General features: G+C 63.6%; 57 protein-coding genes, 1 tRNA gene and 1 other RNA gene. 45 read left to right on the top strand and 14 right to left on the bottom strand.

All coding sequences use genetic code 11. The annotated features are described in order from the left end of the window. The 3 genes from O3932_RS05725 to ssrA all read left to right on the top strand — a co-directional run. The coding region (locus O3932_RS05725) for a M23 family metallopeptidase (RefSeq protein ID WP_371536868.1) at nt 1-119 on the top strand (119 nt) is incomplete at its 5' end. 187 nt (nt 120-306) lie between these two features. Further along, nucleotides 307-837, top strand: coding sequence for an SsrA-binding protein SmpB (gene smpB / locus O3932_RS05720; RefSeq protein ID WP_034504448.1), 531 nt, complete (start codon nt 307-309; stop codon nt 835-837). Nucleotides 838-1,050: 213 nt separating this feature from the next. Then, nucleotides 1,051-1,428, top strand: a transfer-messenger RNA (tmRNA) gene (gene ssrA, locus O3932_RS05715). A 335-nt stretch (nt 1,429-1,763) separates the two neighbouring features. Here ssrA and O3932_RS05710 read toward each other — a convergent pair. Further along, nucleotides 1,764-2,147, bottom strand: a complete 384-nt coding sequence (locus tag O3932_RS05710) for a hypothetical protein (RefSeq protein WP_371536861.1) — start codon at nt 2,145-2,147, stop codon at nt 1,764-1,766. Between the two features lie 1,414 nt (nt 2,148-3,561). On the opposite strand from O3932_RS05710, the gene O3932_RS05705 reads away from it, so the two are divergent. The 5 genes from O3932_RS05705 to O3932_RS05685 all read left to right on the top strand — a co-directional run bounded on the left by O3932_RS05705 (nt 3,562) and on the right by O3932_RS05685 (nt 7,400). Next, nucleotides 3,562-4,956 (top strand): DUF4041 domain-containing protein, encoded by a 1,395-nt coding sequence (locus O3932_RS05705; protein WP_371536859.1) that lies wholly within the window; start codon nt 3,562-3,564, stop codon nt 4,954-4,956. A gap of 117 nt (nt 4,957-5,073) precedes the next feature. After that, the gene (locus O3932_RS05700; protein WP_034504450.1) at nt 5,074-5,433 is read left to right on the top strand and encodes a hypothetical protein; all 360 of its coding nucleotides are present in this window, start codon (nt 5,074-5,076) and stop codon (nt 5,431-5,433) included. A 233-nt stretch (nt 5,434-5,666) separates the two neighbouring features. Then, the gene (locus tag O3932_RS05695) at nt 5,667-5,897 is read left to right on the top strand and encodes a hypothetical protein (protein ID WP_371536857.1); all 231 of its coding nucleotides are present in this window, start codon (nt 5,667-5,669) and stop codon (nt 5,895-5,897) included. A 212-nt stretch (nt 5,898-6,109) separates the two neighbouring features. Continuing rightward, nucleotides 6,110-6,754 (top strand): hypothetical protein, encoded by a 645-nt coding sequence (locus tag O3932_RS05690; RefSeq protein ID WP_371536855.1) that lies wholly within the window; start codon nt 6,110-6,112, stop codon nt 6,752-6,754. Between the two features lie 43 nt (nt 6,755-6,797). After that, a complete protein-coding gene (locus O3932_RS05685; RefSeq protein WP_314568934.1) occupies nt 6,798-7,400 on the top strand; it encodes a methyltransferase domain-containing protein in 603 nt (200 codons plus the stop codon). Here O3932_RS05685 and O3932_RS05680 read toward each other — a convergent pair. Beyond that, complete coding sequence (locus tag O3932_RS05680; RefSeq protein ID WP_371536853.1) at nt 7,384-8,169, bottom strand: alpha/beta fold hydrolase; 786 nt, start codon at nt 8,167-8,169, stop codon at nt 7,384-7,386. The genes O3932_RS05685 and O3932_RS05680 overlap by 17 nt on opposite strands. A gap of 145 nt (nt 8,170-8,314) precedes the next feature. Here O3932_RS05680 and O3932_RS05675 point away from each other — a divergent pair, with 145 nt between their 5' ends. From O3932_RS05675 to O3932_RS05615, 13 genes are all read left to right on the top strand, one after another. Beyond that, entirely contained in the window at nt 8,315-8,956 is a 642-nt protein-coding gene (locus O3932_RS05675; protein ID WP_371536851.1) for a GyrI-like domain-containing protein, read from the top strand. Nucleotides 8,957-9,070: 114 nt separating this feature from the next. Further along, the gene (locus tag O3932_RS05670) at nt 9,071-9,388 is read left to right on the top strand and encodes a heavy metal-binding domain-containing protein (protein ID WP_315295622.1); all 318 of its coding nucleotides are present in this window, start codon (nt 9,071-9,073) and stop codon (nt 9,386-9,388) included. A 354-nt stretch (nt 9,389-9,742) separates the two neighbouring features. After that, nucleotides 9,743-16,408: a leucine-rich repeat protein gene (locus O3932_RS05665; RefSeq protein WP_371536848.1), complete on the top strand. Its 6,666-nt coding sequence runs from the start codon at nt 9,743-9,745 to the stop codon at nt 16,406-16,408. A 587-nt stretch (nt 16,409-16,995) separates the two neighbouring features. After that, nucleotides 16,996-19,218 (top strand): leucine-rich repeat protein, encoded by a 2,223-nt coding sequence (locus O3932_RS05660; protein WP_371536845.1) that lies wholly within the window; start codon nt 16,996-16,998, stop codon nt 19,216-19,218. A gap of 348 nt (nt 19,219-19,566) precedes the next feature. After that, the gene (locus O3932_RS05655; protein ID WP_371536842.1) at nt 19,567-23,004 is read left to right on the top strand and encodes a S8 family serine peptidase; all 3,438 of its coding nucleotides are present in this window, start codon (nt 19,567-19,569) and stop codon (nt 23,002-23,004) included. Between the two features lie 353 nt (nt 23,005-23,357). Next, entirely contained in the window at nt 23,358-26,504 is a 3,147-nt protein-coding gene (locus O3932_RS05650) for a S8 family serine peptidase (protein WP_371536840.1), read from the top strand. Between the two features lie 299 nt (nt 26,505-26,803). Then, nucleotides 26,804-30,760, top strand: coding sequence for a S8 family serine peptidase (locus O3932_RS05645; protein ID WP_371536837.1), 3,957 nt, complete (start codon nt 26,804-26,806; stop codon nt 30,758-30,760). A 321-nt stretch (nt 30,761-31,081) separates the two neighbouring features. After that, nucleotides 31,082-34,588, top strand: a complete 3,507-nt coding sequence (locus tag O3932_RS05640) for a S8 family serine peptidase (RefSeq protein WP_371536835.1) — start codon at nt 31,082-31,084, stop codon at nt 34,586-34,588. 297 nt (nt 34,589-34,885) lie between these two features. Continuing rightward, entirely contained in the window at nt 34,886-38,098 is a 3,213-nt protein-coding gene (locus O3932_RS05635; protein ID WP_371536833.1) for a leucine-rich repeat protein, read from the top strand. 311 nt (nt 38,099-38,409) lie between these two features. Then, the gene (locus O3932_RS05630) at nt 38,410-41,547 is read left to right on the top strand and encodes a leucine-rich repeat protein (protein ID WP_371536830.1); all 3,138 of its coding nucleotides are present in this window, start codon (nt 38,410-38,412) and stop codon (nt 41,545-41,547) included. 384 nt (nt 41,548-41,931) lie between these two features. Then, complete coding sequence (locus O3932_RS05625) at nt 41,932-45,828, top strand: S8 family serine peptidase (protein WP_371536828.1); 3,897 nt, start codon at nt 41,932-41,934, stop codon at nt 45,826-45,828. Between the two features lie 375 nt (nt 45,829-46,203). Further along, nucleotides 46,204-51,555 carry a S8 family serine peptidase gene (locus tag O3932_RS05620; protein ID WP_371536824.1) on the top strand — a complete coding sequence of 1,784 codons (5,352 nt, stop codon included), beginning with the start codon at nt 46,204-46,206 and terminating at the stop codon, nt 51,553-51,555. A gap of 621 nt (nt 51,556-52,176) precedes the next feature. Next, nucleotides 52,177-52,578, top strand: coding sequence for a hypothetical protein (locus O3932_RS05615; protein ID WP_371536821.1), 402 nt, complete (start codon nt 52,177-52,179; stop codon nt 52,576-52,578). Between the two features lie 202 nt (nt 52,579-52,780). Here the strand turns inward: O3932_RS05615 and O3932_RS05610 are convergent, their stop codons facing one another. Next, a complete protein-coding gene (locus O3932_RS05610) occupies nt 52,781-54,721 on the bottom strand; it encodes a solute carrier family 23 protein (protein WP_371536818.1) in 1,941 nt (646 codons plus the stop codon). A 102-nt stretch (nt 54,722-54,823) separates the two neighbouring features. On the opposite strand from O3932_RS05610, the gene O3932_RS05605 reads away from it, so the two are divergent. From O3932_RS05605 to O3932_RS05580, 6 genes are all read left to right on the top strand, one after another. Further along, nucleotides 54,824-55,060, top strand: a complete 237-nt coding sequence (locus O3932_RS05605) for a LacI family DNA-binding transcriptional regulator (protein WP_371536865.1) — start codon at nt 54,824-54,826, stop codon at nt 55,058-55,060. Between the two features lie 36 nt (nt 55,061-55,096). Beyond that, a complete protein-coding gene (locus O3932_RS05600) occupies nt 55,097-55,648 on the top strand; it encodes a substrate-binding domain-containing protein (protein WP_371536816.1) in 552 nt (183 codons plus the stop codon). Nucleotides 55,649-56,117: 469 nt separating this feature from the next. After that, on the top strand, nt 56,118-57,299 hold the full coding sequence (gene chvE, locus O3932_RS05595) for a multiple monosaccharide ABC transporter substrate-binding protein (RefSeq protein WP_371536814.1): 1,182 nt from the start codon (nt 56,118-56,120) through the stop codon (nt 57,297-57,299). A 63-nt stretch (nt 57,300-57,362) separates the two neighbouring features. Then, complete coding sequence (locus O3932_RS05590; protein WP_371536812.1) at nt 57,363-58,910, top strand: ATP-binding cassette domain-containing protein; 1,548 nt, start codon at nt 57,363-57,365, stop codon at nt 58,908-58,910. Continuing rightward, the gene (gene mmsB, locus O3932_RS05585) at nt 58,907-60,082 is read left to right on the top strand and encodes a multiple monosaccharide ABC transporter permease (RefSeq protein ID WP_009648730.1); all 1,176 of its coding nucleotides are present in this window, start codon (nt 58,907-58,909) and stop codon (nt 60,080-60,082) included. The genes O3932_RS05590 and mmsB overlap by 4 nt, the downstream gene beginning before the upstream one ends. Nucleotides 60,083-60,492: 410 nt before the next feature. Next, nucleotides 60,493-60,774 carry an HU family DNA-binding protein gene (locus O3932_RS05580; RefSeq protein WP_003790058.1) on the top strand — a complete coding sequence of 94 codons (282 nt, stop codon included), beginning with the start codon at nt 60,493-60,495 and terminating at the stop codon, nt 60,772-60,774. Between the two features lie 156 nt (nt 60,775-60,930). Here the strand turns inward: O3932_RS05580 and O3932_RS05575 are convergent, their stop codons facing one another. The 4 genes from O3932_RS05575 to O3932_RS05560 form a co-directional block, all read right to left on the bottom strand. Further along, on the bottom strand, nt 60,931-62,991 hold the full coding sequence (locus O3932_RS05575) for a dipeptide ABC transporter ATP-binding protein (RefSeq protein WP_371536809.1): 2,061 nt from the start codon (nt 62,989-62,991) through the stop codon (nt 60,931-60,933). A gap of 8 nt (nt 62,992-62,999) precedes the next feature. Further along, complete coding sequence (locus O3932_RS05570) at nt 63,000-63,899, bottom strand: ABC transporter permease (RefSeq protein ID WP_371536807.1); 900 nt, start codon at nt 63,897-63,899, stop codon at nt 63,000-63,002. Then, nucleotides 63,896-64,855 (bottom strand): ABC transporter permease, encoded by a 960-nt coding sequence (locus O3932_RS05565; protein WP_291450403.1) that lies wholly within the window; start codon nt 64,853-64,855, stop codon nt 63,896-63,898. The genes O3932_RS05570 and O3932_RS05565 overlap by 4 nt, the downstream gene beginning before the upstream one ends. An 81-nt stretch (nt 64,856-64,936) precedes the next feature. Next, nucleotides 64,937-66,730 (bottom strand): peptide ABC transporter substrate-binding protein, encoded by a 1,794-nt coding sequence (locus O3932_RS05560; RefSeq protein WP_371536805.1) that lies wholly within the window; start codon nt 66,728-66,730, stop codon nt 64,937-64,939. A 249-nt stretch (nt 66,731-66,979) separates the two neighbouring features. Here O3932_RS05560 and O3932_RS05555 point away from each other — a divergent pair, with 249 nt between their 5' ends. From O3932_RS05555 to O3932_RS05525, 7 genes are all read left to right on the top strand, one after another. Continuing rightward, nucleotides 66,980-68,128: an ROK family protein gene (locus tag O3932_RS05555; protein WP_371536802.1), complete on the top strand. Its 1,149-nt coding sequence runs from the start codon at nt 66,980-66,982 to the stop codon at nt 68,126-68,128. Next, nucleotides 68,125-69,582 carry a M81 family metallopeptidase gene (locus O3932_RS05550; protein WP_371536800.1) on the top strand — a complete coding sequence of 486 codons (1,458 nt, stop codon included), beginning with the start codon at nt 68,125-68,127 and terminating at the stop codon, nt 69,580-69,582. The genes O3932_RS05555 and O3932_RS05550 overlap by 4 nt, the downstream gene beginning before the upstream one ends. Continuing rightward, entirely contained in the window at nt 69,579-70,511 is a 933-nt protein-coding gene (locus tag O3932_RS05545; RefSeq protein WP_371536798.1) for an ROK family protein, read from the top strand. The genes O3932_RS05550 and O3932_RS05545 overlap by 4 nt, the downstream gene beginning before the upstream one ends. Continuing rightward, entirely contained in the window at nt 70,508-71,188 is a 681-nt protein-coding gene (locus O3932_RS05540; protein WP_371536795.1) for a copper homeostasis protein CutC, read from the top strand. The genes O3932_RS05545 and O3932_RS05540 overlap by 4 nt, the downstream gene beginning before the upstream one ends. Before the next feature lie 75 nt (nt 71,189-71,263). After that, nucleotides 71,264-72,037 (top strand): glucosamine-6-phosphate deaminase, encoded by a 774-nt coding sequence (gene nagB / locus O3932_RS05535; protein ID WP_009648735.1) that lies wholly within the window; start codon nt 71,264-71,266, stop codon nt 72,035-72,037. 129 nt (nt 72,038-72,166) lie between these two features. Continuing rightward, complete coding sequence (locus O3932_RS05530; RefSeq protein ID WP_009647810.1) at nt 72,167-72,499, top strand: DUF3039 domain-containing protein; 333 nt, start codon at nt 72,167-72,169, stop codon at nt 72,497-72,499. Next, a complete protein-coding gene (locus O3932_RS05525) occupies nt 72,496-74,238 on the top strand; it encodes a DEAD/DEAH box helicase (protein WP_371536792.1) in 1,743 nt (580 codons plus the stop codon). The genes O3932_RS05530 and O3932_RS05525 overlap by 4 nt, the downstream gene beginning before the upstream one ends. A gap of 105 nt (nt 74,239-74,343) precedes the next feature. Here the strand turns inward: O3932_RS05525 and O3932_RS05520 are convergent, their stop codons facing one another. After that, nucleotides 74,344-75,687, bottom strand: a complete 1,344-nt coding sequence (locus O3932_RS05520; RefSeq protein ID WP_314568162.1) for a nicotinate phosphoribosyltransferase — start codon at nt 75,685-75,687, stop codon at nt 74,344-74,346. Nucleotides 75,688-75,768: 81 nt separating this feature from the next. Here O3932_RS05520 and clpS point away from each other — a divergent pair, with 81 nt between their 5' ends. From clpS to O3932_RS05500, 4 genes are read left to right on the top strand one after another with little or no spacing between them, the layout of a single operon-like run. Then, complete coding sequence (gene clpS, locus O3932_RS05515; RefSeq protein ID WP_009647808.1) at nt 75,769-76,056, top strand: ATP-dependent Clp protease adapter ClpS; 288 nt, start codon at nt 75,769-75,771, stop codon at nt 76,054-76,056. A gap of 4 nt (nt 76,057-76,060) precedes the next feature. Then, entirely contained in the window at nt 76,061-76,633 is a 573-nt protein-coding gene (locus O3932_RS05510) for a DUF2017 family protein (RefSeq protein WP_009647795.1), read from the top strand. Nucleotides 76,634-76,650: 17 nt separating this feature from the next. Next, complete coding sequence (gene murI / locus O3932_RS05505; protein ID WP_009647792.1) at nt 76,651-77,481, top strand: glutamate racemase; 831 nt, start codon at nt 76,651-76,653, stop codon at nt 77,479-77,481. Next, on the top strand, nt 77,478-78,278 hold the full coding sequence (locus O3932_RS05500) for an MBL fold metallo-hydrolase (protein ID WP_009647793.1): 801 nt from the start codon (nt 77,478-77,480) through the stop codon (nt 78,276-78,278). Before murI ends, O3932_RS05500 begins: the two co-directional genes overlap by 4 nt. 52 nt (nt 78,279-78,330) lie before the next feature. Here the strand turns inward: O3932_RS05500 and O3932_RS05495 are convergent, their stop codons facing one another. After that, nucleotides 78,331-79,245: a LysR family transcriptional regulator gene (locus tag O3932_RS05495; protein ID WP_296503869.1), complete on the bottom strand. Its 915-nt coding sequence runs from the start codon at nt 79,243-79,245 to the stop codon at nt 78,331-78,333. 86 nt (nt 79,246-79,331) lie between these two features. Here O3932_RS05495 and O3932_RS05490 point away from each other — a divergent pair, with 86 nt between their 5' ends. Beyond that, a complete protein-coding gene (locus tag O3932_RS05490; protein WP_371536788.1) occupies nt 79,332-79,664 on the top strand; it encodes a hypothetical protein in 333 nt (110 codons plus the stop codon). Between the two features lie 239 nt (nt 79,665-79,903). Then, the gene (locus O3932_RS05485) at nt 79,904-80,026 is read left to right on the top strand and encodes a hypothetical protein (RefSeq protein ID WP_009647796.1); all 123 of its coding nucleotides are present in this window, start codon (nt 79,904-79,906) and stop codon (nt 80,024-80,026) included. A 68-nt stretch (nt 80,027-80,094) separates the two neighbouring features. Here O3932_RS05485 and rdgB read toward each other — a convergent pair whose 3' ends face one another. After that, nucleotides 80,095-80,709 carry an RdgB/HAM1 family non-canonical purine NTP pyrophosphatase gene (rdgB, locus tag O3932_RS05480; RefSeq protein WP_009647805.1) on the bottom strand — a complete coding sequence of 205 codons (615 nt, stop codon included), beginning with the start codon at nt 80,707-80,709 and terminating at the stop codon, nt 80,095-80,097. Next, a complete protein-coding gene (rph, locus tag O3932_RS05475) occupies nt 80,706-81,473 on the bottom strand; it encodes a ribonuclease PH (RefSeq protein ID WP_314736016.1) in 768 nt (255 codons plus the stop codon). The genes rdgB and rph overlap by 4 nt, the downstream gene beginning before the upstream one ends. Before the next feature lie 36 nt (nt 81,474-81,509). Between rph and nudC the strand changes: the two genes are divergently transcribed. Continuing rightward, nucleotides 81,510-82,445 (top strand): NAD(+) diphosphatase, encoded by a 936-nt coding sequence (nudC, locus tag O3932_RS05470; protein ID WP_371536786.1) that lies wholly within the window; start codon nt 81,510-81,512, stop codon nt 82,443-82,445. Between the two features lie 26 nt (nt 82,446-82,471). Then, nucleotides 82,472-84,505 (top strand): ATP-dependent DNA helicase UvrD2, encoded by a 2,034-nt coding sequence (locus O3932_RS05465; RefSeq protein ID WP_371536783.1) that lies wholly within the window; start codon nt 82,472-82,474, stop codon nt 84,503-84,505. A 1-nt stretch (nt 84,506) separates the two neighbouring features. Here the strand turns inward: O3932_RS05465 and O3932_RS05460 are convergent, their stop codons facing one another. Further along, nucleotides 84,507-85,385, bottom strand: a complete 879-nt coding sequence (locus O3932_RS05460) for a hypothetical protein (RefSeq protein ID WP_299239190.1) — start codon at nt 85,383-85,385, stop codon at nt 84,507-84,509. 95 nt (nt 85,386-85,480) lie between these two features. Continuing rightward, nucleotides 85,481-86,959: a zinc-dependent metalloprotease gene (locus tag O3932_RS05455; RefSeq protein WP_371536780.1), complete on the bottom strand. Its 1,479-nt coding sequence runs from the start codon at nt 86,957-86,959 to the stop codon at nt 85,481-85,483. Between the two features lie 126 nt (nt 86,960-87,085). Between O3932_RS05455 and O3932_RS05450 the strand changes: the two genes are divergently transcribed. Next, nucleotides 87,086-88,267, top strand: a complete 1,182-nt coding sequence (locus tag O3932_RS05450) for a S16 family serine protease (protein WP_296505431.1) — start codon at nt 87,086-87,088, stop codon at nt 88,265-88,267. Between the two features lie 94 nt (nt 88,268-88,361). On the opposite strand, the gene O3932_RS05445 is transcribed toward O3932_RS05450, so the two are convergent. Continuing rightward, nucleotides 88,362-88,931, bottom strand: coding sequence for a PPA1309 family protein (locus O3932_RS05445; RefSeq protein ID WP_034504592.1), 570 nt, complete (start codon nt 88,929-88,931; stop codon nt 88,362-88,364). Nucleotides 88,932-89,106: 175 nt separating this feature from the next. Here O3932_RS05445 and O3932_RS05440 point away from each other — a divergent pair, with 175 nt between their 5' ends. Together O3932_RS05440 and O3932_RS05435 are read left to right on the top strand one after the other, a co-directional pair. Beyond that, on the top strand, nt 89,107-92,163 hold the full coding sequence (locus O3932_RS05440; protein WP_371536863.1) for a UPF0182 family protein: 3,057 nt from the start codon (nt 89,107-89,109) through the stop codon (nt 92,161-92,163). A 258-nt stretch (nt 92,164-92,421) separates the two neighbouring features. Continuing rightward, nucleotides 92,422-92,498 (top strand) — tRNA-Met (locus O3932_RS05435). Nucleotides 92,499-92,577 lie beyond the last annotated feature (79 nt).

Raw genomic sequence — 92,577 nt, 5'->3', positions numbered from 1 at the left:
CGGTTAGTGCCGGAACAGTGCTTGGCGAGGTCGGCATGACCGGCTATGTCACCGGTTGCCACCTGCACTTCGGTGTTCTGCAGAACGGCGTGAACGTTGACCCGATGGGGTACTTGTAAGCCAATGTGGCTCGCTGATCTGATGATTGGCTGAGTCGGAAGGCGGGGACAAGCTCAGCTTGTCCCCGCCTTCCATTGATACTGGCATTTTACGAGGCTTGAGCAAGACCCCTGCCCTCGGACGCGTTAGAATTAACGCCTTGAGTGGCGGGGCGCGGCCTCGTCAATCAAAGAAAGGAGGTGAACGATACCGAAAGACTGGAAGAAGCCGAAGCTGACCGAAGGTGAGAAGCGCAAAGCTGCATTGGACGCGAAGAAGACGATCGCGCGGAACAAGAAGGCGCGCCACGACTATCTGATCGAAGATACGTGGGAAGCCGGTCTTGTCCTGTCGGGTACCGAAGTGAAAGCTCTGCGGATGGGGCGCGCGTCGCTGATCGACTCGTGGATTGAGGTCAAAGACGGCGAAGCATGGCTGTACGGCGCGAACATTCCGATGTACGCGCAGGGCTCCTGGAACAATCATGCGCCAACGCGGAAGCGAAAGCTGCTACTGCACGCCTCAGAAATTGAGCGGATCGGCCAGAAGGTGCAGGCCAAGGGCTACACGATCGTCCCACTGGAGCTCTACTTCATCGGCGGTCGCGCCAAAGTTGAGATCGCGCTGGCCAAAGGCAAGCAGGAATGGGACAAGCGCCAGTCTTTGCGCGAGGCGCAGGATAAGCGTGAAGCTGAACGCGCGATGCGCGCCTACACGAAGCGACCGAACTACAAGTAGCGTACAGGTAGCGGGTGCCAGCTTCGTGCGTGGTGCGCTTTCTGCTGAAACCTTGCGTTTGCTGGCATTGCGCTAGCTGTTGAAACTTCGCGTAAGCGGGGTTATTCTTGGATGTCTGGTCGAACGGTTGGAAGCGGTTCTTCGATGAGTCTTAGGATTTCGTTGAAGAGCCAACCCGGCAGTCTGTTTGCCGGTGAGTTGAAGAACTCAATAGGGGATGATCGGTTTCGACAGTGGTCGTCGATCGAAGTGAAGCGAGCCGAGAATGTACGCTCAACTCGTAAACGATGCGTGCAAACCAATAGGTGCCGAACAGAATCGCACCGACTACGTTCTCGCTGCCTGATATCGCAGCCTGAACCTTTAGTCCGTCAGCCCGGGAGTTGCTTCCGGCCCGGTGTCTGGCGTCGTCTAGGGAGCCACTGGGAGTCGCCCATGTTAGTGGGGCGGCTCCGACACTTAACTAACTGAGCCTATCCAGCGGTGAGTCTGCGCAATGCTGGGGGCTGAGAAATAAAATCGTAGACTGCGCTCGGAGAAGAATTCGGGGCCGGCTGCTGGACGGGGGTTCGATTCCCCCCATCTCCACACATCCCATCCCCGGGCTTCCGCTGGAAGCCCGGGGATTTTATCTATCGGTTGACAGTAGTAGCTCATGAACTGCTGAAAGCTGGTCCGAGCATGAGGGTGCTTTGTGCATTCAAATTGAGAATTAATCGTCACCTTCGCACAGTGCACATGCTCCATCGCCTCCGCAGACTGGACAATCAGGGTTTGCGCGGTAGCGGCCTTCCTCCCTATCCCAGCGCTCAAAGTCCATCTGTGAAATGGTGTAACCGTCGGGGTCGTGATCTGAACCGATCATGCAGCGGCATGGCTCATCCCACTGTGAACTGGGGCCATTTTCGCGGCGGATAACATAGTGGCTAGGACCTGTTGGCATCATTAACTCCTTTGTCGTTAGCCTGGCTTGGGGAATCTGTTGATTCTGGGGTATCGATCTGCTCTGGCTTGCTTCCTTCCCCACAGTTTGTTGATCGTGAGGAAAAATCAGTGAGTGCGTGGAGAGCCTTCTCAGCTTTCTTCGCGTTTCTGCTGTTCTGTTCACGCTCGTGCTGCTTGCTACGGAGAAGCTTTGCTATCCCAAAAGCAGTAGCCGTGATTATGGCACCAACAATGACGCCCCTTCGTTCATACTTAGGAGCGGCTTCTGAAACGGCGTCGCGTTTGATTGTGTCCAGTAATGCGCCCACCCCGCCAGCTGCCTTAGCTTGTGTGGTGAACTCCTGATAGGGTCCTAGGTTACTCATAAACTAGATTTTAGTGTCTGACCCCGTTCAGTGCAAGGAAAATATTGTTAATTCCTTGGGTTGGCAGTCGTCGCATCTGTGCTATTGGCTGTTCTCTAGGATGTGTGTAGCAAGGGTCTGTGTGGTGGTGTGCGCGCGTGGTGGGATTAGGCTGGCGCTGCTGTCCTATGATTCGTTGCGGGTTTGCCACGCGCGACACCAACGCGTCCGGCACGTGGGCCGCCTGTTCCGCACGTGGGCCGTCTATCCCTTACGTGGGCGGGGTTGCCCAGGCTCGGAATAGCAGGCCCACGTGCGGATAAGGAGGCCCAGGCTCCAGTTAGCGGGTTCGCGTGCGCATCAAGGGAGGTTGAAGCGCATGGCGAGAGGGGTATCTGCGAGCGCGCCATGGTGTTGGACTGCGCGCATCTCGACCTTATGCGGCTCTTCGCATTTTGGGGTGTGGGGGTGGTGTTCGAAGCGTCCCGGGGATTGTGGACAGTGTCGTGGGACGACGACCGAACACAGGAGCTCGCCTCGGGAGCCTCATCAACCAAAACTCGCACGCAATTCGGATACCCGAACTTTGTGCAGCACCCCAAAACGTTGCAATTCCAACGGTGCGATTTCAACGTTTGAAATACATGTCGGGGAATTGCGTGCGACATTTCTGAGGAACCACAACATGAGGCGCCACAAAGACCCAAGCAGAAGACAACCCAAGCGGAAGACAACTCAAGCACAGAAGACCCCCGCAACCCCGACAGCCGCCACAACCGCCACAAGCACGGGGGCACTGCACCCGTTACGTGGCGGTGCACCCGTTACGTGGCGGTGCACCCGAACAGAAGAGGTGCATTGCCTACGGATCGGGTGCAGCGCCCCAACAAACAAGAACAAACGCGGAACTGGCACACCGAACCACTCACCGCCACACCCCTCCATGCGCACCTGGGCCCTACTGGCGGCGGGATGGGCACGCCGCCCACGCCACCACCTGCACTCCGGCCCACTCCGGCCCACTCCGACACCTCCTACACCCTTAAATGCGAAGAGTCCCTTATGCCTGCCTATGCACAAGTACCGCTCGTCGCGCCTGGATGCTGCCATAGTGCAGACCCAATGACCGAAAATGGCCCAATTTCGTCGGATTGTGCGCGGTGGATCTGCACTGTGGCGACGTGACCCAGCCGAGCAATCTGACGCGCCCTCACGAAGGGTAATCACGCAGGCCCCAGATGGCAAGAAAGCTACACCAAGGCACACGAAGCACGAACCCCGGCAACACGACATGTCCTTTAACCAGAAAATCGAGCCCCAGTTTCGTTTGCCTTGTCGACGAGGCGATGCTCATGCTCATGGGTATGCTTGTCCCAGAAAACCGTCACTGGTACGGTGCATCACGTCATACAACGTATGAGGAGGCAAAGAAGCCATGCCCATCTTCGGAGGCAAACAAATCGCAGAACTACAGCAGAGACTCGCGATTGGGGAACAGCAGTACAACGACGCGCAACGCACCATCGCCGAGCTGTCGGGCCTCATTGAGCGGGCAGGTGGCGGCGAGATTACGAGGATGCGTGCCCTTGTCGAGCAGACGCGCCAAGAGCAGGAAGCCGCTATCGCGTCTCTCCGTCAGCAGCACGCGCAGTACGCCACGCAACTCGCTCAGGAGCAGGCAGCCGCGGAGAAACGCCTTCGCGATATCAACAAGGAAGTCGAAAGGAACGAGGCGAAACTCGCGCGTGTCACAGCAAAGACAGTGGAGCAGAAGGAGGAGCTGCGCGCCCTCGGGATCCGCTACGACGAGGGCATCAAGATGCTCGATGTCGGGTGGACCGACTACGAAAGTCCCGCCGCCTCGTCAGTCGCGCTGAAAGAACAGCTTGACGAGGTTCGAGCCACGATCAAAGAAATGATCCGTACAGGTGCCGCAGTCGATGCGAGTGAAACCTTCACTTTCAACAACTCCAAGACGAAGGGTCGCAAGTTCGTGCGCGATATGGCGAAAATGATGCTCCGCGCCTACAACGCCGAGGCGGAGAACTGTGTTCTCACCGTTAAGGCGGGTAATGGGAATGTTGCCCGTAACCGACTTGAAAGAGCCCGGGATCAGATAGTTAAACTTGGTGCACTTATCAACCTCCAGATCAACTTCCACTACCACCGGCTGCGCATCAAGGAACTCGAGCTCACGCTCCAGTACCAGAACGCTAAGAAAGCTGAGAAAGAAGCCGAGCGTGAAGAGCGCGCGCGACTACGTGAACAGGCGCGCGCTGAGAAGGAACTCCGGGCCGAACGCGAACGTCTCGAAAAAGAACGCCAGCACTACCTCAATGTCCTGAAAGCCGTTGAGGAAGCGGGCAACAATACCGAAGCGGAGAAGCTGCGCCAGCAGCTCGCCGAGATCGAAGAAGGCATCAATGACGTCGTCAAACGGGAGGCCAACAGCCGCGCCGGATATGTCTACGTCATCTCGAACATCGGGTCCTTCGGCGAACGTATGGTCAAGATCGGCATGACACGCCGCCTCGACCCCATGGATCGTGTCCGCGAACTCGGAGATGCGTCCGTGCCATTCAACTTCGATGTCCACGCCCTGTTCTTCTCCGACGATGCCGTAAGCGTCGAAACTGAGCTGCACCACCGCTTCGCAGACAAACGCGTCAACCGCATCAACGTGCGGCGCGAATTCTTCTACGCTACCCCCGCAGAGGTTCGAGAAGCCCTCAAGGACATCGCCGGAAACCTCCTCGAATTCACCGAAGAACCAGAGGCGGAGCAGTATCGACTCAGCCTCGAAGAAGCGCGTGCATCTGCCGAATGCTGAGGTGGCTCCCGCTAGAACCTAGACGCCGCTGCGTGGGTCCCACTGGCGTCCACTCCGGCTCATGGTAGCTAAGTGTCAAGTCAGTTTGTTCTGGAATAACTGATGTATCATCGATCCATGAGGTGGGTGACAAAAACAACCTGGATTCGTATCGTCGCGCTCTTTGGCGTTTATCTGCTGGTGTCAGCACTCTGGTTCAGCTTCGCGCGAGTCTCGGATTCGAATGAGGCCGTGAAGAGCATCGCGTTCCTGATCCTGCTGGTGGTCCTGCCGATCCTGGCGATGTGCGTCGCCACCTGGGACGGCGTGAAGGAGGGCTTCAGCCTCCTGTGGTTGGTCGCGCCATTCGTCTGCTTCCTGGCACCGATGTTCCTGTTCTTCAACGCGAGCGCCCTCATCTACGGGGTGGCCTACAGTCTGCTCGGCTTCGCGGCCCACGGCCTCGGCGTGCTGGTTCACTCGTGCTGTTCCCAGTAAGCGCGCCCGGCCTCGGGATTGATGACGCGGATAGGAAGCGAAATCGCGGATAGGTTATGGACACGTGGATAGGTTAGTAGCCTATCCGCATGCGAATAACCTATCCGTATCCGCGTCACCTGTCCGCGTGTGTCCTCGCGGATCTGTCCCCGTGGGCAGAACCCCGTTTCGCCCCGGTGCCGCCTCCACGCGCGGTAGCATTCCCGGTATTGCTACGGCTCAAGGCTCGCGCAATGCACAAGCACACGGAGGTGCTGGGTATGTTCTGGGACCGGGTCGCCCCACTCTACGACTTCTTCGGCAACGCGTTTAACCGAGCCGACTACGACGGTACGGGTGAGGCGGTCGCACGCGACGACTGCGTCCTTGAATGTGCGTGCTGCACCGGCGCGATTGGCGCCGCCATCGTTCCGGTCCGCGCGCACCTCGGACTCGGTGCGCCGACCTCACGCGAACGCGCGTGAGAACAAAAAGAGAGTCTGATGCCAGAATGGGTTCACAGAGGAGTGAAGCGACTTGTTTGTGAGGCATAAATTCGTAACATGAGCGCGCAAGGTTGCGCAGACTGAATACTTGTGAAAGTATTTGCGGTCAGTGGAAGTGAAGATTCTGGAGAGTTTGAGTGTTTGTGCTTTCCTTGATCGGAATACTGTGTTGAGCGAGAAAGGGGCTCGTCATGGCTCGTAGGCCTGTCTTTGTGCCTGACTCTGATAAACCGTATGTTTCGGAAGTATCTCTGGATTTTGAGTACTTTCTCGGATCTTCTATTCAGCAGAAGCAGCGTTCGGTTGCAAGTTTGCATGCGTCGTATGTGGCTAGGTTTCCTTCGTCGCGCGTTCTGGAGGTGTCGTCCAAGAGCGAAAGGGACATTGGAGTTCAGTTAAGCGCCTTCAATTTGATGATTGAGTATCCAGGACGTGGAAGTTACAGTGTTGAATGTGCTTTCCAGGCTTCAAAAGTATTTCTGCATGGGGGACCGTTTGTTGATCTGTTCAATGCCTCGAGTCGTGCGGCAAAAACAGATCGGCGATTGAGGGAAAGTGGAGAGCTTGTTGGGTTCAAGTATTTGACAGATCAATTCCCGTTAGATCCGAAGACTTATTTCTACGACTGGTTGTACGCCTCTGCACTCTGTCGTCATGACAAGCTCGTTGAGCAGGTAATGATGTTCGATGCATTCACCGATATTGAGCATAATCCGGAGCGGGCGATCAACTGTCAGGCAAGGACTGTGGCCAAAGTGGTGGGTCTTGCTCGGGCGGGGCTTCTGGCAGATGCCTTGCAGTCACCTCGAGCATTTCTGGAACTCGGGTATCATTAGGTTTTCGTTGACCTGTCACTTTGTTCGATAGTGGAGGAACAAGATGATCTGGGATCGGGTCGCCCCTCTCTATGACGTCGTCGTCAACACGGCGAATCGGGCAGTGTACGCAGCGACGGGGGCAGCCGTTGCCCGGTTGATCCGCCCCGGCGACACCGTGCTCGAATGTGCGTGCGGCACGGGCGCGATCGCCGCAGCCATCGCCCCCACATGCGCCTGTGTGGTCGCGACCGACTATTCGGAGGGGATGCTCAAGCAGGCACGCAAGAAGCTCGCACGGTTCCCGCACGTCGTCGTCGAGCAGGCGGATATTACCGACTTGCACTACGCGGACGACTCGTTCGATGCCGTCGTGGCGGGCAACGTCATCCACTTGCTGCCTGAACCGGGCGACGCGCTCAAGGAACTCAAGCGGGTCGTGCGCCCGGGCGGCACGATCATTGTTCCTACCTACGTGATTCCCAAGAAGCGCGTGCACACGATGTTCCTGAGGCTGATCTCCCGATTCGGCGTGCACTTCCAGGAGCGCTTTGATCCGGCATCCTACCGGGCGTTTTTTGAGCGCATGGGCTGCACGGGCGTCACCTACCGCGTCGTGCGAGGTCGAATTCCCTGCATGATCGCCTCCTTCACGAACGATCAGTAGGTGCCGAGCCCAGGGCGAAGTCCCGTAGCATCTGCCCGTAGGCGCGCGAGTCGCGGCTCATGCGCTCACAGTGGCCCCGCCCCGGCCACACGACCAGCTCTGCGCCGGGGTAGAGGCGCGGAACCGTGCGCCGTGCCAGTCGCAGGTCCGAGTCTTTCTCCCCATACGCGAACGTGCAGCGGCGCTGAACGTCGGGGGAGAGGTGCGGCAGGGTGACCCGCGAGCAGTCGCGCACGATCGCCCGAATGCTCTCCTCACTCATTATGGCAAGGCTCTCAGCCATGGGGCGGGCGACCTCTTCGCCGAAGAGCCGCGCGAGCTTGCGAACTCCTGCCTCGGGATCGCGCATGGCCTTGCGGTGCTTCGCGACCATGATGCGGCTCAGGATTGCGCCGCCCGCCCTCGAGATCGGCCCTCCTGAGTAGAAGCTCACGCCTTCGATGAAGAGGCGGTCGAACGACAGGTCGGGGAAGCGCAGTAGCTCGAAGAACACGACCCCGCCGAGCGATGCCCCGAATCCCAGAGCCAGACGGCGGATCCCGTGGTCCACTAGGCAGGAGTGGATCGCCGCTGCCTCGGCCGCCGCCGACATGTAGGGGGCCGAGGCCTCGTCCCCGTGGGCGGACAGGTCCGGTATGAGGAAACGCAGCCCCGAGCCCATGTGGTCGGCGACCGCGGCCTTCATACGCGAGGCCGACGACAGCATTGGGTGAATAAGGAGAACGGTGGGGGAGTCGTCCCCATAGTTCCCGTAGACGTGCATCTTCATGGCGTCGCTCCGTGGCGGTTGTTGGGCGCTCCCTCGCACCCGTGGTGTGAGCTGACGAGGGGATGCTACCACCGGTCGGAGGCCACGGGCAGGGGAATCGGCGCACTACCTCGCGGTATCATGTGACCCGAGCGAAGGAGTCGGCGTGGCGTTTGACTACAAGAAGGAATACAAGGAACTGTACGCCCCAAAGAAGGGGCCGAGCGTCGTTGAGGTTCCACCCATGACGTTCGTGGCCGTGCGCGGCAGTGGTGACCCCAATGAGGAGGATGGTGCCTACCAGCGGGCAATCTCGGTTCTCTACGCCATCTCCTACACGCTCAAGATGAGTAAGAAGGGCCCCCACCAAATCGACGGCTACATCGACTTCGTCGTTCCCCCGCTCGAGGGGTTCTGGTGGCAGGAAGGCGTCGAGGGTGCCGACTACGCCCACAAGGAGGCCTTCCAGTGGGTGGCCGTCATTCGCCTGCCCGACTTCGTCACGCGCGAGGACTTCGACTGGGCGGTCCGCGAGGCGACAAAGAAAAAGAAGATCGACTGCTCGAGGGCCGAATACCTCATGATCGACGAAGGCCTGTGTGTCCAGTGCCTGCACGTCGGCAGCTATGACGACGAACCCGCCACGGTCGAGGCCATGGATACCTACGCGCGCGAGCAAGGCTATGTGCTTGACCTGACGCACGAGCGCCGCCATCACGAGATCTACCTGTCGGACGCGCGCAAGGTTGCCTCGGAGAAACTCAAGACGGTTATCCGCCACCCCATCAAGCCGCTTGCGGATAGCTGAGGGACGGGGAACCGACGACGCGGCGCGAGGATCCTGCGCGGGTGGACATGGTGGCGCTCGCCCGGCGACGCGGGTAATGTTGGTCTGATCGCAACCTAACCAAAGGAGAATATGATGCTTGTGGTGACGACTCCGACCGTCGAGGGTGCGCCGATTAAGCGGTACATCGGCATGGTGTCGGGCGAGACCTTCGCCGGCGTCAACGTGTTCAAGGACTTCGGTGCCAGCCTGTCCAACATGTTCGGCGGCCGCGCTTCTCAGTATGAGGAAGAAATCGGCAACGCGTCGGCGACCGCCGTCAACGAGATGTGTGCACGCGCGCAGTCGATGGGAGCGAACGCGGTTGTCGGCGTGAAGGTCGACTACTTCACCGCCGGGTCTGACAACGGCATGCTTGCTGCGATTGCGACGGGGACGGCCGTTATTCTCTGAGGAGGAGCCGCAGGCGCGGTTCTATCCTGACACGTGAACCCGCCGGGTTGGTCACGGGTGACGATGCTCGAGGCCTCCCGGCGGGTTGCCGTCTCTGCGTTCTCGCGCTGTTGCTCGTCGGGGAAGAAGAACGAGCGGGTGAGCAGGTGAAAGAGCGCAGAAGCATTGTAACTAAGGCGATGCTAAATTATAATAGTGTACCCTACGGATCTGATGGGGTAAAGCTCTTCACACATGGTGAGAAGAAAGTTGGACAGGTATAGGTCGAAGCTGCTCGCGGCCCTACCCTTGATGCTGGGTGTGCTGTCACGATGCGTGCGCCCTATGCCCAGTTGTCAACCAAGTGAGCCACTGATGTCCCATCGATCAATCACGGCACTGGCGCTGGTCGTTACCGGCGCTCTCGCCGCGACCACCGTCAGCATGCCGACGGCCTTTGCAGCCGATGACGAAAACCAAGCGCAATCCACCGTCACCCCGAATAGTGGTACTCCCACGCCCGAGGACACCCAGGCCTCGTCGAACGGCGCACAATCGGGTGCCCTCGCGCCCTCCGACACCACGGACGAGGCCGGGGATGAGAATGCGAGCGCCACCCCGGAACCCGCGGACGACACCCCGACGACGATCATCGTCCAACTGGAGGACGGCAACGTCGGTATTCCCTGGTATAACCGCATCTTCGGACTGTCGACCTCAACGAAGCATGAGACGGTCAAGGACCGCATCGAGACAGCCGTCGAGTCATCCGTGCCCGGTTCGGACGTCACGGACGTGCTCGACTACACGAAGGCTTTCGACGGTTTCGCGATCCAGGCCCCGGCCTCGTCACTGGAGACCATCAAGGCCACGCAGGGCGTCAAGGCGGCCTTCATCGAGCGCCACCTCAAGCCGCTGGTCGTCGAGGGCGACACGGGAGTGAGCGGTGTCGATGCCGTGAACCCCGACCTGAAGAACGGCTCCTCCCTGGAGATGACCCGTGCGAACCAGACCTCACAGAAGGGTGACAAGCAGGTTATTGAGGTCATCGACACGGGCATCGAATCCACGCACCCGGCATTCTCCGGCCCCATGGATGACGTGCCCGTGCGCCTGTCGCACAAGGACGTCGAGTCCCTGGTCGGCACGCTCAGCCATGGCAAGCAGGGTGCCTACCTGAACAAGAAGATTCCCTTCGTCTTCGATTACGCCGACAACGACGCGAACGTGCTGCCAACCTCCACCAAGGATCTCTCCCACGGCACGCATGTTGCTGCGATCGCCGCTGCCAATGCGCCCGACCTGCAGGGCACCGCGCCCAACGCCCAGATCATCGTCGCTAAGGTCGCCGCCGACAAGGACGGCTCGATCCCGGACAGCACCGTACTGGCCGCCCTCGACGACGCGGCCATCATCAAGCCCGACTCGATCAACCTGTCCCTCGGTGACGACGCGGGCTGGGGCAGCGAGGCCGGGACCGTGTACGCGGAGGTCTACAAGAACCTCGCCGAGGCCGGGGTGAGCGTCAACGCGGCCGCCGGTAACTCGTACTCGAGCGCCTACTCCAACTACTCCGGCAAGGGGCTGCCGTACGCGACCGACCCCGACGCGGGCACGGTCTCGGAACCCGCGTCCTACGGCTCGACCCTATCGATTGCCTCGGTCAATAACCAGGATGCCCTGCCCTACCTGACCTACGGCGACAAACAGATCGTCTACCGCAAGTCGCGCGGCCTCAAGGACGCCTTCGTGCCCAGCCTGCTCGACATCGAGGAAGGCACCTACACCGTCATCTACGGCGGCATCGGGGATGCGGCAGCCCTGGAGAAGATGGTGGCCGAACACCCCGGCGATCTCTCGACGACCATCGTCCTGGAGGACCGCGGCGGCTCGGACAGCGTGACCGGCGCGGACATGACGCACGAGGCCAAGGTCAGTGGCCTCACGAAGCTGAGCTCGAAGCCGGCCGCCCTCATCCTCGGCGATTCCCAGGATGCCGACACGCCCTACGTGGCGACCATCGAGTCCACGCACACGATGCCGACCGTGACCATCACGAAGAAGGAGAAGGACGCGCTGATCGGGGCCATCAACGCCGCCGATTCCCACTCCATCTCCATCACGAACCCCCACGCGGGCCTCACACTTGCCTCCTCGAACCCCACGATCTCTGACTTCACGTCGTGGGGCGTCACCCCGGACCTGACCCTTAAGCCTGAGCTTGCCGCGCCCGGCGGTAACATCATGTCCGCGGTCCTGGGGGGCGAGTACCGTTCGATGTCCGGCACGTCGATGGCGACCCCGCAGGTCGCGGGCATCACGACGCTCGTGCGCCAGCGCATGAACGAGGACCCGGCCTTCAAGAAGCTCTCCGCCTCCGAGAAGACCTCCCTCGTCTCCAACTTCCTCATGGGAACCGCCCACCCGCTGCTCGACCTCGAGCAGGGAGACGGCACCTACTACTCCCCGCGTCGCGTCGGCGCGGGCCAGGTGGACGCGCTGGCGGCCACGACCTCGTCCGTGTACCCGACCGTGGTGGGGGCCGCGAATCCGTCGCGTCCCAAGGCCGACCTAGGGGAGGGCACGAACGGATGGACCTTCCAGGTGCAGCTGACTAACGTCTCCGATGACGCTCACACCTACACACTCGGCGGCCAAGCCCTGTCCGAGATCGTGGAGGGCGAGCTTTTCACGCAGCATTCGAAGAACTGGACGGGAGCAGGCATCGACCTGACTTTTTCGGCTGACTCGGTGACTGTCCCGGCTCAGTCCAGCGCGAGCGTAACCGTCACGGTGACCCCTCAGGCGGCCTTCGCCTCGTACGCGAACGCCAACGCCCCCAAGGGCACATTCATCGACGGTGCCGTCACCTTCACGAGCACCGACGGGCAGCCGGACCTCACGGTGCCCTACATGGGCTTCTACGGCTCCTGGGGAGCCCCGAATATCTTCGACGGCAAGTGGTACGACGGAACGACGAGCACCGCGCACGCCTGCTCCTCGACCCTCATGAACCCGGCGACGGACGTGCCCCTGGGCGCACTCAACCCGCTGGACGGCCAAGACTCCACCGCCGTGCGCGCCGTCGACCCCGCGTACTTCATCATGTCGCGCTCGACCGCGCAGGAAGCGCCGAGCAAGATGCTCCCGCGTACGTGCCTGCTGCGCAACACGCCGAAGCTGACCTACACGTACACGAACGAGGCGGGGGAAACCGTGCGCTCCTACGCCTTCGAGCGCGCGAAGAAGTCCTTGTTCAACTACTCCTCGGGCGCGATCCTGCCCGTTGAAAGCCAGGAGGGAAACAACCCGGTTTTCGACGGCTTTGACAAAGATGGCAATGAGCTACCCGACGGCCGCTACACGCTGACCATCGAAGGATCCTCCGTCGCGCCCTCTTCCACGACGCAGCAGCTGACGTGGGAGTTCACGCTGGACACCCAGGCCCCCACGATCTCGAACGTTGCGGTGACCGGCGAGGGGAACGGTCGCGTCGTGTCCTTCGACGTCTCCGATAACTCACCGCTGGCCGGTATCGCGTTCTCCGAGTCGCCCACGTCTCGTCACTACTACGACGAGAAGGAAGCCGTGGGCGCGAACCATCAGCCCGACGGTACCTACTCCAAGCACTACGAGATCGCCTGGAAGGATCTGGTCGACCGCGCGGATTCCTCTGATCCGGCGACCTCCTACCTGTACGCGTGGGACTGGGGTAAGAACCAGACCCGCCAGCAGCTGCGCTTCCAGACCATCCCGATGACGTCCCTGACGCTCTCGCCCGCCGAGACCACGGTCGTAGCGGGTGAGAAGGTCACGCTGAGCGCCGCGTACGAGCCGACGAACGCGAACGTCACCGACCTGGTGTGGTCCTCCTCGGACGAGGCCGTGGCCACCGTCAGCGACACCGGCGAGGTCAGCGCGGTGGGCGCGGGTGACGCGACGATCACCGTGACCGACGCTGCCCAACCGACTCTGTCGGCCTCGGCCACCATCCACGTGCGCACGATCTCCGAGGACACCGGCATTGAGATCGAGCAGACCTCCCTGTCCGTGAAGGCGGGCGAGGAGGCCTCGGTGAAGGCGTACCTGGCTCCCTCCCTGGCGGGTGCCGCGGTGACCTGGAGTGTTGAACCCGCCGGTCTGGCGACCGTTGTGGCTGGCACCGATACGACGAGCGCGACGCTGACGGGCGGCGACCACGTCGGCACGGGCACGCTGAGCGCATCCGTGACCTCGGGCGGCGCGACCAAGTCCGCGCAGATCCCCGTGACCGTGCGCTCCGCCGACGCCGACGACTTCGAGATCGACGAGAACGGCGTGCTGACCGCCTACAAGGGCAGTGCGACCGACGTTGTCCTCCCCGAGGGCGTCACCGACATCGGTGAGCGAGCCTTCGCGAACTCCTCCGTGGAGAACGTGACGATCCCCGCCGCCGTGCGTACCATCGGCAACGAGGCGTTCATCTACTCCTCGCTGAAGACAATTACCTTCCAAGACGACGCGGCTGCGCCCTCGCAGCTGACGTCGATCGGCGAGAGAGCCTTCGCGCACGTGTCGCTGGAAACCCTGGCCCTGCCTCGTTCCGTCACGACGATTGGTGCCGAGTTCATCGACTACAACAAGGCTCTGACCTCGCTGTCCTTCGGCGCGAAGGTCTCCGCCGAGTCGATCACCTCGGGCTACGCTGAGACGTCCGCCCTGACCTCGGTCGAGGTCGATAGTGCGAACCCCAACTACGAGTCCGTGGACGGCGTCCTGTTCTCTAAGGACCACGCGCGTCTGATCATGTACCCGGCGGCGAAGAACTCCGGCGGCTCCTACACGGTCCCGGAGGGCACGACCGAGATCGCCAACAAGGCCTTCGCCGAGGCGGGTATCGTGACCGTCACTCTGCCGACGTCGTTGCGCACCATCGGCGATGAGGCCTTCCGCCTCTCCGCCCTCACCGCACTGACCCTGCCGGAGGGCTTCGACACGGTGGGCACGTGCGCCTTCTGCCTCGCGGCCAGCCTCGACACCATCGACCTGGGCGGCACTGTCACGATTAAGGGAAGCGCCTTCGAGGGAGTGGGAGCCAAGAACGGCGTCAATTTCCGTTCCGACCTGAACAAGCTGACGACTATCGGAGACTTCGGGTTCAGCCGCACGGGCATGAAGGCCGTGACCCTGCCGGATTCGGTGACCACGGTCGGTGAGCAGGCATTCTCCGACAGCACGGGTATCACCCAGTTCCACCTGGGCGCGGGCGTGACCTCTTTCGGCGAGACCGCTTTGTACAACGACCGCAACATCGCGACCCTGACCGTCGGCGCTGGCAATCAGGTGTTGTCGGCCGATCAGAATGTCCTCTACCGCAAGGGGGCAGACGGCCTGCACCTGATGCTCTCCCCGGCGGCTAACGCGATCACCGACTACGCGGTGCTCGCGGGCACGGTTGAGATCGGTGCGTCGGCGTTCGCCAACAGCAAGACGGTGACGCGCGTCGTCCTGCCCGAAGGCGTGACGACCATCGGCGACGAGGCCTTCGCCGGCTGCGCGGCTCTGACCGAGCTGGTTATCCCGAATTCGGTCCAGACCTCGACGGGCGTCGTGGGCAACTCCCTGGAGATGGTTGAGTACGGTACCAAGGTGCGCTCGATCCGCATGGAGGGCAGCTGGGTGCCGATGCCTCGTCGCATCGTCGTGCGCGGTGGTGAGGACGGTTCCTTCGTCTACGATGGCCGCCCGACGAACGGACGTCGCGAAAGCGCGTTCTTCGGCGAGGGCATGACCTCCGTGTCCTTCGGCGTGGACGTGCCGCGAGTCCTCGTCCTGCCGTCCACGCTCACCCGCCTGGATCTCGAGCAGGACCTGAGCGACGAGAAGAAGGCGGACACGCAGGTGTACGTCGCCGGTGCCGAAGGCTCGGCTGCGTGGAACATCGCGAAGGCGGCCATGGAGGCTGCGGGCATCGACGTGTCGCAGCTGCACGCCTACACCGCGCCGTCCGTGACGCTGTCCGGCACGGGCATCGCCGAGGCCGGGGCTGGGTACACGCTTACGGGCGCGGCTGGCTCTCCGGTGGACGTCACCGTCTCGGTGACGGGTGGTATCGCGGGTACTCAGCAGGTGCGCGCGCTCCAGGTCGGTGCCGATGGCACCGAGACGCTGGTGCGCGACTGGACTGACATGAGCGCCGGAGTGGACCGCGCTGGGGGTGTGTCCGCGACCTTCCCCTGGACCCCGTCGGCCGATGATGTGGCGCTGCGCGTCGAGGTGCGTGACGCCTCGTACCTGACGTCCGTGGTGCGCCTGGCGATGCCGGGTGCACTCGCTCCGAATCCGGATCCGGCACCCAACCCGGACCCCGCTCCGAATCCGGATCCGGCTCCCAACCCGGACCCCGCTCCGAATCCGGATCCGGCTCCCAACCCGGACCCCGCTCCCAACCCGGGTCCCGCTCCGAATCCGGATCCGGCTCCCAACCCGGATCCGGCTCCCGCGGAGGGTGAGTGGATGAGTGACGCGCGTGGTTGGTGGTATCGCCGGGCCGATGGGTCCTTTCCGAAGGACGCCACGCTTGTGATTGGCGGGTCCGTCTATCGCTTTGACGAGTTCGGTTACATGCGCACTGGCTGGGTCAAGGATCAGGGATCGTGGTTTTACCACCAGGCATCGGGTGCCCAGGCTGTGGGCTGGGTGAGGCAAGGTATGTCGTGGTTCTACCTCGATGAGATCACCGGAGCAATGGCCACCGGCTGGCTGCGCCTTGGCTCATCGTGGTTCTACATGAGTGCCGAAGGTGTTATGACAACCGGTTGGGTCAGGGTTGGCGGATCGTGGTTCTTCCTCAACCCCGACAGTGGCGCGATGGCCACGGGTTGGATGATGGTTCGTGGGTCGTGGTACTACCTGAACCCGGCCGATGGTGCGATGGTGACTGGTTGGTTGCGGGTTGGTGATTCTTGGTATTTTTTGAAGGATTCGGGTGTGATGGTGACTGGTTGGGTGTGGATTGGGGGGACGTGGTATTTCTTTTCTGATTTGGGCCAGTGGAGCTGATCTGAGTGATTGATGTGGGTGTGAGCGCCCGAGTGTGCGCCCCTGGGACACCACCCAGGGGCGCACACCGCTGAAATTCCAGCGTTTTCACAGGATGCTCTGGCTGTCTCCACAGACTCGGCACCTACAGTAGGTGTCATCACAAGGGAATACGGCACGGGCCACACGGGTCCGGGATATGCCGACGAGCTACGTTTGAGGAGTCATTTGGGAGAACTCGCACTGTGTTGATGGGATACGCCGAGGGGCCGACCGAAAGGTCGGCCCCTCGGCGTATGTGCTGTGCCGTACGGTGAGCTACTCCGTCAGGCGCGGACGGTCAGATGCTAATGAGACCGGTCAGAGTCCGTGCGTTAGCGTGTGTACAGGGGTAGCTGGTGCGGGGTGACAAGCGCGGGACAGGTGGCTTGTCGATGAGGGCGCATGGTACTCCGGGTGGTGCGTGTGATTGAGGGATTGACGTATCGTGAGAATGGTTGTTGCAAAGAGTGGGTGACATCCCTGTGGGGAGTAGTGTGTGACAAGCGTTCGTGTCGCGTGGACCGAACCCTCGTTTTACCGAATTGTCAACACAGGGGGACACATACATGTCTCATCGAAAAGTATCAGTGCTCGCGTTAGCGCTGGCTGGGGCGGTTTCTTTTACGACGGTCGGCGTTCCTGCGGCCTTCGCTGTCGACGCCGGGACAACAACGAGTGTCAGCGTCGTGTCACCGGCCGCGCAGCCCAATCCATCCGGGAACTTCGAGATCGATAAGAACGGCGTTCTCACCGCCTACACGGGAAGCTCCACGGAGGTCACGATCCCCGATGGGGTCACCGAGATCAGCACTGAGGCGTTCGCGAACGCGCAGTTGACGAAGCTGTGGGTCCCGGCGAGCGTGCGCGTCATCGGCGATGATGCGTTCGTGAGTCAGGACTTGAGGGAGATTACCTTCCAGGACGACAAGGCGCATCCGTCCCAGCTCGCCACGATTGGGGATCGCGCGTTCCAGTCAACGAGCCTGGCGACCATAACACTGCCCGGCTCCGTCGTGACGATTGGTGACAATGCCTTCGCAGGGATGAGTAGGCTCACCTCGGTCCGCCTCGGAGCCAAGGTCGCTGCAGGTCAGCTGGCGGCCGCCTTCCCGGGCGCAAAAGCGCTCGCCTCCATTGAGGTCGACGCCAACAACCGCAACTATGCGAGCGTCGACGGCGTCTTGTATACGAAGGATCATTCGCACCTGATCGCCTATCCGCAGGCGAAGAATAAGGGGGGCTCCTACGCGGTCCTTGATGGAACCACCGACATCGATGACTACGCGTTCGCGGATGCCTCGGTCACTTCCGTGACGCTGCCTTCCTCACTGCGCAGAATCGGCGAGTACGCCTTTGAAAGCTCTCGGCTCACCTCGCTGACCCTGCCGGATTCGTTCGAGACAATCGGTTCCTGGGCCTTCTCGTACGCGTCGAATCTTGCCCGAGTGGACCTGGGTGGTACGACCACCGTCTCGGACGACGCGTTCCTGAACGATCTCGCGTTGACCGAGGTGAACCTGCGCCCCGACCTGGGAAGGCTCGAGGAAATCGGCGAGGACGCATTCGGCGGCTGCACGAATCTGACCAGCTTGGTTGTTCCTGCGTCCGTCACCTCGGTTGCGGGCGTGTCGAATACCGGCGTGGATACGCTTGAGTTGGGGGATCGGGTCAGGAAGCTGAGCATCGTCACGCGCGGCGTCCGGAACGTCCGTCACATCGTCGTGCGCGGCGGTGTGAACGGCGAGTTTTACTCCGAGGGCCAGGCCTCGAACGGTCGCCCGGAGAGCGCGTTCTTCGGTGAGGGCATGACGACGTTCTCCTTCTGGGGTGAGACGCCGCGCGTCGTTGTCCTGCCCGCGAGCCTCACGTCGCTCGAACTCGACGAAGACGCCGCCTCCGACGTCAAGGCGAACACCACCATTTACGTTGTCGGGAAGGAGGGATCGCAGGCTTGGAAGACGGTGAAGGCTGCGATGGAGAAGGCCGGATACGCGACGGCGAATCTGAAGGCGTACTCCGTGCCCACGCTCGCTCTGTCGGGTCCTGGCATCGCCGAGGCAGGGGCTGGGTATGCGCTGACCGCGAGCCTTGGTACGTCGACGACGGTGACCGCCACCGCTACCGGCGGCACCCAGAATGTGCGCGAGGTGCGCTTCGTTCAGGTTGGACCGGGGAACGCTGAAACCGTCCTGCAGGACTGGAGTGCTGTCACGTCTGGTGTGGCCTCGTACGCGTGGACGCCGGCCAGCGCGGATGTGAGCCTGCGCGTCGACGTGCGCGATGCCTCGTACGCGCTCCACTCGACGATGCTGAGTGTCGGATCCTCCCCGGCTCCCCAGCCCCAGCCGCAGGCCGGTGAGTGGAAGCAGGACTCTCGCGGCTGGTGGTACAGCAACGCGGACGGCTCCTACCCGAAGGATCAGGCGGTGACGATTGGTGGCACGGTCTACCGATTCGATGCGTCCGGATACATGCGCACGGGCTGGGTGAAGGATGGCGGCTCTTGGTACTACCACACTGGATCGGGTGCTCAGGCGAGCGGCTGGACTCTCGTCGGCGGCTCCTGGTACTACCTGGATCCCTCCAGTGGCGCGATGGTGACGGGCTGGACGCAGGTGGGTTCGGCCTGGTACTACCTGAATGCTGCCGGTGATATGGCGACCGGCTGGCTCAAAGATGGCGGCTCCTGGTACTACCTGGATCCCTCCAGTGGCGCGATGGCGACCGGGTGGCTCCAGATCTCGGGTACGTGGTACCACTTCTCGAATGGCGGCCAGTGGATCGGCTGATCGACGAGTCGACGAATTGACCCGGGTCCGCTCCCCGGAAGATTCCGGGGAGCGGACCCGGGTCTTTCGGCAGCCCGTGATGCTCAGCATGAGTGTCAACGTCAATGTCAAACGACGGTCGATGTACGCATACAAGTTATTTCGTGGTCAGAGTCCTCCTCGTGTGTGACAGAGAAATGATGGTCATGAACGTGCTCTGTCACCAGAACATGCGAATATGGCTTTGACAGATCATGGAAAAAATTCGCAATAAGCATGTCGCGGTAAGCACCTGCATCGTCTACTCTTGACGGTAGGGCGTGCTGCACGTTGCATCCCCTGTCCATTTGTTAACGAAGTGAGCCACAGATGATTCACCGTCGATTGTCGGCACTGGCGCTCGTCGCCTCCGGTGCCCTCGTTGTCACTACAACGACGATGCTGCCCTCGTTCGCGGCCGACGCGGACCGCGCCGATGCCTCGTCACCGACCCTGGCCGATGCCACCTCACCATTCACGATCATCGTCCACCTTGAGGAGGGGAGCGGCGACCCTGCTGCCAGGCTCGCCGATGCCAAGAAACGTATTGGTGACGCCGTCGCCCAGGCCTCGCCAGGCGCGACCATGGAGGTCGTGCGAGACTACACGCACGCTTTCGAGGGCCTCGCGATCAAGGCGCCGGACTCCGCGCTCTCGGCCATCAAAGCGACGCAGGGCGTGGCGGGTGCCTTTGTTGAGGGGTACCACGATCCGGTCACTGACCCCGACTTTTGGAGCATCCAGGGCGGGTACGGAAAACCTGCTGATTCGTCAGATCTGGGCGCGGCCTCGCGTATGACCGGTGCTGCGGCAGCCTCCCAGAGAGGCCAGGGGCAAGTCGTCGAGGTCATCGACACGGGGGTTGACACCTCGCACGAGGCCTTCGCGGGCGTGATGGACGCCGCCTCGCTGCGCCTCACGCAGACGGACATGACGGCCCTGATGACAGACCTCGGTGCTGGCAAGAACGGCGCATGGGTCAGCGACAAGATCCCCTTCGCCTACGATTATGGCGACGGTGACGCGAATGTGATACCGGGTAGTGAGGGCGGATGGGCATCCGAACAGGGCACGCACGTCGCGGCTCTCGCGACCGCCAACGACACTGCCTTGACGGGTGCAGCCCCCGGCGCACAGCTCATTGTCGCGAAGGCCACCAGGGGAAACACGTACACCGCGAACGACAGCGCCTTGCTGGCCGCCCTCGACGACGCGGCAGTACTGAAGCCTGACGCGCTCACCGTGTCCTTCGCGACGCTCGAGGGGATGAGCACTGACTCGGTCGCGCTCTACTCGCAGGTGTATCAGACCCTCAGCGATCAGGGCATCGTCGTGAACGCGCCGGCCGGAAATAACGAGAACAACAGCTACGCCAGTGACCCGGATACGGGGCTGCTCGGCTTCCCCGCGTTCTACCCTTCGACCCTGGCGGTGGCCTCGGTCGATGAACAGACCGTGGCGGAGCAGGGGTCGCAGCCGATCAGCGTCTCCGACTTCTCCGGCACGGGCGCGACCTACGACCTGCGCCTCAAGCCCGAGATTGCCGCCCCCGGCGGGGCCGTCATGTCGGCCAGCCCCGGGAACTACTACGGTCGCATGTCCGGCACGGCCGAGGCCTCGGCTCAGGTTGCGGGTATCGCCGCCCTCGTGCGTCAGCGCGTGGCGACCGATCCGGCCTTCGCGGGGATGAGCGCGGCGGAGAAGAACGCGGTGGTCACCAACTTCCTGATGGGCACTGCGCGCCCGATCCCGGACGCGACACAGGCCGACGGGACTTTCTATTCGCCGCGCCGCGTCGGCGCGGGCTTGGTGGACGCGGTGGGGGCCACGACCTCGCCGGTGTACCCGAGCGTGGTTGGAGCCGCGGACTCCTCGCGTCCCAAGGCTGATCTGGGCGACGGAACCGACGGGTGGAGCTTCCAGGTACAGCTGACCAATGTGTCCGACGCTGCCCACACGTACACGCTCGGCGGACAGGCCCTCTCCGAGAGCCTCTCGGGCATACTGTTTAGCCAGCACTCCACCAACTGGGCGGGGAAGGGGATCGACCTGACCTTCTCCTCCGACTCTGTGACCGTGCCCGCGAAGTCGAGCGTCACCGTGACCGTCACGGTGACCCCGAAGGGCGAGTTTGCCTCGTACGCGACGAGCAACACGCCCAACGGAACCTTCATCGACGGTGCCGTGACCTTCGCGAGCACGGACGGACAGCCCAACCTGACGGTTCCCTACCTGGGCTTCTACGGCTCGTGGGGAGCGGCGAGCGTCTTCGATCAGCAGAGCCCGAACAACCACAAGGTCGGCTTCGGCACAACACTCATGAGTAGCACCCTGCCGTTCGGGCAGTTCAACCCCTTCGAGATCGAAGACGAGAGGGCGCTGCACGACTTCAACCCCGAGGGCTTCGTCATCACGCGTTCCACGAAGGCTGGCGCGCGTACTCGTGCTGCTACGGGGACCATCCTCCTGCGCGCCGTCCCGTCGCTGACCTACACAGTCACGAACGAGGCCGGGGCGACCGTGAGCACCTACACGTGTGATCGCGCGGACAAGGCGTTCTACGACGACCACTGGCGCGGCATGCACAATGTCGAGTTCATGTCGCCCGGATGCGCTCCGGGTTTCGACGGCTACGACGCGGACGGTAACGAGCTGCCCGACGGGCGCTACACGGTGACGATTGAGGCCGCCACCTACGGGCCGTCGTCAACGACTCAGCAGACCAGCTACAGCTTCGCGGTGGACACGGCCTCGCCCGTCATCTCGAACGTTGCAATCACGGGCGAGGGGGATGCTGCGACACTGTCCTTTGACGTGACCGACGCCTCGCCGATTGCCGGCTTCGGCTTCAAGGCCACCCCGGACGGCGCGCTCACCCTGTGGAAGGAAGAAGAGTATCTGGGTCAGCGCGCAGACGATGGCCTCTTCCACGAGCACTATCACGTGAAGATTGTCGATGTCCGGAGCCAGCTCGGCGTCGATCCCGCAACCATCTACCTCTACGCGTGGGACTGGGCCAAGAACGAGGGGACGACGACCGCGGCCATCAAGCCTGTCGCGATGACCTCCCTGTCGGTGTCGCCTGAGTTGGCGTCGCTGGCGGTGGGGGAGAGCGTGACGCTGTCCGCCTCGCATGAGCCTGCGGATGCGACGGTGACGTCTGTGGTGTGGTCGTCGTCGGACGAGGCCGTAGCGACGGTGAGCGCGGATGGTGTCGTGAGTGCGGTGGGTGCGGGGGATGCGACTATTACGGTTGCTGACCCGACCCAGCCTTCTGTGATGGCCAGTGCGACCATTCACGTCAGTGCGCCTGCTCCTACCCCGAAGAGCGGGAAGTGGGTACGTGGGGCTCGTGGGTGGTGGTATCGCTACGAGGATGGTTCTTACCCGTCGAGCACGGCCCTGGTGATTGATGGTTCCACGTATCGTTTTGATGCGTCCGGGTACATGCGCACCGGGTGGGTGAAGGATCAGGGTGCCTGGTATTACCACGAGGCGTCGGGTGCTCAGACGACGGGTTGGGTGCGCAGTGGTGTGTACTGGTATTACCTGGATCCCGCCAGCGGTGTGATGGCGACGGGGTGGGTGCAGGTGGGGTCCACCTGGTACTACCTGAGCCCCGACAGTGGTGCGATGGCCACTGGGTGGCTGAAGGAGGGTGGCTACTGGTACTACCTGCAGCCTGGCAGTGGCGCGATGGTCACTGGGTGGCTGAAGATTTGGGGTACCTGGTACCACTTCGCCGATAACGGTCAGTTGATCAGCTAGGTGCCTGAGCTGAATCACTGAACCCCGCGCCCGCACCTCCCGGTCAGATTATCGGGAGGTGCGGGCTTTTATGGGTAATGATTGGCCCGGGAAGGTCGAAGCTGCGACAAGCTGTCTGTGCGTATGTGACGGTGAGCCTGCATAACGTGTCAGGTTTTCTGTTGAGAATTCGGGCACTGCGTTATTCATGTGATGAGTTTGTCGGACAGATTCAATGAATGGCAGTTTGACAATGATGATAAGAATTCGAGATAACTGTCCCTGCCTGGCCTGCTTTCAGTTACTCTTAAAGGGATGGATCGGCGCGGCAATGTGCGCCCCCATAACGCAGTTGTTAAGAAAGGGAAACACACATGTCCCACTGCAAAATGACGGCACTGGCGCTCGTCGCGACCGGTGCCCTGACCATCACGACCATGAGTATCCCGGCCTCGTACGCGATCGATGTAGATCACGGCGAGGTGTCGCAGGGTGCCGACGCTGCGGACGACGCGCAGCAAACGTTCATCGTTCAGCTCGAAGATGGCGCTGCGGATCTCGAGGGAGTGAGAGAGCGCCTCGGGCAAGCGGTAGCTGCCGCGACGCCTGGGGCAACCATCGAGTACGTGCGGGACTACCACCACGTGTTCGAGGGCTTCGCGCTCAAGGCACCCAGGTCCGCCCTCAAGGCCATCAAGGGCGTGCGCGGTGTTGCGGCCGCGTTCGCGGAGGGCACGCGCGAGCCGATCATGTATCCGGAATTCCTGTGGGGCGGTAGCGCCAAGATCACTAATCCAGCGGGGGTGACGCGCGCTGATCAGGCAGTCCAGCAGGGGCAGGGACTCGTCATCGAGGTGATCGACACGGGCCTGGACACCTCGCACGAGGCCTTCGCGGGTTCTATGGATAGCACGTCACTGCGCCTCACCCAGGCGGACATGACATCCCTGACAGCGAGCCTTGGGGCTGGCAAGGGGGGCGCGTGGGTCAGCGACAAGATCCCCTTCGTCTATGACTATGCGGACGGCGACACGGACGTACTGGTCGGTTACGAGCATGACCGTGAAAGCTATACGCGGCACGTGCATGGCACTCGTATGGCTGGCCTCGCCGCCGCCAACGACAAAGCGTATAGGGGCGCTGCGCCGCAGGCTCAGCTCGTTGTCGCGAAGGTTGTCTCTGACTCCTGGAACGTCGCGCGTGACAGCGACCTGCTGGCAGCCCTGGACGATGCGATGGTGATCAGGCCAGACACTGTCGCCGTGTCTTTCATGTCGGACCGCGATATTAGTGGCGATGCGGTAAGACTCTACGAGCGGGCCTATGACAGGCTCTCCAACGCGGGAATGACGGTTGTAGCGCCGGCTGGTGATTACGGACGCGCTGAATGGCGGACTCTCTCCCCCCAGATGAGTTCGGTTGGTGCGCCTGCTGCATATTCGTCCGTCTTGTCGGTGGCAGCCGTTCTCAGATCTAACGATCAGGGGGAGGGGGGCCTGGCCCCGTGGAATTCCTCCTCGTGGGGCGTGAATCCTGATCTCAGGCTGAAGCCTGAAATCGCCGCGCCCGGTGGCAGTGTGACATCGTCTGAGCCGGGCAACGAGTACGACGACGAAACAGGCACGGCCGAGGCCTCGGCACAGGTGGCGGGCGTCGCCGCCCTCGTGCGCCAGCGCATTGCGACCGACCCGGCCTTCGCGGCGATGAGCGCGGCGGACAAGAACGCGGTGATCACCAACCTCCTCATGGGCACGGCCCACCCGATTGTGGATGCGACGAAGGCGGACGGAGCCTTCTATTCGCCGCGCCGCGTCGGCGCGGGCCTCGTGGACGCGGTGGGGGCCACGACCTCGCCGGTGTACCCGAGCGTCGTGGGAGCCGCGGACTCCTCGCGTCCCAAGGCGGAGCTCGGAGACGGAACCGACGGGTGGACCTTCCAGGTACAGCTGACCAACGTGTCCGACGCCGCCCACACGTACACGCTCGGCGGCCAGGCCCTGTCCGAGGACGTGAACTTCCTCCTCTACACAGGGCACGCGACGAACTGGACGGGCAAGGGGATCGACCTGACCTTCTCCTCCGACTCCGTGACCGTTCCCGCGAAGTCGAGCGCCACCGTGACCGTCACGGTGACCCCGACAGCCGAATTTGCCTCGTTCGCGGCGGAACACACTCCTCAGGGCACGTTTATCGACGGTGCCGTAACCTTCACGAGCACAGACGGACAACCCGGCCTGACCGTTCCCTACCTGGGCTTCTACGGTGCCGAGGAACAGCCGACGATCTTCGATAGCCCCGTGTACGGGAAGGGAAAGATCGGCACGTCCACAATGACCTTCCACGGCCTGCCCCTCGGCCAGATCAACCCCTTCGATCCGGAAGAGTCCATGGCGATCAGCACGAATGACCGCGACCTGTACATCATCACGCGCTCGGCGGAAGAAAACGCCAGGACGTACGCAATCCCGGCGACGATTCTGCTGCGAGACGTCGACAAGTTGACGTACACCTACACCAACGAGACAGGGGAAGTCGTGCGCTCGTACGAGTACGGGAGTGTGCCCAAGAGCCACTCGTACTTTAACGGGCGCTTTACTGAGGTGACCACCGCGGAAGAGCATTTCGACAGCACCCCTATATTTGAAGGATATGATGCGGCGGGTAACGAGCTGCCGGACGGTGCCTACACCCTCACCATCGAAGGCACGTCGACTGATGCGACTCCGACGACACAGCAGCTGACGCACGTGATTCGCCTCGACACGCAGGCACCCGTCGTCTCGAACCTGACGATCACGGGCGAGGGCAACGAACGTACGCTGTCCTTCGACGTCACCGACTCCTCCTATATCGCGGGGTACGGATTCTCGTCGACGGCTGACGGAGCGCCCTTCATGCAGGAGAAGGAGTACCACTGGGGCGAGCACGGGGAGGACGGGCTGATCCACTACCACTACGACGTGCCGATCTCGACGATTGCCCAGCGGTCGGGCGGCGACCCGTCAACCGTCTACCTGCAGGTGTGGGACTGGCCGCTCAACAAGGGAACCGTGAAGGTAGACCTCAAGGCCGCCCCGAAGACCGGGGAGTGGAAGTGGGGTGCTCGTGGGTGGTGGTACCGCTACGAGGATGGTTCTTACCCGTCTAACACGGCCCTGGTGATTGATGGTTCCACGTATCGTTTTGATGCGGCCGGGTACATGCGCACCGGGTGGGTGAAGGATCAGGGTGCCTGGTATTACCACGAGGCGTCGGGTGCTCAGACGACGGGTTGGGTGCGCAGTGGTGTGTACTGGTATTACCTGGATCCCGCCAGCGGTGTGATGGCGACGGGGTGGGTGCAGGTGGGGTCCACCTGGTACTACCTCAGCCCCGACAGTGGTGCGATGGCCACTGGGTGGCTGAAGGAGGGTGGCTACTGGTACTACCTGCAGCCCGGCAGTGGCGCGATGGTCACTGGGTGGCTGAAGATTTGGGGTACCTGTTACCACTTCGCCGATAACGGTCAGTTGATCAGCTAGGTGCCTGAGCTGAATCACTGAACCCCGCGCCCGCACCTCCCGGTCAGATTATCGGGAGGCGCGGGCCTTCGTCGCAACCGATGTGTTGGGAGTATGCGCCTGAGGCCTCCTTCGAGCGGAAATTGACTCAACAGCGGTCGCACCAGTCCTCTCCGCGACACCATGTCAGGGTTTGACGCACAGTTTGTATCACAAATGAGAGTGTTTGACAGAGGTGCTGACAATTATGCTGAGAAGTGACTGAAGTTGCATTGATGCCACCTCATTCGCACTCATAGTTCCAATGAAGGGAGCCGAAGATGGCCCATCGGAAACTCTTGTCACTGGCGCTGGCGGTAGCCGGCGCCCTGGCTCTGACAACAGTCAGCGTGCCAGCGTCCCTCGCGGACGACACGCAGGCGACGGAACCCGCCTATGCCTCGTCCTCTCAGGAGAACGAGGGGCTGTACTCCGTGGTCATTGTCCAACTGACCGACGACGCCCCCGATCTCGCCACTATGAAGGAACGCGTCGCCGCGTCCGTGGTGGCGGCTGTGCCGGGGGCGACCACCACTGTTACACGCGACTACACGCACGCTCTGCGAGGATTCGTCATCCAAGCACCGCCAAATTCTGTCAACGCGATCAAGGCCACGCAGGGCGTCAAGAACGCCTTCGAAGACCGATACTTCAACTTGATTGAGGAACAATACAAGGCAACTGGTGACGTGCAGCGTGGCCCCGAGTCTGACCCCTCGCAAGCGATTGCGATGGACATGACGCAGGCCAAGCACGCGAGTCCCACCGGTAGGGGACAGGTCATCGAAATCATTGACAATGGTGTCGACACCGCCCACTCCGCCTTCGCGGGTTCCGTGGAGGGCGCGCGCCTGTCTCAAGCGGACGTGACCTCCCTGGCGACCACGCTCGGTGATGGGCAGGGCGGCGGCTGGGTCAGCGAGAAGATCCCCTTCGCGTACGACTACGCGGACGGTGACGTGGACGTAGCCTATCCAGCACCTCCCGAATTTGCCGGTACTGAATACGATGCCCGATACGCTCACGGCACCCACGTGGCCGCCCTAGCCGTCGCGAACAGCGCGCAGTTCCGGGGCGCGGCACCGGACGCGCAGCTCATCGTCGCCAAGGTGCTTGGCGACAAGGAGGAACACGTGCGAGACAGTATCCTACTGTCCGCCCTGGACGATGCGATGGTCATGGCCCCCGACGTCCTCACTGTGTCCGTGGATGAGCCGTTAACGACGAACGCTGAGGCCAACGCCGTCTACGCGGATGTCTACGCAGCTCTAACGCGCAAGGGCATCTCCGTGAACGTGCCTGCCGGAGACTACACCTCCGTGGCGTACGGGAACACCAACTACGGGGCCTATCCGTACACGAGTGACGCTGATTCGGGCGCGCTCATCGCTCCCGCGCTTGACTCGAATACTCTAGCGACGGCGTCGGTTAACGAGGCTGAATATCTGCACTACGTGTCACTGGGGGAACATGCGATTGCCTGCCGCTCGGTGCAGATGAGCCGTGGAGGGCAAGGACCGGGGCTTGATGCTCTCGATGACGGAACCTACAAGGTGATCGACGTGGGAGCTGGCGGAACCGATGTGCTACAGAAATACATGACAGACGACCATGAGGACCTGTCTCGTACGATCTTCCTGGAGGAGGAAGATGGCTGGGATAGTCTGGCTAAGGAGTCCTTGCGTGTAAAGGACAAAATCCGTATCGCCCAAAACATCGCCGCAGGGCCTTCTGCGCTCATGATCGCCGGGTCCTACGACTATCCTTCCCCGCAGGTGGAGGACGTCTATGAGGCCTTTACTCTGCCGACCGTGACCATAACGAAGCACGATTACGACGCTCTGCTAGCCGCAATCGAGGCATCCGGTCAGGGCTTTGCCGAGGTGACCCTTACGCGCGGTGCCACCACCTGGGTACCCTTGGAACTTACCCCGTCGTACTTTTCGTCCTGGGGCGTGACCCCGGATCTGCGTCTCAAGCCCGAGATCGCGGCCCCCGGCGGTGCAGTCTTGTCCGCGCTGCCCGGTAACGAGTACGGTCGCAGGTCCGGCACGGCCGAGGCCTCGGCTCAGGTTGCGGGTATTGCTGCCCTCGTGCGTCAGCGTATCGCCGCCGATCCGATGTTTGCTGGCATGAGTGCCGCCGACAAGGATGCGGTGGTCGCGAACTTTCTGATGGGCACTGCCCACCCGGTGGTGGACGCGACGCAGGCGGATGGCGCGTTCTACTCTCCGCGTCAGGTCGGCTCTGGCCTGGTGGACGCGGTGGGGGCTACGACCTCGCCGGTGTACCCGAGCGTGGTGGGAGCCGCCAATCCGTCGCGCCCCAAGGCCGACCTGGGTGACGGTACGAACGGGTGGACGTTCCAGGTGCAGCTGACCAACGTCTCTGACATCGACCGCACCTACACGCTCGGCGGCCAGGCCCTGTCCGAGAACGTCAAGAAGGATTCCTTCACGACGCACTCCACCAACTGGGCAGGTAAAGGCATTGACCTGACCTTTTCGACCGACTCGGTGACCGTCCCGGCTCAGTCCAGCGCGAGCGTGACCGTCACGGTGACCCCGAAGGCCGCTTTTGCCTCGTACGCGAACGCCAACGCCCCCAAGGGCACGTTCATCGACGGCGCCGTCACCTTCACGAGCACGGACGGGCAGCCCGACCTGACGGTTCCCTACATGGGCTTCTACGGCTCCTGGGGTGACCCGTCCGTCTTCGACGGCAAGTGGAGCGACGGGACAGGCTACTACTACCACATGTACGGTTCTTCCCTGCGAAATATAGCGACGGGGATGCCGCTCGGTTCGGCCAACCCGTTCAATGAGTACGCTGATATCAGGGAAGCGGGGATATCCGACCCGGCGCTCTTCTACGCCTCTCGATCAAGCGAGCATGAGGCACCAACCCGCATCGCCCCGTACACCTTCATGCTGCGCCCCGCTCGTACCCTGACCTATAGTTACCTCAACGAGGTAGGGACGGTCGTGCGCTCATACACTCGTGAAAATGTCCGCGCGTCATTCGATGAACATAACTACTACGGAAATATCTTCGCCTGGGTCGAAGAATACGGTCGTCAGCCTGTCTTTGATGGCTACGATGAGGCGGGTAATGAGCTGCCTGACGGCCCCTACAAGTTGGTCATCGAGGCCGAGACCTACGCTCCCTCCAGCGCGAAGCAGCAGCTGACGTGGGATTTCACGCTGGACACAAAGGCTCCCATCGTGTCGAACGTGAAGCTCACCGGCGAAGGAGACGCTGTTGCACTCTCCTTTGACGTTGTTGACTTCGCACCCATCGCTGCCTACGGGTTCTCCCTAACAGCTGACGGCGACTCCTTCCTGCGGGAGACATTCGAGGAAGCGGGCGACCGGTCGGATGACGGACTCTATCATCGACACGTCGACGTGCCACTCTCGACGCTTGTCGAGCGCGCGGGCAAAGGTTCGGATCTCTCCACGCTGTCCCTGCAGGTGTGGGACTGGCCTAAAAATAAGGGCGTCATGCCGGTGTCCGCGACCCCCGTTTCGATGACCTCGCTGACACTATCGGAGGAATTCGTTTCGCTGTTGGTGGGGGAGACAGTCACGCTGTCCGCTTCCCATACGCCGGTGGAAGCGAACGTGACCGATGTCGTGTGGTCCTCCTCGGACGAGGCCGTGGCGACGGTGAGTGCGGATGGTGTCGTGAGTGCGGTGGGCGCGGGGGATGCGACTATTACGGTTGCTGACTCGACCCAGCCTTCTGTGATGGCCAGTGCGACCATTCACGTCAATGCTCCTGTTCCCGCGCCGAAGGCTGGCGTGTGGAAGCGTGGGGCGCACGGCTGGTGGTACCGATACGAGGATGGTTCTTACCCGTCTAACGCGACCCTGGTGATTGATGGTTCCACGTATCGTTTTGATGCGGCCGGGTACATGCGCACCGGGTGGGTGAAGGATCAAGGTGCCTGGTATTACCACGAGGCGTCGGGTGCTCAGGCCAGCGGCTGGGTGTTTTCTGGTGCGCGTTGGTACTACCTGAGTCCTGACAGCGGTGTGATGGCGACGGGGTGGGTGCAGGTGGGGTCCACCTGGTACTACCTGAATCCCTCTGATGGGGCCATGGCTACCGGGTGGCTGAAGGAGGGTGGCTACTGGTACTACCTGCAGCCCGGCAGTGGCGGGATGGCGACGGGCTGGCTGAAGATTTGGGGTACCTGGTACCACTTCGCCGATAACGGTCAGTTGATCAGCTAGGTGCCTGAGCTGAATCGCTGAACCCTGCGCCCGCGCCTCCCGGTCAGATTATCGGGAGGCGCGGGCCTTCGTGGCAGTGGCATGCGGAGACGACTATCTGGTTGCTTGCCGTGCCCAGCCGGACCCCTCATCGGGGTGGTTAAAATCTGAACATACTATTAGACAATATGTCCCGCGAAAATACTTGTATATTAGATAAATAATGGAATCTGAGGCAGCTGAGATGCTTGATAGTTAGGGAGTAGGTTGGGGTTTGCTGTGAGGCAACTCGCATAAGCGAGATCTCATTCATGGTCATAACCTCAACGAAGTGAGCCGCACATGTCCCATCGAAAACTCTTGGCACTGGCATTGACAACCGCCGGTGCGCTCGCCATGACGGCAATCAACACACCGGCCTCCATCGCGGATGACACCGGGGCCGCAGAGTCCACCCAGACCTCGTCCGCCGACCAATACGAAAACATCGTCGTGACGATCATCGTCCAGCTGACGGACGACGCCCCAGCGCTCGCAGACATGAAGGAACGCGTGAACGCTGCCGTGGCGGCTGCTGTTCCCGGGGCGAGCGCCACGGGCCTGCGCGAGTACACGCACGCCCTGCACGGCTTTGCCATCAAAGCGCCAGCCTCATCCCTCGCAGCGATCAGGGCGACGCCGGGCGTGAAGGCCGCCTTCGTGGATCGCGACAGCGCCACGATCTATAACGTGTACAGCCCCGACAGTTTCGGTAGCAAGGGCAAGGATCATGACCCCTCGCTCTCGACCGCGACGGATATGACGGCGGCTGCCCAGGCCGCCCAGGTGGGGTCGGGGCAGGTCATCGAGATCATCGACACCGGCTTCGACACGAGCCACAGCGCATTCGCAGGTTCCGTGGAGGGCACGCGCCTGTCTCAAGCGGACGTGACCTCCCTGGCGGCCACGCTTGGTGACGGGCGGGGCGGCGGCTGGGTGAGTGCGAAGATCCCCTTCGCCTACGACTACGCCGACGGTGACGCGGATGTGGCATACCCCGCTCGAGATGAATACGCCGACCAAACCTATGACGTTCGATACACCCACGGCACGCACGTCGCGGCCCTTGCAGCCGCCAACGGCTCGGAGTTCCGGGGTGCCGCGCCCGACGCGCAGCTCATCATGGCGAAGGTTCTTGGCAATGATGATCAGAACATTAACGATAGCGTTTTGTTGGCCGCCCTCGACGACGCGGCCGTCCTGACCCCCGACGTTCTTGTCGTGTCCGTCGGAGATGATTCCGGGCAAAATGGCGACGCCTTGGCTGTCTATGCCGACGTCTACGCCGCCCTGGCGGACAAGGGTATCGCTATCAACGCCCCCGCCGGTGACTACACGTCCGCCGCGTGGGGCAACTGGAATAAGAAGGACCAACCCTTTGTCACCGACGCCGACTATGGCGCGATCATCTGGCCCGCGCTCGACTCGAACGCCCTGGCAGCTGCCTCCCTCGATGAGGTGAAGAGGACCGATGGCCAGCCCCTGCCTGACGCTTCCCCGTCGTACTTTTCGTCTTGGGGCGTAACCCCGGATCTGCGTCTCAAGCCCGAGATCGCCGCCCCCGGTGGGGCCGTCATGTCCGCGCTGCCCGGTAACGAGTACGGTCGCAGGTCCGGCACGGCCGAGGCCTCGGCTCAGGTTGCGGGTATTGCTGCCCTCGTGCGTCAGCGTATCGCCGCCGATCCGATGTTTGCTGGCATGAGTGCCGCCGACAAGGATGCGGTGGTCGCGAACTTTCTGATGGGCACTGCCCACCCGGTGGTGGACGCGACGCAGGCGGATGGCGCGTTCTACTCTCCGCGTCAGGTCGGCTCTGGCCTGGTGGACGCGGTGGGGGCTACGACCTCGCCGGTGTACCCGAGCGTGGTGGGAGCCGCGAATCCGTCGCGTCCCAAGGCTGACCTGGGCGACGGTACGAACGGGTGGACCTTCCAGGTGCAGCTGACCAACGTTTCTGGCACCGACCGCACCTACACGCTCGGAGGCCAGGCGCTCTCGCCGACCATTGAAGGAAACTCTTTCACATTCCGCTCCACCAACTGGACGAACACGGGTATCGGTCTGGCCTTCTCGACCGACTCCGTGACCGTCCCAGCGAAGTCTAGCGTCACCGTGACCGTCACGGTGACCCCGACAGCCGAGTTTGCCTCGTACGCGAGCGCGTACGCACCTGTCGGTACCTACATCGACGGTGCCGTCACCTTCACGAGCGTGGACGGGCAGCCGGGCCTCACGGTGCCCTACATGGGCTTCTATGGCTCCTGGGGCGATCCGTCCGTCTTCGACGGCAAGTGGGATGATCCCTCGGGTGGCGGTGTGCACCTGCGCGGATCCACCTTCACGAACCTGATGTCGGGCATGCCGCTGGGCGACGTCAACCCGCTCTACAACCACAATGACATCCGTGAAGCGCAACAATCGGACCCGGACCTGTTCTACGTCTCCCGGTCTGATGAGTGGCTTGCCCCCTCACGCGTCGGCCCCTCGACGTACACGCTGCGCCCCATTGACACCCTGACCTACACCTACCTCAATGACGCAGGACAGGTCGTGCGCTCCTACACCCGCTCGCACCTCCGTGCATCCCTACATAGCCACGAGATTCCCTACGGTAATCTGGGTATCGACGTTGAGGAATGGACGGACGAACCCTACTTCGATGGCTACGACGAGGCGGGTAACGAGCTGCCCGACGGCCCCTACAAGCTGGTCATCGAGGCCGAAACCTACGCCCCCTCCAGCGCGAAGCAGCAGATGACGTGGGATTTCACACTGGACACGAAGGCTCCCGTCGTGAGCAACATGACGATGGTGCCCACGGGCGAGAACGCCTACTCGCTGTCGTTCGACGTCACTGACTCCGCGCCTATCGCCGGATGCGGGATCTCGCTGGACTCGGGTAAGGGCTATGTCCAGCGCGAGTACGAGGAGGAACCCGCCGCGCGGGGTGAGGACGGGCTGTTCCACGCCCACTACGACCTGAAGGACGTGCCGTTCACCGCGATTAAGGACAAGGGCGATGAACCGTCGACGCTGTCCCTGGATGTGTGGGACTGGGCCAAGAACAAGGGGACGACGAAGCTGCCCTCCTCCCTCGTTCCCATGACGAAGCTGTCGGTGTCGCCTGAGTTGGTGTCGCTGGTGGTGGGGGAGAGTGTGACGCTGTCCGCCTCGCATGAGCCTGTGGATGCGACGGTGACGTCTGTGGTGTGGTCGTCGTCGGACGAGGCCGTGGCGACGGTGAGCGCGGATGGTGTCGTGAGTGCGGTGGGTGCGGGGGATGCGACTATTACGGTTGCTGACCCGACCCAGCCTTCTGTGATGGCCAGTGCGACCATTCACGTCAATGCTCCTGTTCCCGCGCCGAAGGCTGGCGTGTGGAAGTGGAGTGCTCGTGGGTGGTGGTACCGATACGAGGATGGTTCTTACCCGTCGAGCACGGCCCTGGTGATTGATGGTTCCACGTATCGTTTTGATGCGTCCGGGTACATGCGCACTGGGTGGGTGTTTGAGGACGGGCAGTGGTTCTACCACTCCTCTTCGGGTGCTCAGGCGACGGGTTGGGTGCGCAGTGGTGTGTACTGGTACTACCTGGATCCCGCCAGCGGTGTGATGGCGACGGGGTGGGTGCAGGTGGGGTCCACCTGGTACTACCTCAGCCCCGACAGTGGTGCGATGGCCACTGGGTGGCTGAAGGAGGGTGGCTACTGGTACTACCTGCAGCCTGGCAGTGGCGCGATGGTCACTGGGTGGCTGAAGATTTGGGGTACCTGGTACCACTTCGCCGATAACGGTCAGTTGATCAGCTAGGTGCCTGAGCTGAATCACTGAACCCCGCGCCCGCACCTCCCGGTCAGATTATCGGGAGGCGCGGGCCCATTTTGTCGGCAGGAGACGGGGTAAGTGTGACAGTCAACAGTTCCGCGTTTTTCATTGTTATTGCAGGTAATGATTGATTAGAAAGGTGGCGTTGAGCAATGTGATGGCAGTGCGGAGATATCTTCCAGCAGGTACACGCTTAGACTTCCTGGGATTATGTGTGACAGACTGCGGTGTCATCATTCGACACGGTAGCCTCACGCATGCTTGTCAACACACGGAGAAATAGTGTCCCATCGAACTCACGTAGCCCTGTCGTTTGCGCTGGTCGGTGCCCTGGCCGCTGGCGCACTAAGCGCCCCCGCCGCACTCGCGGCGGAGACGGCCGTGGCCGCCCATCAGGGCAACGTGCGGGCCTCAGCATTTGTCAGCCCGAGCCGGGATGTCCTGACGCAACATCTGCGATTGTGGCCGGGAAGTACCGCGCTCGTTCCCGGACAAGCCGTCATGTTTGAGGCACTGTCTGACACGTCACCGGTCGATCACTCCGAACTCACATGGACGTCGTCGGATACCTCGATCCTCGCCGTTGACGACAAAGGCTTCGTGACGGCCATCGGTGAGGGTGAGGCCACGATTAGTGTGAAGCGTCGCGCCGAGCCAACTGACGTCGCTTCCGTTCCCGTTCGGGTCCACGCTGTTTCCGAGGAGGCCGGAATCGAGCTGTCTGCCTCGTCGATGGTGTCCACCGTCGGCAGACCCATGTTCCTCAACGCGCTCCTGGCTCCCTCTCTGCGGGGCAGCCGCGTCGAGTGGGCGCTTAGCTCCGCATCGCTGGGTTCCATTGCTCCCGACGAGGGGGAGTCCACGGCCATCTTCACTCCTTCCATGCAGGCGGGCGTCGGCACACTGACCGCAACCGTGACGACCCCCGCGGGCGTTGTCAAGACCGTCACCGTGACAGTTGATGTCCTAGCAGACGATACGGGCGACTTCGTCATGGACGACAGTGGCGTCCTCATTGCGTATCGGGGAGCTGACGCCGAGGTAGACATCCCTGCGGGCGTGAGCGCAATCGATTCGCGCGCTTTCTCCGACACAACCCTGCGTACGGTCCGTATCCCCGCGAGCGTCCGCCGCATCGACGATGAAGCGTTCTACGGAACCAGCCTGGAGGAGATCACTTTCCAGGATGATGAGGCCGCTCCCTCCGAACTCGCAGAGCTGGGCAGCCGCGTTTTCTCCAACACCAACGTCCAGACGCTCACTCTGCCGCGTTCCCTCGTCACCATCAACCGCGACGCCTTCGCTGACATGAGCAAGCTGACCTCCGTCCACCTGGGGCCGAAGGTCGCCGCGGACCAGCTCGTCGGCTCCTTCGCGAACACCCCCGAACTCACGCGTATCCAGGTCGACGCTGGCAACCCCAACTACGAGAGCCTTGACGGTGTGCTGTATACACGCGATCACACGCACCTGATCGCCTACCCGGCGGCCAAGAACGCGGGAGGGGCCTACACGGTCGTGAGTGGGACGACGGACATCGACGACCTCGCCTTCCTGGGAGCACAGGTCGAATCTGTGACGTTCCCCGATACCCTGCGTCGCGTCGGTGACCAGTCTTTCGAGGGAGCAGCCCTCACAACCCTCACGCTTCCCGACGGCTTCGAGACCATGGGGGCCTCGGCGTTCTGGCAGATGCCCGCGCTCGTCTCCGTCGACCTGGGTGGGGCCACGGGCGTGTCCACCAATGCTTTCCGCTACGATGCCGCGCTCAGCGAGGTCACCTTCCGGCCCGACCTGGGTCGTCTGACCTCCATCGGTGAGGGTGCATTCGTCGGTATTTCAGCGACGACAATCACTATACCGGACACTGTGTCAACCATCGCTGAGGAAGCCTTCTCGAAGAACCCAGCCCTGACCTCGTTCCACGTCGGTGCATCCCTGAACTCCCTCGGAGACTACGCCCTAGGAGAGAACGACAACCTCGCCACCCTCAGCGTCAGCCCCGCCAACGCCTCGTTCGTTGTCGATGACGGAGCGCTCTACCACAACGACTCGTCCGTGCGGACCCTGGTCCGCTATACGCCCGCGAGTTCCGCCAGCGAGGCGACCGTGGCCGCGGGGACGACGGCGGTCGGGGCCGGAGCCTTCGAGAATGCCACGTCGCTGCGGCGCGTCATCCTGCCCGAGGGGCTGACCGCCATCGGCGACGAGGCCTTCGACGGCTGCGCGAACCTCGTCGATATGGTGATCCCGGCTTCCGTCGAGGTCGTCCGAGGGCTGACAGGCACCGGCCTGGACACCATTGAACTGGGGGCACAGGTGCGCGACCTGTCGCTGACCCCGCGAGGTGCCCGCAGCGTCCGTCACCTCATCGTGCGCGGAGGCATCGACGGCACCTTCTACAGTGAAGGAACATCGGAGGGCGGACGTCCCGAGAGCGCCTTCTTCGGAGAAGGGATGACCAGCTTCACCTTCTGGGGCGAGATGCCGCGCGTCCTGGTGCTTCCTGCTACCGCCACGAAGGTCGCCCTCGCCGAGGGAATGGCCCCTGAGCTCAAAGCGGACACGAGCATCTACGTGGCCTCCGCCGAGGGGACCTCCGCGTGGACTATCGCGACGGCTGCGATGGAGAGCGCGGGCTACGACGCCTCGCGCTTGTCGGTGTACGAGGCCCCGACGCTGGGCGTGTCTGGCACCGGCATCGCCGAGGCCGGGGATGGGTACGCGCTCACGGTGTCCCCGGGGGTGCCCGCGACGGTGGAGATAACAGCAGGCGGCGGCGTGGCGACGGGGCGCGAAGCCCGCGTCGTGCGGGTCGGAGCGAACACAACCGAGACGCTCCTGCAGGACTGGACTGCCATGACGGATGTGGCGGAAGAGAAGGCGTCAACGCTCACCTACACGTTCACGCCGTCTCTGACTGACAGCGAGCTGCGCGTCGACGTCCGCGACGCATCAGGTATTCGACAGTCGGCCACAGTGAGTGTGACCGTGAACCGTGTCCTGCCCCCGCTGCCCCTGCCCGATCCGAACGACGATCCCACTCCTGCGCCGGTGGAGGATCCAGATCACGCCGGTGCCAAGCCCTCGCCGGTCACCGACGATGATCCCAAGCCCGCTCCCGCGCCGAGTCAGGCGCCGGGTCCCGCCCCGAGCCAGGCGTCGATACCCCAACAGCAGACGGGGGAGTGGGTCTGGGGTGCTCGTGGCTGGTGGTATCGCTACGCCGATGGCTCCTATCCGGTCGGTACAGCTGTGACTATCGGTGGTCGGGTTTACCGCTTCGATGTGGCTGGCTATATGCGCGTCGGCTGGGTTCGTGACAATGGTGCCTGGTACTACCACCTGCGTTCGGGCGTGCAGGCCAGTGGGTGGGTCGTCGATGGTGGCTCGTGGTACTACTTGACGCCCGGCAGCGGAGCGATGTCCACCGGGTGGGTGAGCGACGGATGGGCCTGGTATCGGTTTGCCGACTCAGGTCAGTGGGTCGAGTAGTCGAGTGACCTAGCGCGAGGGCGTGGTCGACCGAGTGGTTGGCTGCGCCCTCGCGTTACTTTCATCCCATGTTCTTCAGTGTGTCACGTGTATCGAGCGGTGTTTTCTCGTGGGCTTAGTTGTGCGTATGTGCATTCTGAACAGCTGGGTGAAAAAGCCTATAACCTAACATGTCACATGTTTGACATATGCTGAGAAAATATGACAAAAAGAGCGTCTATCAAGGGGGCAACATACTAGGCTTGAGAACGGATTACGCCACATAGCAGTGGGCGTTCCCCTCCACTAGTTCTCAACCAAGCGAGGTGTACATGTCCCATCGAACATTTTCAGCGGTCGCGCTGGCAACGACCGGCGTCCTGGCCCTGACCGCGCTGAGCGTGCCTGCGGCCACCGCCGCGGGCACCGGTGTGACCGGAGCTCTCCAGCCCGCAACAGTTGAAGCACCCAGTATCGGTGTGCCGACGACGAGGCTGGACGTGTGGCCGACTGCTACCGACCTGGCACTGGGCCAGAACGTCATCTTCGACGCCTCCTACGATTCAGGAAACTTCGACCCCGGCATCATCGTCTGGAAGTCTTCGGATGAGTCGGTTCTTACCGTCGACCAGGAAGGACACGTCAGCGCGGTCGGTGTCGGTGAGGCGACGATCACCGTGACCGACAAGGATGATTCGAGCCTGACCTCCACGTCCACGGTTCAGGTCCGTGAGGTCCCCGAGGACGTGGGTATGGAGCTGTCCGTCCCCGAGGTGTCGGCCATCTTCAATCGGCAGGTCTACCTGCACGCGCTCCTCGCCCCCTCCCTCCAGGGAAGCGCAGTCACCTGGAGCATGGACCCCACCACTCTTGGGGCGTTCTATAGCCGTGACGATGCATCGTCGATCGACTTTCAGGGTGCTGAGCAGGCGGGAACCGGCACGCTAACCGCGACCGTCACGAGCGAGGCGGGGGTGACTAAGACTGTGACTGTGCCCGTGACGGTCCAGCCCGATCCGCGCGGCGACTTCATCACGGACGATGACGGTGTCCTCGTCCAGTACCAGGGAAAGAGTCAGGACGTTGAAATCCCCGAGGGTGTCACGGGCATCTCTTCCGGTGCTTTCCCGTCCCAGCTGACCAAGGTGTGGGTGCCCGCCAGTGTGCGCACCATCGACTATGAAGCCTTCAAAGGCACCAACCTGCAGGAAATTACCTTCCAGGATGACTCGGCTCACCCCTCCCAGCTCACAGCAATCTACGACGAAGCGTTCTCCAACACCCCTATCGAGACGCTGACGTTGCCTCGCTCTGTGCAGACGGTCGTCGGTGCCTTCAAGGGCATGGCGGGCCTGAAGACGCTCCACCTGGGACCCAATATCGGCCCGGGTCTCCTAGTTGGGGACTTCCAGTACACGCCGAGGCTGACGACCATCGACGTGGATCCGGACAACGCGAACTACACCAGTGACGAGGGCGTTTTGTACACGAAGGACCACTCGAGCCTCATCGCGTACCCGACGGCCAAAAACCCTGGAGGGAGCTACGCCGTCCTCGAGGGGACGACCACCATCGAACAGTCCGCTTTCGAGAACGCACAGGTTGCTACCGTGACGATGCCTTCTACGTTGCGGACTATCGGCTCGCAGGCATTTACGCATTCACACCTGACCTCGCTGACATTGCCCGACGGCTTCGAGAGCGCGGGGTATTGGGCATTCGCGTACGCGGAGAAGCTGACGAGCGTCGATATTGGAGGTGCCACGTCCCTGCCCGACGGTGCCTTCATATACGCTCGCAGCCTGGCTAGTGTGAACCTGCGACCGGACCTCGGCAGGCTCACGATGCTTGACGGGAGTGCCCTGATGGGGACCGCCCTGACCTCTCTGACCCTGCCCGATAGTGTCACGTCCATCGGGCAGTGGTCTCTTGCGAGCAACACCTCCCTCACACAGCTGCACCTGGGAGCGGGCCTGTCATCCATTGGCTCCGGTGCTCTCAGCGGTGACACCGCCTTGGCAACCGTGACCGTGAACCCAGCCAATGCCTCGTTCTCTGAGGTAGACGGCGTCCTCTACACCAAGGACGGGGCCAGCCTGATCCTTTACCCGGCGTCCCGAGCTGGCAACGAGTACGAGGTGCCCGCCGGGACCACTGCGATTGGGTACCAAGCGTTCAACAGGGCCAGATCGCTTACCCGGGTCATCCTGCCCGAGGGGCTGACGACCATCGACTACTCGGCCTTCGAGGGGTGCACCAACCTGGTAGACATGACCTTCCCCGAGTCGCTTGAAGTCGTTCGCGGCATCCAGAACACCGGCCTAGACACCGTCATCCTCGGATCGAAGGTGCGTGAACTCTTCATGCCCACGCGCGAGAACCTGGCACCTCGCCACCTCATCGTGCGCGGCGGCGTGAATGGCAAATACTACACCGACGGAGAACCCTCCAACGGCCGTATCGAGAGCGCTTTCTTCGGAGAAGGTATGACGAAGGTGGACGTGCGCAGCAAGGGCCCCAAGGTCATCGTCCTGCCCTCGACCATCACCTCCTTCCAGCTCGACCCCTTCTCCTCGCCTGGCTACAAGACCGACGCGCAGGTCTACGTGGCAGCGGCCGAAGGATCTCCCGCATGGGAGGTCGCCAAGGCCGAACTCGTCAAGGAAGGCATCGACCTGTCCCACCTGCACGTCTACACCCCCGCCCAGCTCACGCTGAAGGGCCTCGACGCTACCAATGACGAGGCCGGGGGCGCGCTTGCGTGGAAGGACGCGTCGGTGAGTGTCACCGCCACCGTGAACGGTGGCGTGCCCGAGGGCCGCGAGCTGCGCGTCACCCAGGTCGGCGCGGACGGGACTGAGACCCTCGTCCAGGACTGGACGGCAATGAACGCGGGTGACGGGGACGCCTCGACCCTGGCATTCTCGTGGACGCCCACCGAGGGCGCGCCGTCCTTGCGCGTTCAGACGCGCGACATCACGCACGTGAGCGTCGAGCAGACGACGGAAGCTCAACTCTCGCCCGCGCGCGTGACGGGAGAATGGAGCCGCACGCTCTTCGGCTGGCGCTACGTCTATCCGAACGGCACGTATGTCAAGAGCCAAACCATCATGATCGACGGCAAGATCTACCGATTCGGCTCGGATGGCTTCATGCGCACGGGGTGGATCTACGACGAGGGCGCATGGCGCTACCACGACTCCTCCGGTGCCATGCAGACCGGCTGGGTGAATGTCGAGGGAGGTTGGTACTACCTGACGCCGGGAAGCGGCGCGATGGCCAAGGGCTGGCTCAAGGACGGTGGAACCTGGTACCACCTGAGCGTCAACACCGGACGCATGACCACAGGCTGGCTGCGCGGTGACGACGGGTGGTACTACCTGCGCCCCAGCGGTGCGATGGCCACCGGCTGGATCCAGATCGGGTGGACCTGGTACCAGTTCTCCGACAGTGGCAAGTGGATTCACTAGGATCCGGCGCATAATCCCAGCGTTTTCACAGGATGCTCCGGCTGTCTTCACAGACTCGGCACCTACAGTAGGTGTCATCGCATGGGAATATGGCGCGGGCCACACGGGTCCGGGATATGCCGACGAGCTACGTTTGAGGAGTCATCTGGGAGAACTCGCACTGTGTTGATGGGATGTGCCGAGGGGCCGACCGAAAGGTCGGCCCCTCGGCGTATCTGCGCGCGTTCGTGGGGTGCTTGGTGTGGGAGGACGACAGGAGCGTGACAAGCCGCGTCTCGGTTGCCGACAACGCATACTGCGCACGTGGGAAAAGCTCCCCATAATTGTGGAGGCGCTCTTAGTGCCAAGATTGTCAAACACAGTCGTTAACGAAGTGAGACTCAGATGACCCACCGCAGAACGTCGGCACTCGCCCTGGTGGTCGCCGGCACCCTTGGCGTGACAACACTCGCCGTTCCGGCTGCGTTCGCAGCTGACGGGGGAGCGCATCCCCGCTCCGGCCCCACCCCTCCCAGCTCGGGGCAGCCCGCGAACCCCGCCCCAGCCTCGTCGAGTGACGAGCCAACCACGATCATCATCCAGCTCGAGGCCGGGGCTGAACGCGCGCAGACCCGGGAGAGGATCGCCGCCTCCGTCGCCGAAGCCGTCCCCTCCGCGGGCGTCACGACGCTGCGTGAATACACCCACGCGCTCCAGGGCTTCGCGATCGAGGCACCCGCGGCCGCGCTCGCCGCTATCCAACGTACGGAGGGCGTCAAGACCGCCGCCGTTGCGCGCAGCGTCACGCCCATGGCCGAGAACGATGCTGCCCCCGCAGGTGCGCCCGTCCTGAAGAACGCGTCCGCGCTCGAAATGACCCGCGCCAACCAGGCCGCCCAGAAAGGCGACCACCAGGTCATCGAAGTCATCGACTCCGGCCTCGACACGAGCCACCCCGCCTTCTCCGGTGCCCTCGATGCCGCCTCCCTGCGCATGACGCAGGCGGACGTCGCCGCACTCGCACCGAGCCTGCCCCACGCCACAGGGGGTACGTGGGTCAGCGACAAAATCCCCTTCGCCTACGACTACGCCGACAACGATGCCGACGTCGTCCCCGCTTCCGAAAAAGACCTGAACCACGGCACACACGTCACCGCCATCGCAGCCGCTAACGGCGGCGAGGTACGCGGCAGCGCCCCAAACGCGCAGATCATTGTCGCCAAGGTCATCCAGGATGCCGACGGCGTCATGTCCGATGCCGCCATGCTCGCCGCCCTCGACGATGCCCTGGTCATCAAGCCCGACGTCATCAACATCTCGCTGGGCGACAACTCCGGCATGAGCAGCGAGGCCGGGACCATCTTCGCCGACGTCTATAAGGCGCTCGTGGACGCGGGCATCACCGTCAACGCCGCGTCCGGCAACGCCTTCTCCACCGCGTACGGCAACAACTCCGGGCAGAACAAGCCCTTTGCCTCCGACCCCGACACGGGCACTCTTGGCGAGCCGGCCTCCTATCGATCCACCCTGGCGGTCGCCTCTGTCGACGCGCAGGACACCTCGCCCTACGTCCTGCTCGGCGACCGTAAGATCCCCTACGGGATCGCCATTGACGGCAAGGGCGACCCGGTGCCCAGCCTGCGCGACATCCCCGAAAAGACCTACCGGATCGTGTATGAGCACTCCGGAGGCAGTGATGAGGTGCAACGCTACTGGAGCACAAACCGCTACGACCTGTCGGACGCCATCGTCCTTGAGGACAAGGGTGGCATGGATACCCGTCTCGACATCCCGATGACCGACGACCTCAAGGCCAGCTACCTGACGCAGGCCACCCCGCCGCCCGCCGCTCTCATCATCGCCGACACTGATGACGCGGACGCGCCGTACCAGGCCATTCTGGAGTCCACCCGCGAGATGCCGACGGTGACCATCACGAAGAAGGACAGCGACGCGATCCATGACGCGATACGTGACGTCCAGGGAGAAGACGTCTACCTGACCGTCACCCACTCCGGCATCGTCCTGTCCTCGAGCAACCCGACCGCCTCCGAATTCTCCGCGTGGGGCGTCACCCCCGACCTGCGCCTCAAGCCCGAGGTCGCGGCCCCCGGCGGCAACATCACCTCGGCGATCTTGAACGGCGAGTACGCGAGCTCGTCGGGCACCTCCATGGCCTCCCCGCACGTCGCGGGCATCAGCGCCCTCGTGCGCGAGCGTATCGTCTCCGACCCGCTCTTGAGCGGCATGGACGCTGCGCAGAAGAATGCGGTCGTCACGAACTTCCTCATGGGGACCGCCCACCCGCTCATCGACGTTGAGCTGGGTGACGGCACCTTCTACTCCCCGCGCAAGGTCGGCGCAGGACAGGTTGACGCGGTCGCCGCCACGACCTCGTCCGTGTACCCGACCGTGATCGGGGCCTCCGACCCCTCGCGGCCCAAGGCTGACCTGGGCGACGGCTCGAAGGGCTGGACCTTCCAGGTGCAGCTGACGAACCTCGCGTCCGAGGCGCGCACCTACACGCTCGGCGGACAGGCCCTGTCCGAGGTCGTCGAAGAAGGCGTGTTCCTGGAACACTCGCAGAACTGGGCGGGGCAGGGTATTTCCCTGACCTTCTCCTCCGACTCCGTGACCGTTCCCGCGTCCTCCAGCGCCACTGTCACCGTCACCGTGACCCCCGAAGCCGAGTTCGCCTCGTACGCCGCCGAAAAAGCCCCCAAGGGGACGTTCATCGACGGCGCTGTCACCTTCACGAGCGCTGACGGGGCACCCGACCTGACCGTTCCCTACGTAGGCTTCTACGGCTCGTGGGGCGCGCCCGCGATCTTTGACGAGAAGTGGTCCGACGAGGACACACATCCCGCGCACGTCTACCGCTCCGCGCTGATGGACACCGAGACCGAAATCCCGCTGGGCGGCCTGAATCCGCTGGCCGACAAGCAGGACTACAACGCGGTCGTCACGGTCGATCCGACCCGGCTCATCGCCTCGCGGTCGCAGGCCCCCGGAGCCCCCAACACCATCGCCCCGCGCACGGGCATGCTGCGCGCCGTCCCACAGATGAGCGCCACCTACACGAACGAGGCCGGGGACACCGTCCGCTCGTACACGCTGAGCCGGGTGCGCAAGTCCCTCTACGACCTGGAAACCGGGTACACGAAGCCGGGCGAGTTCACCGGCGACGATCCCATCTTCGACGGGCTGGACGAGGCCGGGAAGGAACTGCCGGACGGACGCTACAGGCTAACCCTCGAGGCAGCCACGGATGGACCTTCGTCCACCACTCAGCAGATGAGCTACGACTTCACCCTCGACACCCGAGCGCCCGTCATCTCTTCTGCGGCGGTCGCGGGCGAGGGCGAGGCACGCGCACTCTCCTTCGACGTTGCCGACTCCTCGCCGCTGGCCGGCGTCGAGCTGCGTGCCGATGCGGAGGGCACCTGGTACTACCGCCAGCTCCTCGAAGGCGACGGTGAGGTTCAGGCCGACGGAACGCACCGCTACCACGTCGAGGTTCCGGTCGCGGACCTGAATCGCGCGTGGGCCGAGAAAGGTAACGAAGGCGAGGCCCCCGTGTCCTCATACCTGGTCGCGTGGGACTGGGGACTGAACCCGGCCCAGCAGGCCGTGCACCTGGATGGCTCGGCGGCACCGGACCCGGCACCGAATCCGGATCCGGCACCCAACCCGGGTCCCGCTCCGAATCCGGATCCGGCTCCCAACCCGGATCCGGCTCCCGCGGAGGGTGAGTGGATGAGTGACGCGCGTGGTTGGTGGTATCGCCAGGTCGATGGGTCTTTCCCGAAGGACACCACGCTTGTGATTGGCGGATCCGTCTATCGCTTCGATGGGTCCGGTTACATGCGCACCGGCTGGGTCAAGGACCAGGGATCGTGGTTCTACCACCAGGCATCGGGCGCCCAGGCTGTTGGTTGGGTGAAGCAAGGTACGTCGTGGTTCTACCTCGATGAGATCACCGGAGCAATGGCCACCGGCTGGCTGCGCCTTGGCTCATCGTGGTTCTACATGAGTGCCGAAGGTGTTATGACAACCGGTTGGGTCAGGGTTGGCGGATCGTGGTTCTTCCTCAACCCCGACAGCGGCGCGATGGCCACGGGTTGGATGATGATCCGCGGCACCTGGTACTACCTGAACCCGGCCGATGGTGCGATGGTCACCGGCTGGCTGCAGATCGGCGACTCCTGGTACTACCTGCAGCCTTCGGGCGCGATGGCTACCGGCTGGGTCTGGATCGGATGGAAGTGGTACTTCTTCTCTGATTCGGGCCAGTGGAGCTGATCTGAGTGATTGATGCGGGCGTGAGCGCCCGAGTGTGCGCCCCTGGGACACCACCCAGGGGCGCACACCTGTCCGCAGCTGCAGAGCTGGTCACCATTATCGGCGTGGATAAAAGTTTGTCAGTTTATTACAGTGCGTCTCCATGCCCCCCATATAGCCTTGTAAAATGCTGGGGTGTCAGGTGCTGTTGGAACATTAAAGGCTGTCGGAATGGGTTGTTATGTCAGCTAAAATAGCGGATGCCTACTATTGGAAGGATTGTCTGTCAAACATTATCAATTATCGACTAAGCTCTATCGGTTTATGATTGACAGGTGAGGGAAGCAGCGACGCGACCCTCACCTCCACCCCTTTTGTCGACCAAGTGAGCCACAGATGTCCCGACGAAAAGTCATGGCACTGGCGCTGATAGCGGCAGGTGCCCTCGTTTTTACCCCGGTCACAATCCCATCGACACGCGCGGCTGCCGTCACCGACGACGCCCAGCAGCGCACCCTCACTGCCCAGCGCGACGACGCGCAGTCCGGCGGCGACGCGCAGCCGCGCATCCCGCAGGACCCTGCCACGGCCTCGGACGTTGATGGACATGCCAGCGACGACACGCCGACCACGATCATCGTCCAACTTGAGGAAGGAGACGTCGGAATCCCCTGGGATAAGCGTGTCTTCGGGCTGAGCACGGATACCAAACACGCAGAGATGAAAGCCCGCATCGAGTCAGAGGTTGATCGGGTCGCACCCGGCTCAGCCGTTACCGTCCTGCGCGAATACAGCCACGCGCTCGACGGCTTCGCACTCGAAGCACCGGCCTCCTCCCTGGAGGCCATTCGTGCCACCGAAGGCGTTAAGGCAGCATTCGTCGAGCAAACCTACGATCCTACGACGATCAGTGAGGAGGCAGACGACGCCGTCCTCACCGCCATTGACCCCAGCGTGCTCAATTCCTCCACGCTCGAGATGATTCGCGCCAACCAGACCAGTCTGAAGGGCGACCGCCAGGTTATCGAAATCATCGACACAGGACTGGTGATAGGGCATGCCGCCTTTGCCGGCTCCATGGACGGCGTTGACGTGCGCATGAGTCAAGCGGACGTCGAGGCCTTGACCAGTAAACTCCCGCACGGGAAAGGGGGACGTTACGTAAGCAAAAAGATCCCCTTTGTCTACGATTACGCCGACGAGGATGACAACCCGAATCCCGGATATATCTTCAACAGCCTGCACGGGACGCACGTCGCCGGTATCGCCGCCGCCAACGCGCCTGAGCTGCGGGGCGTCGCGCCGAACGCTCAGATCATCGCTGCAAAAGTGGCCGGAGATGGCAGCGGTATTCAGGACAGGGCAGTGCTGGATGCGCTCGATGACGCCCTCATCCTCAAACCGGACATCATCAACCTGTCTCTTGTGCGAGGCGGTGGCATGAGCAGCGAGGCCGGCAGCGTCTACGATGGTGTGCTCAAAGCCCTGACAGATGAAGGTATCACCGTCAACGTGTGCGCGGGGAATGAGGGGTCTGCCGCGTACGGGACCCTCAATGGCAGCGCTGCACCCTACGCGACCGAACCGGATACTTCCACGGTGACCGAGCCAGGTTCCTTCAAACCGTCGTTGACCGTCGCGTCGGTCGACAACGTGTTGGCCCTGCCCTATCTGACGTACGAGGGCCAGCGGATCTTCTACCGCGCCGCCGTTGATTGGGATGATCAGGCGAAGGCTGACCTGCGTGCCATCCCAGAGGGAACCTACCGCGTCATTGACGCCGGCGCGGGTGATGCAAGCACGCTCGAGCGACTCGTCGCCGACAACCAGGGCGATCTCTCCGATGTCATTCTCCTGGAAAACGGCGGCGGGAACGGGGAATACAACAACAAGATCAGTGCCTGGCGGCAAGTGAGTGCGGCTGAGTCCCTGTCAGCGCGCCCAGCAGCGCTCATGCTCGGAGACCCCGATCAGGGTGTGGTTCCCTACGCGGCAATAATCGACGAGCACGCAACGTTGCCGACCGTCACCATCACGAACAAAGACCACGACACCCTCGCCGAGGCGCTACGATCCTCTGCCTCCGGGAGCGTGACGATCACCCTCACGTATTCCGACCAGGTTCCCGTGACCGATATGCCGATGGTCTATCCCACTTCCTCCTGGGGTGTGTCACCCGACCTCACACTCAAGCCCGAGATCACCGCACCCGGCGGCAATGTCGTCTCCGCTGGATATCTTGACCAGTACGTGCGAATGACCGGCACCTCGCAGGCAAGCCCGCACGTCGCCGGCGTGGCCGCCCTCGTGCGTGAGCGCATCGCAAACGATCCGTTGTTCGCGCGCATGAGCCACGTGGATAAGGACGCTGTCGTCGCGAATATCCTGATGGGCACCGCTCATCCGCTCCAAGACGTTGAGCAACGCAACGGAACCTATTACTCGCCGCGCAGAGTCGGTGCCGGCCTCGTCGACGCGGTCGCAGCAACCACCACGGCCGTCTACCCGACCGTGGAAGGAGCGCCCGACCCATCTCGCCCGAAGGCAGACCTCGGAGATGGAACGCAGGGCTGGAGCTTCACGGTGAGGCTGACCAACCTGTCCGGCGACGACCACACCTACACGCTCGGAGGCCAAGCTCTCTCCGAGATCACCGAAAACGGGTACTTCACCCAGCACTCCAAGAACTGGGCGAATCAGGGTATTTCCCTGATCTTCTCGGCGAACGCGTTGCGCGTGCCCGCCAGATCGAACGCCACTGTGACCGTCACGGTGACCCCTCAGGCTGAGTTTGCCTCGTACGCCGCCGCGAACGCGCTTAAGGGAACCTTTATTGACGGCGCCGTCACCTTCGCGAGCACCGACGGGGCACCCGACCTGACGGTTCCCTACATGGGGTTCTACGGCTCCTGGGGAGACCCCAGCGTCTTCGACGCGCAGGGAAGCGACTTCCACGCCGACCGATCTTCCCTGATCAACCTGGCGACGCACGCTCCGCTCGATGAGCCGCGCGTGGGACTCGACGGTGCCCGCTACGTCGTTTCGCGCTCGCCCCTGCCCGGAGCGCCGACGTCGATTGCACCTCGTACTGTCCTGCTGCGAAACGTGCCGGTGGTGACCTACACCTACAAGAACGAGGCCGGTACAGTTGTGCGCTCGTACACGCGCTACCGCGCACGAAAGTACCCCTTCGACGGGAAGGCGCAAGTTCCTGACACCGTCGACGCCCAGGCTGACACTGCCGAAACCCCTCACACGGACGCGGCCGTCTTTGACGGATTCGACGCGTCGGGTACAGAGCTGCCCGACGGACCCTACACCCTCACGATTGAAGCAGCATCGGACGGCCCGTCTTCGACCACGCACCGGCAGAGCTACGAGCTGATGCTGGACACCCAAGCTCCCGTCGTGACCACGCTCGACGTCAGGGATGACGCAGGGGAGCGCACACTGGTCATCGACATCACTGACTCCTCGCCGCTGGCCGGGTACGGGTTCTCCGCGATAACCGAGAGCGAACCCGCCTACTCGGTGACGGAAGGATTGACGGACGCACATCAGGACGACGGCACATACACGAGCCACTACGAGATCGCGTGGAAGGACCTGCCCGAGTCCCTGACGGCGACCAACCCGGCCGCCCTGACCCTGTACGCCTGGGACGCGGGCAAGAATCGGACGACGGCACACGTGAACCTGGCGGGGATCCCGATGACCGCGCTGTCCCTGACCCCGCAGTCCTCCTCGCTTATCGTCGGGCAGACGACGACCCTGCGCGCGGACTACGAACCCGCCAACGCGACCGTCACCGGCTTCGTGTGGTCCTCCTCGAACGAGGCCGTGGCGACCGTTGACGATCAAGGACACGTGCGGGCGGTGGGAACCGGAAGCGCGACGATCACCGCAGCCGACACGACGCAATCGAGCGTGTCCGCGAGCGCGCAGGTCAGCGTCCGCGCGGTCTCATCATGGACGGGTATCGAGCTGTCGACTTCCTCGCTTACTCTCCAGACGGGGCAAGCGGCGACAGTTGAGGCGTTCCTTGCATCAACCTTCAAGGGGCGCACGGTGACGTGGAAGCTGGTGCCTGCCTCTCTTGGAACGGTCACGCCCAGCCGTGACACGCTGTCGGCGACGGTGACGGCGTCGAGCACGGAAGGAAGCGGTACGTTGCGTGCGACGGTGAGCAATCGGTATGGGCGAGCGAGAAGCGTGTCCATCCCGGTCACGATCGAAGGCGAAGCATCCAGGGACTTCGTGATCGATGCGTCGGGTGTCTTGACCAGCTACGAGGGGTCCTCGCCCGACGTGACGATTCCGGATACGGTCACGGTGATCGCACCCTCCGCTTTTGATAAGGCACGTCGGGTGATTCGCAGCGTTCGTATTCCCGCGAGCGTCCGAGAGATTCAAGCAGACGCGTTTGCGTCGACCGCTTTGACCTCGGTGACATTCGACGACACGCGAGACTATCCTTCGCAGCTGACAACGGTGGGGGAGAGGGCGTTCGCGTCGACTGCCCTGACGTCGATTGTCCTGCCTGGTGCGGTGACGACCATCGGTGCCCGCGCATTTGACGGTGCCATGTCGTTGACGGAACTGGAGATTCCCGACTCCGTGCAATACTCGGGCGGACTGGCGAATACGGGACTCGAGACGGTCGAGTTTGGAACGCAGATCAGGAAGATTTCGTCGAGGGGCACAAGCCTCACGGCTCCCCAGCACCTCATCGTGCGAGGTGGGGTCCAGGGCGTCGTGGATTACGAAGAGAGCGCCTCGGATACCTCTCTGATGAGTGCATTCTTCGGTGAAGGGATAACGGACATCACCCTCTCGGGGAGCTTCCCGAGAGTCCTCGTCCTGCCGTCCACAACCACACAATTCGCCCTGTACTCCTACCTGCTTGGGGGAAGACCCGACGACATCGACGTGTATGTCGCCGACGCGCAGGGATCGCCCGCATGGGACACGGCTGAGAACGCGCTTTGGCAAGCACGCCTCGATACCGCGCGCATCCATCGGTACACCCCCGCGACTGTGACCGTGTCCGGCGCGGGAATCACCGAGGCCGATGACGGGTACGAGCTGTCGGCATCCGTCGGTACCCCGACCCAGATCACCGCCTCCGTGACCGGTGGTATTCCGGGCGGATACCAGATGCGAGCCACGCAGGTCAGTGCGGACGGAACCGAAACACCCGTGCTCGACTGGGCGGACATGACGGCCAACGCCGACTCTGCCTCTGCGCTTCTGTCGTGGAACCCGCCAAGCAGTGATACGACGCTGCGCATCGAGGTGCGCGACGCCACGCATCTGCGTCACCCGGTGACGGTGGCGCTCGCGGGCAGCCCTCAGCCGGATCCGACCCCGCAGGTGGGATCGTGGTCGCACAACGGGAGCTGCTGGAGCTACCGGTACGCGGATGGCACTGTTGAACGCAGTTCGACGCTCACCATCGACGCTCAGGTATACCGATTCGACGCGAATGGGTGTGCGAAGACCGGGTGGGTGCTCGACGGGGACTCGTGGTACTACCACTCCTCGACGGGTGCTCAGCAGAGCGGATGGCTGACGCTGGGCACGGATACGTACTATCTGGATCCCACAACCGGTGCGATGGCCACCGGCTGGATCACAGACGGAGGTGCCTGGTACTACCTGCAACCCGGCACCGGAGCTATGGCGACGGGATGGGTACGCATCGGGTGGAAGTGGTACCACTTCTCCGACACAGGCCAGCTCCTGTAGCGTCCCTGCCATGGTGCCAAGGCGCGCGCCTCGCTCGCGCCCCGAACACCGCGTCGGGACGCGAGCGCATAAAGTCCCAGGCTTTTCCCAGGTTGCCTGTGGGGTCCCACAAGGTTGTCTCCATACAGTAGGCGTCATCGCATGGGAATACGGCGCGGGCCACACGGGTCCGAGTAATGCCGACGAGCTACGTTTGAGGAGTCATCTGGGAGAACTCGCACTGTGTTGATGGGATACGCCGAGGGGTCGACCGAAAGGTCGGCCCCTCGGCATATCTGCGCGCGCTCGATGAGCGAGTGAACAGGGTGAGGTTTATAGGTCGCTGCGTGCACTAGTCGGAGGCGGGGACTTCTCTTGCGCACGTAAACCCGCTCATCGGAGCGTCGGCGGGGCTGCCCACGTGCGGAGCAGCGGGTTCACATGTGGGATAGAGGGTTTGCATGCGGATGCGCCCTGAAGCGTTCCGCGACACGTTGTTTTTCATCACCCTTCGTGCGTGAGCTGAAGGTTAACCGACGTTTCCTCGTGGAGCGTGGGGACGGGAACCACCGGTCCGTGCTTACCAAGTGGAAAAGCGATAGACTTTCGCGGCATCTACGAACTCAATCAAGGAGAAACCTCATGAAGCGCCGTCTCGTCGCCGCCGGCCTCGTCCTTCTGTTCCCGCTCGGCATGGCTGCCTGCGGATCCCAGTCCAAGGCCGATGCCTGCAAAGAAATCAACAACGCCCGCGATAAGGCCCTGGAGCAAGTGGATGCGCTGTCCGCGTTCTCTGGTTCCGAGGACTTCAAGAACAAACTGGATGTGTTCCTCGCCATCCACAAGGAAGCTGCCAAGAAGGTCACCAACGATGACGTGAAGGCTGCGTACACGGACGTCATCACCGACATGGACAAGCTCGCTGACGCCATGAACAATGGTGCCGACTTCTACGAATCCAACGAGGTCCTGGACCTCACCACAGAACTCTCGGCGCACGGCGAGAAGCTCAACGAGCTGTGCGGCTTCTCGTGGGATCGGTGACGCATCGCTGACAATCCGAGCGCATGCGGGAGGGGCGGCCAACCCGGTCGCACCTCCCGCATAGTCAGGAGCAACATGCGCCACCCGGGATGTCGTGCGTAGTGGCTGTTGAGACACTCGGGCAGCGCAAGGCCGGGGCGCGCCGGGACTCTACGAAAAAGCCCAACGCGCCCCGGCCTCGTCACTGACAGGGCGAACGACTCTAGAGACGCTCAACCCCCGCGTCCCACGCGGCGCGCATGGGGTTCGCGTCGGCGACCAGCTGATCGAAGCGCAGGTCGGCGATATCGATGACCTCGCCGAGGGCGAAACGAGCCTCGCGGGCCGGGGAATGCTCGACGCGGCGCCAACCGGATTCCAGCAGGTGCTTGCGGTCCACCACGTTATCCACGCAGATCACCAGCGGACGGCCAAACTTCTTGCGGTACGCGCTGGCTAGGGCGCGCAGCTCCTCGGCTTCCTTGTCCGTCAGATCACCGACGGACAGGTTCGCCGTATCTGCCAGGGACTGCTCGTCACCCTGGCCATCGAGGACCAGCGACACGATATCCGAGTACGACGCAATGAGTTCTTCGGCCTCCTGCTGCGTTGCCGCCAGCACGGCGTTCTCGAAGGAGGAACGCAGCTCGGACACAGAGGCGAAGGGACGGGACTCCCAGGCGCGCTCGACCGGCCACGTGTGAGCGGAGAACATCGAGGAGAAGGTCGCGACGAACTGGTCGCGATCCATCGCGTTGACGTCGTCCAGGTTGATCTTCTTGCCGTCCACCACGGCCACGTCCGGCGAAGCCTGGCGTCCGATGTGGAAGAACAGGATGTTCAGGATGATGGCCGTCAGCGAGCCGATGGTCACGCCGGAGCCGAAGATGATCTGCAGCCAGGAGGGCATGGCCGTGAGGATGTCCTCTTTCCTGAAGGTGACGAGGAGGGCCAGGCCGATCGACGTGGAGACGATGACGGCGTTGCGGTTGTCGCGCAGATCGACTTTCGCCAGGGTCTGGATGCCGACGACGGCGACGTTGGCGAACATCGCCAGGGAGGCGCCGCCGATGACGGGGGAGGGGATGGCCGCGACGATGGCCGCCGCCTTGGGCAGCAGGCCCAGGATGATCATGAAGACACCCGCCGTGGTGACGACCCAGCGGGAGCTCACACGGGTGAGGCGCACCAGGCCGACGTTTTGCGCAAAGCAGGTGTAGGGGAAGGAGTTGAGGACGCCGCCCAGCAGGGTGGACAGGCCGTCGGCGCGCAGGGCGTTGGCGATGTCACGTGGGGCGATACGCTTGCCCACGACCTCGCCGGTCGCGAACACGTCACCCGTGGTCTCCACGGCGGTCACGGCCATGACGATGATCATCGCGATGATGGCGGTCACAGAGAACTGGGGGAGCCCGAAGAAGAAGGGGTGGGTGACGGCCACCCAGCTGGCGTTTCCGACGCCTGCGAAATTGGTCTTGCCCATCGCGAAGGCAACACCCGTCATAATGACGAGGCCGAGGAGGACTGAGAGCGTTCCCATGAAGCCCTTGAAGAGGCGCTGGATGAGGACGATGATGACGATGGTGCCGATGGCGTAGGCGAGCGATTCGAAGGTGAGCGCCGCCTTCGTGTCCGCCGGTGCATCGTCAGTCCACCTCAAAATGTCGTCGGCAGAGACGGAAAGCAGGGTCGTGCCCATGACCGTCAGGAGCGTGCCCGTGACGACCGGCGGGAAGAAACGCAGGAGCTTGGCGAAGAAGGGGGCGGCCAGGAAGACGATGAGGCCGACGGCGATGATGGAGCCGTACATGGTGGCCAGGCCGGTCTTCGGGTCGGCGCCGGGTGGCGTGGCCGCCGCGCCGATCGCGATGAGGGGGGAGACGGCGGTGAAGGTGACGCCCTGGATGAGGGGGAGCTTCACGCCGACGAAGCGGCCGATGCCGACCGACTGGATGATGGTGGCGATGCCGCAGGTGAGCAGGTCTGCGTTGATGAGGTGAATGAGAGTTTCATCGTCGAGCCCGAGCTGTTTGACAATGAAGAACGGGACGACCACGGCACCCGCGTAGAACGCGAGGACATGCTGAATACCCAGAATGGTGAGTTTTCCAAAGGGAGGAACTTGATCGACGGGGTGGGGAGCGGACGAGGGGCGTGATGCCATCTGTGTCTCCTGGACCTTTATCCAAGTGGTGTTAGGGACGCCTCTATTCTCTGTGATCAGTATGAACGTTTGACGATTTATTTAAAAAGTGTGGCGTGTAATATGCCGTTTGTGCGTTTCGTTGAGGATGTGAACAAAGCAGGACGCATACGGGAGGGGACCGGTATGTCGCGCAACGGTCGTCCTCCGTCGATGGCGGACGTAGCTCAATTGGTCGGTGTCTCGCATCAGACAGTGTCTCGCGTTGTGAACGGTAAGGGGCGCGTGTCGCCGCGGACGCGCGAACGCGTGCAGGCCGCGATTGCGCAGCTGGGATACCGTCCAAACTCCGTGGCCTGAACCCTGGTGACCGCCCGCTCAGGCATTATCGGTGTCGTGACCACGACCTCGGCTCATGTTGGCCCCTCCTCGATGCTGATTGCCCTGGAGATTACCGCACGCGAGGCCTGGTTCTTCACGTCAGTCGTGCCCCTTGACCGTTTCAACGTCGAGGACGTGGCCAGCGCCTTCGATCATTTCTCGTCCCTGGCTGCCGAGGCGATCATCGTCATCACGTCGATGGATTCCCTCGCCGAGGCCGGGGTGAGTGTCCCGGGGGATGTGTCGGTCGCGGGTTTTGATGACGTGCCCTTGGCGGCCTATGCGGGACCGGGCCTGACGACGGTTCACCAGGATTTCGCTGATTGTGGGCGCTGCGCGATGGAGGCTGTTAGCCAGGCGCTAGAGGGAAGCTCGGTCGATACCTACGTGCGTCCCACCCGCCTCGTTGTGCGTGGTTCGACGGGGCCATGCGCCCGTTCAGGAGCCTTTTCTTCTGCGTGCGTGCCTTGTGTGCGTGGAGATATGAACGCTCACTCAACGGATGTTTGTCGGCGCTCAGGCAGGAGCGTGAATGGCCGCAGCCCCGAGATGCGGGGGTGCAGATGACGGCTGTGTGGTCGTCAACGAGGCGCGTGTGGTTCGCTTTGACGACAACGTGCGTCATGATGCCGTCGCGGAGGGAGACAAGATTGAATCGGAGTGTCACTTCGGTGTTTGAGTCAACACGTGGCTAGCTCGGACTTCGGTATTGAGGATGACTGGAAGACTGCGGTCCTGATGTGCTCTGCATCGTCGCCACGTCTGACACGACGGCTTCCGCTTTGCCGAAGGATTGTCACATTTTGTCACGTCGGGAATGTACGGCGATAAATTCATGCGTTTCCCAGCGTTTCTTTCATGTATATGTCAGTTCTTGGGAATGTGAACGTTAACAATTGTTATTGGACTGTTATCGATTGGGCATGGTGTAGGTGACATTCCTCTCATATCGTAAAGCCGTCAGACCGCACGACGGATGTGTGGAGACGTGATGCCCATCGACAGTGATGTCGAGGCAATAAACAGGAGATATTCCATGAAGACACGTAGTTTCTTTGGAAAGATAGCAACGGTCGCAGCCACTTGTGCGGCCGGTGCCCTTGCGCTGAGCGGATGCGCGGGAGGCGGTGCCGGTGGTGCCACCGGTTCCGATAGTGGTGCGGCCTCGAACGGCGGCACAGTCAAGGTTGGTGTCGCTATGCCGACCCAGACCTCCGAGCGCTGGATCGCCGACGGCAACGCCGTGAAGTCGGGCCTCGAGGCGGCCGGATACGAGGTCGACCTCCAGTTCGCAAACGATGACATCCCCACCCAGACCCAGCAGATCGACCAGATGATCACCAATGGGGCCACCATGCTGGTCATCGCCGCCATCGACGGCACGGCCCTCTCGAGCCAGCTCGACACCGCCGGGGCAAAGAACATACCGGTCATCGCTTACGACCGCCTCATTCGTGATAATGAAAACGTTGACTTCTACGTTTCCTTCGACAACTTCAAGGTCGGCGTCGCTCAGGGCAACGCGCTGCTGTACGGCCTGGGGCTGACCGACAAGGAAGGCAAAAAGCTCGACAGCGCCCCCAAGGGTCCGCTCAACATTGAGCTCTTCGCCGGTTCGCCCGACGACAACAACGCTAAGTTCTTCTTCGATGGTGCGATGAGCGTTCTCAGGCCCTTCCTTGACGACGGCACTCTCGTCGTGAAGTCCGGACAGACCAGCTTCGACCAGGTCGCCATCCTGCGCTGGCAGCAGGAAGTCGCCCAGAAGCGCATGGAGGACCTGCTGACCTCGACCTACGGTGGCGGCTCTGAACCCCTCGCCGGCGTCCTCTCGCCTTTCGATGGCATCTCCCGGGGCATCATCACAGCCCTCCAGGGTGCTGGCTACGGCCCTACCATCAAGGACGGCCTGCCTGCTGTGACCGGCCAGGACGCCGAAATCGCCTCCGCCAAGATGATCAACGACGGCATCCAGCAGTCCACCATCTTCAAGGACACCCGCACCCTGGCCGCCCAGTCCGTGACGGTCATCAAGGCGATGGCTGAGGGCAGCGAACCCGAGGCCAATGACACGACCACCTATAACAACGGCGTCAAGGTCGTGCCCTCCTACCTGCTCGAGGTCGAAACCATCTACACCGACAACCTCAAGGAAAAGCTCATCGACTCCGGTTACTACACCCAAGCCGACGTTGATGCGGGCGTCGTGAAGAAGTAAACGACGACGGGGTGCGGGGCATCGGCTCCGCACCCCACCCCTTCCGATTCGAGGAATGCAAACATGACGCAGAACATTTTGGAAATGCGCGACATCGACAAGGGCTTCAATGGTGTGCCCGTCCTCAAGCATGTCAACCTTGATGTCCGCTCCGGCGAAGTCCACGCCCTGTGCGGTGAAAACGGTGCCGGCAAGTCCACCCTCATGAAGGTTCTCTCCGGCGTCTACCCACATGGGCAGTACGACGGTGCCATCATCTTCGATGGCAAGGAAGTCCAATTCCGGTCTATCAAGGACTCCGAGGCCCTCGGTATTGGCATCATTCACCAGGAGCTGGCTCTCGTTCCCTACCTGTCGATCGCAGAAAACATCTTCCTGGGCGCAGATAAGCCCCGCAAGCTCGGCTTGATCGACTGGCACGAGGTCAATCACCGCGCCGAAAAGGTCCTGGAAAAGGTCGGCCTGAAGGAAAACGTAACAACCCAGGTCGGCACGCTCGGCGTGGGCAAACAGCAGCTCATCGAGATCGGTAAGGCGCTGTCCAAGGACGTGCGTCTACTCATCCTCGACGAGCCCACCGCCGCCCTCAACGACAATGACTCGGCCCAGCTCCTCGACCTCGTGCGCAGCCTGCGTGATCAGGGCGTCTCCATCGTCATCATCTCCCACAAGCTTGGAGAGATCGCCACAATCGCCGACCGCACGACGATCCTGCGCGACGGCCAGACGATCGCGACGATCGACATGAAGGACCCCGCCTCCACGCAGGGCAAGATCATTTCGCTCATGGTGGGCCGCGACCTCACTCAGCGCTATCCCGAGCGCAATGTGGAGATCGGCGAGGAGGTCTTCCGCGTGGAAGACTGGACCGTCTACCATCCCACCCAGGCGGGGCGCGTCGTGATCTCAGGGGCATCCTTCAACGTGCGTCATGGCGAGGTCGTCGGTATCGCTGGTCTCATGGGTGCCGGACGCACGGAACTAGCGATGAGCATTTTTGGTCGCTCTTTCGGCACGTGCATCTCGGGCAAGCTCTTCAAAGATGGCAAAGAGATCACGATCAAGACCGTCTTGGACGCGATCAAGAACGGCATGGCCTACGCGACCGAGGATCGCAAGCAGTACGGTCTCAACCTCATCGACGACATTCGACACAACGTGGCCACCGCTGGCCTGTTCAAGCTCTCGCGCCGAGGCCTCGTCGATGGACACAAGGAGCTGGCGGTCGCCGCCGAATACAAGGAGCGAATGAATATCCGCTCTCACTCCGTCCTCCAAAAGGCCGGATCCCTCTCGGGCGGCAACCAGCAAAAGGTTGTTTTGTCGAAGTGGCTCTACACGGACGCGGACGTTCTCATCCTCGACGAACCCACGCGCGGTATCGATGTCGGCGCGAAGTTCGAGATCTACACCCTCATCAACAAGATGGTCGAAGAAGGCAAAGCCGTCATCGTCATCTCCTCCGAACTCGAGGAAATCCTCGGCGTCTCGGACCGCATCTACACCCTGGCGTACGGTCACATCACCGGCGAGGTCAAGGCCGACGACGCCACACAGGAAAACCTCATGGAACTCATGACTATCGAACCCGCAAGGGAGGAGCAGAAATGACCGCCGAAATCAGCCTGGTTGACACGCTGAAGGCCAACCTGCGTCAGGGCGGCATCTTCATTGCGTTCGTCGCCATTGTCGCCCTGTTCTGGGCGTTCAACCCCGACACCTTCCTCTCGTCGGGCAACCTGACGAACATCGTCTTGCAGTACTCCTACATCCTGATCCTCGCGATCGGCATGCTCTTCGTCATCGTCCTGGCTCAGATCGACCTCTCCGTCGGCTCGGTCGTGGCCGTGACGGGTGCACTCAGCGGTGCTCTCGTCATCAGGCACGGCTACCCCTGGTGGGTTGGCGTCATCGCCGCCCTCGTCATGGGCATCTTGATCGGAGCTTTCCAGGGCTTCTGGGTCGCCTACGTGGGTATCCCTGGCTTCATCGTCACGCTGGCCGGCATGCTCCTCTTTCGTGGCCTGACCTACCAGATTCTCGACAATGTCTCGCTCTCTCCCTTCCCCAAGGGCTACTACAACATCGCCAATGGCTTCCTGAATGGCCTTCTGGGCGGTAACGGCTTCGACGTCTTCACCCTGGTGATCTTCGGCATCGGCGTGGCTGGCTTCGCCTACCAGCAGCTGCGCACCCGCCGCGCACGTATCTCCTACAATCAGGCCGTCGAAGCCATGTGGCTCTTCATCGCGAAGATCGTTGTCATCGGCATCGTCGTCATGTGGTTCGCCTACAAGCTCTCCATCGAGCGCGGCCTGCCCATCGTTCTGATTCTCCTGGCAATCCTCGTGCTCGTCTTCGGGACCATCGCCTCCTCGACGATGTTCGGCCGCGATGTGTACGCGATCGGCGGCAATAAGTCCGCGGCGGCTCTGTCGGGCATCAACGTCAAGAAGGTCACCTTCTGGTGCTACGTCAACATGGGCTTCCTCGCGGGCGTTGCTGGCGTCGTCTACTCGGCCCGTATGAACGGCGCGCAGCCCTCGGCCGGCAACATGTTCGAGCTCGACGCGATTGCCGCGTGCTTCATTGGCGGGGCGTCGACGACCGGTGGTATTGGACGTCTCTCGGGTGCCCTCATCGGCGGCCTCATCATGGCCGTCATGTCCAATGGCATGCAGCTCATGGGTGCCTCTACCTCCACCCAACAGATCGTCAAGGGAGCAGTCCTGCTCCTGGCGGTTGCGTTCGACGTGTGGAACAAGCAGCGCGCCTCCGCGTGAGGTTGCGGACGCGAGTCATCAGGGTGGGGAGTGGCCGACAGGCTGCTCCCCACCCTTGCTGATTGAGGTGCTCCTGCGCGCGTGCCGCCTCACGGGTCCATCTGGGTGCGTGTGCCGTGCGTGTTTGTCACGTGCATCGTCTAGATTGTTTCGTCATTTAATAGGACTCCTGTCCTTACCGAAAAATGCGCCGGTGATAGCGCGTTTGGAGGCGGGTGAGCGCTGAACGGCTGAGAAGTTTGTGTGATGTGCAATACAGAAATGTACATTTCTGGGCTGAAATGCGGGCAATTTTCGTGAAATCCGCGAAATATGGCCCTAAACTCGGCGAAATCGTCGGAGATTTCGTACTGTGTCATTCGTGGCCACGACAGTGGTAACCAAAGAACGAACAGGAATGAGGTTTCTCAATGTCCGTGAACCGTACCGAGCTTGTCGCTCAGATTGCCGAACGCGCTGACCTGACCAAGGCGAAGGCCGACGAGGCCCTGGCCGCGTTCCAGGCTGTCCTCGTTGAGTCCCTGGCTAAGGGCGAGGCCGTCAAGGTCACCGGCCTCCTCTCCGTCGAGCGCGTCGAGCGCGCCGCTCGCACGGGCCGTAACCCCCGCACCGGTGAAGAGATCAAGATCCCCGCTGGCTACGGCGTCAAGCTCTCCGCTGGCTCCACGCTGAAGAAGGCCGTCTCCAAGTGACGCGCTAACCCAACGCATTACCTGTGGGGCACGACCACTCGGTCGTGCCCCACAGGTATACGCGCCCGCCTTGCAGCAGGGGAGGCATACGATTGCCCCCGGCCCGAGCGAATCGGGCCGGGGGCGTCCCCTGGAGTAGATCAGACGACTATGTGCTTACGCGCCCACCTCTTCCCTCTTGCGAATCTGAAGGAGCGGATGGTGGCACGCCACGCGGTGACGCTCATCCGTGAGGGTAGGCTGGATCTTGCACTCCTCGCCAGCGAAGGGGCAGCGCGGGCGGAAACGGCAACCCTCGGGCGGGTTGACGGCGCTCGGAGGCTCGCCGGTCAGCTTGATGGCCCGGTCGTCGTGGGAGAATTCGGGGTCGGGGACGGGGATCGAGTCGATGAGCGCCTTCGTGTAGGGATGCTTCGGATTCTCGACCACCTCCTTCGCCGGTCCCTCCTCGACGATGCGGCCCAGATACATGACGCCGATGCGGTCCGCCATGTACTGCACGACCGCCAGGTCGTGGCTGATGAACAGGTAGGACAGGCCCAGCTCAGCCTGCAGATCCTTCATGAGGTTAAGAACCTGCGCCTGGACGGACACGTCCAAGGCGGAGACCGGCTCGTCGGCGACGATCAAGTCGGGTGCCAGGGTCAGCGAGCGGGCAAAACCGATGCGCTGGAGCTGTCCACCCGAGAACTCGTGGGGGTAGCGGTCCAGGATTTCTTCGGTCAGGCCGACCTGCTCGATGATCTCCATGATGCGCTCGGCGATCTGGCGAGCGTTCCCAGTCTTCTGGATACTCATCGGCTCGGCCAGGATCTGGTCGATGCGCATGCGCGGATCCATGGCCGCATAGGAGTCCTGGAACATCATCTGCACGTCGCGGTGGATCGTCACCGCGTCGCGGCCCTTGAGCGTGGCCAGGTCGCGCCCATCCAGCTCGATGGCACCACTCGAGGGCCGCTCAAGACCCGCGATGAGTCGGCCCATCGTCGACTTACCGCAACCCGATTCGCCCACGAGGCCGTAGGTCTCGCCCTTCTTGACGGTAATCGACACGCGGTCCACGGCGGAAACAACGCCCTTGTCGCGCTTGAAGAAGCCGGAACCGGCCGACTCGTACTCGCGCGAGGCCTCCTTGACGTCGAGCAGGACCTCCGAGGACACCAGCGGGGCCTGCTGCGCCCCGGCCTCGTCCCCGTTCTTCTGCGTGTCGAGCTTTGCCTGCAGAGCCGCGGGAGACTCGTCACCCTCCTGTACCGGGTGGAAGCACGAGAAGGTGTGGGCGTCGTCCCCACTCAGGTCCGGGTAGCCCGCGCGGCACTCGTCGGTTGCCCACAGGCACCGGGCCGCAAACCGGCAGCCCACCGGCAAGTTAGTCAGCGATGGGGGAGCGCCCGGGATCGAGAAGAGCTTCGTGCCGGCGGCCAGAGCGCGCTCGGGCAGAGCAGCCATGAGCGAACTCGTGTAGCGGTGCTTCGGTTCGGTAAACAGCGTCTTCGTCGGAGCCGTCTCCACGATGCGACCGGCGTACATGACGGCCACACGGTCCGTGTGCCCGGCGACGACGCCCAGGTCGTGGGTGATGAGGATGACGCCCATCTGGTACTCGTCGCGCAGCTCGTCGATGAGGTCGAGGATCTGCATCTGCGTCGTCACGTCGAGAGCCGTCGTCGGTTCGTCGGCGATCAGGATGCGTGGCTTGCATACGAGGGCCATGGCGATCATGACGCGCTGACGCATACCGCCCGAGAGCTGGTGCGGGTAGTTGTTGATGACCACCTCGGGGCGAGGCATACCCACACGTTTAAGGATCTCGACGGCCCGTTCGAGAGCTTCCTTCTTGGAGAGCTTCTCGTGAACGCGCAGCGGCTCGCACACCTGAAGGCCGATCTTCATGGTCGGGTTCAGGGACGTGAGCGGATCCTGGAAGATCATGCCGACCTTCGTGCCGCGCAGCTTGCGCTTCTCCTTCAGCGGAAGCTTCGTTAGGTCCTGTCCGTCCAGAATGATCTGGCCGGAGGAGACTGAGCCTCCCGGGGGGAGCAGACCCATGAGGGACAGGGCGGTCATCGTCTTACCGGAGCCGGATTCACCCACGATGCCCAGGGTTTCGCCCGGGTTAACGTGCAGGTCGACACCGGAGAGGGCGTGGACCACGCCGGAGCGGATCTCAATGTCAGTGTGGAGGTCCCGGATGTCCAGGAGCGGAGAGTTAGACATAGTTCTTCTCACCTCTTGCGCAGTCGAACTTCGAAGGCGTCACGCAGGCCGTCGCCAATGAAGTTGAACGACAGAACCAGCAGAATAATGAGGACGCCCGGCGGGTAGAGCAGCCACCAGTTGCCCGAGTAGACGTGCGACTGGCTGTTGGAGAGCATGGCTCCCCAGTCGGTGGCGGGAGGCTGCGCGCCCAGACCAAGGAACGACAGGTAGGCGACGTAGAGGACTGCGTCGGCGACCTGGAAGGTCGCGTTGACGATGACGGTACCGATCGTGTTACGCACGATGTGTGTGCGGATTGCTCGGGGCATTGACCCGCCCATGCCGCGCATCGCGACGACGTACTCGCGTGTGCGCAGGGACAGGGCCTCGCCTCGGATGAGTCGGGATGTTCCCAGCCAGGACAGGGCCGACATGATGATGATCAGGACGGGGACCGTCGGCGGGATCATCGTGGCGATGAGCATGAAGAGGAACAGGACGGGCACGGACATGAGCGCGTCAACGATGCGCATCATGACCGCGTCGATCCAACCACCGACGAAGCCGGCGATCGCGCCGTACAGGGTGCCGATCGTGGTCGCGATGATGCCGGCGAACAAGCCGACGATGATCGAGGTCTGGCCGCCCTTCATGAGGCGTCCGAGCTGGTCGTAGCCGACCATATCCGTGCCGAGCGGATGCTCGGCCGATGGTTCCATCTGAGAGATGGACAGGTCGGTGTGAATCTGGTCGGTCACATAGAACATGGGGCCGATGAAGGAGAATGCCAGCAGAATCAGCAGCAGGCAGACGCCGAAGACGGCGAGCTTGTTCTCCATGAAAACCTGTAGACCCTGGAGTTTGGTCGACTTGCGGGCGGCGGGCGCCTTCGCGGGCGCGTCGGGGGTTGCGGTAGCGGTGGTCATTTCGATCGTCCTGCCAGTCGAATGCGGGGATCGGCCAGGGCGTACAGGAAGTCCGCGAGGAGAGCACCGATGACCGTCGCGAAGGAGACGATCAGGGCCACGCCCAGGAGGATCGGGTAGTCACGTCGGCCGGTCGCCTGGTAGTACAGGTAGCCCATGCCGTTGAAGTTAAAGAGCGTCTCGATAACGAGGGCGCCACAGAACATCGCGGGAATGTAGAGGCCGATCATGGTGATGACGGGGAACATGGCGTTGCGCAGCGTGTGGACGAAGACGACGCGGAACTCCGACAGGCCCTTGGCGCGGGCGGTACGCACGTACTGCTCGTTGAGGTTGTCCACCATCGAGGAACGAACGTAGCGCGCGTAGGCGGCGATTGTGCCAACTGAGAGCGCGCAGACGGGCAGAATCAGGTGGTCCCACTGCTCCCACATGACGGCCAGGTCTTGGCCCTGCGGGGCGTCGTTGGGCAGGATCGGCCATACCTGCGAGAAGAGGACGATGAGGAGCAGGCCCGCGAAGAAGATCGGCGTCGAGTAGGCCAGCAGACAGGCGATCGTCACGATGTAGTCGGGTGCTTTGTTTCTCTTCACCGCCTGCCATACCCCCAGGGGGATCGCGATGATGAGGGCGAGGATGGTGGAGAGCAGAGAGAGGAAGATGGTACGCGGGAGGCGGGCTGCCAGCAGGTCGTTGACGGACTGGTTGTGCTGGTAGGAGTAGCCGAAATCGCCATGCGCGATCTTGTTGAGGTAGGTGACGTACTGCTCGGGGATCGGCCGGTCGTATCCGTTTTCGTGATCGAAGGCCGCGAGCTGTTCTTTCGTCGCGTCCTTGCCCAGTGCGGCTCGGGCGGCACCGCCCGGCTGGGACTGGAGAAGGATGAAGGTGATGATAGTGACCAGGAAGACGACGACGACTGCCTGGCCGAGGCGTTTCAGGATGAATTGGAACATTACGAACTCCACAGTAAGGGGGCAGGCGCCCGCGTGAGAGCGGGTGCGGACGCCTGCCCCGTGAGGTGGTGGGTCGAGCGCTTACTTAGTCTCGGTTTGCCACGACCAGTCCTCAGGCCAGGTGTCGCCCGTCGCGTCGAGTTCGCCCAGGTTGAGCGTCTTCTTCACAGCGGTGATCTGGTAGAACGGGTTGGGCATCCACAGAACGGGGAGGTCCTCCGCGAGGTAGTCGTTGTATGCCTGGAGAGCGTCGGGCGCGGTCGAGCGAGTCGACTCTTCGATGAGCTTGTCCGCCTCGGGGTTGGAGTACTGGCCGAGGTTGACGGGGGCACCAGTGGCGAAGAGGCGCTCGCCGGAGGCGTAGATCGGGAAGCCCCACGAGGTCTGGGAGCCGAAGAAGGACAGGTCCCAGGTGCAGGGTGTCTCGTCGTCACATGCCTGCGAGGCGCCGACCGAGTCGGGGACCTCGTTCATGTCGATCTTGATGCCGAGCTTGCCGAACTGGGAGATGATCTCTTCGAACATCTGGTGCGTGGAGACGAAGCCTGACTGGGAGACGAGTTTGAAGCTCAGCGTGTCGCCGGCCGCGATGCCCTCGCCGCACTGGCCCTCGCCGGTGCCGGGGTTCTCGCAGACGGTGGCACCGTCGGGCACGACCTTCCAGCCGTGGTCTTCCAGGAGCTTCTTTGCGGCGTCCGGATCGAACTTGTAGACGCAGCCTTCGGTGGTGCCGACCTTGTCAGCTGCCATGGGGACGGGGCCACACGTCGGGGATGCCGTGTCGGACCAGATCTTGTTCGACAGCGTCGGCTGGTCGATGAGCTGCTGCATCGCCTGGCGGATGTACTTCTGGTTGATGTACTTCGAGGAGGGAGCCTGGGGTGCGAAGTTCAGGGCGAGGTAGGTGATGGAGTTGCCGGGCCACAGGAAGACGTTGTAGCCCTTGTTCTCAACGGCTTTGCGCTGGTTGTACTGCGCGGCAGGGATGTAGCCGAAGTCGATGGAACCCGAGCGCACGGAGTTGAACTCGGCGTCGTCACCGGTGAAGGACTTGTAGATCAGCTTGTCGATCTTCGGCTTGTCCTCGCCCCAGTAGTTCTCGTTGGGGACCAGTTCGAGGCCCTGATCGGGGGTAAAGGAGGAGAGCTTCCACGGGCCGTTCACCGTCTGCCACAGGGGGTTCGTGGCATAGGTGGACAGGTTCTTGGCCTCGCCCTGCAGGTAGGCGAAGACCTTCTGGGCGCCCTCGGGGGTGCGGTCCAGGTCGGAGACAGCCTCGTCTGCGCCGGTCTTGTCCCAGGCGTGCTGGGGGAGCAGTGCGACCTTGTTGATCTGGTTGTCGATGAACCAGGACGGGTTGAAGGTGTCGGTGGTCGTGATAGAGAAGGTGTGCTCGTCCTTGATATCGAGCGAGGCTCCGTCGGGGAAGAAGCCTTCCTTGTAGGAGGCCCACTGGTCCTTGTTGTTGGTCACCAGGTTCCACCAGAACTCGATGTCGCGGGTGGAGACGGCCGTACCGTCGGACCATGTGGCGTCGTCGCGGAGCTTAATGGTGTAGGTCTTGCCGTCCTCGGAGACCTCGGGGACCGTGCCCAGGGACTTGGGGAGGTTGATCTTGTAGGGCGTCTCGGAGGTGGACTTGTAGGCGAAGAGCGGGCGGTACATCGCTTGGATGAACTGTCCGTTCTCGCCCTGCGTGTAGCCCTTGGCGGAGACGGGGAAGATCCAGTTGGGGATGCGCGAGGCCATCGTGACCTCGTTCTTTCCGGTCTCTGAGGTGAGCGCACGGTTAGAGCTACAGGCGGACAAGCCCATAGTGGAGACCATGGCGAGTGCCGCACCTGCGGTGATCCACCGCTTCAATCTGAGGTTCATGACTACTCCAAATCAACGTTGATCGGGGACTCTGACGGAACGTGGCCCCGTCAGACGAGCTTCATCATATGACATATTGTCGGCCAATGTTGCCGGTTTCGATAAATTTGAGATTGTTGCGAAAAAATAGCAACGATTTTCGACGAAAGAAGTAGCAAACTTTCGTCACTGAGGCATAATAGGTCCTGTCCTCAGTGTTGAGTGCCGTGTAACACTGCGGTTACCGAAAAACTTATCAAGGGAGGTGTCATGGCGACTCATGATGTCGATGAGGCTATATTGACACTGATCGGCTCTGGCCAGGCAGACACGCGGCCCGCGATTGTCAAACAAACCGGACTTGCTGCGTCGACCGTGTCAGCGGCTGTATCGCGACTCGTCGAGGCCGGGATTATCGCCGAAGCGGACGAGTCTGTCTCCACGGGCGGACGCAGGGCACGCCGACTCGTCACGTCGGAGGGAGCTGGTGCACTCGCCCTCGTCGAGCTGGGAGCCCACCACGGCCTCGTCGCTTTGACCGACCCGACCTGCGGTATCGGGCGCGCCACCAGCCTCCTCATCGACATCGCAAAGGGGCCCGAGGCCGTCCTTGCAGCTGTCATGGAAGAAATCAGCCGCCAGGAGAAAGCAGCCGGCGTGCGCGTGGGTGGCCTCGCGCTGGCCGTGCCCGGTCCTGTCGATGCCGAACGTACGCGAGTTATCCGCCCCGCCCGCATGCCCGGGTGGGACGGGATTAACGTCGCCGAGGCTGTGGCACAGCAGTGTGGTCTGCCCGCGATCATCGAAAACGACGCGCGCGCGGGAGCCATCGGCGAATCCGTCTACCGGCGTCGCCTGGAGGGTGTGACCCCCATCGACACGCTCATCTACATCAAGGCCGGTTCCGCTATCGGCGGTGCCTACCTGGTCGATGGCACCCCCCTCGTCGGGCAGGGCGGCCTGGCCGGGGACATCTCGCATATCCCCATTGAGGCGGCCGCGGGCCGCCCCTGCAAGTGTGGCAACGTTGGCTGCCTGGAAACCATCGCCTCGGCCGACTCGATTCGAGCCGACCTGGCTGCCTCCGGCCTCGTCTATGAGAACAACGCACAGCTCCTGGCCGCAGCGCGCGGCGGCGTGCCCGAAGTCGCCACCGCCATCCGCCAGGCGGGGACACTCCTGGGACTCAGCGTCGCCCACCTCGTGTCCTTCCTGGCACCCCAAGGTGTCATCGTCGGCGGAGCCCTGTCCGCCGTCGACGCCTTCAGCGCGGGCGTGCGCGCCGCGCTTCACCAATCATGCCTGCCCTCCATCATGGAAGACCTGGTCATCGAGTCGTCCCGCTCCGGGCGCGATGCCGCGCTCTGGGGCCTGTCGTCCCTCACCCCCCATAAGATCTCAAAGGAGAATCGCTCATGACAAAGCCCCGCATTGCGGTCGCCGGTATCCACATCGAATCCTCGACGTTCACGCCCTATGTCTCGACCGCCGACGACTTTATCGTCACGCGCGGTGAGGAGCTGATGGACCGCTTCTACTGGCGCGACGAGGACTGGGCCACCCGGATCGAGTGGATCCCCGTCCTGCACGCACGAGCTCTGCCCGGCGGTGTCGTCGAACGCGGTGCCTACGACGCCTGGAAGGCTGAGATCCTGGAAGGCCTCGCGGCGGCCGGTCCCCTCGACGGCCTCTTCTTCGACATCCACGGTGCCATGAGCGTCCAGGGCATGGACGACGCCGAGGGCGACCTCATCAACGCGATCCGCGACGTTATCGGCCCCGATCCGATGGTCAGCGCCTCGATGGACCTGCATGGAAACGTCTCCCAGGACCTCTTCAACGGCTGCGACATCCTCACCTGCTACCGCCTCGCGCCCCACGAGGACGCCCTCGAGTCGCGCCGTCGCGCCGCCTACAACCTGGGCATGCGCCTCCTCAACGGGGCACCCAAGCCCGTCAAGGCCCTCGTCCACGTGCCCGTCCTGCTGCCCGGCGAAAAGACCTCGACCCGCATCGAACCCGCCAAGTCCCTCTACAAGATGATCGACCCCATCGAAGAAATGGACGGCATCCTCGACGCCGCCATCTGGATCGGCTTCGCGTGGGCCGACCAACCCCGCTGCAAGGGCGCGGTCGTCGTGACGGGCGACGACGCCGACCTCGTCAAGGAGCAGGCCGAGCGCATCGGCCAGTATTTCTGGGACGTGCACGACCGCTTCGAATTCGTTGCCCCCGTCGCCTCCATGGAAGAATGCCTGGCCGCCGCCGAGGAGGGCCCCAAGCCCTTCTTTATCTCCGACTCCGGCGACAACCCGGGTGCCGGCGGTGCCGACGACGTGACGGTCGCGCTCGCGGCCCTGCTCGCGTGGAAGCCCGTTCAGGAGGCGACGCTTGACGTTGTCTATGCCTCGATTATCGACCCCGTCGCGGCCGCAGTCGCGTGGGATGCAGGCGTGGGTGCCGAGGTAGACCTCGAGGTCGGTGGACACATCGACACCCGCGAGCCTGGGACCCTGAGCGTGCATGCCACGGTCGAGGCTCTCGCCGACGACCCGATGGGTGGCCACACCGCCCTGCTGCGCACCGGCGGCCTGCGCTTCATCGTCACCACGAACCGCAACCAGTACACGATGTACTGCCAGTTCGAGCTGCTCGGCGTGGACATCACCGCCGCGGACGTCGTCGTCGTCAAGATCGGTTACCTCGAGCCCGACCTGTACGAGACCCAGAAGGGCTGGCTCATGGCGCTGACCCCCGGTGGCGTCGACCAGGACCTCATCCGCCTCGGCCACCACAAGATCGACCGACCGATGTTCCCCTTCGACCCGGACATGGCAGATCCCGATCTGCACGCTCAGGTGGTTGTGCCATGAGTACCGTCAAGGGGGCAGATAGGCCGGTATTCGCGGGTATCGATATCGGCGGCACCTCCATCAAGTGGATGATCGTCGATGAGGCCGGCGCAATTCTCACGCAGGGGAGTGAACCCACAAGGTGCGAGGCCGTGGCCGAGCAGGTGGGCGACATCGGCTCCCGGTTGGCTCATGCCCATCCGGGACTGGTGGGTGTCGGACTGATTTGCCCCGGCCTCGTCGATGAGGACAACGGAACCGTCGTGTACGCGGCGAACCTGGAGCTGCGTGGCGTTCAACTCGCCCGCGCTGTCGAGGAAGCGACGGGCGTTCCCGCGGCCCTCATGCACGACGGGCGTGCCGCGGGCCTGGCCGAGGGACTCCTCGGTGCGGGGCGCGGGGCTTCCTCCTTCCTCATGATGCCGATCGGCACCGGTATTTCCGTTGCCCTCATGCTCGGCGACGCCCTGTGGAGCGGCGCGACCTTCAGTGCCGGAGAGGTCGGGCATGCGCCTATCTTCCCCGGGGGAGAGTCCTGCCGGTGCGGCTCGCGCGGGTGTCTGGAGGTCTACGCCTCCGCGAAGGGCATCGCACGCCGATACTTCCAGGCAACCGGCGAGGACATCGGCACCAAGGCCATCGAGAAAGCAATTGGCACCGACCCTGTGGCCACCGACGTGTGGGGGACCGCCGTGCGGGCTCTCGCCCTCTCGCTGACCCACATGACGCTCACCGTCGACGTCGAGCGCATCATCATCGGCGGCGGCCTGTCTCATGCGGGGGAGAACCTGCTGGCACCGCTGCGCGAGGAGTGTGCCTCGATGCTGACGTTCCGCGATACACCCGAGATCGTCCGCGCCTCCCTCGGGGGAGCGGGCGGGCGTTGGGGAGCCGCGATCCTGGCCGCCCGCGTGGGCGGATCGACCTGCTATGAAAGGTGGCAGCCGTGACGGTTGTTGAGATTTGCGTCGAAGACGCTGTGGGTGTGCGCCGCGCGCGCGATGGGGGAGCGGATCGGATCGAGATCTGCACTGACCTGTCGTGCGGGGGCCTGACCCCCGCTTTCGACGAGGTGGCTGCCGCCCTTGAGGTCGCCCCTGCGGGCGGCGTCCAGGTGCTCGTGCGCCCGCGACCCGGCAACTTCGTTCATTCGCGCGAAGAGGTCGACCGTATCGCCTCCGATATCGTGACGCTGCGCGCCATTGGTCGGGGGTCTCCCGTGCGTCTGGGCTTCGTGGTTGGTGTTTTAGCGGACGATGGGTCCATCAACGTGGAGGCGGCTGCTCGACTGCGCGACATCGCCGAGGACGCACCCCTGACCTTCCACCGGGGCTTCGACCAGGTACTCGATCAGGATCGGGGCCTCGACGTCCTCATGGAGCTGGGATATGACCGCGTGCTGACGACTGGCGGCCACCCTGCGGCTGCTCAGCCCGAGGCGCTGGCGCGCTTGGTTGAGCGCGGGGGAGAGGACATCATCATCCTCGTCTCGGGCGGCTTGCGCGCCCACAATGTTGCCGAGGTCGTGGCGGCCTCGGGTGCTCGCGAGGTCCACATGCGTGCGCCTGGGACCTCCGGCACCGATCAAGCCGAGGTCGAGCGAATTGTCGCCGCCCTGCACGGATAACTCGGCTCACGCATTTTTGGAAAATCATCCTTGATTCGTCTGACAAATCGACGTCAGCAGTGTAAGGTTAAACACATGAGAATTGGAATTTTCAACGACGAAGATCAGATCGCATCCCTCGCAGCAGACCGCATCCTCGAGGTCTACCGCGCTAAGCCGAACTTTGTGCTCGGCCTGGCCACCGGTTCCTCGCCGCTGAAGCTCTACGCGGAGCTCGTGCGCCGCTACCAGGCCGGTCAGATCTCCTTTGCCCAGGTTCGCTCCTACAACCTCGACGAGTACGTGGGCCTTCCCCGCGACCACTACGAGGGCTACGCGAACTTCATCCACCGCAACCTCGTCGACCTCGTCGACATGCCCGAGGGAGCTGCCCACGGCCCCGACGGCTGGTGCGATGACCTCGAGGCAGGTGCCGCCGCCTACGACGAGGCCATCAAGGCTGACGGCGGCATCGACATCCAGGTCCTCGGCATCGGAAGCGACGGCCACATCGGCTTCAACGAACCCGGCGGCACCCTCGCCTCGCGCACCCACGTGGGCGTCCTGACCGAGCAGACCCGCCGTGACAACGCACGCTTCTTCGATGGCGACATCGACCAGGTCCCCACGCACTGCGTCACCCAGGGCCTGGGCACGATCATGGACTCGCGCGCCCACATCTTCATCGCCACAGGCGCGGGTAAGGCGGATGCAGTCAAGGCCATGATCGAGGGCGGCGTGACTCAGCGCTGGCCCGCGTCCATCCTCCAGCACCACCCCGACGTCACCGTGCTCCTCGATGAGGCCGCCGCTTCCAAGCTCGAACTCGCAGACTTCTACAAGGAGGTCTGGGAGAAGGAACACCTGTGAGATAGTTTTCCGCGTCCCCCTGCTCCGGCCTCGCCCACGCGAGGCCGGGGCTCTGTCGCCCCTGACGCTTCGCTCCCGGCGCACGCGGCCTCCCACCTTCACGCCCATCCGGGTCGTACAATGGACCCCATGCGTAACGCCCTTGACGAACCCACCGGCCCCTCCGCGCCCTCCGGCCCTTCCACCGCGTCCTCGACCGGCCTGCTGGAGCGTACTGAGACCCGCAAGGAGCGCACCGACGGTGACGGCGATCGCTTCGCTCACTTCGTGCGCAAGGACAAGGCAAACTCTTCGATGGTGACGGGCCAGCCTGTCGTCGCCCTGTGCGGCAAAGTGTGGATCCCTACCCGCGACGCGTCGCAGTACCCGGTGTGCCCCACCTGCAAGGAGCTGCGTGACTCGATGGGGAAGAACGGGCGCAATTGGCCTTTCTCCGACGGCGGAAAGGGTTCCGACAAGTGAGCGAGACGACCCGGCGCGCACCTGTTGGCAGGCTGCGCGCCTGGCAGGCTGCTGCCTTGGACCGCTACATGGCGTCCTCCCCGCGCGACTTCCTGGCGGTCGCGACCCCGGGCGCGGGTAAGACGACCTTCGCCCTCACGCTTGCGACCGAGCTGATCGCTCGCGGCGTCGTCGATAAACTGACCGTCGTGTGCCCCACCGAGCACCTCAAAGGCCAGTGGGCCTCGAGCGCCGCACGCTTCGGCATCCACATCGACCCCGACTTCACGAACTCGCAGGGCGTGGCCGGTTCCCACTTCGACGGCGTGGCCGTCACCTACGCGCAGATCGGCTCTAATCCGGCGGTCCACGCGGCGCGTACCCGCGCCTATCGCACCCTCGTCATCCTCGACGAGATCCACCACGCCGGCGACTCCCTGTCGTGGGGCGATGGCGTGCGCGAGGCCTTCACGGATGCGACGCGTCGCCTGGCTCTGACGGGTACGCCCTTCCGTTCCGACACGTCGCCGATTCCCTTCGTCACCTACGAGGAGGATGAGGAAGGCATCCGACGCTCGCGTGCCGACTACACCTACGGCTACGGTGACGCCCTCAAGGACGGCGTCGTGCGCCCCGTCCTGTTCATGTCCTACTCGGGACAGATGGCCTGGCGCACCAACGCGGGCGACGAGGTCAGCGCCCGCCTGGGCGAGTCCCTCACCAAGGACATGATGAAGCAGGCCTGGCGCACCGCGCTCGACCCCACAGGCGAGTGGATCCCCGCCGTCCTGCGCGCCGCTGACCTACGCTTGGAGGAGGTGCGCCGCACGGTGCCCGATGCGGGTGGTCTCGTCATCGCCTCGAATCAGGACCACGCACGCGCCTACGCTCGCCACCTGCGCCTCATCACCGGCAAGGCGCCGACGGTCGTTCTGTCCGACGACGCGGATGCATCTGATCGTATCTCCGAGTTTGCGGACTCCCCCGACAAGTGGATGGTCGCTGTGCGCATGGTGTCCGAGGGCGTCGACGTCCCCCGCTTGGCTGTCGGTGTCTACGCGACGAACGCCTCCACGCCCCTCTTCTTCGCCCAGGCGATCGGCCGCTACGTGCGTGCGCGTCGCCGCGGCGAAACCGCGACCGTCTTCATCCCCTCCGTCGTGCCGCTGTTGACCCTCGCTGGCAGCATGGAGATCGAGCGCGACCATGCGCTGGACCGTCCCAGGCGCGAGGAAGCCAGCGAAGACGACATGTGGAACCCCGAGGATGCCATGGTTGCGGTCGCAAACCGCGAGGAAAAGGCATCGTCCGACCTGCTCTCCCAATTCGAGGTCTTGGGTGCCGACGCTGAGTTCGATGGCGTCCTCTTCGACGGTGCCGCGTGGGGTACGGGTGCCGAGGTCGGCTCCGAGGAAGAGCAGGAATACCTCGGCATTCCCGGCCTCCTGGACGCCGATCAGGTGACGACCTTGCTACGCGCCCGCCAGGCGGGTCAGGTCGCCGCCCAAAAGAAGACCCGCGCCGCTCAGAAAATGCGCGAGGAGAATGCGGGTATTCCCGCCCACAAGCTGCGCGCCGCCAAGCGCAAGGAACTCCAGCATCTGGTTTCCACCTGGTCTCGCCGCTCGGGCGAAACCCATGCGACCATCCATTCGCGCCTGCGCTCGCGCTGCGGCGGCCCCGAGGTCGCCCAGGCCACAACCGAGCAGATCGAAGCGCGCATCGCTCTGCTGCGCGAGTGGTTCGTCGGCCGCCACTGACGCCCCACCGCGCACCCGGGTACGCTGATTCAACGACCGAGCCCTGGCCTCGTCCCTCCGATTGAGAAGGACGAGGCCAGGGCTTCGTCATACGTCGAGCTGGGGTCAGTCGACTTTTTCGTAGCGCGTGGGGATAGCAGCCTCGCCCTCGGACAGGCGCCACGCCTGGTAGGGCAGTTCGTTGCGGGCGCGCAGGTGGCGCTCCTGGGCGCGCGACAGGGCCTCGGAACCCCAGGCGTCGGCGTCGATCTGGCCGCCGCGAACCAGCTGGACCTGCAGCGGACGGGCACCACGCTCGGCCAGCAGAGCCTGGCCCTCCTCGAAGGAGGTGCCGACGAGCAGGAGCTCCTCGGTCGCGTAGCCGTCCTCGCCCAGGACACGACCGGCGACCTTGCGACCGCCGACCGTGGACTTCGACTCGGCCTTCTTGGCGACAAGCACAGTCTCGCCGTTGGAATCCTCACGCTGAACGACCTTGTAGACCAGGGCGGCCGTCGGCACACCCGAGCCCGTCACCAGCTTGGTGCCCACGCCGTAGGAATCCACGGGGGCCGCGCCGAGGGCGGCGATCGCGTACTCGTCCAGGTCGGAGGTCACCGTGATCTTGGTCGAGGTGGCACCCATCGCGTCAAGCTGTCCGCGCACCTTGAACGCCTGGGCAACCAGGTCGCCCGAGTCCAGGCGCACCGCGCCCAGCTCGCCGCCCGCAGCGCGCGCGGCCTCAACCGCGTTAATGACGCCCTGCCTGATGTCGTAGGTGTCCACGAGCAGCGTCGTGCCAGCGCCCAGCTTGGCGACCTGGGAATCGAAGGCATCGCGCTCAGTGTCGTGCAGGAGCGTGAACGCGTGGGCGGCCGTGCCAATGCAACGGATCCCATAGCGCTTGGCCGCCTCGAGGTCGGAGGTACCCTGGAAGCCACCGATGATGGCGGCGCGCGCGGCGGAGACTGCGGCGCGCTCGTGGGCGCGGCGCGCACCCATGTCCATGCAGGGGCGACCGTGGGCCGCGATCGTCATACGCGAGGCTGCCGAGGCCACCGCGCAGTCGTGGTTGAGAATCGACAGGAGCAGCGTCTCCAGGAGCGTGCAGTCCGCGAAGGTGCCCTCAACGGTGAGCAGGGGCGAACCGGAGAAATAGCACTCGCCCTCGGCGTAGCCCCAGATGTCGCCCGAGAAACGCCACGTTGTCAGGAACTGGGCGGCCTCCTCGGAGATGATCCCCTGGTCGCGTAGCCAGTCGATCTGCTCGGCGTCGAACTCGAAGCGCTCGAGGGCCTCGAGAATGCGACCGGTACCGGCCACGACGCCAAAGCGACGCGTGGCGGGCAGGCGGCGCCCGAACAGCTCAAACGTGCAGCGACGATGCGCGGTGCCATCCTTGAGGGCGGCGTCGAGCATCGTGAGCTCGTACATATCAGTCAGCAATGAAGTAGATGTCGATGCAGGCATACTGTGAGCCTACCCTGAGAAGCGTGTCACCGGCACGCGAATTCTCTTCCATGGTCGCTCATTTGGACCTAGGGTTGACATATGAGCATGATCGTCCAACCGGTACCGCGCACGCACGAGGCCTCCACCTCCGTGCCCCGTTGGCGTACCGTCGTATGGGACGACCCGGTCAATCTCATGAGTTACGTCACTGCCGTGTTTCGCGAGTACTTCGGCTACTCCACCTCCCGCGCTGAAGAACTCATGATGGCGGTCCACACGCGCGGGCGGGCGACCGTGTCCACGGGCGTGCGCGAGCGCGTCGAGGCCGACGTTATGGCCATGCACTCCTACGGTCTGCACGCCACCATCGAAGAGGACAGGGACTGACCCCATGGAAGCCTTCGCCTATCGCGACGGCGGCTTCTCCTCATCGATGAGCCGCGGCGAAGCCCTCCTCCTGCGCCAACTCGCCAGCGAGGTCCTCGTGGTCCTCGACGATCCCGGCGACTTCGCCACGACCTCGTCAATGATCAACGCCGCCACCGAAACCGAACAGCGCAGGGAAGCTCCACGCGAGCGCAGCCTGCGCATGCTGCTGCCCTCCATGAGTGACGACGACGAGGACGCTGCGCGGATGCGCGCCCTCACCGAGGACCTGTTGCGCACCGAAAAGTCCGTGCGGCTACGCGCGATGGTGAGCGATCTTGAACACATCACGTACGGGGGTGGAGACACACTCGTGATCCCCCGGAACGGGGTGTGGAAGTGGCTCGCAGCGCTCAACGATATTCGGTTGGGCTTGGCCGGTGAGCTGGAGCTATCCGATCAATCCGACGCGCAGCGCATCGAAGAACTGGCGATGAGTGAGCCGACCGGGGAGCGCGCGCAGACGGTCGCCGCGATCTACATGCTCGTCACGTGGTGGCAGGACTCACTGCTGGACGCCGTGAATAAATCTCAGTAAGGAATAAGGTCGAGTACATGAATAACGCCCCGATCGGAATCTTCGACTCGGGCCTGGGTGGGCTGACGGTAGCCCGTGCGGTCATCGATAAGCTGCCCGACGAAGAGATCATCTACCTGGGCGACACCGAGCACACGCCCTACGGTCCGCGTGCGATCGCGCAGGTGCGCTCGCTGACCCTGTCCGCCCTCGACGAGCTGGCCTCGCGCGGAGTCAAGGCCCTGGTCATTGCCTGCAACACGGCCACGGCCGCCGCGCTCGCGGACGCGCGCGAGCGCTATTGGATCGACGCTGGCATCCCCGTCATTGAGGTCATCACGCCTGCGGCGCGCCAGAGCGTCATCGCCACGCGCAACCATCACGTCGGCGTGATCGGTACGAAGGCGACCATCCAATCCGAGGCGTACCTGCGCGCGCTCGCCGCCGTTCCCGGTCTGACCGTGAGCCAGCAGGCGTGCCCTGCTTTCGTCGAGTTCGTCGAGGCCGGGGTGACTACGGGTGAGGAGATCGAATCCGTTGCCCGCGAGTACCTGACACCGCTGAAGGACGCGGGCGTGGACACCCTGATCCTGGGATGCACGCACTACCCGCTGCTGACGGGCGTTATCGGCCGCGTCATGGGTGAAGGCGTCACGCTCGTGACCTCCTCGGAGGCGACCGCGAACGTCACCTACAACGAACTGGTGGATCGCGGCCTCCTGCACGACCCGTGGCCCGCTGGCAAGGGTCCGCAGCATCAGTTCCTGGCGACGGGCGCGTCGGACACGTTCCCGCTCCTGGCTCGTCGCTTCCTGGGACCCGAGGTGGGCACGGTGTCCCAAGTCAACACCGGTGGGGGAATCGCGTGAAGCTGACCGTTATTGGCGCGACAGGTTCCATGTCGGGCCCGCAGTCTCCCGCGTCTTCCTACCTGGTGCAGGCGCGCGGCGTTGATCCCTTCTCGGGGGTCGAGCGTACCTTTTCGCTCGTGTGCGACATGGGGCCCGGCTCCTTTGGCGCGCTGTGGGTTCACGTGTGCCCGTGCGAGCTGGATGCCCTGGCGCTGTCTCACTGCCATGCCGATCACATGGGCGACATCATCTCGCTGCAGGTGTACCGCAAGTGGGGGCCGGGTTCGTGCGCGATTCGGCCCATGTCCCTGTTCGGGCCGGGCGAGACGCTTCACCGTGTGCGTCAGATCGAGGGCGCACCTGAGGGTGAGTCCTACGAGGGGGAGTTTGCGTTCACGCAGCTTCGCCTGGGCGACACCTACGATGTTGGTCCGATGACGATCCAGCCGTTCCGTGCCCTGCACCCCGTGGAGTCTTTCGGTCTTCGCATCGAGGGCCCGTCGGAGGAGGATCCTGCGCGCCGCGTCGTCCTGTTCTATACGGGTGACACCGACCTGTGCGACACGATTATTGAGGGCGCGCGCGGGGCCGATGTACTCCTCAGCGAGGTGGGCTTCACCTCGGATGAGACCGAACCCAACATGCATATGGATGGAATCCGCGCGGGCACTCTTGCCACGCGCGCGGGTGTGGGCCGCATGATCGCCACCCACATCCAGCCGTGGACCCCAAAATCCCGGGTGGCCTCGGAGATTCGTCAGACGTGGTCGGGTCCCCTCGACTTCGCAGAAGCGCGGATGGTCGTTTCCTTCTAATTCACCGTCGCCCCGGCCTTGTTCGTACGAGGCCGGGGCGACGGTGTTGCGCTCAGTCCGCCTGGGCGGCGTAGGAGTTGTGGCGCTGCCATTCAGTGAGGAAGGAGACGACGCGCGCGGGGCCACCGCCCTCGCTCCACCCGTGGTTCTTGTGCCGGAGCAGGATCTTGCGGGTACCCAGCGACGGCAGGGGGGTGATCCGCATACCAGTCCTGTGGGCACCGGCGAGCGCCATTGCCGGCAGGATCGTCGAACCCGCGCGGGCGCGCACGAGGGAGCGGGCGGCCTCGTAGGTGGTGTACAGGTGGGGTGCCCAGCTGGTGTCCGGGAACGCCTTGGTGATGCGGCGCATGACGTGGTCTCCGCTGGAACCCGGGCTGACGCGCAGCCACGTCAGGTCCGCGAGGTCTTCAATGGAACGGATCGGGGGAGCGGAATCAGGGGTGACCAACACCCACGGTTCGTCAATGAATGGAATGTCCGTGTATCCGCGTGGGGGCAAACCGGGGTCCTCGTCGCGTTCGATGACGAGGATGTCAAAGCGTCCCGTGCGCAGGGCTGCCATGCCGGGGGTCTCCTCCGTTTCCTCGATGCGCAGGTCGATGCCGGGCAGAGCCTCCTCCAAGTCGGGCAGCGCCGGGATCAGGGTGGAGCGGCAGATCGTCAGGAATGCCCCCAGTGTGACCGTGCCTGTCACCTGGCCGGTTAGTGGCCTCAGGGCCTTGAGAGCTTCGGCGATGTCGGCGTTGATGCGTTCGCCGGCCTCGGCGACGATGGTGCCGGCGGGGGTCAGGATCGCCCCGGACGTCGTGCGCTCGACGAGCTTGAGGCCCACTTCTTCCTCAAGCTTTTGGATCTGCTGAGAGACCGCCGAGGGGGAGACCATGAGGATGTCCGCGGCAGCCACGATGCCGCCTTCGCGTGCGACCGACAGGAGGAACGGCAGGCGGCGAGGATCAATGTCCATGAGCACTCCATCGTTAAGTGAAACTGCAAGATAACTATAGAACCATTCAATTGTGCTTGACTACTGGAAGGTGGACAATGAGTGCCATGACCATCTCGCACCTGGCAATCGTGATCCTCGGATGGGTTGGTGCCGCCGCCTCCATCGCCGCCTATTACCTCGTCTCCACCAAGCGCTTCGCTCCCGACTCTCTGCGCTACCACACGTTGAATGCGTCCAGCTGCATCCTCCTGGCCCTGGCATGCGCATCCACGGGTGCGTGGCCGTCTTTCCTGACCAACGCCATCTTTATCGGTGTCGGATTCACCATGATCTGGCGTGTGCGCGACCGCCTTGTACGCCGTCTTCTTCAGGTCGTGCGCTTCTTCGACGTGCGGCGATTCCTTCCCCGGCGTCAGCACCTGGCGCGCGCACGCTGACGCGGAGCGTGTGGGGGCGGGCTGGGGTCGCCCCCGCGCGCGTATGTTCCTTCCGGATTAATTAAGAACTGGATGGGTGAACAGTCAATACTGTGTCAACGTATCTCAAGGAAAAGTCTGTAAGAAACGCTTCACTGAAAAATTAGAGAGAATCGATGGAAAGAGACGAGAAAAAGGGGGATCATAGGAGCATGATGCGGTGACAGATCCATCGCACGGTACTCAAAGAGGAGCACACAATGTCTCGTTTCGTCACATCACTCCTTCAACGCCTCGCCCATCACAGCAGAATGCGCCAACAGCGCAACCCGCTGCAGTACTCGATGGACCGCCCCTTCTTCGGGAACCTCGTCGCCCGCTGATGGAGCGCCCGCCGGGCGTACACAAGTGCCGGACACCCCTTGGGTGCCCGGAACAATCATGTTGGGGGTTAGCCGCGCAGGTACTCCACGATGTGGGGCATGAGCGCGCGGAAGGCGATGCCGCGGTGGCTGATCGCATTCTTCTGCTCGGCGCTCATCTGTGCGGTTGTGACCTCGAAGCCCTCGGGGACGAAGATCGGGTCGTAGCCGAATCCGCCCTCGCCGCGGGGGGAGCGCGTCAGCGTGCCGCGCACCTCGCCGCGCTCGACGAACTCGCGCCCATCCGGCGTTACCAGGACAGCCGCCGACACGAAGGCGGCACCGCGGTGGCGGTCGGGCACATCGGAGAGCTGATCAAGGAGCAGGCGCAGGTTCGCCTCGTCATCCCCGTGGGAGCCGGACCAACGCGCGGAGAAGATGCCGGGTGCACCACCCAGTACATCCACCGTGATACCGGAGTCGTCGGCGATGGCCGCCAGGCCGGTGGCACGTGCCAACGCGCGGGCCTTGATCAGGGAGTTCTCCTCGAAGGTCACTCCGTCCTCGACCGGGGAAGCCACGTCGAAGTCGCTCATGCGCGCCACACAGCCGGCCTCGAAGCCTTCCCACGCGGGGGCCAAGATGGCCTCGAGTTCGCTGACCTTGTGCGCGTTGGAGGTCGCAAAGACCAAGCGCGCGCTCACGGGCGCACCTCGACGCGCTCCATAAGGGGAGCTTCGAGCGCCAGCTTCTGGGCCGCGGCAAGCCGGGCGTTGCCCAGCGTTGCCAGGTCCAGCAGTTCGTTCAGCTCGTCGCGGTTGAAGGGCGCGTGCTCGGCGGTGCCCTGCACCTCGATGAAGCGGCCATCGCCTGTCTGGACGACGTTCATGTCAGTCTGCGCGCGCACGTCCTCGACGTAGGGCAGGTCCAGCATGGGGGTGCCGTCGATGACGCCCACGGAGATCGCGGAGATCGAGTCAGTGAGGACGGTCGTGGAGGGCTTGAGGATGCCCTGTTCCTTCGCCCAAGACACCGCGTCGGCCAGGGCCACGTAGGCACCGGTGATCGCCGCAGTGCGGGTGCCGCCGTCGGCGCGCAGGACATCGCAGTCCAGGACGATGGTGTTCTCACCGAGCGCGGACACGTCGACGATGCCGCGCAGGGAGCGGCCAATGAGGCGCGAGATCTCCTGGGTGCGCCCGCCCACCTTGCCCTTGACGGATTCGCGGGAGGAACGCTGTTCGGTGGCGCGCGGGAGCATCGAGTACTCGCCGGTCACCCAGCCCTCGCCGGAGTCGCGCTTCCAACGCGGCACGCCCTCAGTGAAAGAGGCGACACACAGGACGCGGGTGTTGCCGAACTCAATGAGAACGGAGCCCTCGCCGGTACCCGACCAACCGCGGGTAATGGAGACGGGACGGAGCTGGGACGGGGTGCGCCCATCGGCGCGCAGGGGAGTGTTTGTCATAGTGCCTAGGGTAGCTCACCGCGTTACCGTGGAGTTATGAGTCTTGATCTACCTCTCGTCCGCGGTCACGTCGATCCGGCTGTTGCGCTGCGCGATTCCGTGGCTCCGGTCGCCCTCGTGCGCGCCGGTGAGGCCGATGTCATCGTTGTTGACTCCTCCGGTTTCGTCCTCCTTGACGAGGCCGTGGCATCGTCCTCGGATACGCCGACTTTGCGACGCCTGAGTGGGGACGAGGCCACGCGTGCGCTCGAGGGATCCACGGCCTCGTTCATTGGGGTGGCGGGCGACCGCCCGATTGTTGCGCTCGAGACGAGCCGGGATGAGGCAGAGGGCGCCTGGGAGCACCTGCGTGCGGTCGGGTGGAGGCTCGACGGCGACGAAGCCGCCGTGGCCCTGACTGCGGTCGCGCTGGCCGGATGGCATGCCACCTACCATTTTTGCGGGCGATGCGGCTCGCCCGTGTCCCTGGAGTCGGGCGGCTGGGCGGCCCGCTGCGCGGCCTGTGACCGTGTCGAGTACCCCCGCCAGGACCCGGCGATTATCGTCCTCGTCCAGGACCACGACGGGCGCGTGCTGCTGGCGCACAACGCACTGTGGAAGCCGGGTTTCGTCTCGATCATCGCCGGCTACGTCGAGGCTGGGGAATCCCCGGACGTGACGGTCGCGCGTGAGGTAGCCGAGGAGGTTGGCATCGAGATTGAGACGCCCACCTACGTCGCGACCCAGCCCTGGCCCTTCGGGCGCTCGCAGATGATGGGATACCGTGCCCGCACGCGTCAGCCGCGCCCCACCCCGCAGGCGGACGGCGTCGAGATCGAGTGGGCACGCTTCTACAGCCGCGAGGAGCTGACGCGCACGCTCGAATCCGGGGAGATCAGCGCGCCCGGACGCGCGTCCATCGCCTACGCGCTCCTCGCCGACTGGTATGGCACCGACCTGCCGAGCGGACCGGACGGCGCGGGACGCAACTGAGGGCGGGCAATGGAACAATGGGGAGCATGAACCCCGAGGAACTGCTCGACGCCCTGGACCCCGATCAGCGCGCCGTCGCCACGCAGGTGGCCGGCCCGCTCGCCGTGCTGGCCGGCGCGGGCACAGGTAAAACGCGGGCGATCACGTACCGCATCGCCTACGGGGCCACCGTCGGGGCTTTTGACCCATCCAACGTGCTGGCCGTGACCTTCACGCAGCGCGCCGCCTTCGAGATGCGACACCGCCTGTCCCAGCTGGGGGTTCCCAAGGCGCAGGCACGCACCTTCCACTCCGCGGCGCTGCGCCAGCTGCGCCATTTCTGGCCCACCGTCGTGGGCGGTCCCCTGCCCGACGTCGTGCCGCACAAAGCCTCCCTTGTCGCCGCCGCCGCCGCCCGCCTCGGCATTGCGTTTGACCGCACGAACGTGCGCGACATCGCCGCCGAGGTCGAATGGGCGAAAGTCTCGATGATCGACGCCGCGCACTACGCCTCGCGCGTGGAACGCCTGGGACGAGACGTACCCGCCGGGCTGGACGCGCTCGACATGGCACGCCTCCTCGACGTGTATGAGGACGCGAAAAACGAACGAGGAGTCATCGACTTCGAGGACATCCTCATCTACCTGTGTGGCATGCTGCAGGAACGCGCCGACGTCGCCTCCATCGTGCGCAAGCAGTACCGATCCTTCGTGGTCGATGAGTTTCAGGACGTCAACCTCCTCCAGGCGCGCCTCCTCGACCTGTGGCTGGGTGGTCGCCACGACGTGTGCGTCGTCGGCGACGTCGCGCAGACGATCTACTCCTTCACGGGCGCGTCCCCGGTCTATCTGACGGGGTTCGGACGCAAACACCCCGGTGCTCGCATCGTCGAACTGACGCGCGACTACCGCTCCACTCCGCAGATCGTGACCCTGGCCAACGACGTCCTCGCCCGCGCCACCCAGCGCGACGGCACAGTGCGCCTGTCCAGCCAGCGCGACGGGGGAGCGCACGTCGGATACTGCACCTACGAGGACGACCACGCCGAGGCCGAGGGAGTCGCCGTACAGATCGCTGATCTCATCGCCGGCGGCACCCAGCCCCACAACATTGCTGTCCTCATGCGCACCAATGGCCAATCTCAAGCCTTCGAGGAAGCCCTGGGCGCGCGCGGCATTCCCGTGGCCGTCGCCGGAGGAAAACCCTTCTTTGCCCGCGACGACGTGCGCACCGCGATCTCGCGCCTGCGCGCCGCGGCCACAGCCTCGGAAGAGGGAACCGTGGGAGAGGTCGTACGCGAGGTTCTCTCCGGCGTCGGCTGGTCTCCCGAGGCCCCTTCGGCCCAAGCGGGTTCTGAGCGCTGGTCGAATATGAACGCTATCGTCGGGTGGGCCGACGACTCACAGGCACCCACGCTGGCTGCCTTCGTCGCCGAACTCGACGAGAGGATTGCCTACCAGGTCGAACCCGACAAGGAAGGCGTCGAGCTGGCCACAATCCACGCCGCCAAGGGCCTCGAGTGGGATGCAGTCTTCCTGGTTGGCCTCTCAGAGGGCCTGCTGCCCATCTCGTACGCGAAAACCCCCGAAGCCCGCGAGGAGGAACGACGCCTGCTGTACGTGGCCGTCACCCGAGCCCGCGACCTTCTCACCCTGTCGTGGGCGCGCTCGCGGGGCGTGGATGGGCGGGGCAAGCGTCAGCGCAGTCGCCTCCTGGACGGTATTTGGCCTAAAGAACGGCGCTCCGGATCGTTCGCGCAGGGCGTCGGCGCGCCGAAGAAGAAGGCGCGTCCCTCCACCCGTGCGCTCAACCAGGCTTTCGAGGAGGAGGCCTCGCCCCAGGCCATCGAGCTATTCGGGCGGCTCAAGGCGTGGCGCCTCGAAGTGGCCCGCCTGGCGAGCGTGCCGCCGTACACGGTCTTTACCGATCAGACGCTGCGCGACATCGCCGTGGCGATGCCGAAGAACACGACGCAGCTGCGCGTTATCCGCGGTATCGGAGACGTCAAAGTGCAGCGCTTCGCGGCCCCCGTCCTCGCTCTCGTGCGCGGCGAAGAGGTCACCGTCGAGGAGGGAGCCTGATCTAGCAGGCCAGCCCGCAGATTCCGCACACGCATTCGGGCGCGGGCACGGTGCGCTCGACGGTGATGGTCCCGTCCTCGTCGACGGTGGCGACCTCGGCGCACAGCTGCGCGGTGAGGTCGCCTGAGGCGAAGTCGCGTACCAGGCGCGCTATGCGCAGGGCGGCGGCGTAGTGGGCGAGCATGGATAGGGGTCCGAGGGGCCAATTCATGAGTTCACGCAGATGTGAGAGCCGATAGGGGTCGGCCTCGGCCCGCGCGTGTTCACAACACTGGAAGCAGGGGGTGACGCCCGGGATGACGAAGGGGCCGATCTCATAGGAGTGCTCGCCGCGCGTCACTATGAGGTGCGGGACGTCGCGGACTGTCAGGTCGAAGGGGATGCCGGGGTCGACGACGCGGTCGGCGGACACGAGCGCCACGTCGACGTCGCCTTGGAGGTGCAGGTGGGGCAAGGGGATCAGGGGCGCTAGATCGCGTCGTAGCGCGCGGGCGCGGGGCGTGCCGGTGAAGGACCCGCCGAAGACCCTGTCCCAGTCCTCGTCCACCTGCTGTTCGGCATCGACCGCCAGGGAGAGGCGCAGCGTATCCACGAGGGACCGCAGCGCGAGGACGGTCCCGGGTGTCGCACCGAGGACCCCCACGCGCAGGAGCACGCGACGGTCCTCATCGTCGATGAGATGAGCGCGGCTGAGCCTGGCGATGAGCTCCGGCGAGGCCTGGGCGGGTTCGGGGGATCGGGGAGAGCGAGCCTGGTTGCTCAGCCAGATCTGGTCGCTTGCGTGCAGGTTCTCCATGAGGACGTGGTGGGTTCGGTCCCCGCCGACTTGGGCGACTCCGGGGCCGCGCCACAGGACCGCCGTATTGGGTGCCAGGTTCATGACGATCTCCTTTGTTTCATGCCTGTTGAGATCATCATGAACCTGTGGGCACCACTGGCGCAGCGTTTTAAAAAATCTGTGGAAAACTTGTCAGATCATTCCGCTTCGCGCTTGTCTGAATCGTCCGGTGAGGTGTCTTCGGACTGGTGCTCCTGATCGCTCGAACCAGCCACGGCCTCGTCCCCGGGTTCCAGTCCTTCGGCCCAGCCGAGCGTGCCGTCAAGCAACGAGGTGAGGGCGGCATCGATATCCGCGTCCTCCTCTGCTGCGGCTCGGCGCAGCGTCAGGAACGTGTCGGGCGTCGCCAACTCAGTGTCGGAGGGCACCATGTCCGGGTGAGACCACAGGGCCTCACGGGCGTCACGCCCACCGTCAGCCTCGACGAGCGAGAAGATCTGCGCGGCTCCTCGCGCCTGGCGCGGGCGCATCTGCAGGCCCATCAGGGTTCCGAGAATTTCCTCCGCGGGACCGCCCGACGCGCGGCGCCGACGCATCATCTCGCGCAGCGCGTCCGCGTGAGGCAGGTAAGGCAGTGTCGCGCGGGCAGTGACGACCTCGACCCAGCCCTCGATGAGAGCCAACATGGTTTCCAAGCGCGTGAGAGCACGGCGCTGATCGGGCGTCATCGACAACGCAAACACGCCGCCGCTGAGCGCCGACTCAACGGACGCGGGGTCCGAGGGATCCACCGAGCGGGCCGCCTCAGAAATGGCCTCCGTGTCGATCGTGATCTGCGACGCGTAGCGCTCGACCGCGCGCACGAGGTCACCTTCCAGCCACGGCACGGATGCAAAGAGACGCCGGTGGGCAGCCTCGCGCACAGCCAGGAACTGGCGCACCTCATCGAAGGGCGCGTCCAGGCCGTCGGCGAACTGCGCGACGTTGTGGGGCAGCAGGGCAGCGTGCGAGGTGTCCGATAGGGGGATGCCCGTGTCGTAGGTGCCAAACGACTCGCCGGCCAGGGCGCCCAGGGCGCGTGCGAGCTGCGCGGAGAACATCATCGCCGACAGGCGGGGCATCATCTCCTGCGTCTTGCCCAGCATCGCCGCCATCCCGTCGGGCAAAGGTACGTCACTATCGACGCCGCCCTCGCCGAACTGCTCGGAGAGCGCGCTGGATAGGGCGCGCGACACGTTGAGTGCTATGGGTTCGCAGATGCGCTTCCACGTGGGGATCGTGTGCTCAACCCACGCGACCTTGCTCCACACGTCGCGGGTGACGGGACCGGACGCGAAGTCCGTGACGGCGTCCAGCCACAGGTCAGCGATCGTCATCGCCTGGCGCGCTGCTTCGGCCTCGGTCGCCGTAGGGGCCTGGTCGCCGCTCGTGTAAGCGGCCTGCTTGGCGCTGTCTTCCACGACGCGCCAGTTCACCGGCCCGGCCGTCGTGTTCATGAGGAACTGGAACTGACCCAGGGCCGCCTGCATGCGAGCGGGGTCGGAAAACTCGGGAGGCAGGTTCGTCGGATCGAAGCCCTGGGCCTCAAGAGCGCGGGCGGCCTCGGCGGCTGCCTCGTCTCCCAGGATGGAGCGCAGGAAATCCTCAAAGGGGGTGCCAGACTCGTTCTCATTCATGGCCACAGACTAGCGGGCGGGCGTTGATCCGGGCTGACAAAACCCTGCGAAAACGCTAAGAGCATAAGGGGTGGGCGTGCGCGTCAAACGCCGGTGCGACACAATTGCACGGTGAATGAAACCGAGATGACCTCGACACACGACGACGCGCTCGCCCTCCAGGAGGGGGACCGGGAAGAACGCGCCCCGCTTGTGAGCTGGCGGCTGGCGACGGCCTTCATCGCTCTGGTTGCGATGGCGGTGATACTCTTCTGGGTGCCCGTCCCCTTCGTGGTCTCCAGCCCCGGGCCGACCTTTAACGTGTTGGGTTCCGCCAATGGTGAACCGATGATCGCCATCGAGGGCACTGACCCCACGACGGGGGAGGAAGTGCAGCTCGACGACGCCCAGTCGGCGTCGGTCACCGCCAAGGCGAAGCCCGGCCAGGGCCAGCTGCGCATGGTCACGGTCTCCGAGGCGGGTGGCCCCGGAAACCGTCTGAACTTCGCTCAGCTGGTGGGCGCTTACTTCGACCCCCACTCCAAGATCACCGACTACGAGTCTGTTTATCCTGCTGGAACCACCCAGGACAAGGTGAGCGACGCGCAGTCCGCCATGATGCGTAACTCGCAGACGACCTCTCAGGTCGCGGCCCTCGAGTACCTCGGCTGGGACGTCCCGGCGACTGTGACGATTGCGGGCACGACGGAAGGGTCCAACGCGGAGGGCATCGTCCAGGAAGGCGATATCCTGTTGGCGATCACGACCCCCGACGGCACGCGCCACGACATTACACGCGCCTCCACGCCCTTCACACTCATGCGGACCGTGCCCGCGGGGAGCCTCATGACGGTCACGGTCGAGCGCGATGGCGTCACCCAGGACTTGTCTTTCGACTCGATCGCCGTCTCTGCGACCGAGCCGGGTTCGAAGCTCGGCATCTACCTGACCGTGGATCCCTCCCTGCCCGTTGATATCTCCTTCAACCTGGAGGGTGTGGGTGGTCCGAGCGCCGGCATGATGTTCTCCCTTGGCATCATTGACCGCCTGACCCCGGGCGACATGACCGGTGGCAACGCGATCGCGGGCACCGGCACGATGTCCTTCGACGGCCAGGTCGGCGCAATCGGCGGCATTCAACAGAAACTGTGGGGTGCGCACGACGACGGTGCCCAGTGGTTCCTGGCCCCTGCTGAGAACTGCTCCGAGGTCGTCGGGCATGTCCCGGATGGCCTGAACGTCGTGAAGGTCTCCAACCTGTCCGAGGCCGCCACGGCCGTCGCTACAATCGCGGAAGGTAACGGGGCGACCCTGCCGACCTGCCAGTAACGCTTCCTTCGCTCCCGCCGCGTGTGCTGAGGGGAGAACTGAGCCCCGACCTCGTCCCTGTCACCCAAGGAACGAGGCCGGGGCCGCTCTGTGGTCAGGCCTGCTCGTCCGTCACCGGCTCGAGGGACGCGCGCAGAGCATCGACCAGTGCGGGAACCAGGACGGAGCCCTGCCCGACCTTATCGTCGGAGTCGAAAGCGCGCGTGCGCAGTGCGCACCACGACTCGCCCGTGCGCATAACGCCTACGGCCAGGCGCACGTCCGTACGCGCGGGGTGGTTCGAAATGAACTCGAGGGCCTCCTCGGGATCCTCGGGGGCCTCATCCTCGACCTCCGGGGGAACCACGATGCGCTCAACCGTGAGCGCGGCACCCGGGACGGCCTCGGGCCACGCCAGATGAGCAAGCACCTGCTCGATGTCGTCGGTGTCCAGATCCTCCTGAATAATCGCGCTCAGGTGATCCTCCGAGCCATCCCACCCGCCGCGGAGCTGCTCCGCGATGTCTGCGGGCAGATTCGGGTCGGCGAGCAGCATCGCCGTGGGAACCAACGCGTAAATCGACGGCGCATGATCCCACCCGACCCGGGCGGCACCCTTTTCAATATCAACAACCACGTTGGCCAGCGCAATCTGTCGCGCACTCGGCATCATCTCAACTGTCATAAGCCCATAATCTCACGGAGAGCGGACAAAACAGCAACGAAGAACAACGTGCTCGCCGGTAGACTGGGACATAGCTTTCGGTTTAGCAGAGAGGATTGCTGTGAGCTTCCCATTTTCGGTCTTCGGATCCGATGAGCCACGCCACCCACGAGGGCCGCGAACGCCACACGTCGAGGTGAAGCTGCGCAAGCCCGGCCCCGGTACGATCACGGTTGGTGCGCTCATCGCCATCATCGGCGTTATCTACGGTGCCTCCATCGTCTGGACGGAGATCCTGTGGTTCCGTCAGATGAGCGCGACTCGCGTCATCCTCACCCAGTGGGGGGCTCACATCGGCCTCTTCGTGCTCGGCCTGCTGGTTGCGACCGGCCTGCTGTACTTCTCCATGGCCTACGCCTACCGTCACCGCGCATCCTCTACGCGCGGGCAGGCCTCAGCGTCGCTGCGCGCCTACCAGGAGGCCCTCGAGCCCGTGCGGCGCGCGGCCTTTTGGGGGGTCGCCCTCTTCTTCGGCTTTACGAATGGCGCACGGCTGGCCACCGAGTGGCGTACGCTCCTGCAATTCCTCAACGCCTCCTCCTTCCATCAGGTTGACCCCCAGTTCGGCCTGGACATTTCCTTCTTTGTGTTCGTCCTGCCCGCGATCAAGGTGCTCGTCTCCTTCCTGATGAGCGTCACCGGCATTGGTCTGGCCGCCGCCCTGGTCGTCAACTACCTGTACGGGACGATCCGCCTGGCCCCGCGCCCCCACGCCTCCAAGCATGCGCGCCTGCAGACCGGCCTCATGGCGGCCACCCTGTCCATTTTCATTGGGATCAACTACTGGCTGGGCCGCTACGAGCTGCTCACCCAGGACTCCGGCTCCATCCACGGTGCCATGTACTCCGACATCAACGCCAAGCTGCCCGCCCACTCCATCCTGGCGGTCATCTCCTTCCTGGTCGCCGTCCTCTTCGTCGTCGCAGCCTTCCGCGGCACGTGGCGCCTGCCCGTCACCGGCGTGGCCGTCACCGTTGTTGCCGCGCTCATCCTGGGTGGTGCCTATCCCGCCCTCATCGAGCAGTTCCGCGTGCGCCCCAACCAGCGCACCCTCGAATCCCCCTACATCCAGCGCAACATTGACGCGACCCTGGCTGCCTACGGCCTCGACGACGTCGACTACCAGACGAACTACGACGCGGCCACCACGGCCTCGGCTGGCCAATTCGACAACGACACCCTGACCTCTCAGGTGCGCCTGCTCGACCCCAAGGTCATCACGAAGACCGTCCAGCAGCTCCAGCAATCCCGCCTGTACTACGGCTTCAACTCCGGCATGAAGGTCGACCGCTACAACGTGGGCGGCGAGCGCCGCGACACCGTCATCTCGGTGCGCGAACTCAACCTGAACGGCTTGTCCGCCGAGCAGCAGACGTGGGTCAACCAGCACACCGTCTACACGCACGGCTTCGGCGCGGTCGCCGCCTACGGTAACCAGCTGACCAGCGACGGACTGCCCTCCTACTGGGAGCAGTCCGTGCCCTCCGTCGGTGAGATGGGACAATACGAGGAGCGCGTCTACTTCAGCCCGGGTTCTCCCAACTACTCGATCGTCGGTGCGCCCGAAGGCGCGGCTCCCCAGGAACTCGACTATCCGGATGACACTGCCGTCGGTGGCCAGGTCTCCACGACCTTCACCGGCAACGGCGGCCCCTCCGTGGGCAATACCTGGAACAAGCTCCTGTACGCGATCAAGTTCGGCTCCACCGACCTGTTCTTCTCCTCCCAGACGAACGAGGCCTCGCAGATCCTCTACGACCGCGACCCGCTGCTGCGCGTAGCCAAGGTTGCTCCCTACCTGACGCTCGAGCAGTCCGCCTACCCGGCGGTTGTCGATATGGACGGGGACCCCTCGACCGACAAACGCCTCGTGTGGGTGGTCGACGCTTATACGACCACGAACAACTACCCCTACGCCCAGCACGAGTCCCTCTCGGACGCGACCGTGGACTCCCAGTCCACGCAAATGGGCCAGTACGTCCAGAACAACAAGATCAACTACATGCGTAACTCCGTCAAGGCCGTCGTCGACGCCTACGACGGTTCCGTGCGTCTGTTCCGCTGGGACGAGACGGATCCGATCCTGCGTACCTGGGAGAAGATCTACCCCGGCAGCGTCGAATCCATGTCCGCTATCTCCGGCGATCTTATGAGCCACCTGCGCTACCCCGAGGACATGTTCAAGGTCCAGCGCAACCTGCTGGCCACCTACCATGTGACCGACGCGTCCGGCTTCTATTCGGGCGGTGACCGTTGGCGCCTGGCCGAGGAAACCTCGACGTACGGGGATGCCTCTGCTTCCTCATCCTCGCAGCGTGTGGACGCCAACGGCAATCCCGTGTCCGCACCGACCTCGCTGCAACCCCCGTACTACCTGACCATGCAGATGCCCGGACAGGAGAGTGCCGAGTTCTCGCTGACCTCCGTGTTCGTGCCCGGTGGCGGCGGCGAGGGGCGTCGCGAGGCCATGGCTGGCTTCCTCGCGGTCGACTCCGAGACGGGCAACACGCCGGGTCAGGTGCGCGAGGGCTACGGCAAGCTGCGCCTGCTCGCGCTGCCCTCGTCGACGACCGTGCCCGGCCCCGGCCAGGTGCAGAACAAGTACGACTCCGACGAGAAGATTGCCACCCAGCTGAACCTGCTTAACCAGGCCGACTCGACCGTTATTCGAGGCAACCTCCTGACCCTGCCGGTGGGCGGCGGCCTGCTCTACGTCCAGCCCGTCTACGTCCAGGGCACCGGATCGGCGTCCTACCCCGTGCTTCGCTCGGTGCTGACAGCGTTCGGCGACAAGGTCGGCTTCGCGCCCACCCTCGAGGAATCGCTGCGCCAGCTGGTCGCCGACGATGGGACTTCCACGACGCCCGCGCCCTCCACGCCGACGGGCGGCGGTGGGGGACAGTCCAGTGCGCCCGCTTCGGGCGATCCTGCGGTGCAACTGAGCCGGGCCGTCACCGATGCTGCGCAGGCGATGCGTGACGCTGACGCCGCGATGAGCAAGTCGGACTGGATCGCCTACGGTGAGGCACAGACTCGCCTGCACGATGCGCTCACGCGCGCTGAGGCCGCGCAGACGGCGCTCGGCACCACTTCGTCCGGTGCCGCGGCGACGCCGAGTCCGACCCCGTCGCCCACAGATGGTGCCGCAACGCCGTCGCCGTCTCCCTCCGCGGAGGCGCAGAGCGGCTCATAGGCCCATGTTCCCTTACCGGCGCGCCCGGCTTCGCACCCTCAAGGGCTGTGGGCCGGGCGCTTGCCGTCTCTAGGATGGAGACGCGCGCTCCGGAGCGTGCAGTGTCGCTCGAGCAATCGGGCGTGACAGAATCACACGCGGAAGGATGATCAATGAGTGCGCCTCAGGCGACGTCCAGTGCCGCCGCATCTGGAGACCTAGCTCACGACTGCTTTGCTTGACCTCGGTTGATTCAGGTGGTAAAGTTTTAACCACCGACGCGGGGTGGAGCAGTTCGGTAGCTCGCCGGGCTCATAACCCGGAGGTCGCAGGTTCAAATCCTGTCCCCGCTACCACCAAGAACCCGGTCCCGACAGGGACCGGGTTCTTTATGTTTCAGCACGTATCGTCCAGCGAAGGGTTAAGGGTCAAAAT

Origin of the sequence: Pauljensenia sp. 20925_1_25, from assembly GCF_041433955.1 — a bacterium.
Lineage (GTDB): Bacteria > Actinomycetota > Actinomycetes > Actinomycetales > Actinomycetaceae > Pauljensenia.
Note: the sequence above shows the minus strand (reverse complement) of the source record. Positions and strands in the feature narration are given on the sequence as shown.

Excerpts from the sequence above, each read along its gene's own strand:
- O3932_RS05710 (WP_371536861.1), bottom strand. The coding sequence starts at position 2,147 with ATGAGTAACCTAGGACCCTATCAGGAGTTCACCACACAAGCTAAGGCA.
- O3932_RS05705 (WP_371536859.1), top strand. The coding sequence starts at position 3,562 with ATGCCCATCTTCGGAGGCAAACAAATCGCAGAACTACAGCAGAGACTC.
- O3932_RS05700 (WP_034504450.1), top strand. The coding sequence starts at position 5,074 with ATGAGGTGGGTGACAAAAACAACCTGGATTCGTATCGTCGCGCTCTTT.
- O3932_RS05695 (WP_371536857.1), top strand. The coding sequence starts at position 5,667 with ATGCACAAGCACACGGAGGTGCTGGGTATGTTCTGGGACCGGGTCGCC.
- O3932_RS05690 (WP_371536855.1), top strand. The coding sequence starts at position 6,110 with ATGGCTCGTAGGCCTGTCTTTGTGCCTGACTCTGATAAACCGTATGTT.
- O3932_RS05685 (WP_314568934.1), top strand. The coding sequence starts at position 6,798 with ATGATCTGGGATCGGGTCGCCCCTCTCTATGACGTCGTCGTCAACACG.
- O3932_RS05680 (WP_371536853.1), bottom strand. The coding sequence starts at position 8,169 with ATGAAGATGCACGTCTACGGGAACTATGGGGACGACTCCCCCACCGTT.
- O3932_RS05670 (WP_315295622.1), top strand. The coding sequence starts at position 9,071 with ATGCTTGTGGTGACGACTCCGACCGTCGAGGGTGCGCCGATTAAGCGG.
- O3932_RS05665 (WP_371536848.1), top strand. The coding sequence starts at position 9,743 with ATGTCCCATCGATCAATCACGGCACTGGCGCTGGTCGTTACCGGCGCT.
- O3932_RS05660 (WP_371536845.1), top strand. The coding sequence starts at position 16,996 with ATGTCTCATCGAAAAGTATCAGTGCTCGCGTTAGCGCTGGCTGGGGCG.
- O3932_RS05655 (WP_371536842.1), top strand. The coding sequence starts at position 19,567 with ATGATTCACCGTCGATTGTCGGCACTGGCGCTCGTCGCCTCCGGTGCC.
- O3932_RS05650 (WP_371536840.1), top strand. The coding sequence starts at position 23,358 with ATGTCCCACTGCAAAATGACGGCACTGGCGCTCGTCGCGACCGGTGCC.
- O3932_RS05645 (WP_371536837.1), top strand. The coding sequence starts at position 26,804 with ATGGCCCATCGGAAACTCTTGTCACTGGCGCTGGCGGTAGCCGGCGCC.
- O3932_RS05640 (WP_371536835.1), top strand. The coding sequence starts at position 31,082 with ATGTCCCATCGAAAACTCTTGGCACTGGCATTGACAACCGCCGGTGCG.
- O3932_RS05630 (WP_371536830.1), top strand. The coding sequence starts at position 38,410 with ATGTCCCATCGAACATTTTCAGCGGTCGCGCTGGCAACGACCGGCGTC.
- O3932_RS05625 (WP_371536828.1), top strand. The coding sequence starts at position 41,932 with ATGACCCACCGCAGAACGTCGGCACTCGCCCTGGTGGTCGCCGGCACC.
- O3932_RS05620 (WP_371536824.1), top strand. The coding sequence starts at position 46,204 with ATGTCCCGACGAAAAGTCATGGCACTGGCGCTGATAGCGGCAGGTGCC.
- O3932_RS05615 (WP_371536821.1), top strand. The coding sequence starts at position 52,177 with ATGAAGCGCCGTCTCGTCGCCGCCGGCCTCGTCCTTCTGTTCCCGCTC.
- O3932_RS05610 (WP_371536818.1), bottom strand. The coding sequence starts at position 54,721 with ATGGCATCACGCCCCTCGTCCGCTCCCCACCCCGTCGATCAAGTTCCT.
- O3932_RS05605 (WP_371536865.1), top strand. The coding sequence starts at position 54,824 with ATGCCGTTTGTGCGTTTCGTTGAGGATGTGAACAAAGCAGGACGCATA.
- chvE (WP_371536814.1), top strand. The coding sequence starts at position 56,118 with ATGAAGACACGTAGTTTCTTTGGAAAGATAGCAACGGTCGCAGCCACT.
- O3932_RS05590 (WP_371536812.1), top strand. The coding sequence starts at position 57,363 with ATGACGCAGAACATTTTGGAAATGCGCGACATCGACAAGGGCTTCAAT.
- mmsB (WP_009648730.1), top strand. The coding sequence starts at position 58,907 with ATGACCGCCGAAATCAGCCTGGTTGACACGCTGAAGGCCAACCTGCGT.
- O3932_RS05580 (WP_003790058.1), top strand. The coding sequence starts at position 60,493 with ATGTCCGTGAACCGTACCGAGCTTGTCGCTCAGATTGCCGAACGCGCT.
- O3932_RS05575 (WP_371536809.1), bottom strand. The coding sequence starts at position 62,991 with ATGTCTAACTCTCCGCTCCTGGACATCCGGGACCTCCACACTGACATT.
- O3932_RS05570 (WP_371536807.1), bottom strand. The coding sequence starts at position 63,899 with ATGACCACCGCTACCGCAACCCCCGACGCGCCCGCGAAGGCGCCCGCC.
- O3932_RS05565 (WP_291450403.1), bottom strand. The coding sequence starts at position 64,855 with ATGTTCCAATTCATCCTGAAACGCCTCGGCCAGGCAGTCGTCGTCGTC.
- O3932_RS05560 (WP_371536805.1), bottom strand. The coding sequence starts at position 66,730 with ATGAACCTCAGATTGAAGCGGTGGATCACCGCAGGTGCGGCACTCGCC.
- O3932_RS05555 (WP_371536802.1), top strand. The coding sequence starts at position 66,980 with ATGGCGACTCATGATGTCGATGAGGCTATATTGACACTGATCGGCTCT.
- O3932_RS05550 (WP_371536800.1), top strand. The coding sequence starts at position 68,125 with ATGACAAAGCCCCGCATTGCGGTCGCCGGTATCCACATCGAATCCTCG.
- O3932_RS05545 (WP_371536798.1), top strand. The coding sequence starts at position 69,579 with ATGAGTACCGTCAAGGGGGCAGATAGGCCGGTATTCGCGGGTATCGAT.
- nagB (WP_009648735.1), top strand. The coding sequence starts at position 71,264 with ATGAGAATTGGAATTTTCAACGACGAAGATCAGATCGCATCCCTCGCA.
- O3932_RS05530 (WP_009647810.1), top strand. The coding sequence starts at position 72,167 with ATGCGTAACGCCCTTGACGAACCCACCGGCCCCTCCGCGCCCTCCGGC.
- O3932_RS05520 (WP_314568162.1), bottom strand. The coding sequence starts at position 75,687 with ATGCCTGCATCGACATCTACTTCATTGCTGACTGATATGTACGAGCTC.
- clpS (WP_009647808.1), top strand. The coding sequence starts at position 75,769 with ATGAGCATGATCGTCCAACCGGTACCGCGCACGCACGAGGCCTCCACC.
- O3932_RS05510 (WP_009647795.1), top strand. The coding sequence starts at position 76,061 with ATGGAAGCCTTCGCCTATCGCGACGGCGGCTTCTCCTCATCGATGAGC.
- murI (WP_009647792.1), top strand. The coding sequence starts at position 76,651 with ATGAATAACGCCCCGATCGGAATCTTCGACTCGGGCCTGGGTGGGCTG.
- O3932_RS05495 (WP_296503869.1), bottom strand. The coding sequence starts at position 79,245 with ATGGACATTGATCCTCGCCGCCTGCCGTTCCTCCTGTCGGTCGCACGC.
- O3932_RS05490 (WP_371536788.1), top strand. The coding sequence starts at position 79,332 with ATGACCATCTCGCACCTGGCAATCGTGATCCTCGGATGGGTTGGTGCC.
- O3932_RS05485 (WP_009647796.1), top strand. The coding sequence starts at position 79,904 with ATGTCTCGTTTCGTCACATCACTCCTTCAACGCCTCGCCCATCACAGC.
- rph (WP_314736016.1), bottom strand. The coding sequence starts at position 81,473 with ATGACAAACACTCCCCTGCGCGCCGATGGGCGCACCCCGTCCCAGCTC.
- nudC (WP_371536786.1), top strand. The coding sequence starts at position 81,510 with ATGAGTCTTGATCTACCTCTCGTCCGCGGTCACGTCGATCCGGCTGTT.
- O3932_RS05465 (WP_371536783.1), top strand. The coding sequence starts at position 82,472 with ATGAACCCCGAGGAACTGCTCGACGCCCTGGACCCCGATCAGCGCGCC.
- O3932_RS05460 (WP_299239190.1), bottom strand. The coding sequence starts at position 85,385 with ATGAACCTGGCACCCAATACGGCGGTCCTGTGGCGCGGCCCCGGAGTC.
- O3932_RS05455 (WP_371536780.1), bottom strand. The coding sequence starts at position 86,959 with ATGAATGAGAACGAGTCTGGCACCCCCTTTGAGGATTTCCTGCGCTCC.
- O3932_RS05450 (WP_296505431.1), top strand. The coding sequence starts at position 87,086 with ATGACCTCGACACACGACGACGCGCTCGCCCTCCAGGAGGGGGACCGG.
- O3932_RS05445 (WP_034504592.1), bottom strand. The coding sequence starts at position 88,931 with ATGACAGTTGAGATGATGCCGAGTGCGCGACAGATTGCGCTGGCCAAC.